A 115,343-nucleotide genomic window follows, 5' to 3' on the forward strand; every position below is an offset into this window, starting at 1 on the left:
CGTCGTCGCGCCGTTCGCCGCGGCGCGCTGGGGCTGGCTCCCCGCGCTCGCGGGATGGGCGCTGCCGGCCGTGGTGGCCGCGCTGGCGTGGCCGCTGGCCAGTCGCGGCGGCGACGCGCTCGCCGCCGGGCCGACGTCGGCATCGAACACTCAGCCGTCGCGCTCGCCGCGCGCGTGGCGGCTCGCGCTGTTCTTCGGCATCGCGACGGGCGCGTACACGCTCGTGCTCGCGTGGCTGCCGCCGTACTACATGCGGCTCGGCTGGTCGCCGACGGCGGCCGGCAGCCTGCTCGGCGGCGTGACGCTCGCGGAAGTCGTCGCGGGGCTGACGATCTCGGCGACGATCGACCGCCTGCCCGATCGCCGCCCCGCGCTGTACGCGTCGATTGCGTCGCTGTTCGTCGGCTTGCTGGTGATGCTGGCCGCGCCCGAGACGCTGGCGTTGCCGGCCGCGCTGTTGTTGGGCGCGGGAATCGGCGCGCTGTTTCCGCTGTCGCTGATCGTCACCGTTGACCATGCCTCGACGCCGGCCGATGCCGCGTCGCTGACGGGGTTCGTGCAGGGCATCGGCTACCTGATCGCCGGGCTGTTCCCGTTCGGGGCGGGCATCGTGCGCCAGCACCTCGCGGACCTGACGCCCGCTTGGATCGCGATGGCCTGCCTGTGTGTCGCGCTGTTCGCGCTGGCGGCGGGGTTTGCGCCGAAGCGGGTCCTGCACGCCGCGCGTGCATAGCGCGTGCCCCGCGCATATCACCCCGCCGCGATTAGATATGGCGGTGGTCGTGCTCGACCTGAGCCCCGTCGTCGGCATCGCGGCGCCGATCTACTTCATCGGCGCTGCGATCACGATCGGCGCGGCGCGCTACAAGCACCCAAGCACATGCGCGAACGCCGCACCGAACCCGCGCCGGCCCGCGCGTGATCAGCCTGCGCCAGCGTACAGCGTCGAATCCGTGAACCCTTCTGCGTCGAGCACGCGCCCGATCAGGATCAGCGCGGTGCGCTCGATCTGCGTGCCCTGCACCTTGCCGACGATGTCGGCGAGCGTGCCGGTCACGCGCGCTTCATCGGGCCAGCTCGCGCGATAGATCACCGCGACCGGACAATCGGCGCCGTAATGCGGCAACACTTCGTCGACGATGCGGGCGAGATGGCGCACGCCGAGATGGATCGCGAGCGTCGCGCGGTGCGCGGCGAGCGCGCCGAGCGATTCGCCTTCCGGCATCGTCGTCTTGCCCGCGAAGCGCGTGAGGATCACCGTCTGCGCGACACCGGGCAGCGTCAGCTCGACGCCGAGCGTCGCCGCGCACGCAGCCGTGGCCGTCACGCCGGGCACGATTTCATACGGAATCCCGAGCGCCTTCAAGCGGCGAATCTGCTCGCCGATCGCACCGTACAGCGACGGGTCGCCCGAATGCACCCGCGCGACATCCTGCCCTTTCGCGTGCGCGTCGGCGAGCAGCGCGACGATTGCGTCGAGGTCGAGTTCGGCGGTATTGACGACCTGCTCCGCGCGATGGCCGTCGAGCACGGCCGCCGGCACCAGCGAACCCGCATACAGGATCACCGGGCACGTGCGCACGAGGCGCTGGCCCTTCACCGTGATCAGCTCCGGGTCGCCGGGGCCCGCGCCGATGAAATACACCGTCATCGAAAAATCTCCGTCAATTCATGGGATGACCGGCCGCGCGGCGTCACGCGCGTGCGGCCGGATCGAGCGCGTCGATGAGCGCCGCGGCCGAGTCGAACACACGATCGGCGTCGGGCAGCGGCGGCCGGCGCAGCATCACGACCGGCAGCCTGCGTTCGCGCGCGACATCGAGCTTGGCTTCCGTGGCCGCGCCGCCGCTGTTCTTGCTGACGACGACGTCGATGCCCGTCAGCGCGAACAGCGCGCGCTCGCCGTCGAGCGTGAACGGCCCGCGCGCGGCGACGATCTGCGCGCGCGCGTTGCCGGGATGCGCGTCGAGGCAGCGCACGAGCCAGAACTGGTGCGGCGGGATCGTATCGAGATGCGCGAGCGGTTCGCGGCCGAGCGTGAACAACGGCCGCCTGAACGGCGCGAGCGCGGCCTCGATGCCGGCCCAGTCGTCGACCATGCGCCAGTCGTCACCGGGTTGCGGCACCCACGGCGCGCGGCGCAGCGCCCACAACGGCACGCCCGCTTCACGCGCGGCGGCTGCGGCATTCGCGCTGATCCGCGCGGCATACGGATGCGTTGCGTCGATCACGAGGCCGATGCCGGCGTCGCGCAGATAGGTAGCCAACCCGGCCGCGCCACCGAAGCCGCCGATGCGCACGTCGCAGCGCAGGTCGTCGGGCACCTTGCCGAGGCCGGCCAGGCTGTACACATGATGCGAGCCGAGCGCGCGAGCGATCTTCAGCGCATCGCCGGTGCCGCCGAGCAGCAGGATGCGCGTGCTCATCGCGCCTCCCCGATGATGCGGCCCTGCCGGTCGATCGCGAACATCTCGATGGCCACCGACGGCGGCACGATGTCGCGCGCGACGCGCAGCGCCTGTGCACAGACGAGATCGCCGAGCGGCACGCCGTCGGCGTGCGCAAGCTTCAGCGCTTCCTGGCTCGTGTTCGCGGCGCGCATCGCGCCTTGCAGCGCATCGCTGGCGCCGGCTTCGGCCGCCCACTGCGCGAGCAGCGGCAGGTCGATGCTCGAATGGCGGCTGTGCAGGTCGAGATGGCCTGCCGCGAGCTTGCTGAGCTTGCCGAAGCCGCCGCACATCGACAGCCGCACGACCGGCGCGCGCCGCAGGTGCTTGAGCACCGCGCCCGCGAAATCGCCCATCTCGATCAGCGCCATGTCGGGCAATTGATAGTGCGCGCGCATCGCATCCTCGCTTGCGTTGCCGGTGCACGCGGCAATGTGCGTGATGCCGTTCGCGCGTGCGACGTCGATGCCCTGGTGGATCGACGCGATATAGGCCGAACACGAGAACGGCCGCACGATGCCGGTCGTGCCGAGGATCGACAGCCCGCCGACGATGCCGAGGCGCGGGTTCATCGTCTTCAGCGCGAGCGCTTCGCCGCCTTCGACGCCGATCGTCACGTCGAAGCCGCCCGCATAGCCATGCTCGGCCGCCAGCGCTTCCAGGTGCGTCGTCATCATCTGGCGCGGCACCGGGTTGATCGCCGGTTCGCCGACCGGCAGCGTCAGCCCCGCGCGCGTGACCGTGCCGACGCCCGGCCCCGCATGAAACCGCACGCCGGGCGCCGCCGCGAGCGCGACGCGCGCGAAGATCAGCGCACCGTGCGTGACGTCCGGATCGTCGCCGGCATCCTTGATCGTGCCGGCTTCCGCACCGTCGGCCGTCGCCCGGCAGAACTCGAGCCGCATCATCACGCGCTGCCCCTTCGGCAGCACGATCTCGACCGCGTCGTCCGCCCGGCCCGCGAGCAGCAGCCGCGCGGCGGCGAGCGACGTCGCGGTCGCGCAGCTGCCGGTCGTATAGCCGAAGCGTAGCGGTGCGGGCTGTTCGGGGGTCTCGTCGCGCATCACGCGTCCGTCGTGTTCGTCGTGGCCGACGACGCGGATGTGTCGGCCGGGTCGGGCTTGCGCGCGTCGTACAGCGTGACCGGCAACGGTTGTCGCCACGTATCGAAGCGGCCGAGCGGCTCGGCATGCGCGAGCGACACGCGCGTGAGCGTGCCGCCGTGCGCATCGCGCCACGCGGCGAGCGTCATCTCGCCCTGCAGCGTGACCGCGTTCGCGACCAGCCGGCCGCCGGGCCTCAGCGCTGCCCAGCACGCGTCGAACACGCCGGGCGCGGTCGCCCCGCCGCCGATGAAGATCGCGTCGGGCGCGGCGAGCCCCGTGAGCGCATCGGGCGCGCGGCCCGCGACGAGCTGCAGGCCCGGCACGCCGAGCGCGTCACGGTTGTGCTCGATGAAGCGCTGCCGCTCCGCATGCGCTTCGATCGCGATCGCCTGGCATGACGGATGCGCGCGCATCCATTCGATGCCGATCGAGCCGCTGCCGGCGCCGACGTCCCACAGCAACTCGCCGGGCGCGGGCGCGAGACGCCCCAGCGTCATCGCGCGCAGGTCGCGCTTGGTGAGCTGGCCGTCATGACGGTACGCATCGTCGGGCAGGCCGGGCGTGAGCGCGCGGCGCGGCGCATCGGGGCCGGCCAGGCAGTCGAGCGCGACCAGGTTGAGCGCGGCCGTTTCGTCGATGCGCCAGTCCTGCGCGAGCCCGTCGAGACGGCGCTCGAGCGGGCCGCCCAGATGTTCGAACACGCTGATGCGCGTCGGCCCGAAGCCGCGTGCGACGAGTTCGGCCGCGACGGCGGCCGGCGTGCGGCCGTCGGCGCTCAGCACGAACAGGCGTCGGCCGGGCAGCAGGTGACGCGCGAGCGTCGCCAGCGGGCGGCCGACGAGCGAAATCGCGCCGACATCCTGCAGCGCCCAGCCGAGGCGCGCGGCCGCGAGCGACAGCGACGACGGCGCAGGCAGGATGCGCCATTCGTCGGGGGAAAGCTGGCGCGCGAGCGTGGCGCCGACGCCGAACAGCATCGGGTCGCCGCTGGCGAGCACGCAGACGGGCGACGCGCGTCGAGCCAGCACGCCCGCCAGATCGAACGGCGACGGCCACGTTTCGCGCGCGGCCGGCAGCCGCGCGGGCAGCATGTCGAGATGCCGCTTCGCGCCGACGACGAGCGTCGCGTCGAGCAGCGCGCGACGCGCGCTGCGTCCGAGCCCCGCGTAACCGTCGTCGCCGATGCCCACTACTGTCAGCCACGCCGTCATGCACCCTTCCCCATCGTTCGATTTCCTACCGTTTGTTGCGATGCGCGGCGGCCGGGCTGCCGCGCGTTGATTCGTTGCTGATTCCGATCCTGATCCGCCTCCGCGCCGTGCACGTCGGCCGCCGGTGCGATACGGCCCGGCCATCGGGTGCCGAGCCGCCAATCGTACCATTGACGCGGCAGCACAAAACCGGCTGCAGCCGTGCTGCGACGCGGTTGTGCGACGCATCGCCGATGCCGGATCGTCGCGAAAATCGGGTATCCTACGGCCGTTCGTTCGCCGGTGCCCCTCGGGGCCGAAGAGGGAACACAGGGCGCGCCACGCGCCGCTGTGGCTGCCCCCGCAACTGTAGACAGCGAGCCGATCTCCCCCTCATGCCACTGGTTCCACCGGGAAGGCCGGGAGTCGGCGCCGACCTGTCAGCCAGGAGACCTGCCGGCCAGAAAGTGCGTGCGTGCCAGTCGGCGTCGGGCGGGGTGTACCGATGCGTTGGCCGCGGCGCGACACTGCCCCGGTACCCCGTTGAGTTCCGCCCCCGTTTCGATTCCTGCATCGCCTGTCATGCGCCCGTCGGCCTGCCCGGGGCTCGTGCGCGTGGTTGCGGCCGCCGACGGCGGACTGTGCCGGATCAAGCTGCCGGGCGGCCGGCTCGACGCGCGCCAGGCGCGTGCGATCGCCGCCGCCGCGCGGGTATTCGGCTCCGGCGCGATCGACGCGACCAATCGCGCGAATCTCCAGTTGCGCGGCATTCGCGACGGCGCGGCCGACGCGCTGACGCGCGCGTTGCTCGACGCGGGTCTCGGCCCGTCCGTCGACGCCACGTCGAATGCCGCCGCCGACGCGGCGGCGCTCGCCGCGAGCGACGACGTGCGCAACCTGATGCTCAGCCCGCTCGCCGGCCACGACCCTGCCGCGCTCGTCGACAGCCGCGCGCTCGCCGTGCCGCTCTTCGACATGCTGGCGCGCGAGCCCCGCCGTGGCGAGTTGTCGCCGAAATTCTCGATCCAGCTCGACGGCGGCGAATCGGTTGCGGCGCTCGATCATCCGCACGACATCTGGCTGGCCGCCTGGCGTCGCGGCGACGGCGCGATGCGTATCGCAGCCGGGCTGGCCGGCTGCCCGCCGGTTGCACACGACGACCCGCCCGCTTCGGTCGATGTCGCGCCCGATCAAGCCGCTGCGCTGGTTCGCGCGCTGCTGCTCGCGTTTCTCGATCTCGCACCGGCCGACGTCACGCGGCTACGCGCGCTGCTCGCCACCTGCGGCGAACGCGCATTGCTGGAACGCGCGCAGCAATACCTGCCCTTCCCGCTTGCAGCCGATCCGGCGCTCGCCGGGTGGCGCCGCACGTGCACCGACCCGACGCTGCGTTTCGGCGTGCGCCCGTCGCTCGATGCGGCGCGCTGCAACGTCGGCGCCCAATTCGTGCTCGGCCGGCTCGATGCGACGCAACTGGAACGGCTCGCCGCGCTGGCCGAAACCGACGGCGACGGCACGCTGTCGATGACGCCGTGGCAAGGCGTGTTCCTGCATGACGTATCGCGCGCACGCGCACCGGCCACGCTCGATGCGCTCGCGTCGCTCGGCCTCGTCTGCGCGTCGTCCGACCCGCTCGCTGCGCTCGTCGCGTGCACCGGCAGCGCGGGCTGCGCGAAGGCGCGCGCCGACACGAAGCACGACGCACTCGCGCTCGCCGCCCGCATCGGCCACGCAGTCGACGTGCACCTGACCGGTTGCGAGCGCCACTGCGCGCTGCCGCATCCCGCGACGCACACGCTCGTCGCGGTTGCGCCCGCGCACTACGACCTTTACCGGCGCGACGCCGCTGCGGGCCTCGGCGCCCCGCTCGCGCGCCATCTGACGATTGACCAGGCCGCGGCCCGACTGACGGGCGCGCGGCACAGCCAGGACACCACCGATGCTTGACTACATTCGCGACGGGCAGGAAATCTACCGCCAGTCGTTCGCGACGATCCGCGCCGAGGCCGACCTGTCGCAGGTTCCGCCCGACCTCGAGAAACTCGCGGTGCGCGTGATCCATGCGTGCGGGATGGTCGACGTCGTCTACGACCTGCGCTTCTCGGCCGGTGCCGGCACGGCGGGCCGCACGGCACTCGCGGCCGGCGCGCCGATCCTGTGCGACGCGAGGATGGTCGCCGAAGGCATCACGCGCGCGCGGCTGCCGGCCGACAACCGCGTGATCTGCACGCTCGGCGAGCCCGAGGTGCCCGATCTCGCGCGGCATCTCGGCAACACGCGTTCGGCCGCCGCGCTCGAGCTGTGGCGTCCGCACCTCGCGGGCAGCGTCGTCGTGATCGGCAATGCGCCGACCGCGCTGTTCCATCTGCTCGACATGATCGACGCCGGCGCGCCGCGCCCCGCGCTGATCCTCGGTTTCCCGGTCGGCTTCATCGGCGCGGCCGAGTCGAAGGCGCTGCTCGATGCCGACAGCCGCGGCGTGCCGTACGTCGCGCTGCTCGGCCGGCGCGGCGGCAGCGCGATGGCGGCGGCTGCGGTCAACGCACTCGCGACGGAGGTCGAATGAGTACCGCGCGCGGACGCCTGTTCGGGGTCGGTGTCGGCCCGGGCGACCCCGAACTGATGACGATCAAGGCGCTGCGCGTGCTGCAGGCCGCGCCGGTTGTCGCGTATTTCGTCGCGAAGGGCAAGAAAGGCAATGCGTACGGGATCGTCGAATCGCACCTGCAGGACGGGCAGACGCAACTGCCGCTCGTCTATCCGGTGACGACCGAGGCATTGCCGCCGCCGCTGTGCTACGAGACGGTGATCGCCGACTTCTACGACACGGCCGCCGAGATCGTTGCCGCGCATCTCGACGCGGGGCGCGACGTCGCGGTGATCTGCGAAGGCGATCCGTTCTTCTACGGCTCCTACATGTACCTGCACGACCGCCTCGCGCCGCGCTACGACACCGAGGTGATCCCCGGCGTGTGTTCGATGCTCGGCGGCACCGCGGTGCTCGGCCAACCGCTCGTCTATCGCAACCAGAGCCTGTCGGTGCTGTCGGGCGTGCTGCCCGAGCCCGAACTGCGCGAACGGCTCGCGCGGGCCGACGCGGCCGTCGTGATGAAGCTCGGCCGCAATTTCGACAAGGTGCGGCGGGTGCTCGACGAACTGGGGCTCGCGAAGCGCGCGCTGTATGTCGAGCGCGCGACGATGGCGAGTCAGCGCATCGTGCCGCTCGACGAAGTCGATCCGATGGCGTCGCCGTATTTCTCGCTGCTCGTCGTGCCGGGGGAAAAATGGCAAGGATGACGACTCCGCCCGCGATCGTGATTCTCGGCGCGGGCGCGCTCGATACCGCGCGGCGCATCCAGGCGCGCTATCCGGGTGCGCTCGTGCACGGCCTCGCATCGCGCGTCGCGGCCGACGTGCCGTTCGACGATCTCGGCGCGCACCTGCGTGAACTCTATGCGCGCGGCCTGCCGATCGTCGCGCTGTGCGCGGCCGGCATCGTGATCCGCTGCATCGCCGCCGCGCTTGCCGACAAGGGCGTCGAGCCGCCCGTGCTCGCCGTGGCGGAAGACGGCTCGGCGGTCGTGCCGCTGCTCGGCGGGCTGACGGGCGTGAACGTGATCGCGCGGGAAATCGCCGCATGCGTCGGCGTTGCGCCGGCGATCACGACGAGCGGCGAACTGCGCTTCGGCGCATGCGTACTCAATCCGCCGGCGGGCTATGCGCTCGCCGATCTCGGCCAGGGCAAGCGCTTCGTATCCGATCTGCTCGCGGGCGCGTCGACGCGTATCGACGGCGCGGCGCCGTGGCTCGACGATGTCGCGCTGCCGCGCGACGATGCGGCCATGCATGCGATCCGCGTAACCCCCGATGCATGGCGCGGTGCGCGCGACGAACTCGTGATTCATCCGCGCAGCGTGGTGGTCGGCGTCGATGCGCAGGCTATCCACGCGGATGAAGCGCTTGCCGCCCGCATCGATGCCGCGCTCGATTCGCAAGGTCTCGCACGACTGGCGCTCGCGGCCATCGTTGCGCCCGCATCGGAAATCGGTAATGCCGTGCTGGAAGAAGCCGCGCAAACGCTCGACGTGCCGCTGCGCTTCGTCGATGCCGAAACCGAAACCGAAACCGAAACCGACGCTGACGCTGACGCGACCGATGATGCGGTCACCCTGCTCGGCCACGCGCTGCGCGTCGCACACACGCTGCGCGCCACGACGAACGGCATCGCATGCGCGGTCGCGTCGCATCCCGTCGATCCCGCCACGCTCGGCCGGGTGCGCGGCCGCCTGACGGTGCTCGGCCTCGGCCCGGGCGGCGCCGCGTGGCTCACGCCGGCCGCGCGCACCGCGCTTGCGGACGCAACCGACATCCTCGGCTACACGACCTACGTGAACATGGCCGGCCCGTTCCGCGATGACCAGCGCGTGCACGGCACCGACAATCGCGAAGAGATGCAGCGTGCACGCCATGCGTTCGAACTCGCGGCCGAGGGCCGGCGCGTCGCGGTCGTGTCGTCGGGCGACCCGGGCGTATTCGCGATGGCCGCGGCCGTGCTCGAAGCACTCGACGAAGCGCGCGATCCGCACTGGGCCGCGGTCGACCTGCGCATCGAACCCGGCATCTCGGCGTCGCTCGCGACGGCCGCGCAGGCCGGCGCGCCGCTCGGCCATGATTTCTGCGCGATCTCGCTGTCGGACAACCTGAAGCCGTGGGACGTGATCGAGAAGCGCCTGAGCCATGCGGCGCAGGCCGATCTCGTGATGGCGTTCTACAACCCGATCTCGCGCGCGCGGCCGTGGCAGCTCGATCGTGCGCTCGATGTCGTGCGCACGCACCGCCACGCCGATACGGTGGTCGTGCTCGGCCGCGACATCGGCCGGCCGGGCGCGACGCTCACGACGACGACGCTCGGCGCGCTGCGCAGCGATCAGGTCGACATGCGCACGATGGTGATCATTGGTTCGTCGACGACGCGCCGCTTCGCGATCGGCAACGCACGCGAGTGGGTCTATACGCCGCGCTGGTATCGCTGAACCGGTCAACGCGTCGGCGTGACGCCGCGGGCGTCGGCCTGCGCGGTGCCGGCTGCGCCGTCGGCATGCCAGAACCGGTACACGAGCATGCCGACGATCGCCTGCGCCGCGACCACGAACGCGACGCAGCCGGCCCATCCCCACCGATGCCAGCCCGGCACCGGCAGGATCGAGCCGAGGCTGCCGCCGAAGTAATAGCAGGACAGGTAGATGCCGATCGCCGTCGAGCGGGCGCTCGACGCCGCCTGCGAGATGAACGTGTTGGCCGACGCCTGTTCGACGAACACGGCGGTCGAGCCGAGCGCGAGGCCGGCCAGGATCACCGGCACGTTGTCGGACAGCGTGAGCAGCGCCCCGCCGATCGCGAGCGCGGCCGCGGCAAGCCCCGGCGCGCGCGGGCCGCGATGCCGCGCGACGCGTCCTGCCAGCGGGGTCACGACCACCGCCACCAGAAACACCGCGTAGATCGCGCCGATCCCGACCGTGCCGAAGCCGAACGGCGCGCGGGCCAGGCGCAGGCCGACGAACGTAAACGTCGCGACTTGCGACGCGAGCACGCATGCGCCGATCGCGAACGACGCGAGCAGCGGGCCACGCGTGACGATGCGCGACGACGGCCCCGCACCGCTATCCGCATCGTGCTCGACGTGCCGCGCGATCCCGCCGGACGCCGGCAGGCTCGCGTAGATCGCGACGCCCGTGACGAGACACAGCGCCGCGACGACGTCGAGCGCATGCCGCCAGCCCCACATCGACGTCATCAGGTTGGTCGCGAAGCGGCCGGCGAAGCCGCCGAGCGTTGTGCCGGCGACGAACAGCGCACTGATCTCGGCCGACGTACCGCGATCGAAGCGCTCGGCGATATAGGTGATCGACAGCGCAAAGACGAACGGCATGACGAGACCGGCTGCAAAGCGCGCGCCGAGAAACGACGCGAAACTCCCCGCATGCGCGGACCACACGACCGGCAGCGCGACGGCCACCGCCGCGAGCGAGATCGCGACGCGCCGCTCGATGCGCGCGGCCAGCACGCCGACGAACGGCGCGATAATGGCGACGGCCGTCGTGGTGGCGCTCACGCCCTGCCCCGCGCGCTCCGCGCTGACACCGAAGGTGGCCGCGAGTTCGTGCAGGATGCCCTGCGTCGAATACAGATTGAGAAACGCGGCGAAGCCGCAGAGAAAGAACGCGATGCGCGTGGTCCTGTCGTTCATCGGAGCGGCCTGTTCGTCGATGCCGACAGTCTGACGAGTGCGCCGCAGGCACGCCAATACCGTTTTCAACGCCATTGATACCGGAACCACAACAATGCTCGACCTGCGCCGCCTCCGCTATTTCGTGGTCGTCGCCGACGAACTGCACTTCGGCCGCGCGGCGTTGCGCCTGCGGGTCGCGCAGCCGCCGCTGACGCGCCATATCGCCGCGCTGGAAAGCGAGCTCGGCGTACGGCTGTTCGAACGTTCGACGCGCGCGGTGCGGCTGACGCCGGAAGGCGCCGCGTTCCTCGACCATGCGCGCAACGTCGTCAGCGCGGCCGCCGAGGCCGAGGCGAGCGCGCGCAAGATCGCGCAGGGCATCGCCGGGCGGATCGTGATCGGCTATGCGAGTTCGATTCCGATGTCCGACACGTTCCCGGACGTCATCCGCGTCGCGAGCCGGACGATGCCCGACGTCGAACTCGCGTTTCGCGAGGCGGCGACCGCGAGCCAGCGCCAGCAGATCGCGGACGGCACGATGGACATCGGTTTCGGCTGGGCGTGGGACGGTGCGCCCGGCGTGCCGGTGGCGTCACTGGTCGTGTCGCGCGAACCGCTCGTCGCGGCCGTGCCGGCCGGTGATCCGCTCGCGAGCCGTGCGAGCGTCGACGTCGCCGAGCTTGCGAACGCAACCTTCGTCACCTTTCCGCCCGGTTACGGTTCGGCACTGACTGCGGCGCTGGACGACCTGTGCGCGCAAGCCGGATTCGCGCCGCGGATCGGCGCGACCGCCGCACAGATCACGACGCTCGTGTCGCTGGTGGCCGCCGAGCGTGGCATCGCGATCGTGCCGGGCTTCACGGCCACGCTGCAGCGTCCGGGCGTGGTCTACGTGCCGCTTGCCGGCACGCGCGCGGTCGAGCAGATCGTGTCGTGGAACGAGCCGTTCGCGTCGGCGTGCGTCGAGCGCTTCGTCGCACTGGCACGCTCGCTCGCGCAGCCACCATCGGCCTGATGCCATCGGCCTGATGCGTCGCGAACGACGCGCATGGGGCCACTCGCGATCGGCGCGATCGATCGGAAAAATCACCCGTGTCACGCATTCCGCAACTGTGTCGAATCGGCAAGATCGTTACGTATCGGGAATCAAATAACAAAAAGAACTCCTGACCATTCACTATTCGACGCGATTCCTCCAAGATGGGCACGCCGCCGGCCGGGCATGCCCGGTCGCCCGACCGGCGGCGATACGCAGGCCAGCGTATCCCTCTTCCACTTGGAGAACACAATGAACAACAATGTGTTGCCGCGTTTCATCCCGCGCGCATTGGCGGCGGGTTGCCTGCTTGCCGTGGCGAGCGTGTCCCAGGGCGCCGGCGTCTATGCGCCCTATGTCGACGTGACGCTCTATCCGACACCGCTCGTCGACCAGATCGGCGTCCGGCAAGGCATCCAGCAGTTCACGCTCGCGTTCGTGGTCGCGGGCAACGGTTGCGTGCCGTCCTGGGGCGGCGTTCAGCCGATCGGCAACGGCGCGAGCGGCGGCCTGCTGACCGCGCTGTCGACGTCGATCGCGAGTTATCGCGCGAAAGGCGGCGAAGTCGCCGTGTCGTTCGGCGGGGCGAACGGCACGCCGCTGATGCAGGCATGCTCGACGGTCCCCGCGCTGGCGAGCGCGTACCAGACCGTGATCGACACGTACGGTCTCACGCACGTCGACTTCGACATCGAAGGCGCGTCGCAAACCGACACGGCCGCGGTCGCGCGCAACTTCCAGGCGGTCACGCAGCTGCAGGCGAGCTATGCGGCGAAAGGCAAGCCGCTGCACGTCACGCTGACGCTGCCGACGATGCCGACCGGGCTCACGCAGGATGGCCTGAACGTCGTCAACGCGGCGATCTCGAACCGCACTGCGTTCGATGCGGTGAACGTGATGGCGATGGACTACGGCCCCGCGAACCTCGACATGGGCGCGGCCGCGATCAGTGCCGCGCAGGCGCTGTACTCGCAACTCGATACGGCCTTCAAGTCGGCCGGCCAGCCGAAGACCCATGCGCAGCTCTGGCAGATGGTCGGCGTCACGCCGATGATCGGCGCGAACGACGTGCAGGGCGAAACCTTCACGCTCGCGAATGCGCAGAGCGTGCTGAACGCGGCGGTCAGCAACGGCTACGGCTTCTTCGGCAACTGGTCGGTCGGCCGCGACCAGGCGTGCCCTTCCGGCGGCACGTATGCGTCGCCGACCTGCTCGGGCGTCGCGCAGCAGCCGTACGCGTTCGCGACGATCTTCAAGCAGCTCGACGGCAAGTGGGGCGCGGGCGTCACGCAGGATCCGAACTACGGTGGCGGCTCGAACGGCGGCACGCCGCAGCCGGGCGCGCCCTGGGCGGCCGGCCAGGTCTATACGGCCGGCGCGACGGTCACCTACCAGGGCACGACGTACCAGGCGCAATGGTGGACGCAGGGCGACGTGCCCGGCCAGGCCGCCGTGTGGAAGGCGGTGGGCGGCGGCACGGCCACGTGGTCGGCGACCACCGCGTATTCAGGCGGCACCTGCGTGATGTACCAGGGCGCGAAATACTGCGCGAAATGGTGGACGCAAGGCGACAACCCGAGTGCGGGCGGTGTGTGGGTGAAGTCGTGATGCGGCGGAACGGCCGTCGCTAGGCTTCAGGCCTGTGCATCGCGGGCCGTTCACGGCGATCGCGAGCTACCGGATCGTCGCCGGACGGCCCGCGGGCCGGCGCGCTAGCCGCGCGCGTGCTCGGCCAGCAGTCTGGCCTTCGCGTCGACGAGCAGCGCGGCATGCATGTCGCGATGCTGGCGAATCCGCTCGGTCGGCCCGACCACCGACAGCCCGTACCAGTCGCCGTCGAGCGTCAGCGCGACCGCGATCGCCGACAGCTCGGGCGCGCTCTCGCCGACGTTCTCGGCCCAGCCGAGTTCGCGAAACCGGGCGGTTTGCGCGACGAGCGCAGGCAGGTCCGCCACCGTCGCATCGGTGAGGCGTTCGAACGGCAACTGCATGCCGAGCGCCTGCTGCGCGTCGCTCGCCAGTTCCGCGAAAATTGCCTTGCCGATCGAGTTCGCATGCAGCGGGCGCAGTTCGCCCGGCGCGCGCGTGTAGCGGATCGCCTGCTCCGATTCGACGACGTCGAGATACGTGACCGATACGCCCTGGATCTTGCCGAGTACGGCCGTCTCGTGGCTCGCGTCGCGCAGCGCGACGAGATGCGGATGGACGATGTCGACGACCGGATCGGTCGCGTCGATTGCGGCGGCGATCGTCTGCAGGCGGCGCGTCGGGTAGTAGCCACCGCGCTTGCGCACTTCGTACAGGTAGCCGCGGCTCACGAGCGTGCGCGCCATCGCGAGACAGCTCGACGCCGGCACATTGAGCAGGCGCGCGAGTTCGGTGAGCGGCAGCGGCCGCCGTTCGGCGGCGAACAGCTCGAACAGGTCGAGCGTGCGGGCAACGAGTTTGACGTCCATGACGAGCGCTTGAATCGGAACGGGAAACCGCGCACCGGGCCGGCCGCCGGGTCGGTACGGTCAGTACGACTTCGGCAGCCCGAGCACCTTCTCCGCGATGTAGCACAGGATCAGTTGCGGACTCACGGGTGCGAGCCTCGGAATCATACACTCGCGCAGGTAGCGCTCGACATGGTATTCCTTCGCGTAGCCCATCCCGCCGTGCGTCGCGACCGCCGTCTGGCACGCCTGGAACGCGGCTTCCGCGCCGAGGTATTTCGCGGCGTTGGCCTCCGCGCCGCACGACTGCCCCGCGTCGTAGCGCGTCGCGGCCTTCATCACCATCAGCCACGCGGCCTCGAGCTGCATCCACGCCTGCGCGAGCGGATGCTGGATCGACTGGTTCTGCCCGATCGGCCGGCCGAACACGACGCGCTCGCACGCGTACTGCGTCGCGCGCCGCAGCGCGGCCTGCCCGAGCCCGATCGCCTCCGCGGCGATCAGGATCCGTTCGGGATTCAGCCCGTGCAGCAGGTAGCGGAAACCGTCGCCTTCCTGGCCGATCAGGTCGCCTTCCGGCACACGCAGGTTGTCGATGAACAGCATGTTCGAATCGACCGCCTTGCGGCCCATCTTGTCGATCTCGCGCACCTCGACACAAGAGCGGTCGAGATCGGTATAGAACAGGCTCAGCCCGTCGGTCGGCTTCGCGACCTGGTCGAGCGGCGTCGTGCGCGCGATGATCAGCATCTTGTTCGCGACCTGCGCGGTCGAGATCCAGATCTTGCGCCCGCTCAGCAGGTAATGGTCGCCGTCGCGGCGCGCCTGCGTGGTCAGGTGCGTGGTGTCGAGGCCCGCATCGGGTTCCGTCACCGCGAAGCACGCCTTGTCGCGCCCGGCGATCAGCGGCGGCAGGAAGCGCGCCTTCTGCGCGTCGGTGCCGAACACCTGCACCGGGTTCAGCCCGAAGATGTTCATGTGGACGGCCGACGCGCCGGACAGGCCGGCGCCCGATGCGCTGATCGTGCGCATCATCAGCGCGGCCTCGGTCATCCCGAGCCCGGCGCCGCCATGGGCCGGGTCCATCGCGATGCCGAGCCAGCCGGCCTCGGCGAGCGCCGCGTGGAAATCGGCCGGAAACCCGCCCGCGCGATCGCGTTCGAGCCAGTAGTCGTCGCCGAAGCGCGCGCAGATTTTCTCGATCGCGCTTTCGATCGCGCGCTGGTCATCGGTCAGGTCGAACTGCATGGAATGCACTCCCGTCCGGTCAGTTCTGGCGTGTGTCGTGGTCGTTGGCGTCCGCGTCGGCGAACACCTGGGCCGCGTGTTCGTTCAGCGCGGGCGGCGGCCGCCGGTATGTGGCCGGCGTGCGGCCGAGCTTGATCGGCGACGCGATGCCGCGATGCCGGCCCAGCTCGACCTTCATCTGCCGATGCGCGACATGCGGATGGTCGAGCGCCGCATCGAACCCGAGCACCGGTGCGCACGGCACGCCGCGGCGCATCAGCTGCTCGGCGAGCGCCGCGCCGTCGTGTCCGGCCAGCGCCGTTTCGAGCAACGTGCGCAGTGCGGCGCGGTTCGCGCTGCGCGCGCGGTTGTCCGCGAAACGCGGATCGTCGAGCCAGTCGCGCGTGCCGAGCACGTCGCACAAGCCCGCGAACTGCCCGTTGTTGCCGACCGCCAGAAAGATGTCGACGCCTGCCGTCGGAAAGCTGTCGTACGGCGTGATGTTCGGATGCGCATTGCCGGTGCGCACGGGGGCCTTCCCCGAATGGAAGAAGTTCGGCGTATGCGGATGCAGGATCGACAGCGCGCAGTCGAACAGCGTCGATTCGACGAACTGGCCGCGGCCGCTCGCATCGCGCTCGCGCAGTGCCATCAGCACGCCGAGCGCCGCGTTCAGCCCGGTGACGAGATCGACGATCGGCACGCCGACCCGCAGCGGCGCGCCACCGGCTTCGCCATTGACGCTCATCAGCCCCGCGAGCGCCTGCACGGCCGCGTCGTAGCCGGGCAGCCCGCCGAGCGGGCCGTCCGCGCCGAAGCCCGATACACGGCAATGAACGAGGCGCGGAAACCGCGCATGCAGCGCGTCGAAGCCGAGCCCCCAGCGCTCCATCGTGCCGATCTTGAAGTTCTCGACGATCGCGTCCGCGTGTTCGAGCAGGCCGAGCAGCCGCTCGCGGTCGGCCGGTTGCGTCAGGTCGAGCGCGATACCGAGCTTGTTGCGGTTCACGCCGAGGAAGTACGACGCGGTGTCGCCGTCGAACGGCGGGCCCCAGGCGCGCGTCTCGTCGCCGGACGGCGGTTCGACCTTGATCACCTCCGCGCCGTGGTCGGCCAGGATCTGCGTGGCATAGGGGCCACCCAGCACCCGCGACAGATCGATGATGCGCAATCCCGCCAGCGCGCCCTGCTGCTCGTGTTCCGCCATGCGTCCCGCTCCTGGTTCCGGTTGATCGGACGGCCGGCCCCGGTGGTCCCGCGCCTGCGGCGCGATCTTCCGGATTCGGCGGATAATTCTTGTGCGTGAATTTATATTCACACTCAGGAATTGTGTTGTCAACTCCGGCGGCGCCCTGAGGCGACGCGGAAGACGCCGCCGCGCGCAAGTGGGACGGTGCCCCACACGGGCCGGTTGCGGCCGCGCCCCGCCTTTCGTAAGCTGGCGGGCAATCTTCATCTCAAAAAAATCGGACGGATCATTCATGAAACGGATGTTGCTCGCGGCCTTCGTGCTGGCGTCGACGCTGGGCGTCGGACATGCGCAAACCCAGACGTTCCATTTCGGCGAAGGACAGACCGGGATGCCGGGTGGCGCGCCGCAGTCGGCCTCACCGGCCGCACGGCCCGCGCCCGCGCGCCGGCACGTCACGCCGCCGCCGTCCCACCATCGGCGCGCCGTTCACAAGCGCCGCCAGCCGCGCCACGCGAAGCCCGCGCGCAGCGGCATCTATACGCACGCGTGACCCGGCGGTCGTCCCGCGCAGGCGTGCATGGAACTGTCATGAACGACCGCTAAGATCGCGACGGGTGCCTGTACGCCGCTGTAGCCTGCTGCCGGGCAACGCGCCGCCGACACGCAATTTCTCCACGATTCAGCACCTGTTTTACCGAACATGAGTACCGGGCTGGACACTCTCGCCGTCATCAAGGAACGCGCCACGATCGTGTGCCGTCAGCGCAGCAGCGTGCTGCTGGTTGCCCGCGCCGCGTCGCGCTGGTCGCTGCCGGGCGGCACGATCCGGCGTGGCGAAACGCCGCTCGATGCTGCATTGCGGGAGCTTGCCGAGGAAACCCGGCTGGAGGGGCTCGCGCTCGACTACGCGGTGCAGTTCGGCGGGTTGACGAAGCTTCATCACGTGTTCGTGGCCGACGTGCCGGCGCACCTGACGCCGCGCGCGAGCAACGAGATCGCCCGCTGCAAGTGGTTCACGGTCGACCGGCTCGACACGCTGCGTGCGAGCGTGCCGACGCGCAAGATCATCGAGCTGCTGCGTCTCGACGGTTTTTCGGCGATCGCGAACGGCCGGCTGCGCTGACGTCGATAGCGCCTGCGCCGGTCACGCGCGCAGCAACGGGCCGGCCTTGCGTTCGAGCAGCGTGACGAGTTCCGGCTGCATGTATGCATAACGGTCGGGAATGTCGAGGCAGACGATCTTCTTGTGCCGCAGATGCGCGCCGAATTGCGCCGCCAGCCGCGCCTTGTGCGCGCGCTCCATCACGAATACGACGTCGGCCCAGTCGAGCTGCTCGGCGGACACGCGCGTGTCCGCATCGGGGGCGAGGCCCGCCGAGTCGGTTTCGACGCCAGGCCATGCGGCGAACACCGCTTCGGCCGTCGGGCTGCGCAGCCGGTTGCGGCTGCAGAGGAAGAGTGCCCGCGTCATGTCGCTTCGCAGATGCCCGACGCCCGCCCGATCAACCTTGCGGAATCGTGCCCGGCCGGACGTACGCGAGCATGTGCGGCACGTAGTCGGCCTTGCCGAGCTCGACGCCATGGTGGCGCAGGATCGCGTACGCGGTGATCGCGTGGAAGTAGAACTGCGGCAGCGCCCAGTCGCGCGCGTACTGTTCGCCCGTCATGTCGAACGCGATCCCGTTCGGCATGTCGAGCGCGATCGGCAGCGCGGCACCGCCATCGAGCGCATCCGGTGCGAGGTCGCCGAGAAACGTGAGCGTGCCGGCGATGATCGCCTGCGCATCGGCGAGCGTGCCGGGCTGCGCATCCGCATTCCATCCCGCCTCGCGCAATGCGAGCAGTGCGGCCGGCAGCGGCTCGCCGCGCAGCCGGTGGACGGGCTCCATCGCCTGGAAGCAAGAGAAGCGCGCCTGTGCCGCGAGCGGATACATGTCGGGCGCCAGCTTCAGCGACATCGCCGCGTCGGGCGCGTCGCCCGCGGCCTGGCGGTGTGCGGCAGCCTTGTCGAGCCACGCGGACTGCGCGCGCAGCATCTGGGTGAAGGTCGGAACGAGAAGTTGAGTCGGTGACACGCGTGCGCTCCTATGCTGTGTTGTGGTTTGCGCCACGATAGCAGCGCAGGGACAAACCTGCATCCTCGAATAGGCGACGAGCGCGATTCAACGCGGATTCGGTGAGGTAGCGCATGGCGCGCGGGTGGAGCCCCACGCAGGGCGATCACGACACGTGGCCGCCTCGATGCAACCTCAAGGCTTGCCGTGCCGCACCAGGAACCGGTCGAACTGCGACGCAAACGCCTTGCCGTCGCGTGCGCTGAACGGCGCCGGCCCGCCCGTGTCGATGCCCGCGCTGCGCAACTGGTCCATCATCGCGCGCGTCGACAGGCGTTCCTCGATGTTCTCGCGGCTGAACCAGTTGCCGCGCGGGTCGAGCGCATGCGCGCCCTTGTCGAGCACGGCGGCGGCCAGCGGGATGTCGGCGGTGATCACGAGGTCGCCCGCTTCCACCAGCTCGACGATGCGCGCATCGGCCACGTCGAAGCCGGCCGGCACCTGCACCGCCTTGATGAACGGCGATGGCGGCGTGCGCAGAAACTGGTTCGCGACCAGCGTCACGCAGATTTCGGCACGACGCGCGGCGCGAAACAGCATGTCCTTGATGACGGCGGGACACGCGTCGGCATCGACCAGTACTTGCATGGCGGGGTTTTCCAATGGGTTGAAGCAGAAGCGGCGATCATAGCGCACCGCCGGCCGGCCATCAGCCGGCGCGGCCCGTGCACAGCGCGTCGGCCATCACCCACTGCGCGCCCCACGCGTCGGCCAGCCGCGCGCCCTGCCCGATCCGCACGGCTGCATCATCGAAGTCGACGAACACGACGTGATCGGCCGCCGCGGGTTTCGCGGGCGTCTCGCGCGTGCGTCCGTCGGACAGCACCCACAGCCAGCGCTGCCTGGCCGGCTCACGCCGCGCCGCGCGCGCGAGCAATTGCGCGGCGGCCGCGATACCGTCCGCGAGCGGAGTACCGCCGCCGCCTTCGACCGGTTCGAGCCAGCGCGCATTCCACCAGCGCGGCACGGCCGGGCCGAAGCGCCGCACGGCGCCATGGCCGCCGAAGCAGATCAGCGCGGTTTCGACGCGGTCGCGCGCGGCCTGGTCGAAATACGCGACGATCAGCCCCTTCGCCAACGCGAGCCGCTCGTGCGACAGCATCGACGCCGAACAGTCGAGCACGAAGCAATGCAGTGCGTGCGGCGTGCCGGCGTGTTTCCGGTAGCGCAGATGGTCGCGATGCAGCGCGCTGCCGCGTTTCGCGGCGAGCGTCGCGGGCCATGCCACAGCCGTGCCGGCGCGCACCGTGCCCGGCACGCGCGCGGCTGCGCCTGATTGCCATCGAGGACCGCGAACGGTGTTCGCGGCGGCGCCGGCTCGATGGCTCAGCGTTTTTTTAGCGGCAGCGGCACCACGCCTTTCACGTCGCGCAGCCCGGCCGGCTCGGGCGGCAGGTAGCCCCAGTCGCCCTGCGGTGCGGTGGAATCGTTCTTCGCCACATCCGACGAATCGTCGGGTCGATCGCGCGCATCGGGCGCAGAGCGATCGTTGCGTTCGTCGTCGGGTTGCGGTGCGCCGGACGAGGGCGGCGAGCCCGCGTGGCGCCGGTGCCGCAGCACCGCGTCGGCCACCCGCTCGACATGCGACACCGTCACCGCGTCGGCCTGCTCCAGCGCGGCGAGCGCGCGCGCCGCGCGCAGCATCACGAGATCGGCACGCAGCCCGTCGACGGCCGCGGCGATACACAGCGCGCTGACGCGCGCATGGACTGCATCGTCGAAATCGAGCGCGGCCAGCCGTGCGCGCGCCGCATGAATGCGGTCGCCGAGTTCGTGCTGCGCGGATGCATGACGTGCGCGGAACGCATCGGGATCGAGATCGAACGCGAGCCGCGCCTTCACGATCCGCTCGCGCTGCGCGGCGTCGAAGCAGTTCTCCAGCTCGACCATCAACCCGAAGCGGTCGAGCAGTTGCGGACGCAGCTCGCCCTCCTCCGGATTCATCGTGCCGATGAGCACGAAGCGCGCATCGTGCGCGTGCGACACGCCATCGCGCTCGACGACGTTCACGCCGCTCGCGGCGACGTCGAGCAGCGTATCGACGAGCCCGTCGGCGAGCAGGTTCACTTCGTCGACATACAGCACGCCGAGATGCGCCCGCGCGAGCAGGCCCGGCCGAAAGCGCACGCCGTTCTCGGCGAGTGCATGCGCGAGATCGAGCGTACCCGTCACCTGCTCGTCGCTCGCCGACAGCGGCAGCGTGACGAATTGCCCTTCAGGCAACAGCTCCGCGAGGCCGCGCGCCGCGGTCGATTTCGCGGTGCCGCGCGGCCCGCTCACGAGCACGCCGCCGAGCGACGGGTCGATCGCGGCGAGCAGCAGCGCCTGCTGCAACGCGTCCTGCGCGACGAGCGCCGCAAACGGAAAGACCGCGCGGGCGCGGTGCGTCGTCGGATCGGTCATCGCCGTCCCCCTTCCTGGAGTTGTTCGCTCGCGAGCCAGACCGCTTCGATCCGTTCGCGATAGTTGCCCGGCTGCTGCCACAGGCCGCGCTGCATCGCCTCGACGAAGCGTTCGCAGATGCCGTGCAGCGCCTTCGGATTGTGCCGCTCGAGGAACGCGCGGGTGGCGTCGTCGAACAGGTACGCGTCGGCGACGAGCGCGTACTGGTGGTCGGACAGCACGCGCGCGGTCGCGTCATAGCCGTACAGGTAGTCGACGGTCGCGGCCAGCTCGGCCGCACCCTTGTAACCATGTCGCTTCACGCCGTCGAGCCATTTCGGGTTGACGACGCGCGAGCGGATCACGCGCGCGATTTCCTCGCGCAGCGTGCGCATCTTCGGCGCGGCCGGGTTCGCGTGGTCGCCGTGGTAGATGCTCGGCTGCTGCCCGGACAGGTGCCTCACGGCCGCGGTCATCCCGCCCTGGAACTGGTAGTAGTCGTTCGAATCGAGGATGTCGTGCTCGCGGCTGTCCTGGTTCTGCACGACGACGTCGATCGTCGCCAGCCGCTCGCCGAACACGTCGGCCGCGGCATCGCCCGCGCTGTTCTGCGCGTACGCATGGCCGCCCCACTGGCGGTAGGCATCGGCGAGATCGGCGTCGGTCTGCCAGCGGCGCTGGTCGATCAGGTCCTGCAGGCCGGCGCCGTAGCTGCCCGGCCGCGCGCCGAACACGCGCCAGCCGGCGCGGCGTCGCGCTTCGTCCGGCGCCACGCCCTGCGCCTCCCATTTCTCGCGTTCGCGCTCGATGCGCGCGCGGATCGGGTTCAGCGCCTCGGGCTCGTCGAGCGCGGCCACCGCCTGCACGGCCGCGTCGAACAGGTGCATCAGGTTCGGGAACGCGTCGCGGAAGAAGCCCGACACGCGCAGCGTCACGTCGATGCGCGGCCGGTCGAAGATCTCGATCGGCAGGATCTCGAAGTCGGTCACGCGGTGGCTGCCGTGCGCCCATTTCGGCCGCACGCCGAGCAGCGCGAATGCCTGCGCGATGTCGTCGCCGCCGGTGCGCATCGTCGCCGTGCCCCAGACCGACAGGCCGATCGCGCGCGGATAGTCGCCGTGATCCTGCAGATGGCGCTCGATCAGCTGCTGCGCGGATTTCAGGCCGAGCGACCACGCGGCCTGCGTCGGCACCGCACGCGTGTCGACCGAGTAGAAATTGCGGCCGGTCGGCAATACGTCGGGGCGGCCGCGCGACGGCGAGCCGCTCGGCCCCGGCGGCACGAAACGGCCGTCGAGCCCGCGCAGCAGCTGGCGCATTTCCTCGCCGCCGCACGCATCGAGCGCGGGCAACAGCGTCGCGCGGACGCGTTCGATGACGGCGAGCGTGTGCGGCCAGTCGCCGGGCGGCGGCGTGTCGGTGCACGCGTCGCCGCCGTCGGTTGCGCACAGCCCGTCGAGCCATTGCTGCGCGAGCCGTTCGAGCCGCTCGCGCGTATCGCCCGCATGGCGCCACGGCGATGCGTCGAGCGCCTGCAGGACCGCCGGACGCGGGCCGACCCAAGGCGCGGCCCAGTCGGCCGCGAGCGGATCGAAGTCATCGCCGAGTGCGAGATCGCGTGCGAGCGCGCCGATCAGCCCCGCGCGCGCACCCTTGCCGTCGCCGACCGGAAAGCGCGCGAGCGCGAGCAGCGTATCGCGTCGCTGACGCTCGGCCGGCGATTCGCCGAACACGTGCAGCCCGTCGCGGATCTGCGCTTCCTTCAGTTCGCACAGCCACGCGTCGACGCGCGTGAGCAGCGCATCCTCGTCGCCCGCGTCGCGCGGCGGCGACACGCTCAGTTCGTCGTGCAGCCGATGCTCGGCGATCGTCGCGAGGATCGTCTTGCGCAGCAGCTTCGCGCGCCGCGCATCGACCATCAGCGCTTCGTAGTATTCGTCGACCTGCCGTTCGAGATCCTGCAGCGGGCCGTAGTTTTCCGCGCGCGTGAGCGGCGGCATCAGGTGATCGATGATCACGGCCTGCGCGCGGCGCTTCGCCTGGCTGCCCTCGCCCGGATCGTTGACGATGAACGGATACAGGTGCGGCAGCGGCCCGAGCGTGAGGTCGGGCCAGCACGCGTCGGACAGCGCGACGCTCTTGCCCGGCAGCCATTCGAGGTTGCCGTGCTTGCCGAGGTGGATGACCGCGTCGATGCGATACGCATCGCGCAGCCAGAAATAGAACGCGAGATACGCATGCGGCGGCACGAGATCCGCGTCGTGATAGCTCGCGTAGTCGTTCTCGCCGCGCGAGCGCGACGGCTGGATGCCGACGAACACGTTGCCCGCGCGCCAGCCGGCGATCGTGAAGCGCCCATGCCGCAGCGTCGGGTCGGCTTCGGGCGGCCCCCAGCGTTCGTTCAGCGCATCGCGCACGGCCGCCGGCAGCCGCGCGAAACGCGCGACGTAATCGGCCAGCGGGAAGCTCTGGAATGCAGGGCGCAACGCATGCACGGCCGCGTCGTTGGTCACGCCTTCGGTGAGCCGCGCGATCAGCGCGTCGCCGTCGGGCGGCAGGTCGGCCACCGCGTAGCCCGCGTCGCGCAGCGCCGCGAGCACGCGCAGCGCGGACGCCGGCGTGTCGAGCCCGACCCCGTTGCCGATCCGCCCTTCGCTTTGCGGATAGTTCGCGAGAATCAGCGCGACGCGCTTGTCGGCGTGGTCGAGCGTGCGCAGCCGGCACCAGCCGCGCGCAAGCGCCGCGACGAACGCGATCCGCTCGGCGTCCGGCTGGTAGCGCACGACGTCGACCTCGGTGTGCGGGCAGCGGTATGCGAGCCCCTTGAAGCTCACCGCGCGCGTGACGATGCGCCCGTCGACCTCGGGCAGCGCGATGTGCATCGCGATGTCGCGCGCATGCAGGCCCTGGTTGTCGGCCACCCACGCGTCGCGATTGCCGCCGGACAGGATCACCTGCAATACCGGCGCGTCGCCGGCGAGCACGTCATGCTCCGGGCTGTCGATCGCGCCGGCCGCGAACGCGGTCGTGTTCAGCACGAGCGCGACGTCGTGCGTGTCGCAGAGCTGCGTGATGACTTCGCGGCTGACCGCGTCCTTCAACGACGTGACCGCGATCGGCAGCGGATTCAGCCCTTCGTCGACGAGCGCGTCGGCCAGTGCATCGAACACGGCCGTGTTCGCCGCCTGCCAGTGCGCGCGATAGAACAGGATCGCGACGACGGGCGCGCCGGATGTCCAGCGCGGCCGCCAGTCGTCGACGCTCGCGCGGTCGCGCGCCGGGTGATACAGCGCGGCGGCCGGCAGCGGGCGCGGCGGTTCGGGTTCGTCGCCGAACCCGAGCGTGTGGAAGGCAATGCTGCGCAGCAGCGCCTCGGCGTTGTGCACGCCGCCTTCACGCAGGTAGCGCCACCACAGCCGGCACAGGTCGGGCGCGACGGTGCTTTTCGCGACGAGGTTCGGGTCTTCCTGCAGGTCGCCCGAGAACATCGCGAGCTGCTGCCCGCGCTTCGACGCGAGCGACACGGCCTGCTCGATCCCGTACGGCCAGTACGCCTCGCCGCCGAGATGATCGATCACGACCGACTTCGCATGCTGCAGCACGTCGTCGACGTAGAAATCGACCGACGCCGGCTGCCGCAGGAACGTGACGTTCGCGAGCCGCACGCTCGGGAACCCGGCCGGCAGGTGCGGCACGACGCTCGCGAGGAGCGACAGCGTCGTGTCGGCCGAACTGAGGATCACGATGTCGGCCGGTTGCTGGTCGATCCGGACGACGCCCTGCGTATCGTCGACGAAGCCGCCCGGCGTAGTGCGCAGCAGATGCATCGTGCGTTACGCCTGTTGCGGTTCGGCCGCGCATGCGGCGTCGAACGCGCGTTGCAGCGCGGCCGCGTCGAGATCCTCGCCGATCAGCACGAAGCGGCTCGTGCGCGTTTCGCCGTCCTGCCAGCGACGGTCGAAATAGCTGTCGAAGCGGCGGCCGACGCCCTGGATCACGAGCCGCATCGGCGCGCCGGGCAGCGCGGCGAAACCTTTCGCGCGGTAGATCGTGTGCGCCTCGACGACACGCTGCAGCGCGGCGATCGTCGCTTCGCGCGTACCCGCATCGCCCGACACGACCACCGAGTCGAAATCGTCGTGATGGTGATCGTGATCGCCGTCGTCGGCCGAGCCGTGATGGTCGTGACGCAGGTGGATCGTTTCTTCCGATGCCGATTCGAGGCCGAGCAGCATCGCGAGGTCGAGCTCGCCGCGCGTCGCGCGCACGATCTTCACCTGCGGCGGGATCTCGTCGCGGATCGCGGTTTCGATCTGCGCGAATTCCGGATCGCCGACGAGATCGGCCTTGTTCACGATCACGAGATCGGCGGACGACAGCTGATCGGCGAACAGTTCGTGCAGCGGCGATTCGTGGTCGAGGTTCGGATCGGCGCGGCGCTGCGCGTCGACGGCCTGCGGGTTTTCCGCGAACTGGCCGCTGGCGGCGGCCGGTCCGTCGACCACGGTCACGACCGCGTCGACCGTGAAGCTGTTGCGGATCGTCGGCCAGTTGAACGCCTGCACGAGCGGCTTCGGCAGCGCGAGGCCCGACGTCTCGATCAGCACGTGGTCGATGTCCGCACGGCGCTCGACGAGCGCTTCCATCACCGGATAGAACTCTTCCTGCACGGTGCAGCACAGGCAGCCGTTCGCGAGTTCGTAGAGCTGGCCCGCCGCTTCGCCCTGCGCGCCGTCGGCATCCTCGCAGCCGATGCCGCAGCCCTTGAGGATTTCGCCGTCGATGCCGAGCTCGCCGAATTCGTTGACGATCACCGCGATGCGGCGGCCTTCGGCGTGCTGCAGGATGTGACGCATCAGCGTGGTCTTGCCGCTGCCGAGAAAGCCCGTGACGATCGTGACGGGAAGCTTGCGTAGGGTCATGGTAGGTCCTGTGTCGAATGAGGGAGTCAGGCCGAGAGCGTCACGTCGATCTCGTCGTATCGTTTGAGGCGGTAGATCGCGGCCGATACGATCCAGCACGCGAGGAACAGGCCGATCACGACGTAGCCGAGCATCCCGAAATGCGAGGCGACCAGCGTCGAGAATGCCCAGACGGGGCCCTGCAGCGAGAGTTTGTCGGCGAGCAGCGCGAGCACCTCGATGCCGCCGATCAGCGCGGCGACCAGCACCGACACGAACGTGATCGTCATGTTGTAGTAGATCTTGCGGATCGGCCGCACGTATGCCCAGCGGTACGCGCCCATCATCAGGATCCCGTCGGTCGTGTCGACGAGCGTCATGCCCGCGGTGAACAGCGCCGGCAGCGCCATCACCGACCAGAACGACATGCCGCCCTGCACCTGCGTCGCCGAAATGCCGAACAGCGCGATCTCGGTCGCGGTATCGAAGCCGAAGCCGAACAGGAAGCCGACCGGATACAGGTGCCAGCTGCGCGACACGAGGCGGAACAGCGGACGGAACAGGCGCGCGAGCACGCCGCGCTGGTTCATCAGCATGTCGAGATCGGCATCGACGATCGCCTCGCCGCGGCGGGCCGCGCGAAACGTCCGGTACACGGAGATCAGGATCAGCAGGTTCGCGGCCGCGAGCACCAGCAGGAAGAACGCCGACACGCTCGTGCTGATCACGCCGCCCCAGGTCTTCATGCTCTCGAAGCGCGCGAGCGACGCCGCGGTCAGCGCGACGGCCACCGACATCACGATCACCACGGTCGAATGGCCGAGCGAGAAGAACAGGCCCGCGCCGAGCGGGCTGCGGCCTTCCTGCATCAGCTTGCGCGTGACGTTGTCGATCGCGGCGATATGGTCGGCGTCGACCGCGTGGCGCAGCCCGAACACGTACGCGAGCAGCGCGGTGCCCAGCAGCACGGGCTGGTCGCGAAACGCGACGAAGGCCCAGATCCACGCGGCGACGTTGAACGCGACGAGCAGCGAGTAGATCGCGACGATTTTTCCGCGCAGCCCGGACGGGCTGTCGTTGAACAGGCGGAGGAACGAGTCGAGCATGATGCTCCCTTGCGAACGGTCGACAGGGTGAATGCCAACACGGCTGCCGCGTGCCCTGCCCGTGCCGCCTGTCGCACGCCGCGCCGGCGCATGCATGCAGCGGACGGTTCGGCGGATGAAGCGGGAAACGCTCGGACGTCTGGGCGTACTGCGGCCGTGGACGATGCGCCGCCTCCCCGCGGCGCTGAATCCAACGTCCTGGCCGGTATCCGGGCTGACGAACACGCCGCTTCGCCTTCCCGGATGCACGGCATCCAGTGGCGGTCGTCCGCATGCGGCAGGCATGCGGCGAAGCGGCGCTGCGTCGTGCCGGGCACGACGCGTTCGCTTACCGTTGCGGGGGCAGCACAGGTTGGCTCGACTGCGGTGCAGGCAGGCTCCCTGTTTCCCGTTTAACTGCGCGCGCCGGAGCGGCACGCGCGAGCACCAAAACGCGTGCGAGTGTAGGCGGCGGTGCGGGGAGCGTCAAGACGCAGCGTGCCGCCAGGCCCGGTTTCCGTTGACGGGCACGCATGGCCCGAAGCCGTGCGCGGCGCTTCGCCCGGGGATCGCTGTGCTATCGTATGCGCCGCGTTCGGTGCTCGCATGCGCATTCCGCGCATGCAGTTAAACGGGAAACAGGAGGCGGACCACCGCCCGGCCTGTGCTGTCCCCGCAACGGTACGCCGCCCGCGCGACGCGCTTCCCCGCGCACGCGCCCAGGCCGCCCACGATGCCACTGCCCTTCAGCCGGGCGGGAAGGCTGCGGCCTGGCAAGCGGCCAGCCCGGATACCGGCCGACGCAAGGGGCGAGCCCGACGCTCGCCGAACGCCCGATCCGCGGGGGACGGATGAGGTGCGCATTCCGCCCGCGTCCGCGCGGGCTTCGTTCGATCCGTCATGGTTCACCTGTTCGCTGGCCGCCGCCGTGCCGCCCGCCTGCCCCTTTCCCCCGTTACGACACGGTGCGCGCCGTGCCGCGCCCGATGAGCCGCGCCTGGCTCATCGGCGCCGGCCCCGGTGACGCCGACCTGCTGACGCTCAAGGCCGTCCACGCGATCGGCGTGGCGGACGTGCTGCTCGTCGACGATCTCGTGAATCCCGACGTGCTGCGCCATGCGCGCGCCGATGCGCACGTCGAGCACGTCGGCAAGCGCGGCGGCCATGCATCGACGCCGCAGGAGACGATCGTCGCCGCGATGCTCGCGCATCTGCGCGCGGGCCGCAGCGTCGCGCGGCTCAAGGGCGGCGATCCGTTCGTGTTCGGCCGCGGCGGCGAGGAGCTGGCCGCGCTCGGCGCGGCGGGATTCCCGGTCGAGGTCGTGAACGGCGTTACCGCGGGCATCGCCGCGCCGGCTGCAATCGGCATCCCGGTCACGCAGCGCGGCGATTCGCAGGGCGTGATCTTCGTCACGGGCCACGGCGCGGGCGCCGACGAACCCGACTGGCGCGCACTCGCGGCCACGCGCATGACGATCGTCATCTACATGGGCATCCGCCGGCTCGACGCGATCGCAACCGCGCTGCGCGATGGCGGCCTGCCCGGCGAGACGCCGTGCGCGGCGATCGAGAACGCGACGCGTGCCGAACAACGGCACGTGCTCGCAACGCTCGACACGCTCGACACGCTCGTCGAACGCGTCGGCACGACCGGCATCGGTTCGCCCGCGATCGTCGTGATCGGCCGCGTCGCGGCGTTCGCCGACGATCCCGCGGTACGTGCCGCGCTCGGCGGCGGCGCATGATGCGTGTCGCCCTCGGCGTCGGTTTCCGCGCGGGCGTGACGGCCGCGCAACTCGATGCCGCGATCCGCGCGGCGCTGATGCCGTACCCGGCCGCCGAACCGGCGCTCGTGGCCACGCTCGCCGACAAGGCGCGTGCCCGTGCGCTGCGCACGCTGTGCGCGCGCCGCGGCTGGCCGCTCGTCGCGTTCGATGCCGCGCAACTCGCGAGCCGCCCGGAACTGGCCGCGAGCGGCCCGTCGGATGCCGCGCTCGCCCGCTTCGGTGTCGCGGGCGTGGCCGAGCCGTGCGCGCAGCTCGCGGCGCCGTACGGCCGGCTGCTGGGCCCCAAATCGATCCGGGACGGCGTGACGGTCGCACTCGCCGGCCCGCTCTGAACCCTTTGTTTCGCTTTCTTTCGACAGGACGAATCCGATGAAAACCGACGCCGAATCCCATCAACGGATGACCGAACGCCGCCGTGCGGGCCACGAAAAGAAGCAGGCCGCCGCCGTCAACGAAAAGGGCCTGCTGATCGTCAACACCGGCAACGGCAAGGGCAAAAGCACGGCCGCGTTCGGCATGGCCGTGCGCGTGCTCGGCCACGGCATGCGGCTCGGTGTCGTGCAGTTCATCAAGGGCGCGCTGCACACGTCCGAGCGCGACTTCCTCGGCGCGGTGGCCGAATGCGACTTCGTCACGATGGGCGACGGCTATACGTGGAACACGCAGGACCGCGACGCCGACATCGCAACCGCGCGCAAGGGCTGGGACGAGGCGCGCCGGATGATCGAGAGCGGCGATTACCGGATGGTGATCCTCGACGAGCTGAACACGGTGCTGAAGTATGAATACCTGCCGCTCGACGAAGTGCTCACGACGCTGACTGCGCGTCCCGATTCGGTGCACGTCGTCGTGACCGGGCGGCATGCGCCCGATGCGCTGATCGACGCGGCCGACCTCGTCACCGAAATGCGGCTCGTCAAGCATCCGTACAAGGAGCAAGGCGTGAAGGCGCAGCGCGGCGTGGAGTTCTGAGCATGCCCGCCTGCCCTGCGCTGTTCGTCAGTGCGCCCGCGTCGGGCCAGGGCAAGACGTCGGTGACGGCTGGCCTGGCGCGGCTGCACCGCCGGCTCGGCCGGCGCGTGCGCGTGTTCAAGACCGGGCCCGATTTTCTCGATCCGATGCTGCTCGAACGCGCGAGCGGCGCGCCCGTGCATGCGCTCGACCTCGGGATGGTCGGCGAGGCCGGCTGCCGCGCGCTGCTGGCCGACGCCGCGCGCGACGCGGACCTGATCCTGATCGAAGGGGTGATGGGGCTGTTCGACGGCACGCCGAGCAGCGCCGACCTCGCGGCCGCGTTCGGCGTGCCGGTCGTCGCGGTGATTTCCGCGAAGTCGATGGCGCAGACGTTCGCGGCGATCGCGTTCGGGCTCGCGCGGTTCCGGCCGGCGCTGCCGTTTCACGGCGTGCTGGCGAATCGCGTCGGGTCGGCCCGACACGCGGAACTGCTGCAACAGGCGCTGCCCGCCGACTTGCGCTGGCTCGGGCACGTGCCGGCCGATGCGGGCATCGCGCTGCCGGAGCGGCATCTCGGGCTGCACCAGCCGAACGACATCGACGATCTCGATGCGCGGCTCGATCGCGCGGCCGACGTGCTCGCGCAAACGGCGCTTGCCGAGTTGCCGCCGGCCGTTGCGTTCGCGGAACCGGACGCAGCGGCGCCGCTGCCGCGTGCGCTCGCCGGCAAGCGAATCGCGGTGGCGCGCGATGGGGCTTTTTCGTTCATCTATCCGGCGAATCTTGCGTTGCTCGACGCGCTCGGTGCGCAATTGCGGTTCTTCTCGCCGCTCGCCGACGAACCCTTGCCGGACGATTGCGACGCACTGTTCCTGCCGGGCGGCTATCCGGAACTGCATGCGGCGACACTCGCGGCGAATGCCGCGACCGCGCGAACGATTCGCGCGCACGCCTCGGCCGGCCGGCCGATCGTCGCGGAATGCGGGGGGATGGTGTATCTGTGCGAATCGCTGACCGACGTGGACGGCGTGACGACGCCGATGCTCGGGCTGTTGCCGGGTCACGCGACGATGCAGCGCCGGTTCGCGGCGCTCGGCATGCAGCAGCTCGACACGCGCGACGGGACGATGCGGGGCCATACGTTCCACTACTCGCGGCTCGAGACGCCGCTGGAACCGGTCGCGAATGCCGTGCGCCCCGACGGCGCATCTGGCAGCGGCGAAGCCGTCTATCGACGCGATGCGATCGTCGCGACGTACATGCACATGTACTGGCCGTCGAATCCGGATGCGGTCGTCGCGATGTTCAGCGGGAAAGTGTTCTAGCCTTGGGGTGGCTCAAGCCGTACGGGGAATGCGGGCGCCTTCGCGACGATCACCCGCCCGCTTTGTGCGACTACAGATGTTGTTCGATGTCGATTCGTTGGTGCAGGACCCGAATCACATCGATCGTGTATTCCGTTTCGCGATAGAACACGACGTGGGAGCCCACTGCGTACCGGAAATATCCATCGCGAACAATGCAGGTTCGGCCGGCCTTTTCACCGCGCGCCAGCGCTTCCATTGTTCCGATCAGATCGTCTCCGATGTCAAACCAGAAACGTCTCCGCCAGCTTCACCCAGTACGACGCGCCGGTCGGCAGCGCCGCGTCGTTGAAGTCGTAGCCGGGGTTGTGCACCATGCAGCCGCCCTCCCCGTCGCCGTTACCGATGATCAGGTAGCAGCCCGGCCGCTTCTCGAGCAGGAACGCGAAATCCTCGCTGCCGGTGAGCGGCACCATCCCGTCGATCAGGTTCGCATCGCCGACCCATTCGCGGGCGACGTTGCGCGCGAATGCGGTCATTTCCGCATCGTTGACGAGCACCGGGTAGCGGCGCTGGTAGTCGATCGTCGCGGTCGCGCCGAACACGGCCGCCTGCGCATGCACGACCTCCTTGATGCGCGTCTCGAGCAGGTCGCGCACCTCCGGCTTCAGCGCGCGCACCGACAGGCGCATCTGCGCGCGATCGGGAATCACGTTCGGCGCCTCGCCCGCGTGGATCGCGCCGACGGTGACGATCGCCATGTCGAGCGGCGACACGTTGCGCGACACGATCGTCTGCAGCGCGATGACGATCTGCGCGCAGACGACCACCGAGTCGACCGCCTTGTGCGGCACCGCGCCGTGGCCGCCCCGGCCCTGCACGTCGACGATCACCGTATCCGACGACGCCATGAACGACCCCGGCAGGAAGCCGAACTTGCCCGTCGGGAAACCGGGCATGTTGTGCATCGCGAAGATCGCGTCGCACGGGAACAGTTCGAACAGCCCTTCGTCGAGCATCTTCTTCGCGCCGCCGAGCCCTTCCTCGGCCGGCTGGAAAATCAGGTTCAGCGTGCCCGAGAAGCAGCGCTCGCGCGCGAGATGCTTCGCGGCCGCGAGCAGCATCGCCGTGTGGCCGTCGTGGCCGCACGCGTGCATCTTGCCGGCGATCCTGCTCTCGTACGGCAGGCCCGTGGCCTCGTGGATCGGCAGCGCGTCCATGTCGGCGCGCAGGCCGAGACGCTGCGTGCCGTCGCCGACCTTCAACTGCGCGACGACGCCCGTGCCGCCGAGCCCGCGGTGCACCGAGTAGCCCCACGACTGCAGTTGCTCCGCGACGAGATCGCTCGTCGCGAATTCCTCGAAGCCGAGCTCGGGGTGGGCATGGATGCGGTGCCGGATCTCGATCATTTCGTCGACGAGGCCTGCGGGAATCACGCTGTGCGTCACGGTGTCGTCTCCTGTCCGTTGGGGAATATGCAGGCAAGGATAGTCAGTTCGATGGCAACCTGGAAGATCGAGAGTCGTCACGGTAGCAACTGTTGGTTGCCATGAGTGAATGCAATGTACGACGAGCGCAAGCTCGGCCATCCGGACGACTGTCGCACTGGATCCGAACGCGCGAAACTGTGCGCCATCTACCCGTTTCCAGCGTATGAGAGCCCGATGACTATCGGTTGACCTCCGGAAATAGTGCATACACATCAAATGCTTGCGAAGACTTGTTCACTTTTTGACTGTTGTACATTTTTTGTGTACGCTGACAGAAAAGTGAACATGCGATTCCCTTCGATGCCCGCGAACACTTCCCTCTCCCTGTCGGAACAGCACGTGCTCGACGAAGCCTGCGCCGCGTTCGAACGCGCGACCCGGCGCTTTCGCGCACGGCCCGCGCGTGTGCCGGCCGCCTACAAGGCGCGCGCCGACGCCATGATCCGCTTCGACGTTGCCGGGCAGGCATTCGAGATGCCGGTCGCGGTGCGCCTGCGCGTCGAATCGCTGGCGGATGCGCTCGCGGCGTTGCGCCGCGGCGGCGGCAGCGCAGTGCCTGGCGAGCGCCCGTTGATGCTGGTCGCGCCGCACCTGTCGGCCGAACTGGCCGCCGGCCTGACCGACCAGGGCATCCCGTTTCTCGATACCGCCGGCAACGCATGCCTGATTCAGCCGGAGGCGACCGTGATGATCGCCGGCCGGCCGAAGCCCGCCCGGGCACCGCGCCGGCAGTCGTCGCGCGCGACGACGCCGAAGGGGCTGGCCGTGATGTTCGCGCTCGCGACGCAGCCCGGCCTCGTCGCGCAACCGTATCGGGCGATCGCCGCCGCGTCGGATGTCGCGCTCGGCACGGTCAATCTGGCGATGGACGATCTGATCGCGCGCGGCCTCGTCGGGCAGCGCCGCAACGGCGAGCGCCTGCTTCCCGACTGGCCTCGCTTCGTGCAGGAATGGGTCGCGCTGTATCCGAGCCGCTTGCGTGCGAAACTGCCGAGCCGCCGGTTTGCCAGCCTCGCGCCCGACTGGTGGCGCGGCTTCGATTTCGCGGCATTCGATGCGCGGCTCGGCGGCGAGCCGGCGGCCGACCTGCTGACGCACGACCTGAAGCCGGCCGCGATCACCGTCTATACGCACGGCACCGCGTCGAACCGGCTGCTGCTCCAGGGCCGCCTGCGTCCGGACGAGCGCGGCGAGGTCGAACTCGTCGAAGCGTTCTGGCCGCCGTCTGCCGCACTCGACTGGCCCGAGCAGGAAGGACCGGTCGTGCCGCCGCTGTTGATCTACGCGGATCTCGTCTCGTCCGGCGACAGCCGCAATCTCGCCATCGCCGATCGCATCCATGACCGATACCTCGCCCACCCGCCCGCTTGAAGTCGACGCACGTCGGCCGCTGGAGCCTGCGGCGGTCGCGCTGCTACAGGCCGTCAGCTCGGCCTGCGCGCGCCTCGACGCGGCGTTCGTGGTCGCCGGCGCTACCGCGCGCGACATCCTGATGTGGCACGTGCACGGCATCCGGCCGGTGCGCGCGACGCGCGACGTCGACGTTGCCGTGTGCGCGGTGAGCTGGCCATTTCACGCGCAACTCGTCGAGGCACTCGTCGCCACCGGGCAATTTACACACGCACCGAAACAGCAGCAGAAACTGCTGTTCGACAGCGGCGCGCACGGTTTTCGCACGGAGCTGGACCTCGTGCCGTTCGGGCCGCTCGAAACGCCACCAGGCGAGATTGCGTGGCCGCCCGGCGGTGAATTCGTGCTGAACGTACTCGGGTTCCAGGAAGCGGTGGACACCGCACAGCCGGTGTCGATCGACGCGCGCACCGTGGTGCCGGTGGCCAGCCTGCCGGCTCTGGCGCTGCTGAAGCTGCTCGCCTGGAAGGACCGGCGTGCGCGCCAGAACAGCGACGCGTACGACCTGCTGTTCCTGCTGCGGACTTTTCACGACGCCGGCAATCGCGAACGTATCTGGGATGATGCGCCGGACTTGCTCGAAGCCCATGCGTTCCAGCCGGGCCTCGCCGCGGCCGCGCTGCTCGCGCGAGATGCGCAGCGGATTGCCTCGCCGCAAACGCGCGACGCGATCCGCGCGCTGTTGTCGGACGCAGCGACCTATGCCGCGCTCGGCCAGGATCTGCTGGCACGCGCGTTCGCACTGTTGCCCGGTGAATTCAGCGACGACGTCGACCGGTACCTCGATGCGTTCCGCACCGCCTTTCTCGTCGATCAACCCGCGCCGCGTACCTGACGCGCCGCTGCGGAACGGCAGCGTGCGCATACGGAGACGCAGTTGCGCTCAGGCCGCCCAGTCTTCGAGCGTCAACCCGGCGACACGGCCGAACTCGCGGCTGTCGTGGGTGACGAGCACCGCACCGGCCGCAATCGCATGGCCCGCGATCGATGCGTCGTTGGTGCCGATCGGCGTGCCGCGCGAGGCGAAATCCGCACGAATCGCGGCCGTTGCGTCGACGGCCGCCGTGTCCCACGACAGCACGCCATCCAGTCGCGAAACAAAGGCCGTCACGAGTTCCGCATGCTTCGGCGATGCCTTCCTGCCGACCGCGCCGAATCGCATTTCGGCATAGGTAATTGCCGAGACGACGATCCGGTGCTGCGCATTGACGCACGACTGCAACCGGGACAGCACCACGGGCGGCCGCTCGCGCATGATGAACGAACAGATGTTCGTATCGAGCATGTAGAGCGTGGTCACTGGCCGGACTCCGTCGGTGCGGCGCCGCCACCGTCGGACAGGTCGAAGCGGCCGGGCTCGATGACGGACGGGCGTTCGGCAAGGAAGTCGGCGTCGGCCGGCGGTTCGCTCGCGAACGAGAGCCATGTGGGCCGCACCGGCCGCAGCAGCAGTGTGTCGCCCTCGCGGCGAATCTCGAGTTCGGTCACCCCCTCGAACTCCATGTCCTTCGGGATGCGGATTGCCTGGTTACGGGCGTTCTTGAAAATGGAAACGGTGCGCATGAGCCACTCCATGGGAGTACGATGCGCCCATTCTAGACATATGCCGGCATATCTCAATTTCGGAGCACGCAACCCGGATGTCGCGCCCCATGCTGTCGCGGATGTTTTTGCCATGTCGAGGGCCTGTCGTCGATGAGGAGAGCGATCCATTCTTCACGACGCAGGCCGCGCGGTCCATATCCCGGACGGCCGATGTCCGCGAGCCACGGTGCCGCGCGCAACCTCGCGCCGCACCGCGCCCCCGCTCCGTTACGGCAATTTGAAAGTGTCGAAGAATGTATCGCGCTCGATCACCGTGAGCGCCGCGCGCTTGTGCGGGAAGTCGAATTCCTTCAGCGTATAGAACCCGAGCCGGTGCATGTACGCGATGTGCCGCACGTGATCGACGCGCGGCTCGCCCACGAGCCGCTGCGTGCGCGGTTCGTCGACGAACATGTAGTGCAGCACCCCGCTCCACCACGCATGCAGCTTGCCGGCGCTCTGGAAGCGCGAATCGCCGATCAGCAGGTGCAGCCCGCGATCGTAGTCGTGCGCGTCGTAGAACGGCGCGAGACGGTCCTCCTTCGCCCAGTAGAACTCGAAATAGCCGAACGGCGTGTCGTCGAAATAGCCGATCATCGGGTGCATGTGCGGATCGGCGAGCCGCTCGGCGAGATACGCCGCGTGCTCGTCGCGCGTGCCGCGCTGGTCCCAGAAATGCGCGACGCGATCGAGGTTCATCCAGCCGCTGAACAGGTCCGCGTGCGCGTCGACGTCGACGGTGCGCAGGCTGAACGTCATCCCGACCTGCGGCATGTAGCGTGCATAGATCTCGCCGGCCGGCGACGGCGGCCGCACCGGGTGACGGTGGCCGTTCGTGATCACATGGCGCAGCGGCATTCCACCCGATGCGGGCGCCTTCAGCCACGGCCGCGGGTTCTGCCAGAACGTCGCGCGCGACACGGTGAAGCGCAGCGCGTCGCCGGCAACCTGCGCGCCGTCGATCACGCCCTCGCGTACCGCGCGCGCGACGTACGCCGCAACGGCTGCCGCATCGGCACCGCCGAGCGGCACCGTGATCGTCGCCGCGTCGTAGCGCGTGTCGGTGTTGAACAGCGCGACGAATGCCGCGAGCAGTTCGTCCGGCGAGTCGTCGGGCCGCCACGCGTCGAGCGTGTGCTCGGCGACGGCCATCGCGTGCCCGTGTGCGGCGCCGTCGAGCGCGGCGGCCACTTCACCTTCGACGGCGTCCGCGGCGCCGGCCGGTTTCGTCAGCGTGTCCTGCATCACAGTGCTCCCGCGTCGTGGCGATCGGCAAGGACATGCAGCCCCCGCTCGAGTGCCGGAAACAGGCTGCGCTGGAAGTTGTTCCAGCGCAGTTCGAGAATCGTGTCATCCGGCGCGATCGGCGTGTCGAGCACGTCGCAGATCACCTCGCCGGAATCGATGCCGTTGTCGACGTAGTGAAACGACGCGCCCGTCATCATCACGGGCTCGACGGACGACGTCGTGCCGTTCGACCAGTCGACCCGTTCGCCGCGCGCGCCGTGCAGCGCGTCGAGCGTCGCCCACGCGCCGCGCCGCTGGTACGGCGAACCGTCGGCCGTGATGCCCGGGTGGATGTTGGCGATGCGCCGGTGAAAGCGCGCGCCGGGCCGCACGAGTTCGTCGAGGATCACGAGCAGCCCGTCGAGCACGACGACGTCGGCGTCGAGTTCGAGCAGGCGCTCGAGCAGGCGGCGCTCGAACGCCTGTTTGCCGGCCACGCGCTCGCGCGCGTCGCGCGGCAGCCGCCGGTACGTCGACGCAATCGTGCAGAACAGGTCGTCGACCGGCCGGCCCTGCACCGTCAGGCCTTCCGGCAGGATCCACGGGCGGCCCGGCGTGCGGGCGAAGCCGTAGTCGGCGACTTTCGCGCGGTCGGCCGGCGAACCGTCATCGTCATCGACGATCACGCCCTCGAGCGAGTAGCGCTCGCCGAGCGGCGAGTCGTTCAGGCGTTCGACGAGATATTCGAGCGGCGCCTTCATGTAGCGCGTGCCGCCCTGATAAGCGACCGGCTGGCCGGCACGATCGGCCGCGCCGTTGCGCAGCGACTGGATGTAGACGAGATTTTTCTTCGGCATGGATGCGTCGTGGAAAAGCGGACGAAGGCGCCGCGGCCCGCCCGCGCCGGCCACGCAGGCCGGCCGGCGAGCCGCGGCGCGCATCGTCACCAGTTGTATTTCGCGGTCGCGATCACGGTACGGTCGGTACCGAACACACAGACGTTCGCCGACTGGCAACCGCTGATGTAGTGACGGTTGGCCAGGTTCGTTCCGTTCACGGCGAAGCGCCAGTTACGCGTGTCGTAGTGCACGCCCGCGTCGAACAGCGTGACGCTCGATACCGTCAGCGAGTTGTCGGCCGCACCGGCCGATGCGCTCTGGTAACGGATGCCGCCGCCCAGGCCGAAGCCCGCGAGCGGCCCCGTGTGCCACGTCCAGTCGGTCCACAGCGACGCCATCTGGCGCGGGCGCGGAATGTCGACCGGCCAGTTGTTCAGCGACACGTCGTTGGCCTTCACGTTCTTCACGTCCTGATACACGTACGACGCGATCACCGACAGGTTGCGCGTGACCTTGCCGGTCGCGCTCAGCTCGATCCCGCGCGAACGCACCTCGCCGGTCTGCACCGACTTCGTGCCGGTCGGGTCCTGGCTCGGCAGCGCCGACGTGAGCACGTTGGTCTGGTTGATCTGGTAGATCGCCGCGTTCAGCATCAGGTTCTTGCCGGGCGGCTGCCAGCGCAGGCCGGCCTCGATCTGCTTGCCGCGCGTCGGCTGCGGCAGCCCGCCGCCGAGCAGGTTCACGCCGATCAGCGGGTTGAACGACGTCGCGTAGCTGACGTATGGCGACAGCCCGTAGTCGCCCTGGTACGTGAGGCCGACGCGGCCGGTGAACGCCGTGACGTCCGCCTTCGTCGACGTGCCGGCTGCACGGTCCTCCTGGCGCATGTCGACCCAGTCCTCGCGGCCGCCGAGCGTCAGCGTCCAGCGGTTCCACTTGATCTGGTCCTGCGCGTACAGGCCGAACGTGTTCATCGTCGTGTACGTGTTGGTGCGGAACGTCGAATCGGGCGTGAACACCGCCGTCGTGACGGGCTGGTAAACCGGGTTGTAGATGTTCAGCGGCGGCGCGGCGGCGAGCCATTCGCTGTCGGTCGCGGTCTGGCGGTTGTACTGGAAGCCGAGCAGCAGCGTGTGCTGGAGCGGGCCCGTCGCGAAGCGGCCTTCGAGGTTGTTGTCGATGTCGAAGCGGCTGTAGTTCATCTGGAACACGCCGGCCCAGCGCGACACGTCGGTCGTGCTGCCCTCGACGAAGCCGTTGCCGAATACCGAACCGTTGTCGAGCGACAGGTGCATCAGGCGCGTGTTCTGGCGGAACGTCCACGCCGGCGTCAGGTTCCGCTCGAACTGATAGCCGACCGACCACTGCTTCTTGCGGTAGTAGTTGAAGTTCGGATCGCCTTCGTACACGTCCTTGTTGATCTGACCGTTCGGGTTCGGCAGCACCGTACCCTGCGCGGGCAGGAAGTTCGACGAGATGTCGCCCCAGTCCTGCAGATAGGTGGCCGACAGCGTCAGCGACGTATCCGCGTTCGGGCGCCAGCGGAACGACGGCGCGAGCGCGACGCGCTGGTCGTTGTTCGGGCCGGTCAGCGCGTTGCCGTCGCGTGCGACGCCGACGAAGCGGTACGCGTACTTGCCGTCCGGGTCGAGCTTGTCGCCGACGTCGATCATGAACTGCTTGCGCGCGTAGTTGCCGATCTGCACGCCGGCCTCGCGCACCCGCTCGCCGTCGGCGAGCTTGGTCTGCACGTCGACGATCGCGCCCGGGTCGCCCGCGCCGTACAGCACCGAGGTCGGCCCGCGCAGCACGCTGATGCTGTCGATCATGTACGGATCGACGCGCCAGCTCGCGAGGTTGATCGTGTTCGGCACCTGCAGCCCGTTCACGTACGCGGTCGGCGTGAAGCCGCGCAGCGCCGCATACCAGTCGGAACGGTTGTCCGAGCCGTACGACGAGAAGCCCGGCACGTAGCGCAGCGCCGCGTTCACGTCGGTCGCGCCGGTCATCTCGATCTGCTGCGCGGTGACGACGTTGATCGTCTGCGGGATCTCGTTGATCGACGTATTGGTCTTCGTGCCGGTGCGGCTGCGCTTCGCGACGAGCCCGACCGTGCCGTCCCCTTCCGAGGCCGCGTTGACGTTGATCGTCGGCAGCGTGCCGGTCGACGCATTGGCCGACACACTCGCCGCCGCACCGTTCTGCGCACTGCTGGCCGATGCCGCTGCGCCTGCGTTCACGGCCGGCGCCGTCTGGGCATGTGCCTGCCCTGCCGCCACACCGAACGCCACGCTCGCCGCGGCTGCGATCGCACGCAAACGCGTGCCTGTTGCCCACTCCATCGTTCTCTGCTCCACTTTTTTCATGCGGTCTCCGACCGCGCCTTTGTCAAAGAGCGAAAGCCATCCGGCTCGCGCTCGCCCCGTTTTCCTGTCGTTTTTCCTGTGTTGCCCGGGCCGCGCCTTCTTCATGGGCGGGTGCGATCCCGTCTTCGAGCGACGCGCAGATTTCGTCCGCGCGGCGCGCCAGCACCGACAGCAGCGTGTCGGACAGGCCGTGGCTGTCTTCGCAGCAGCCTTGCAGGTAGATGCGTGGCGCGAAGTGCTCGGGCGTCGCGAGCAGGTAGTCGCGCGTGACGTCGCCGCGTGCCAGCGCATCGCCCAGGTGCGGTGCGAGCCCTTCGAGCAGCGCCGAATGCGTGTCGCGGCGGTAGCCGGTGGCCAGCACGAGCGCGTCGAAGCGCTCGACGCGCGTGGCGCCGCTCATCCGGTCGCGCAGCGTCAGCTCGATGCGGCCGTCGGCGGTGCGCACCGCGGCCTCGATCGCGCTGTTCGCGAGCAGCGCATGACGCGGCGTGCCGTCGATGCGCTGCAGGTACAGCATTTCGTAGATCTGTTCGATCAGCGGCCGGTCGACCACCGCGTAGTTGGTGTCGCGATAGCGCTCGAGCAGCGCGCGGCGCGCGTCGTGCGGCTGCGCATAGACGACATCGGTGAACTCGGGGCTGAAGATCTCGTTGACGAACGGGCTGTCGTCCGCCGGCTTCAGTGCGCCTGCACGCATCACGAGGCTCACGTCGACGTGCGGGAAGCGGCGCGCGAGATCGATGAACACTTCGGCCGCGCTCTGCCCCGCGCCGATCACCGCGACGCGGCGGCGCTCGCCGTCCGGCGACGCGACGAGCCGGTCGATGTCGGTCAGGTACGACGACGAGTGGATCACGCGGTCGCGGCCGAGCGCGGCGAACGCGTCCGGCACCGCCGGCGTGCCGCCGACGCCGATCGACAGCGCGCGCGTGACGCGCTGGCGCTCGTGACCGGCGGCGTCGCGCGACAGCACGCGCAGCGCGTCGATCCTCGCATCGTCGCCGCGCACCGGTTCGATCGCGAGGACGGTCTCGCTGTAATGGACGCGATCGTCGAACGCCTCGGCCACCCAGCTCAGGTAGTCGTGGAATTCGACGCGGGTCGGATAGAAGTTCTTCAGGTTGACGAATTCGTTCAGCCGGCCGCGTTCGAACAGGTAGTTGATGAACGTGTAGCGGCTTTTCGGATCGCGCATCGTGACGAGATCCTTCAGAAACGAGATCTGCATCCGGCAGTCGTCGAGCAGCATGCCGCGATGCCAGCCGAATTCAGGCTGGCGCTCGACGAAGCAATGGGCGAGCGGGCGCGCCGCGCGCCGTTCCTCGAGGCGGATGGCCAGCGCCAGATTCGACGGCCCGAAGCCGACGCCGATCAGGTCGAATACGGTTTCTCTCTGCATGTCTCAGCTCCCTTGTCGGTGAATCCGGCGCGTCAGACGTGACGGCCGGAGAAGAACGTCTCGCGCAGCGTGCGCATCCACAGCGGCTGCGCGTCGGCCAGCGCGAGACGGCGCTGCCGCGCGAAGCCGTGCCGCGCGAGATGGTCGGCAACCCGCGCGTGGCCGGCCGGTACGGCACAGCCGACCGCTTCGGTACGCGGGTCGTCGAGAAACAGGTAATGCACGACGGACGGCAGCCAGCCCGCCACGCAATGCGGGCCGCGCCAGCGCGACTCGCCGACCAGCATCCGCAGCCCGCGGTCGTAGTCGCGTGCCGCGACGTGCGGCGCGAGCGCGTCTTCCTTCAGCCAGTACGCCTCGACATACGCGAACGGTTCGCCGTCGAAGCAGCCGACGAGCGGAATCACGTGCGGATCGGTGCCTGGCGCGGCGCCCTGCGTGCCGTCCGTGCCGGGCTGCGTGCCCGGCCAGCCGTCGCGCACGCGCGGTTCGTCGAACCAGCGCACGAGTCGCGCGGTGTCCTCGGCCGGCTGCCAGCCGCGCAGCGTGAAGCGCACGCCGAGCGCCGGCAGGTCGCGCGCGTAGACGTCGCCGCGCGGTGCGGGCGGCCGGCGCGGGTGACGGCGGCCATCGGTGAACGTCGGCAACGTCGCGCACGGCAGATGCGGGCCGACGCGCCACAAATCGGCCTGCTGCGCCCAGCCTTCACGCATGCAGCGGCCGCCGTCGGCGAGCACGCCGCTCGCGCGCAGCGCATCGAGCGCGACTGCGGGCCACGCGGCCGGGTCGAGCCGGATCGCCGCGTGGCGCGCGCTGTCGGAAAACGCCGCGGCCAGGGCCGCCAGCAGCGCACGCCGCTGGTCGGCCGGTGCCGCGCGATGGTTGTATGCGACGAGGCGCAGCGCGCCGTCGTCGCCGAGTTGTGCGCGCAGCAACTGCGCGCCGATGCCGTCGCCCTGCGCGACGCGGATCTCCGCGCCGTCACGCACGGCGAACAGGCCGTCCGCGAACGCGAGGCGGTAGGTATCGAGCATCGTGAATCCGTCCGGACGCACTTCAGCCAGCATGGCGCGCCTCCTGCCCCGTTTCCATGTGCGCATCGAGCCGCGCGCCGAGTGCTGCGAGCGTCGGTGACGCGAACACGTCGGCGACCGTCAGCGCGTGGCCGGCGCGGCTGGCCGCGTCGACGAAGCGCACGACGTCGAACGACGTCGCACCGGCTTCGAACAGGTCGGCATCGGGTTCAGGCGCAGCCGTTGCGAACGTGTCGGACCACAGTGCCGCGAGCAAGGCAGCCGCATGCGGCGCACGGGACGGCGTTGCGGCGCGTGTATTGCTTCCGGTCTGCGCGCGATGCGACGCCTGCGCAATGGCACGCTTGTCGGGCGCACCGAGCACCGCGTCCGACGCGCCGGCGAAACGCGCGACTTCGTCGTGATAGAGATCGACGAGCGCATCGACGAAGCCGCGATCGAGCAGTTCGTCCGCATACGAGAACGCGGCGCTCACGCGGCCATCCGGATGCTCGACGACGTCCAGCTCCAGCGTGAACACGACGCGATGGCGCACGTCGTCGAATCCGGCCAGCGACAGGCCGGCCCAGTCGCGCGCCGCGGCCCCCGTCGGGCGCAGGTAGTTGAACATCACCTGGAACAGCGGATTGGCCTGCGCGGCACGCGGCGCGCGCAGCGCCGCGACGACGTCCGCGAACGGCACGTCGGCGTGCGCGTAGGCCATGAGCGCCGTGTCGCGCACTTGTGCGAGCACGTCCGAACGACGCGCGGACGGGTCGATCCGCGTGCGCACGACGACGGAATTGATGAAGAGGCCGAGCGCGTCGCGGGCCGCATCGCCCGTCAACTCGCGCGTCGACGCGAGCACGCCGACCGGCTGGTCGGCCGCGCCCGTCGCGCGGAACAGCGCGGTGTTGAGCGCCGCGTGCAGCAGCATCGGCAGCGTCGCGTGCGCGGCCGACGCCGTGTCGCGTGCGGCGCGGATCAGCGCGCCGTCGAACTCGAACGCGATGCGTGCCGCGCGCCATTGCGGCACGGCCGGCGCGTCCGCGCGCTGCGGCAGCACGTGCGCCGGCAGATCGGCCAGCGCGTCACGCCAGTAGGCGACGCGGGCCGGATGGCACGGTGCGGGCAGCACGAGCGGCTGGGCGGCCGGTTGGACGGCCTCGTCGGCCGGCACGGCGCCGGCGCCGCCCTGCACGCGGCCAACATAGCGCGCACGAACCGCATCGAGCCAAAGCTCGATCGATTCGCCATCCGACACGATGTGATGAATCGTCACCGACAGCACATGGTCTTGCGCGTCGAGCCGCAGCACGCGCGCGCGCCACAGCGGCGCATCGGCGGCCAGATCGAACGGCGCGAGTGCATCCTCGTCGGTCAGCACCGCAGCGCGAGCGAGCGCATCGGGTTGCGCCGACAAGTCGATCACGGGCAGTTCGACAGAAACGGCTGCATCGATCCGCTGGCCCGGCAGTGCGCCGTCACGCACCACGAGCCTCGCGCGCAGCGCCGGATGCACGGCCGTGACATCCGAGAAGGCCGCACGCAGCGCATCGACGTCGAGCGGGCCGCGTACCCGCAGCGCGACCGGAATGTTGTACGCGGCGCTGTCCGGCTGCGCGCGCCACAGGAACCACAGGCCGAGCTGCGCCGGCGACAGCGGCCACACGCCGTGTGCATCCGGTTTGGCGACGGCCACGCCCGGCGTCGCCGCACCGGCGTGCGCCGCGCGCGGCGCATCGGCCACCTGCGACGCATACTGCGCGAGCACCGGCGCCTCGAACAGCGCGCGTACCGGCACCTCGCGGCCGAGCCGTTCGGCCACGCGCGTCGCGACGCGCACGGCGGCGAGCGAATGGCCGCCGAGATCGAAAAAGTGATCGCCACGGCCCACGCGCTCGAGATTCAGCACGTCGCACCAGATCGCCGCGAGCGCGGCTTCGTCGCCGTCGTGCGGCGCTTCGTACGCACGTTCGACGCGTACCGGCGCCGGCAGCCGTGCGCGGTCGACCTTGCTGTTCGCGTTGCGCGGCAGCGCGTCGAGCACGATCATCTGCGCGGGCACCATGTAATCGGGCAGCGTGCGGCGCAGGTGCGCGTCGAGCGTCGCGGCTTCGACCGGCTGCGCGGCCGCCCGTGCGTCGGCGGTCAGTTCGACATAAGCGACGAGCTGCGCCAGTGCGCCCTGCCCGTGCACGACCGCGCAGGCTTCCCGCACTGCCTCGTGCGCGGCCAGCTGGGCCTCGATCTCGCCGAGTTCGATGCGCAGCCCGCGCAGCTTCACCTGGTGGTCGACGCGGCCGATGAAGTCGAACACGCCATCCGCGCGGCGCCGCACGAGGTCGCCGGTGCGATACAGCCGCGCGCCCGGCGCGCCGTACGGATCGGGCACGAAGCGCTCGGCCGTCAGCGCCGGACGGTCGAGATAACCGCGCGCGACGCCGATCCCCTCGCCGCCCAGGTACAGCTCGCCGATCACGCCGACCGGCAGCGGATGCAGCCGTTCGTCGAGCACGTGCGCGGTGCGTGCGCCGACCAGCGTGCCGATCGGCAGGTACGCGGCGTCGCCGAGCGTCGCGAGATCGTCGCCGGGCCGGAACATCCACAGCGTCGGCGTGATGACCGTCTCGGTCGGGCCGTAGCCGTTGACCACGCGCACGTTCGGCAGCGCGCGGCGCAGCATCGCGAACGCCTCGCGCGACGTCGCCTCGCCGCCGACCGTCAGCGAACGCAGCGTCGGCGGTGCGCCATGCGCGAGCGCCCATTCGGCGAGCTGCGCGGCGCAGCCGGGCGGCACGTAGGTCATCGTCACGCCGTCGCGGACCATCATCGCGCAGGTCTGCGCGGGCGGCCACAGCACGTCGGCCGTCACCGACACGGCGGCGCCCGACATGTATTGCGAAAACCAGCCTTCGTGCGCGCCGTCGAAGTTGACCGACTGGAACAACAGGAACACGTCGCTCTCGCCCGCGCCGTAGCGCTCGGCGATCGCCGCGCAATGCAGTGCGAACGACGCATGGTCGACGATCACCCCCTTCGGCTTGCCGGTCGAGCCCGACGTGTAGATCGCATAGGCCGCGTGGCCCGGCAGCACGTCCGGCAGCACGACGTGCGCGGCTTCGTCGAGGGCGTCGACTTCATCGGCGCGCCACACGCGCAGATCAGGCAATTCGGGCAGCGACGCGGCGCTCGCGCCGTCGGTCAGCACGTGCGCGATGTTCGCGTCGCCGACGATCTGCGCGAGCCGTTCGCGCGGATGCGCGGGGTCGAGCGGCACGAACGCGGCGCCCGACTTCAGCACCGCGATCAGCGCGACGAGCAGGTCGACCGAGCGCTGCAGCGCAACGCCGACGCGCATTTCCGGCCGCACGCCGGCCGCCACCAGGTGGCGCGCCAGGCGCGCCGCGCGCGCGTCGACTTCGCCGCGCGTCAGCGCGCGATCGATATCGGCGACGCCGCGTGCGTCGGGCCGTGCGTGAGCATGCGCGGCGATGCGGGCATGCACGGGCACGAACGGCTCGGCTTCGGTTGCGCCTGCCGGTGCATTCCACGCAAAGAGCTGCTCGCGCTCATCGGCGGGCAGCCAGTCGAGATCGCCGATCGGCATGTCGGGGCGCGCGAGCGCATCGGCGAGCAGCGTGACGAAGCGTGCGGCCAGCCGGGCAATCGCGTCCGCTTCGAACAGGTCGAGCGCGTAGATGAAGCCGGCGTCGAACGTGCCGTCCGGCGTCGCTTCGACCGACAGCGTCAGGTCGAATTTCGCGGATGGCGCACCCGACGGCAGCAACGCGGCCGATGCCGCGCCGAGCGCCGGCAGCGCGCGGCGTTCGCCGTAGGCGGCCATCACCTGGAACAGCGGATGGTGGCTCGCGCTGCGCGGCACGCCGAGCGCATCGACCACCTGCTCGAACGGCACGTCCTGGTGCATCTGCGCATCGACGAGCGCGCGCTGCGTGCGTGCCACCAGCGACGAGAAATCGCCGTGCGCGGGCACGTCGACGTCGATTGCCAGCGTGTTGACGAAGAAACCGATCAGGCCGGCGACTTCCGCGCGTTCGCGGTTCGCGGCCGGCACGCCGACGCAGATCCGCGCGTCGCCGGTCGCGCGCGCCAGCAGCGCATCCAGCGCGGCGAGCAGCACCGCGAACGGGGTCGCGCCCGATGCGGCCGCGAATGCGCGCAGTTGCGCACCGATGCGCGCGTCGAGCGAGAACACGTGGCGTGCGCCGCGCGCACTGCGGCGCGCCGGTCGTGCGGCCGCGCCCGGCAGCGCCAGCACGCCGCGTTGCGGATCGAGCCGTTCGCGCCAGAACGCGAGCTGTCGATCGCGTTCGCCGGCGTCGAGCCAGCGGCGCTGCCACAGCGCGTAATCGGCGTACTGGATCGGCAGCGGCGCGAGCGGCACCGGTTCGCCCGACGCATAGGCGCGATAGAACGACGCAAGCTCGAACAGCATCACATCCGACGACCAGCCGTCCGACACGATGTGATGCACGGTCAGCGCGAGCCAGTGATGCGTCGCATCGAAGCGCACCAGATGCGCGCGGACGAGCGGCACCGCGCCGAGATCGAACGGCTCGGCTTCGTCGGCCGTCGCGACGGCTTGCGCGCGCGCCGTGCGCTGCGCGTCCGGCAGCCCTTCAAGATCGGTCTCGCGCCACGGGCAACGCACCGGTGCGTGGATCGTTTGAGCGACGCCGTCCTGCGCTTCGTCGAAGGTCGTGCGCAGCGCCTCGTGGCGCGCGATCAGCGCGTCGCACGCCAGGCGCAGCGCATGCGCGTCGAGCGGACCCGTCAGCGCCAGGCGTTCGGTGATGTGATACGCGTCCGGCGCATCGATCAGCCGCGCGTGCAGCCACAGCCGGGTCTGCGCGAACGATGCCGGCACGCGGTCGTGGCGCGCCGTGCGCGGCGGGATCGGCAGCACGCGGAAGTCGATGCCGGCCGCGCCGAGCTTGTCGATGAAGACCGCGCGCTGCGCGTCGGGCAACTGCGCGAAACGCGTCGCGAGCGCGAGCCAGTCGGGTTGAACCTTCGTCATCCGTCGTCCTTATTGGGTTTCCAGTTCGCCGAGCAGCGCGTCGATCGCGCTCGCCGCATCGGTCTCGCCACGGGCCGTGCAGGCCGCGTCGATCGCTTCCGCGCAGCGCGCCAGCGTGCGTGTGTCGAACAGCGTGCGCAGCGGCAACGCGAGCCCCCAGTGCAGGTTCGCCTGCGCGTGGGCCTGCGTCGCGAGCAGCGAATGGCCGCCGAGCAGGAAGAAATCGCCGTCGCGGCCGATCGCGTCCACGTGCAGCACGCGTTGCCAGATCGCGGCGAGCGCGCGCTCGGTGTCGGTCGCGAGCTCGACGTCGGCCGCCGCTTCGCGCACCGGCGCGGGCAGCGCATGGCGGTCGCACTTGCCGTTCGGCGTCACGGGCAATGCGTCGAGTTCGATCAGTTGCGACGGCACCATGTAGGCCGGCAACTGCGCGCGCAGCGCGTCGAGCAGCGCCGCCCGGTCGAGCGGGCCCGCGTCGCCGCGTGCGACATAGCCGATCAGTTGCTCGTCGCGCACGATCACGACCGCGTCGTTCACGCCGGGCGCCGCGCGCAGCAATGCCTCGATCTCGCCCGGTTCGATCCGCTGGCCGCGCAGCTTCACCTGCGTGTCGACGCGGCCGAGATAGTCGAGCGCACCGTCGGCACGCCGGCGTGCGAGGTCGCCCGTGCGGTACATGCGCGCGCCCGGCACGAACGGATCGGGCACGAAGCGCTCGGCGGTCAGCGCCGGGCGGCCGAGATAGCCGCGCGCGAGGCCCGCGCCCGCGAGATACAGTTCGCCGGTGGCGCCGGCCGGCACCGGCTGCCATGCCGCATCGAGCACGTGCAGTTGCAGGTTCGCGATCGGATGGCCGATCGGTACGGCGACCGCATGCGCGTCGTCGGGGCCGCAGGTCCAGTGCGACACGTCGATCGCCGCTTCGGTCGGCCCGTACAGGTTCACGAGCGTTGCGTTCGGCAGCAGCCGCGCGACCTTTGCGACGAGTTCCGGTGCGAGCGCCTCGCCGCTCGCGACGATCAGGCGCACGCTGTCGCATTGCGCGGCGGCCGAGAAATCGTCGAGATACGCGGCGAACGCGGCGAGCATCGACGGCACGAAGTGCAGCACCGTCACGCCGTGCGCGTGGATCGCAGCTGCGAGACGCGCCGGATCGCGATGGTCGCCGGGCGAGGCGATCGCGAGCTTCGCGCCGATCGCCAGCGGCCACACGAATTCCCACACCGACACGTCGAAGCCGAACGGCGTCTTGTGCAGCACGACGTCGTCGCGCGTCAGCCGGTAGGCTTGCTGCATCCACGCGATCCGGTTCGCGAGCGCGCCGTGCGTGTTGCCGGCGCCCTTCGGCCTCCCGGTCGACCCGGACGTGTAGATCAGGTACGCGAGCTGGGCATCGTCGATCGCGGAGGTCACGCGGGCGGCGTCGCCTTCGGCTTCATCCGCGAGCAGGTCCGCCACCGTCAGCAACTGCGTCGCAACGCCATCGCCGAGCGCGGCCTCGACCTGCTCGCGCAGGTGGGCCTGCGTGATCGCGACGGCCGGCCGCGCGTCGCGCAGCATGTAGGCAATGCGCTCGGCCGGATAGTCGGGATCGATCGGCAGGTAGGCCGCACCGGCCTTCAGCACGCCGACCAGCGCCATCACCATGTCGAACGAGCGCTCGACGCACAGCGCGACCGGCGTGTCGGGCTGCACGCCGCGTCGGCGCAGCGCAGCCGCGATGCGTGCCGTGCCGACATCGAGTTCGCGGTAGGTCGCGCGATGCACGCCACCGTGAACGTCCGCGTATTCGAGCGCGATCGCGTCGGGCGTCGCCCGTGCCGCATCGGCGAATTGCAGGTGCAGCGGCTGTTGCTGCGCAGCCGGCCATGCGTGGGCGGTATCTTGCGCCCGCGCAAGTGCGTCACGGGTTGCTTCGTCGGCGATCGACAGCGTGCCGAGCAGCGCATCCGGCGTGCGGGCCAATGCATCGAGTGCGCACGCGAATGCGCGGTGCCAGGTTTCAACCTGACGGGCATCGACGCGCGCGGTGTCGTAGCCGTAGTCGATCGTCAGCTCGGCGCCGCTCTCGATCACGAGCGTCAGCGCGAAATCGGTCGCTTCGATGCTGCGCACGCCGCTCAACGCCAGCCCACGCGGATCGGCGTCGCGCGCCGTATCGTCCACCGGGTAGTTCTCGAACACGACCAGTGTGTCGAACAGTGCGCCGCCCGCGCCGCGCGCCCAGCGCTGGATGTCGGCGAGCGGCGTGTGGGCGTGTTCGGCGGCGGCCGCGTTCTCGCGTTGCAGCGTTTGCAGCCAGTCGGCCGCGCGTTGTTGCGGCGCGGGCGCCGTGATCACCGGCAGCGTGTTGATGAAGAGACCGAGCACCGAATCGACATCCGCGAGCGCATCGGGGCGGCCCGCGACGGTCGCGCCGAACGCGACGGCCGGCTGGTGCGTCATCCGCTGCAGCGCGAGCGCCCACGCGCCCTGCACCAGCGTGTTGACGGTCAGCTTCAGTGCGCGCGCCGTCTGCGCGACACGCGTCAGCGTGTCGGCATCGAGCGTCGCGCGCCACGTGACCATGTCGGCATCCGCGCGGTCGGCCGTGCGTTCCGCGATCAGCGTCGGCGCGTCGAGTCGTGCGAGGCGTTCCGTCCAGAAGCGTTCGTCGGCGTCGCGGTCGCGCGTGCCGAGCCAGGCGATGAAGTCGCGATAACGCAGCGCCGGGCGGCTCGCGAACGGCGACACGGCGTCCGGGTCGCGATAGTCGCGCAGCACGTCGGCGAGCAGGCGCGCGGTGCTCCAGCCGTCGAGCAGCACGTGGTGACGCGTCCACACGACGCGCCATGCGTCGTCGGTCACGCGGATCAGCGTGAGCCGCATCAGCGGCGGCTCGCGCCAGTCGAAGCCGCGTGCGCGATCGGCCGCGAGCCATGCGTCGAAATCGGCATCGAGCGTGTCGCCGCGCGTGCGCCAGTCGAGTTGCTCGACCGGCATCCGCGCGTGGCGATGCACGCACTGCAGCGGCGCGGCTTCGTCCGGCATCACGCTCGTGCGCAGGATGTCGTGGCGCGCGATCGACGCGTCGAACGCGGCCGCGAGCCGGTCGGCGTCAAGCGCGGTCGCGGTCGCGACGAGCTGGTTCACGTAGCTGGCATGACCGGGGGCGAACAGCGCATGGAACAGGATGCCCCGCTGCATCGGCGACAACGGATACACGTCGTCGATCGCGCGCCAGTCGAGCGGCGTGCGCTCGATCGCGGCCTGCGTGAGCCCGGCGGCCTGCGCGAGCGGGAAATCACCCGGCGTCGCGCCACCGCCGCGATGCGCGACGCGCGACGCGCATGCGTCGACGAGCTCGCGCAGCGCCGCCGCGAAACGTTCGGCGAATGCGTCGATCGTCGCACGCTCGAATTGCGGTGCGCCGTAGACCCAGTGCACTTTCAGCGTGCGTGCGCCGTCGCGATCCGTGTCGAGGTACGCGTGGATCGCGAGCGTATTGCCGAGCGGCCCCTGCGGGTCGCGCTCGACGCCGGTGCCGCCGAAGCGCGGCACGAGCGTTGCGTCGCGCGGCGCATCGAACTGGCCGAGATAGTTGAACGTGACGCGCGGACGCGGCACGGCGGCCAGCGCCGCACGCGTCGCCGCATCGCCGTAGTGCGCGAGCACGCCGAATCCGAGCCCCTTGTGCGGCACCGCGCGCAGCGAGTCCTTGACCGCGCACAGCGTGTCGCTTGCCGTGGCCGCGACCGGCAGCGTCACCGGGTAATGGCTCGTCAGCCAGCCGATCGTGCGGCTGGCATCCACGTCGTCGAACAGCGCCTCGCGGCCATGCCCTTCCAGTTCGACGCGGCACGATGCGGCACCGCGCACGCTGGCCAGTGCCAGGGCGAGCGCCGCGCCCAGCAGTTCGATCGTCTGCGTGCGATAGGCCGCGTGTGCATCGTTCAGCACCGCGCGGGTCAAGGCTGCGTCGATCGTCTGCACGACAGCGGCCGCATCCGCGTTCGTCGCCGCTGCGTCGGGATGATCGGGCACGATGTCGTCGCCCTGCGCCATGCCGGCCCAGTAAGCGGCCTCTGCCGCGAACGGCGATGCCGGTTCCGTCGCCGCACGGGCGAGCCGTGCAGCCCATGCATCCGCACGCAGGCCCGGCTGCGACAGTCGAACCGGCGCGCGTTCGCATGCGGCATGGTAGGCCGTGTCGAGGTCGTCGAGCAGGATGCGCCACGACACGCCATCGACGATCGCATGGTGAATCGCGAGATGGAGCTGCGTCGAGCCGTCCGGCAAGCGTGCCGCGCAGGCGCAGGCAAGCGGCCCGCGGCCGAGGTCGAGACGGCGCTGCAACGCGTCGAAGCGCGCGAGTGCGTCGGCTTCGTCGCGGGCGGAGACTTCGACGAATGGCAGCGCGTCGTACGGCTTCGCGGCGTCGATGGCGTGCCACGTGCCGTCCGCGCCGCGTGCGAAACGCTCGCGGAACGCGTCGTGATGCGTCAGCAATGCGTCGAACGCACGCGCGAATGCATCGGCGTCGAACGGCCCGCGCACGTCGAACGCAACGGACTGGTTCCAGTGGCCCGGATGCGGGATATCGAGCGCGAAGAAACGCTGCTGCGCGGGCGTCAGGACCTTTGCTGCTACCGGCGCGCTGGCTGCGGCGGCAACGGCAGGCTGCGCGGCAGCGGCAGTCACATCCTCCGTCTTCGCGATACGCGCGAGTTCTGCGACCGTCGGGCCGTCGAACAGCTGCTTCGGCGTGAAGCGCACACCACGCTTGCGCGCGCGGGCGATCACCTGCAGCACGAGGATCGAATCGCCGCCGAGCTCGAAGAAGTTGTCGTCACGGCCGACCTTCGGTGCTTTCAGCACGGCCTGCCAGACTTCGGCGAGCACCGTTTCGACCGCGCCCTGCGGTGCATCGCCGGAGGCGGTCACGACCGGCGCCGCCGCCAGTTCACGCAACGCCGCGCGATCGATCTTGCCGTTCGCGGTGACCGGCAGGCGTGCGAGTGCGATGAACTGCGCGGGCACCATGTAGTCCGGCAACTTGGCGGAAAGTGTCGCGCGCAGGGCCGCCTCGTCGAATGTCGAACCGTCGCGCATCACGACGAACGTCGCGAGCCGCAGGCGGCCGTCATGTTCGATCGCGAGCGTCTCGGCCTGTGCCACCGGGCCGGCCGCGCGTACCGCTGCACTCACCTCGCCCGGTTCGACGCGATAGCCGCGAATCTTCACCTGGTCGTCGATACGGCCGAGGAACGCGAGACGGCCGTCCGCGCGCAACCGCACGCGGTCACCCGTGCGATACAGCCGTGCGCCGGGCGTGAACGGATCGGGTACGAAGCGCTCGGCGGTCTGTGCCGGGCGCCCCAGATAGCCACGCGCGACGCCCGGCCCGCCCAGGTACAGCTCGCCCGTCGCACCGGCCGGCACGCATGCGCCGAACGCGTCGAGCACCAGCGCGCGCGCATTCGGCAGCGGCAGGCCGAGCGGCACGCCGCTCGCGGGATCCCGCGCATCGGCGGCAATCGACGCCGTGTCGCACGCGATCGCGCCGACGGTCGCCTCGGTCGGCCCGTAGTGGTTGATCACGCGGCAGGCCGGCGCAAGCGCGGCCAGGCGCGCGACGAGCGCCCACGTGAGCGTTTCGCCGCCCGTCACGAGCGCATGGCGCGGCAGCACGTCGGCCGGCACACGTGCGTCGAGCAGCGCCTGCAGGTGGCTCGGCACGATCTTCAAGACGCCGACGTCGCGGCGTCGCATCTCGTCCGCGAACGAGTCCGGATCGAACGCGCATGCGGCCGGCAGCAGGTGCAGCGTACGGCCCGCGCACAGCGCGCCGAACAGCGTCGTGTGGCCGAGGTCGGCCGCGACGGTCGACACCATCGCGAACGACGCGTCCGGTGCGAACGCGAGTTCGTCGAGCATCCCCTGCACGTAGTCGGCCAGCGCGCCGTGCGACACGACGACGCCCTTCGGCGTGCCGGTCGAGCCCGACGTATAGATCAGGTATGCGCCCTGTTCCGGATGCGGTGCGATGCGCACGCCGGTTGCGTGCGCGAGGGTTGCGTCCTGCGCGAGCGCATCGACGTCGAGCGGCTGTGCGTCGATGCCGGCAGGCCATGCGGCCGGCTCCGCGACGAGCGCCCAGCGCGCGCCGCAGTCGGCGGCCGCCGCGGCCAGTCGCGCGGCGGGCTGCGCGGGATCGAGCAACACGGCGAGCGCACCGGCCTTCAGCGCGCCGAGCAGGCCGACGACGAAGCGCGCCGAGCGTTCGATGCAGACGATGACGGACGTTTCGGCCGCCACGCCGCGCTGGGTCAGCGCGCGAGCGATGCGGTTCGATGCGTCGTCGAGCTCGGCGAACGTCAGCGACGCCGACGCATCGGCGAGCGCGACGCGATGCGGATACGCGGCTGCCTGCCGCGCGAACGCGGCGACGATGTCCGCATGTTCGATGCGCAGCGTACGGCCGTCGCGCGGCTGGCGCGAAGCGGCCGATGCGTCGCACGGCAATACGGCCGTCGTTTGGTGCGGATCGCGCGCGGCCGCACCGACGAGCGCCGCGTAGCTGTCGAGCCACGCACGCGCGGTGTCGGCGTCGATGCAGTCGGTCGCATAGGCCGCGACCAGTTCGATGCCATTTGCATCGTCGGTGAAATCCACGGCGAAGTCGAAGCGTGCGGCAAGGTCGGGCCCGGGCGTTGCAACGGCCGTCGCGCCCGGCAGCACGCTGTCGTGCCGCGCGTCGAACTGCTGCGCGAATTTCACGCGCAGCCATTCGTCGCCGCGCTTGACGGGCGGCTTGACCGCGTCGACGACGCGCTCGAACGGCACGTCCTGATGTGCGACCGCGTCGAGCGCTGCCGTGCGCGCCGCATCGACGAGCGCGCGGAACGGCAGCGTCGGCGCCACTTGCACACGCAGTGCGACCGTATTCAGGAACAGCCCGAGCAGCGCGCGCGTTTCCGGGCGCTGGCGATGCGCGACCGGCACCGCGACGACGACATCCGTTGCGCCGGTCGCGCGCGACAGCCACGCATCGAGCGCGGCCAGCAGCACCGTGAAGACCGTTGCCTGCGCGTCGCGCGCGAGTCGTCGCACGTCGGCCGCGACCGCGTCGGGCAGCCGCACCGACACGCGCGCGCCCTGCAGCGTGCGTGTGGCGCCCGGCTGACGGTCGACCGGCAGCGCAAGCGGGCCCGGCACGTCGCGCAACGCGCCGCGCCAGTAGTCGAGCTGGCGCTCGCCCTCGCCGCCGGCCAGCATGTCGCGCTGCCAGTCCGCATAGTCGGCGTACTGGATCGGCAGGTCGGGCAGCGACGGCTCGCGGCCTTCGGCATACGCGCGATAGGCGGCCGACAGTTCGTCGAACGCGCAGCGCGAGCTCCAGCCGTCGGTGATCGCGTGATGGGCGGTCAGCAGCAGGCGGTGGCGGTCGTCGGCGAGTGCGACCAGCGTCGCACGCAGCAGCGGGCCGCGTGCAAGGTCGAACGGCTCGGCCGCATCGCGCTCGGCGAGACGCGCGGCTTGCGCGTCGCGGGCGGCGGGCGGCTGGTCGCGCAGGTCGATGTCGGCGATCGCCACCGGCAGACGGGCATGAATCCGCTGCATCACGACGCCGTCGTCGTTGTCGACGAGCGTCGTGCGCCACGCTTCGTGGCGGCCGATCACGCGATCGAGCGCGCGCTGCAGCGCGGCGCGATCGAGCGCGCCGTCGATCGTCCAGTGTGCGGCGATGTGATATGCGGCGCTTGCATCGCGCGTTTGCGCGAGTACCCAGAAACGTTGCTGCGCGAGCGATGCGGCACGGTCGACATGCGGTGCGGCGGCTGCGGCCGCATCGGCCGGTACACAGCGCGCGGAAATCGTGGCCAGCGGCTCGCCGGTTTCGCGTTCCGCGCGATCGACCGCTTCGGCCAGTTCGAACAGCGCCGGATCGGCGAACAACGCATCGAGCCGCAGGTTCACGCGCACTGCCGCACGGATTGCGGCCTGCAACTGCATCGCGGCGAGCGAATCGGCGCCCAGCGCGAAGAAACGATCGTCACGCGACGGCGTGACGTCGAGGCCGAGCAGCGTCTGCCAGAGGCCGGCGAGCTGCCGTTCGGTCGGCGTGCGCGGCGCGGCGCCGCTACCTTGCGCGGCGTCGCGCGTGGCGGCGATCTTCTCGCGCAGCGCGGCACGGTCGACCTTGCCGTTCAGCGTATACGGCAGTGCATCGCACCGGACGAACCGGTGCGGCTGCCAGGCGGCCGGCAGTTGCGCGGCCACGTGCGCTTTCAGCGCGGCATCGTCGGCCGCCGCACGCAGCGCGACGCACGCGATCAGCCGCGTCGGCCCGTTGCCGGTTTCAGCGACCACGGCCGCGTCGGCCACGGCCGGATGCGAACGCAGGCACGCGGCGATTTCAGCGGGCTCCACACGCACGCCGCGCACCTGGACCTGATCATCGAGGCGGCCGAGATAGTCGAATGCACCATCGTCGCGCAGCCGCGCGAGATCGCCGGTGCGGTACACGCGCGCACCAGGTTCGCCATCGGCATCGGGAATGAAACGTTCGGCCGTCAGCGCCGGGCGGCCGTGATAACCACGCGCGACACAGACGCCGCCAAGCAGCAGTTCACCCACGCCATCTGCCTCGCCGCCATCGACACGCGCGACGCGCGGCCCGATCACGCGGCCGATCGGCAACGACGCGTACGCATCGTCTGCGGCCAGCGCCGGCGTCTCGCCCGGCTCGACCGGCCACAGCATCGGCGAGATCACGGCCTCGGTCGGCCCGTAGCCGTTGATCAGGCGTACCGACGGAAAGGTGCCGCGCACGAATTCGAACGCCTGCTGCGGCAGCGCTTCGCCGCCGAACGCGAGCACGCGCAGTGCCGGCGGCACGCCGTCGCGCGCGGCCACCGCCGCGAATTCGCGCAGGTACGCGGGCGGGAACGCGGCCACATTGACCGATTCGTTCACCAGCAACGCATGCGCGGCATCCGGCGCGAACGGCTGCGGCGGCGCCACGACGATGCTGGCACCGGTCGCAAGCGGCGCGAGCCAGCATTCATGCGCGGCATCGAAATTGACCGACGCGAAATGCAGCAGGCGGTCGCCGGCCTCGATCGGCAGCGCCGCCGCGAGCGCGTCGCAGTGCGCGGCGAGCGGCCCGTGTTCGACGACGACGGCCTTCGGCGTGCCGGTCGACCCCGACGTATAGATCATGTAGGCGGCCGAACGCGGGTGGACGGGTACTTCTTCGTCCTCCGCAACAATCTCCTGCCCATCCGCCGCATCGGCGGCCAAGTCAAACGCGTGTTCGAACGGCTTGCCGAGCGCTGCACGGCCGGCCGCATCGACGATCCCGTGCCGCAACTGCGCATCCTGGACGATCCAGTCGAGGCGCGCGGCCGGATGGCGCGGATCGAGCGGCACGAACACGCCGCCCGCCTTCAGCACGGCCAGCAGCGCGACGAACAGTTCGCCCGAGCGTTCGACGCACACGCCCACCCGCACTTCCGCGCCGACGCCGGCCGCGCGCAGTTGCCGGGCCAGCCGCGATGCCCGCGCGTCGAGCGCGCCGCGCGTCAGGCGCAAGTCATTCTGGAAAGGGACCGCGATGGCGGGTGCGCCGGGCGCGATGCGCGCCAGTTCGCGGATTCGATGATGCAGCGCAGTCGGGAAACTCGTCATGTGCGTGAAGTCCTTCGGTCCGGCCGCTTCGGCCAAGTCTCGGGGCCGCTTGGGGCGGCTTCACTGGTGTGACGAACGGCGCCGCCGATTTTTTACCGTTTTGCGCTCAAAGCGCGTGCGGACGCTTTTTTGAACGGGCCGCTAAATATTTGCGCGGCCCGTTCGTCTATCAGGGAGGAAAGCCGGAACGGGGCCCCGCCTCGCCCGCCGCTTTCGCGTCAGTTTTGCCGTTTCCGCGTTTTCGCTTGCCTTCCCTTTACCGACGTTGCCGATGACAGCCGCCCACGAGCCTTCCTCCCCGCCGTCCCTCGACGCCTCCCCCGGCCGCCCCGCGGCGCGCCTGATCCTTGCGCTGTTGCGCGAAAGCCGCGTGTCGCTCGCGCTGGCGCTCACCGCATGCGTGCTGAACGGCGTCGCGAGCGTGCTGCTCGTCGCGACGCTGAACCGCGCGCTGTCGCAGCCGGGCGCGGCCGATGCGTCGCTCGCGTGGCGCTTCGCGCTGTGCGCGGTGATCGCGCTCGTCACGCGGATCGTGTCGGGCACGCTGTTCGCGCGCCTGTCGCAGGACACGATGGCGCGGTTGCGCGTGCATCTCGCGCGGCGCGTCGGCGCGGCCGAGCTGCGCGACATCGAGCGGATCGGCGCGGCGCCCGTGCAGTCGGTGCTGACCGACGACGCCACCAACGTGTCGATGCTGTTCTTCGCGCTGCCGAACCTGGTCATGCACGGCTCGATCGTGTTCGGCTGCCTCGGCTACCTCGCGTGGCTGTCGTGGCCGGTGTGCCTGCTGGCGCTGGCCGCGATTCTCGCCGGCTCGCTCGGCTATCACACCGGCGACCGCCGCGCGATCGCGGCGCTCGAGGCGGCCGGCCAGGCGCAGGATCGCCTGTTCGGCTATCTCGGCTCGCTGTTTTCCGGCGCGAAGGAGCTGAAGCTGCACGACGAACGTGCACGCCAGTTCGTCGACGGCCAGCTCGGCGCCGCGATCGGCGAAGTGCGCGACCACCGCCGCCGCGCATTCAGCGCGTATGCGGTCGGGGTCGGCTGGATCATCTTCCTGTTCTATGTGTTCCTCGGCATCGCGTCGTTCTGGCCGCAGCTCGGCGTGCATGCCGATCCGGCCGCGGCCGCCGGCTACGTCGTCGTGTTCCTGTTCATGCTCGTGCCGCTCGACGGGCTGCTGAACAACCTGCCGACCGTCAACGCGGCCCGCGTGTCGCTCACGCGGATCGAAGGCGTGATGGCCGAATTCGGCGCGCTGCGCACGGTGCCGCCCGCAGCCGACGCACCCGACGTGCCGCCGGCCGGCGCCGTCACGCTGCGCGGCGTCACGCATGCGTACTTCCACGAGCGTGACGAACGGATGTTCAGCATCGGGCCGATCAACCTGACGATCCAGCCGGGCGAGCTCGTGTTCATCGTCGGCGGCAACGGCAGCGGCAAGACGACGCTCGCGAAGGTGCTGACAGGGCTCTACGAACCGGAAGAAGGCACGATCGAGGTCGACGGCCGTACGATCGGCTGGCGCGAGCGCGCCGCGTACCGGCAGCGCTTCAGCGCGGTGTTCAACGATTTCCACCTGTTCGATGCGCTGCTCGGCATCGTCGATCCCGACGATCCGTCCCGCGCGCAGGCCGATGCGCGCGCGAACGCGCTCGTCGCGAAGCTCGCGCTCGATCACAAGGTGAAGGTGGTGGACGGCGCGTTCTCGACCCGCGCACTGTCGACCGGGCAGCGCAAGCGGCTCGCGCTCGTCGTCGCGTACCTGGAGGACCGGCCGTTCTACCTGTTCGACGAATGGGCGGCCGACCAGGACCCGTCGTTCAAGGCCGTGTTCTACGAACAACTGCTGCCCGAGCTGCGTGCGCGCGGCAAGGCGGTGATCGTGATCACGCACGACGACCGCTACTTCGATCTCGCCGACCGCTTGTTGAAACTCGACAACGGGCGCATCGTCAGCGACACGACGCCGGCGCGGTCTCGCGCGCAGGATGGTGTCGATGCGCTGAGCGCGTAACACGGCAAGTCGATGAGAAAATCGCCGACGCGCTGCAATGGCGGTGCGTCGGCGATTTTCGTTTCAACGCAATGTTTCGGGCGCGCGGCGTGGCGCTTTCGCGGAAGGGCCCCGGTGATTCACCGCGCGTCAGGCCAACCGCGACGCCGTGCCCGTCGAAGTCGAAACGGCAACCCTCCGCCGATCGACCGCCGCACACTCAACGCACGGCCGGCAGCTTCAGCATCGTATCGGTCATCACGTCGGCCAGCTTCAGCGCCGACATCGGCCCGCCGAACCCCCAGATGTTGCGTTCGATCAGCGCGATCCGGTGTTCCTTCATTGCGGGCACGAAGCGCCACACCGGCGAATCGAGTTTCGCGGACAGCGGCACGTCCATCCCCGATGCGGTCACGAACATCACGGCCAGGTCGCGCTGCCTGAGCAAATCGGCCGATGTCACGTACAGCGTGCCTTCCCGCGTCGGCTTCTTCGGCCACGGATCGAGCCCGAGCGCCCGCGCGAGGCCCGCCGACGTGCTGTTGCCCGTATAGGCCCAGTAGCGGTCGGGCAAGCCGAGATCCTGCAGCAGCGCGACGCGCTCGCCCGTGCGGCCCGCGGCGGCGAGCCGCGCCGCATTGCGCGCGATGCCCGCATCGAGCTGTGCATCGACCGCCTGCGCACGTGCGTCGCGCCCCGTCACCGCACCGATCGTCCGGAAGATCTGCCGCATCCAGTCGAGCTGCGTGACCGGCACGCCGCCGTCCGACACGTTCGGACTGAATTGAAACAGGATCGTCGGCGCGATCCGGTCAAGCGCATCGAAAATCGGCGCATGCCGGAAACCGACGCCGATGATCAGGTCCGGCTTGACCGCCGCGATCGCTTCGAGGCCCGGCTCCTGGCGCGACCCGATATCGGTCACGTTCGCGAGCCGGTCGCTTTGATAGCCGAGCCAGCCCGGATAGAACGCGGTATCCGCCATCCCGACCGGCACGATGTCGAGCGCGATCACGCTTTCCGCGAACATGAAGTCGAGCGCGACCACGCGTTGCGGGCGCACCGGCATCGTCGCGCTCGCCTGCGACACGACGGGATTGCCGGCCAGCGACACCGCGCCCGGCGTACGCGCGCCCTGTGCACGATGGGCATCGAGCGTCGCGGCAACCGCGCGGGACGAAGCGGAAAGCGCGCCGCAGCACGCGGCGCCGAGCGCCGCGAGTGCGCCGAGCGCGTGCCGGCGGCCGGTATCCGTCACCGGATCGCGTCCTGCTCGGCCAGCGCCGCGTCGTCCATCGTCAGTAGCAAGGGGCAGCTTCCACACAGTTGCGTTTCTCCGGGAATTTCATAGCGCAGGCAGCACACGCGGCGCGCGCGAAACGGCGTCGGCAGCAGCGCCGAGCGCGGCACGGCATCGCGCACGGGGACGCGCAGCGGATTCGGCTCGCCGTGCACGCAGCTCGACCCGAACAGCCAGTCCGCATCGCGGACGGGATCGGCCGCGCATGGCAGCGAACGATACGTATCGAGCAGATAGTCGAGCAGGTTGCCCGCGTTGCTCCACAGCACGCGCGGCGTGACGCGGCCCATCGCCGCGAGCAGGTCGATCGCCGCGCCGAGATGCGCGACGAGCCCCGCATAGCGGGGCGCCGGGTCGTCGCACGGTGCGCCGAGCGCATCGTGCGGGAAATACAGCGCGGCGGGCATCCCGTCGTCGAGCGCGACGAACGTCCGCTCGGGCGTCATGTCGAGCGGCCGGCCGAGCGTCAGCGCGGCGACGACGCCGGCCGGCGCCGCGCGGCCGAAATAGTATTTGCTCCATTGCGACATCAGCGCGCGCGCATGCTGCGCCGGATCGCCGCCGTAATGGCCGACCATCGCGTCGAGCACGATGTCGCGGTGCGCGGGCAACGCGCTGACGGGTACGACGATACGGCCCGGTGCATCGTGAGCGTCGTCCGGCATGCCGAGCCAGACGACGTCGAGGTGTTCGGCGAACGGTTCGGGCGCGAACGTCGAAAAACGCGTGGCGCGCGCGCCGTCGAGCGCGGGCGTCATCGCCCTGCGCGCCGGGCGCGGCGCCCCTCTAGGATCAGCAACCCGAGCAGGTACGGCGCGCCGATCAGCGCGGTCAGCACGCCGGCCGGCACTTCGCGCGGCGCGACGACCGTACGCGCCGCGAGATCCGCCACGCCCAGGATCAGCGCGCCGCAAGCGGCCGCGAGCCACAGCCGCGTCCGGTGCCGGCGCGCGCCGAGCATCGTCGCGACGTGCGGCGCCATCAACCCGATGAAGCCGACCGGCCCGACCGCCGCGACGGCCGCGCACGCGGCGAGCGTCGCGATCGTCAGCGCGAGCGGCCGCAGCGCGGCCACCGGCAGGCCGAGCGCGGCCGCCTGGTCGTCGCCGAGCGCGAGCATGTCGAGCGGTTTCGCGAGCCATGCGAACACGGGCACCGCGAGCACGCACCACGGCAGCAGCATCGACACCTCGCCCCAGCTCCGGCCATAGGTACCGCCGACGAGCCACACGACGAAGCGCGCGGGCTGCACGCTTTCCTGCGTGATCAGCCATTGCGCGAGCGTCGTCCACAGCGCACCGATCACGATACCCGTCAGCGCCACCGCGAGCGGCGCATAGCGATGCCGGTGATTCAGCGCGAGCGTGATCGCGAGCGACAGGCCGCCACCGATCAGCGCAGCCGCCGCGAGCGTCACATGACCCATCAGCGGCCACGTCGACAACGCGAACAGCGTGACGAGCCCCGCGCCCTGCGTGACGCCGAGCACTTCGGGGCCCGCGAGCGGATTGCGCACGACGCTTTGCATCGCGACGCCGCTCACCGCCAGCAGCGCGCCGGCCAGCAGCGCGCACAACAGGCGCGGCATCCGCAGGTCGATCAACATCCGCGCGAGGGCGTCGTGGCCGGACAGCGCATCGGACCAGCGCGCGATCGACAGCCACTCGGGGCCGGCCGACACGCCGACGAACACGATCAGCACGCCCGCCACGACGAACAACGCCGTGCGCAACGGCCAGCCGAGCCGTTCAAGCCAGCCGACGAGCCGCGTCGAGCCGCCGCCGGCCGCGCGTTCGGCATCCGCGTGCAGCACGCCCGACCACGCGGCGCCGCGCCGGATCATCGCCAGCATCAGCGGCGTGCCGACCAGCGCGATCGCGACGCCGGTCGACAGCGTGGCGTCGAGACCCGACGCGAGCACCGCGCTGTCGGTGACGAGCACGAGCGCACCGCCCGCGAGCGCCGACAGCGGCACCAGCACGCCGAGCCGCGCCGCACGCGCGCCGCGCACCTGGCGCAACAGGTTCGGCGCGACGAGGCCGACATACGACAGCGGCCCCGCGATACTGACCGCCACGCTCGTGAACGCGACCGCGACGATCGTCGCGGCGAGCCGCGTCGCATCGACGCGCACGCCGGCCGCGGCCGCCGCATCGTCGCCGAGCGTAAGCGGATTGAGCGGCCGGATCACGAACGGCAACGCGACGAGCGGCACGACGAGCCAGCGCGCGGCGAGCGCAAGACCCGTCGCGCCCGGCTGATAGAGGCTGCCGTTGGTCCACAGCGCGGCGCCCGCGATGTTCTGCTCGAAGAACGCGAGCACGAGCGTCGACAGCGCCGCGAACAGCAGCATGCACACGCTGCCCGCGAGCACGAGGCGCAACGGCGTCGCGCGCCAGCCGCCGGCCGCGACGATCGCGCAGGCGGCCGCGGCCAGCCCGCAGACGAACAGCAGCGGCACCGACGCCACGCCGGCCAGCGCCGGCACGAGCATTGCCGCGAGCAGGCCGAGCTGGGCACCGCCCGTCACGCCGAGCAGGTCGGGCGACGCGAGCGGATTGCGCGTGAGCGACTGGAACAGCGCGCCCGCGATGCCGAGGCAGCCGCCCGCGACGAGCGCGGCCGCGACGCGCGGCAGGTTGAGGTCGAACAGGAACACGTGCGCGAGCGCAGCGGCATCGCTGCCGGGCACGGCGCCCCACCACACGCGCAGATCGGGGGCGACGCGCAGGACGGCGAGCAGCGCGATCAACGTCACGAGGCCGAACGCGATCATGCCGGCCCGGCCCGACGCCGTGCCCTTCCCCGCCGCCGCGAGGCGCTTGCGCATCGCGAACGTCGTCATACGGCGAGATCCCGGTCGAAGACGCCGGCTGCCTGCGGCACGCCGTCGGTCGTCGGCCCGTAGGCCGGCACGCACATCGGCGCGCCCGTCTGCGGATGCGAAAGCTTCAGCATCTCGACGCCGAACGCCGCGCGCAGCCGCGCCGGATCGAGCATCGCGTCGGGCGTGCCCTGCGCGACGAGACGGCCCGCGCGCATCAGCACGATTTCGTCGCTGTACGCGGCCGCCTGGTTCAGGTCGTGCAGCACCCACACGATCGTCAGCCCGCGCGTGCGGTTCAGCGTGCGCAGCGCATCGAGGATGTCGAGCTGGTGATGGATGTCGAGATAGGTCGTCGGTTCGTCGAGCAGCACGATCGGCGCCTGCTGCGCGAGCGCCATCGCGATCCACGCGCGCTGTCGCTCGCCGCCCGACAGCGCGCCGACGTCGCGGTCCGCATCGTCGGCGAGGCCGCTCGTCTCGAGCGCCTCGTCGATCGCCGCATGGTCGGCCCGCGACAGTCCGCGCAGGAAGCCGCCGTACGCATAACGTCCGTACGCGACGAGCTCGCGTACCGTGAGGCCCGACGGAATCTGGTTGAACTGCGCGAGCATCGTCAGCTCGCGCGCGAGCGCGCGACGGCGAAACGCCGCAAGCGGCTGGCCGTTCACTTCGACATGGCCGGCACGCGCGGGCTGCAGGCCCGCGAGCGTGCGCAGCAGCGTGCTCTTGCCGCAGCCGTTCGGTCCGCACAGCGCGGTTACGCGGCCGGCCGCGATCGACAGGTCCAGCCCGTCGATCACGACATGGTCGCGATACCCTACCGACAGCCCGCGCGCGGCAAGCGCGGCGGTACTACGCGTCATCAATCCTCCGTTCGGTCGCGCGGGACCGTATAACTCTGCGCCATCGCGACCACGACCTTGCGCGGCCCCTCGAACGGGTCGCGCGCATGCGCGGTCAGCATGTTGTCGAGCATCAGCACGTCGCCCGTGCGCCACGGGAACACGATGCGCTGCTGGTCGAGCACGCCGCGGATCTCCGCGAGCGCATCGGCTTCGAGCGGTTCGCCGTCGCCGTAATACACGTTGCGCGGCACGTTCTCGAGCCCGACCGCGTCGACGAGCGCTTCCTGCATGTCGTCGTCGAGCGCCGACAGATGAAACAGGTTCGCCTGGTTGAACCACACGCGGTCGCCGGTGCGCGGATGGCGTGCGACGGCCTGGCAGCGTTCGCGGGTACGCAGCAGCAGCTCGCCGTCGTCGTCGGTGCGCCACGCGCATTCGATGCCGCGCGCCGCGCACATCCGCTCGACTTCGGCCGCCTCGTCGGTGCCGAACGACTGCTGCCACGGCAGGTCGAGCCCCTGCCCGAAATTGCGCACGTACAGCAGCTCGCGCTTCTCGAAGCGCGCAATCAGCGCCGGGTCGAGCGCGCGATAGACGGCGCGGCTGTCCGCGATCGGCGTCGCACCGCCCTTCGGCGCGGCGAGCGCGCAGTGAAACCAGATCCGCAGCGGCCATTCGCGCGTATACGACTGCTCGTTGTGCAGCGGAATCGCGCGATGCGGCGGGTATTCGGTCGACGTGTAGACCGCGCCTTCGACCTGGCTGCGCGGCGTCGATGCGTATTCATAGCCGATCAGCGGATCGCCGAACGATGCCGCGAACTGCTGGAACGCATCGATCGACGGCACGTGAAAACCCGTGAACAACACGCCGCCCGCCCGCTCGAGCGTGTCGGCCGCGATCTCGCGCGCGAGCGGCGCGACGTCGTCGATCGACATCCCGTCGCCGCCGCGCGGCGACACGACGGTGGGCAGTCCCGGCTCGATACGCAGGTCGTCGAGCGTCGGCAACGAAAGCAGTGTCATGCAACGTCCTCTTCAGATGGCGCGCCGGATCACGGCGCAGCGGGTCACGACGCGCGCGATGCGCGCTCGCCGTCCATCGCGCGGCGCAGGCTCGCGGGGCGCATGTCGGTCCAGACGGTCTCGATGTGCGCGAGGCAGTCCGCCTTCGGGCCGCTCACACCGACTTCGCGCCAGCCGGCCGGCACGGGCCGGAACGTCGGCCAGATCGAATACTGTTCTTCGTCGTTGATGACGACCGTATAGACGAGATCGTCGGTGTCGGCGGAAGGCGTCGGGGCTTGCGTCATGATCGGAAATCGCTGGGCGGTTGAGGGAGGCGAAGCGGCGAATTCGGCCGCTCCTGTCTGATAGACGTTTGGCCGGCGCGGTTTTTTACCGGCGCCGTGCGCGGCCGCCCAGGAACACCGGGCACTCGACGCCGCGATGGCACGCGTCGAGGCATTCCGCGCAGTGACGCTCCGCGTCTCGCACCATGAAATGCACGAGCGTCTGCGATACGTTCAGCGCGCGCGCCGCGGTCTGCAGTGTCTCCTCGCGCAGCCGCACCATCTCGAAGGCTGCGCGGCTTCGCGCCGGCAGGTCGTCGAGCGCTGCCCACACGCGCCGCAGCGTGTCGCGCGTCAGCAGCGCGGCTTCCGGCGTCGGCTCGGGCGACGGCACGTCGAAGCCGTCGTCCTCTTCCGTGTGATAGACGTTCTCGAGGCTTTGCCGGCGGCACGCGTCGATCGACGCATTGCGCACCATCCGCGTCACGTACGCGACCGGCTGGCGCACTGCATCCTGGTTCGGGAATTCGACGAGCTTCACGAACACGTCGTGCACGACGTCCTCGGCACGGCTCGCGCAGCCGACGAAGCCGCGCGCGACATTGACGAGCATCGCGCGATGCGAGATCAGCACGTCGAGCAACGCGCCCTGCGCACGGGGCTCCGCGGTGCGGCGCGCACGCGGCGGCCGGTCGGGATGACTGCCGAGGAACGGGTTTGCCGCTGCCGCCGCCGGTCGGTCGAGCACTTCCGCCATCGCCATCGATCTGCTCCGTCAAATTCCGAGATAGCGCAATTTAACGTAAACGCAAATCATTCTCAATCCGATTACGAGATGACCCTTTCGGTTGTCAGGATTTGTCTGAACAATCGGCGGAATCGTTACTGGGGCAGATGGGACGCATGGCGCCGGTCGTGGCAGGGGGCCATCGACGCGTCTGTCCGGCGGATACGGCGACCGCCGCTTTCACGGCGTTCTGACAAAACGCCTGGGGTGTCGTGTCATGTGCGGTAGCAACTTCTTACCACGTGAAATTTTGAGGGCTCGTACGATCGACGTGCCGTTTCCAAAGGGAGAACAACATGAAATCCATCGTGCTATCCGCTGTCATGCTGGGTGCGCTGTCGAGCGTGATGCTCACCGGCTGCGTCGCCTATCCTGGCCCGGCCGAAGTCACGATCGGCTGGCATGGCGATCGTTACTGGGACGGAAATCGCTACTGGGAGCGCCGCGACTGGGAGGCTCAGCATCGCGACGGGCATGATGACCGCCGCGACGATCGCCGGGACGACCATCGCGACGATCAGCGGCCGCAGTGGTGATGCGCTGCCGCTCCCGTGACCCACTATTCAACGACAGGACCTCAAACATGAAGACGCTACTCAAGACCCTGACCGTCGCGGCGCTCGCCGCCGCCGTACTCGTGCCGGCCATCGCCGAAGCCCATCCGCACCGCGTGTGTCACTTCGAGCATCACCATCACAAGGTTTGCCGCTGGGTGCGCTGAGCATCGCGCAGCAGATGCGATAAACGCCGGCTTGCCGGCGTTTTTTCGTTCTACCGATGCTGCTCTCCACCGGGGAGCGCGCGACCGTCCGGCGCCCGGCCTACCGCGTCAATAGATGAACAATCGTATCGTCGCCGTTCCGTTGAACGGCCCGATCTTGGGTGGGCCGAACGCCTTCAGCACGGCATCGAGCGTCACACTCTGGTAGTTCACGCTTCCCGGCATCTGGGCGAGCACGAACTGTTCGTTGAACGCGATCGCCTTGCCGTTCCGGTCCTCGATGCCGATGCCGAAATTGCTGTTGGGATCCGGTACGAGCAGCCCGTTACGCACCGTCTGCGACGTCTCGAAGTAGCCGTCCACCCGCACCGGCACGTTGCATTGCTTGGTCAGCGCGAGACTGAACGACTTGCGCGGCACCGCGGGCGAAAAGCCGTTGCCGGTCGCTTGCACCTGGCCGAACTTCACGATGCCGGGTTCGGGCGTGACCTTCACGTCGACCATGCAGGGTGTCGGCTTGAGATTCTGCAGACCGCTCAGCTTGTAGCGGAAGCTTCCCTTGCTGTTCAGCCCGCGCTCGCCGTCGAACTGAAACACCGCGTAGATATCCGAAGGCGGCCTCGTCCACGCTCCCCGCTTGCGAATGACAACCTGATACGTAATGCTGATGGGCCATTTCGGACACATCCCGGCATTGACCTGCCGGTCGCTCATCTCGCAGATTTTCACGGAGCGGTGCGTGTCGATGCCGTTCCCCGGCTGGCTGCTGCGTCCGTAATAGTCCGTGCCCTCGAAGCGAATGCCGACTTCGAGCCCCCACGCGGCCGGATTCTGTTTCTCCGGGTTCGCGTAGAAGTAGATCTGCTCGGGGAAATCCTGCAGCCCGCCGATATCCTTGTAGCAATAACCCGTCGTCGTGCGCGGCGGCGACACCCAGATCACGTAACCATCCGGCGCGTCGGTCGGATACGACGCGACATTGCCGATCGTCTCGGTCAGCGACAGGCCGCCATTGTCCGCAATACACTTCAGCGCCCATGCCGGTTGCGCAACCGCGACGAACAGCGCGAGCACACACCACCTGATCCAGGCCGGCATTGGCGAAGCGATGCGGTTTCGTCGAACGGTGCTCATTTCTTCACGCTCTTGCAAGCACCTGCCTCACACGCATACTCCACCGCCACCTGGCCGCCGTAGTCGTCCACATGCGTGACGAACAGCGTCGACGGCGTCGCGGCCTTGAACGGCACGTCCGTCCTGCTCATCGGGCTCACCATCACCGGCTCCAGCGGCACGTGTGTTTTCTGCGCCCCCGCAGCCAGGTTGACGATCGTGATGTGATACGGCGTCGGATTGTCGAACACGAGCGTGTGCGCCGCCGAGTCGACCCGCAACGTCATCGGCAGCGTCCAGTCCTCGTCGCGCGCCGGCTGCACGGCCTTCGGGCGATAGAACAGCTTCATCTGCGTATGCAGCGCGATCTGCAGCGTGTTCGGCGTATCCGTCTTCGGCGGCACTTCGCGGATGTTCAGGTAGAACACCGTTTCGCGATCGGCCGGCAGTTCGGTGCCCGGCAGCTTCGCGATCCGCAGCACGTTGCGCTCGTTCGCCTCGACGCGCTGCAGCGGCGGCACGACCATCAGCGGCGACGTGATCTTGTTGCCCTTCGCGTCCTCGAGCCACGACTGCACGAGATACGGGTACGTCGTGCTCTTGTTGGTGATCGTGACGATCGCGGCCTGTTCGCCTTCGTTGAAGATCACGCGCGTGCGGTCGGGCACGATCGCCGCTTGCGCGGCGCCGGCGAACAGCGCACCGGCGGTCGCGAGCACGCACCATGCGCGCCGCGGAAAGGAAAGGGAGAAGCTGTTTTTCATCGCTGGATCCATGAATTCATCGTTCGACCCGCGCAGCCGCTGCATGCGACTCGCCGGGCGTCTGGCACGTCACCGGAATCGGCGTGCCTTCGAGTTGGAGCTGGTTCGGCAGCGTGTCGATCGTGCAGAGCGTGCGTTCGCCCGCCCGCACCGCCAGCGTGGATTTCGGCTGAACCTGGGTCAGGAACGCCGCACCGCCCTCGCCGACGATGCCGAGTTCCTTGCCGTTCGCCACGTCCTGCACCGATGCCCCGAACGGCAACGGCTTGCCGGCCGGGTCGGTCAGCGTCAGGTACAGGTTGCTGCCGCGCGCGGCGGAAAACTTCACGAAGCCGATCGCGCCGTCGGTCAGCACCATGCGCTGGATCGGGTTCGTCACCTGCACTTCGAGCGGCAGCTTCTCGACGTTGACGGTCGCGTCGTACACGTTGTACGGCGAGATGCCGTCGAGCACCGCATAGCCGCGCGAATCGGTACGCGAGAGCGTGCCGGACAGCGGCACATCGGGCACGCCGTCGGTCGACACCAGCAGGCGCGTATCGCCGGCATTGCCGTTCGCGTGCGCCGACACGCCGTATTGCGTCGCGACGAACGAGCCGTCGACTTCGAGCGATGCCGCCGCATACGCATTGGCGAGCGTCGACGCCTGCGCGGTCAGCTGATACGCGGACGAGCGCTGGCGGTAGCTCGCGTTCGCCGACGCACGCCCGTCGGTCGCGCCCGCGTTGACCTGGTAGGTACGGCCATCCGGATCGTCGTAGATGTAGCCCGCGTTCACGCTCGTGCTGCCGCTGCCCGTCGTCAGGTTCGACGTGACGGTGTGACGGCCGCCGATCGGCAACGTCGCGGTGACCGAGACCTGGTTGCCGCTTGCACCGGCGCTCTGCGTACGGAACGCCGACACGCTCACGTTCAGGTTGCGCAGCGTGCCGATCGAGAACGCCCGAGTGAGCGTGAGGCCGACACGCTGCTCGTTCGCACGTTCCCAGTAGGTCGTCTGGTCGTACGAGAAATAGGTCGATGTATCGCCGAAACGCTTCGACAGCGTCGCCGAGTAGCGCTGCTTGCTGTTGGCGAGGCCGTACGCGGTCGGGTCGCCCGAGAACTGCGCGAAGTTCGTGTATTCGCGCTCGGAGAAGCGATAGCCGAAGAAGCGCACGTCGGCATCGAGCCCGTCGAAGTGCTTCGAATAGTTGATGCGGTACGAATTGCCGTTGCGCGTCGCGCCGTTCCACCACAGCTTCGCCCGCGCATGCGTGACGTCGGCCGACAGCGCGCCGAACGCGCCGAAATCTCGGCCCACGCCGAGCGCGATCGACGTATAACCCGACGCCGCGATGAAGCCGCCGTACGCCGTGACGTCGAACGGCAGACCGTACGCGATTTCGCCGAAGCCGAAGAACGGCGTGATGCCGGCGCCGCCGAACTGGCGCGGCTTGCCGACGGCGGCCTTGTAGCGCAACTGCCCGGCGCGCGCGAGGAACGGCACGGCGGCCGTCGTCACCTGGAAGCGCTGCACGCTGCCGTCCTCTTCCTCGACCGCGACGTCGAGCGTGCCCTGAACGCTCGTATTGATGTTCTGCAGCGCGAACGCACCCGGCGACACGCGCGTCACGTACAACACGCGGCCTGCCTGTGAAACGGTCACGGTCGCGTTGGTGCGCGCGACACCCGAGATCAGCGGCGCATAGCCGCGCAGCGAAGGCGGCAGCATGCGGTCGTCGCTGCGGATCGACGCGCCCGTCAACGCGAACGTGTCGAAGATGTCGGAAGTCAGGTAGTCGTCGCCGAACGTCACCGTCGACTGGATCGACGGCAGCGCACGAAATGCATAAAGCCGGCTGAAGCGGAACGTGCGGTCCGCGTAGGCCGTATTGCCCACGTTCGATTGCGCCTGGTAGTCGCCGCGAAAGCGCCATGCATCCCAGTTCGCGCCAACCGTCCCGTAGGCCTGGATCGAATTCGTCTGGCTGCCGCCCGTACCGAAATTGCGGTTCGTGTTCGCGATCACGCGATAGTCGAGCATCGCGCCCGGAATCCCTTCGGACCAGCGCGACGGCGGCAGGTAGGTCGAGTCGGTGAACTCGAGCGCGGCCTGCGGAATCGTGATCTTGAGCCGTCCGTCGCTTTTCAGGTAACGCACGGTCGCCCCCTCGATCGCGCCGAGGTCGACGCAACGTCCGCCCTGGAAGCGCGGCAGGTCCTTCAGCAGCGACGGCTTCAGCCCGAACTGCGCGACGAGTTCCGGCGGCAGGCACGGCTTGCCCGCCCCCGACGTGTCGATGGCGATGAATTCAATTGCCTGCAGCCCGTAGAACAGGTCGTTGACCTGTACGTCGAGCATGTACTCGCCGGGCAGCGTGAAGTCCGCCTGCGAGAACTGCGACAGATCGACGTTGTTCGAGCCGTCGATGTTCAGGAACGACGAATTGAATTCCGTCGCATGGCTCTGGCTGCCGACAACCAGCACGGAGACGCAAAGGAAGGAATGTCTGATTCGCACGCGGTGCTACCGGAAGTCCAGGGAGGGGGAAAGGAGGAAAACGAACGAGGAAGGGTGCGCGCACCCTTCCCCGGTACGGCGGCTTACTGGTAGCGGACGGTGAAGTTCGCGACGCCTTCGGCGGTACCCGGCGTCACGCCGGCTGCGGTCGCTTCGTACATCGCAGCGAAGCGCGCGACGTTCGTGCCGTTCTGCAGCACGGTCGGCGCCTTCTGCTCGGCGCCGTTGTCGAGGTATTCACCCGACGCTGCCTGGAGGCGGATGCCGACGTTGGTCGCCGAACCGATCGTCGCGAGCAGCTTCGGCTGGCCTGCGCTCGACGTGCCCGTGAACGTGAAGTACGCGTTCTGCGCGACGCTCGTGTCGCAGTCGGTCAGCTTGATGTCGAAGTTGGTCGGCGTGGACTTGTCGCCAGCCTGCTTGAACACGTTGGTCGGCACCTTGCCGAGGTTCACGGTCTGGTTGACCGAGCCCGAATCGATGCCGCATGCGCCCGCGACGATCTCGCCCGTGAAGTTGATCGTGCCGGTGCCCGCTGCGAAGGCCGAGGTCGACAGGGCCGCGAGTGCGACAGCGGTCAGGATGGATTTTTTCATGACGTTTCCCGTAAGGACTGCAAATGGAGTAATTGACGTGACGGACACAAACGGCAGCGCATGGTGGCTTCCGTCCGACACGAGGCGGCATTATCGAGATAATCATGAAAGATTTCTGTAAATCATTGTCAAATGCTTCTGACAATGTTCGATTTACCCCTCTAAATTCTCACTATTTCTCGCCGATTTCGAATCCCGCTATTTTTATCCGCAGTCCTTTTTTGTTCTCCGGAAGCATTTGAAGATTAAAGATATTTTCGCCAGATAGACGACGCCACCCCGCTCCTCCTTGCTGGCATTGGCTCCCGCAAGATCCCTCCGGAAAATGACAAAACATTGTCCGGTACCGCCATCGTTGCCAATCGACAACGCCAATATCAAATCATTTTCAACAAACAGGAAATTAACAATCGACTCAATCAATACGATTCTTTCGCGCAAACGATTGCGCAACGAGTACAAACGTTTTACTGCGACACTTTGCCGCCCTCATTATTTCCAATACATTGATTAATTCGATCGTCAATTTCCGATCGTAAATCGCATGTCTGAGCGGTCGTCGGAACCCGATATCCGGCCCACATCGCATGGGATAAGGAAGGAGAAATGGCCCGCACACGTTTGCGCGGAATGGCGACACGAGCGGTCGCAAGACGAAGGCTGTACCGGAACGCACGCGTGCGTGTTGCTACACGACGAAAAGCGTCCTGGCCGGCCTGTCAGTGGGGGGAGATATCGCTGGAGCAGCGGGAAGGATCGAAGGAAGCGGCGGCGGCACGTGGAAGCGTACCGCCGCCGTCATCATGCCGCCCGACGCGTCGTCGCGTCAGGCGACGGGCATTACGCGGAAGCCGCGGCTTCCGCCGACGCCGGCGACCAACCGCCGCCGAGCGCGCGGTACAGCGTGATCGCATTCGCGAGCCTGAGCTGCTTGAGCCGGATCAGCTCCTGCCCCGACTCGTACGTGCTGCGCTGCGCGTCGAGCAGTTCGAGATACGTCGCCACGCCGCCCGCGTAGCGGCGCTCCGCGAGCTTCAGCCGAGCGCCGTCGGCCGCATACACGTCCTGCTGCGCGGCGAGCTGGCGATCGATCCAGTCGCGCGCGGCGAATGCGTCGGCCACTTCACGGAACGCGGTCTGCACCGTCTTCTCGTAATCGGCAACCGCGATGTGCTTGCGCGCGTTCGCGACGTCGAGGTTTGCGCGATTGCGGCCGCCCGCGAAGATCGGCAGCGTGATGCGCGGCGCGAACGTCCACACGCTCGTGCCGCCGCTGAAGAGGCTCGAGAATGCATCGCTGACCGAGCCGTAGTCGCTCGTCAGCGTGATGCGCGGGAAGAACGCCGCGCGCGCGGCGCCGATCTGTGCGTTGGCGGCCTCGAGCCGCGCTTCCGCCTGCCGGATGTCCGGCCGCCGTTCGAGCAGCGCACTCGGTGCACCGGGCGCCACGGGCGCGATCGACAGTGCGTCGAGCGCAGTCGTGTCATCCGGCACGTTGCGCGCGAAGTCGCCCGCGAGCAACTGCAACGCGCGCACGGACTGCGCATGCTCGCGCTGCAGTGCAGCCTGCGACGCGCGCGCGGACGCCACCAGCATCTCGGCCGAACGCAGCTCGATCGCGTCGCTCGTGCCGGCCGCATAGCGGCGCTGCGTGAGCGCGGCCATGCGTTCGCGGGTATCCAGCGTGCGCTGCGCCAGCGCGAGCTGTTCGTGCAGCGAGCGCTCCGATACATAGGCGCCCGCCACGTCGGCGATCACGCCGATGCGTACCGTGCGTTGCGCGTTCGCCGTCGCGAAATAGTCGGCGAGCGCCGCATCGGACAGGCTGCGCACGCGGCCGAACAGGTCGAGCTCGTACGCGCTGATGCCGACGCCCGCGCGATACAGCCCGCTGATCGCGCTTTCGCGCACGACCGGGTCGTACTGGCGCGTACGGTCATAGCCCAGATTCGCATCGACCGACGGCATCCGATCCGCGCGCTGCACGCCGTACAGCGCGCGTGCTTCCTCGAGGCGTCCGGCCGCGACCCGCAGGTCGCGGTTGTTCGCGAGCGCCGCGTCGATCCACGCCTGCAGCGCGGCATCGGTGAAGTAGGTGCGCCAGTCGTCGAGCAGCGCGGCGTCGGCGGGCGACACCTCGGCCGCCGGCGCGGCACTGCCGTCGACCGGCGTATAGGTCGCCGGCACCGGCGCCGCCGGCCGCTCGTAACGCGGCGCGAGCGTGCAACCGGCCAGCGCGAGCGCGGCGGCCAGCGCCACCTGGGCCCGCAGCGCGGCGCGTGCATTCAGCGCAAACATCATTGAGAACCCTCCATCGTCGCCGGCTGTGCCCCGCCGCGCCGGCGCGGGCCGACGTCGAACAGGTGGCCGACGATCACGAAAAACAGCGGGACGAGAAACACCGCGAGCACGGTCGCCGTGATCACGCCGCCCAGCACGCCGGTGCCGATCGCCATCTGTGCGCCGGACGCCGCGCCCGACGCGAACGCGAGCGGCAGCACGCCGACGCCGAACGCGAGCGACGTCATCACGATCGGCCGCAACCGCAGGCGCGCGGCTTCGAGCGCCGCATCGACGAGCGACATGCGCTGCGCGACCAGGTCCTTCGCGACTTCGACGATCAGGATGGCGTTCTTCGCGGACAGCCCGATCGTCGCGATCAGCCCCACCTTGAAGTAGATGTCGTTCGGCATCATCCGCAGCGTGACCCCGAGCACAGCGCCGATCACGCCGAGCGGCACGACCAGCATCACCGCGAACGGAATCGACCAGCTCTCGTAGAGCGCCGCGAGCGCGAGGAACACGACGAGCACCGACAGCGCGAACAGCATCGGCGCCTGCGCGCCCGACAGCCGCTCCTCGAACGACTGCCCCGACCACGAGAAGCCGGTGCCGGCCGGCAGCTTCCCGGCGAGCCGCTCGATCGCGGCCATCGCCTCGCCGCTGCTGTGGCCTGCCGCGGCCGAGCCGTTGATCGTGAACGACGGAAAGCCGTTGTAGCGCGTGAGCTGCGGCGGCCCGAGCGTCCAGTGCAGCGTCGTGAACGCCGCGAGCGGCACCATCTCGCCGCGCGCGTTGCGCACGCGCAGCTTCTTCACGTCGTCCGGATCGAGCCGGTGCAGCCCGTCGGCCTGCACGACCACGCGCCGCACCTGCGTGCCGTGCATGAAGTCGCCGATATAGTCGGAGCCGAACATCACCGCGAGCGTCGTGTTGATCTCGTCCATCGACACGCCGAGCGCGGACGCCTTCGCACGATCGATGTCGAGCTTCAATTGCGGCGCGTCCTGCGTGCCGGCGAACATCAGGTCGGTCAACGCCGGATCCTTGCGGCCCGTCGCAAGCAACTGCTCGCGCGCGGCGCTGAACGTCGCGTAGTCGAGCCCACCGCGGTTCTGCAGCCGGAAGTCGAAGCCGCTCGACGAGCCGAGATCGGGCAACGCCGGCGAGTTCATCGCGAACACCGTCGTGTTCGGCGTGCTCGCGAAGCGCTCGTTGATGCGCGCGACGATCGCCTGCACGTGCGCGTCTTCGCTCTTGCGTTCCTTCCAGTTCTTCAGCGTGACGAAGATCATCCCGCCGTTCGGCCCTTCGCCGTACAGGTTGAAGCCGCCGAGCGCATACGTGAACGCGGTCGGCTCGTCGCGGCGGATGGTCGACTCGACTTCCCGCACGCTCTGCATCGTTTCCGCGAGCGGCGTGCCTTGCGGCCGGATCACCATCACCATGAAGTTGCCCTGGTCCTCGTCCGGCAGGAACGCGGTCGGCAGCTGCGTGAGCATCAGCGCCGCCGCGCCGGTCAGCGCGCCGTACACGACGAGCCAGCGCACCGGCTTCTTCAGCATCTTGCCGACGCGCGTCGCATAGCGCTGCGTCGAGCGGGCGACCAGGCGGTTGAACCAGCCGAAGAAGCCGCGCTTCTCGTGATGGTCGCCCGACACGGGCTTGAGCAGCGTCGCGCACAGCGCGGGCGTCAGCGACAGCGCAAGGAAGGCCGAGAAGCCGATCGACACCGCGAGCGACAGCGCGAACTGCCGGTAGATGTTGCCCACCGCGCCGCCGAAGAACGCCATCGGCAGGAATACCGACGTCAGCACCACGGTGATCCCGATGATCGCGCCGCTGATCTGCTTCATCGCCTTGACGGTCGCGTCGTAAGGCCCGAGCCCCTCCTCGACCATCAGCCGCTCGACGTTCTCGACCACGACGATCGCATCGTCGACGAGGATGCCGATCGCGAGCACCATCCCGAACATCGTCAGCACGTTGATCGAGAAACCGGCCGCATACATCACGCCGAACGTGCCTGCGAGCGCGACCGGCACGACGAGCGTCGGGATCAGCGTCGCACGCAGGTTCTGCATGAACAGGAACATCACGAGGAACACGAGCACGCCGGCTTCGATCAGCGTCGTGACGACCTTGTTCATCGATACGCGCACGAACGACGACGTCTCGTACGGAATCTGGTACTTCACGCCCGGCGGGAAATACGCGGACAGCTCGTCCATCGTCGCGCGCACGCGCTTCTCGGTGGAGACCGCGTTCGAGCCCGGCGCGAGCTTGATGCCCATGCCGGTCGCGACCTTGCCGTTCACGTACGACGGATAGTTGTAGTCGTTGCCGCCGAACTCGATGCGTGCGACGTCGCGCAGGTAAAGCGCGGAGCCGTCGGCCCGCGTGCGAAGCGCGATCGCGCCGAAATCGGCAGGCGTCTTCAGCGGCGCGTCCGCGAACACGGTCGCCGCGATTGGCGCGCTGGCCGGCACCGCGCTACGCCCGATGTCGCCGATCGTCACGCGTGCGTTGTGCGCACGCACGGCCGACGCGATATCCGACGCGGTGAGGCCGTGCCCAGCCATCTTCACCGGGTCGGGCCAGATCCGCATCGCGTACTCGGCACCCCAGAACTGCACCTTGCCGACGCCCTCGACGCGACGCAGCGCCTGCACGACGTTCGCCGACGCATATTCGCCGAGCTGCACGTCGGTCATCCGCCCGTCGTCGGACGTCAGCGAGACCACGAGCTGGATGTTGTCGGCGGCCTTCTCGACCTGGATGCCGTCGCGTCGCACGGGTTCCGGCAGCCGCGCCTCGACCGTCTTCAGCCGGTTCTGCACTTCGACGGCCGCGAGATCGGCATTCACGCCCTGCTTGAACGTCAGGTACAGCGACGCCGCCCCGGCGCTGCTGGTGGCCGACGTGTACATCAGCCCCGGCGCGCCGTTCATTTCGCGCTCGATCAGCGCGGTCACCGATTCCTCGACGACCTGCGCGGACGCGCCCGGGTACGTCGCATAGATGCTGACGACGGGCGGCGCGATGTCCGGGTACTGCGCAACGGGCAGCGCGCGGATCGCGAATGCGCCGCCCAGCATGATGAAAATTGCGATCACCCACGCGAAGACGGGGCGATCGATGAAGAAACGTGCCATGGTGGTGTGGTGTTGACCAGTCAGGTTTGACGGGCGGCCGCCTGCGAAGCGGCCGCTGCCGGCGCGGCCTTCGACGGCGGCGCGTGCTCGACGGCCTTGACGGCCGTGTCGGGCGCGAACTGCGCGGCGTTGTCGACGATCACGCGCTCGCCGCCCGCGAGGCCGCGCGTGATGCGCCAGTCATGGCCGCTCATCTGGTCGGCCGTGACCTCGACGTCCTTGACCTTGCCGTTCGTGCCGACGACCCGCACCGACGTGCGGTCGGCCGTGCGCAGCAGCGCATCGCGCGGCACGAGGATCGCCCGCTGGTCGACCGCCGTGTCGAGCGCGATCCGCACATACGCGCCCGGCAGCAACTCGCGCTCCGGATTCGGGAACAGCGCGCGCATCGCGACGGTGTCGGTGGTCGGATCGACCGCGAGATCGCTGAACAGCAGCTTGCCTTTCAGCGGATACGCTGTGCCGTCGGCGCGCAGCAGCGTCACCGCGATGTCGTGCTGCGCGATGCCCGTCGCGCGCCCGCTCTTCACCGCGCGACGCAGTGCGTCGACGTCGGCGGCTGGCTGCGAGAAGTTCACGTAGATCGGATCGAGCTGCTCGACGGTCGTGAGCGGCGTCGCCTCGCTCTGGCCGACCAGCGCGCCTTCGGTCACGATTGCGCGCCGCGCGCGGCCCGCAATCGGCGCGGTGACGGTCGCGTAGTCGAGCTGCAACTGCGCGCGTGCGAGCTCGGCTTTCGCGGACGCGACCTCGGCCTTCGCCTGCGTGTCGGCCGCGACGGCCTCGGTGTGGTCGCGCTCGCTCACCGCACGATCGCGCACGAGATCGTCGTAACGGCGGCGCTTGTCGGTCGCCGCGAGCGCGGCGGCCTGCGCCTTCGCGAGCGCGCCCTGCGCGGCGTCGCGCGCGGCCTTCAGCGGTGCGGGATCGATGCGGAACAGCACCGCGCCCTGCTTCACTTCCTGGCCTTCCTCGTAGGTGCGCGCGGTCACGATGCCCGCGACCCGCGCACGCACTTCCGCCTGCCGGTAGGCGTCGAGCCGGCCCGGCAATTCGACGGTCATCGGCACGGCCGTCGGGCGCACCGTCACGACCGTCGCCTGTTTCGCGGCCTCCGGCGCGGCGTCCTTGTCGCCCTTTCCACATCCGGCCAGGGCCAGCACGGCCGCCAGCGCGAACGGCGCCAGTCGGTGGCGCAACAGGGAGCGATTGTTATTCATGTGTGACCTCGGATCGTTCGCCACCGATAAAATGCGGCGGCTCAGGGTGGCCGATTATAATCAGTCACGACTGATTAAATACACACCGCTTCAATCTGACCGTCACACTGTCTCAATAAAACGACAGCGAATTGTAAGGAATTTCAGGACATGGCCCGCAAGACCCGCGAAGAATCGCTCGCCATCAAGCATCGGATCCTCGACGCCGCCGAGCTCGTGCTGCTCGAGAAAGGCGTGGCGCAAACCGCGATGGCGGACCTCGCCGAGGCCGCCGGGATGTCACGGGGCGCCGTCTACGGCCATTACCGCAACAAGATGGAGGTGTGTCTCGCGATGTGCGACCGCGCGTTCGCGCGCACGTCGGAAGGCTTCGATGCGGGCGAAGGGCTGCCCCCGCTCGCCACGCTGCGGCGCGCCGCGTCGCACTATCTGCAGGAATGCGGCGAGCCGGGCCCGATGCAGCGCGTGCTCGTGATCCTCTATACGAAGTGCGAGCAGAGCGAAGAGAACGGCGCGCTGCAGCGGCGCCGCATGCTGCTGGAATTGCAGATGCTGCGGATCACGAAGGCGCTGCTGCGCCGCGCGATCGCGGCCGGCGAAGTCGCTGCCGATCTCGACGTGCACCTGGCCGCCGTCTATCTCGTGTCGCTGCTCGAAGGCGTGTTCGCGTCGATGATCTGGACCAACCGGCTGCGCGGCAATCTGTGGAACGACGCCGAGGCCATGCTCGACGCCGGCTTCGACACCGTGCGCACGTCCGCCGCGCTGCGAATCCGCGCGCACAAATTGCCGGACTGACGTAAATTGTCGTAATAAATGCTGATTTAACCCGATTTACCGCACTGCGAAACGAATGAGCTGACCCTCTTTAAAATTTTTAACGTTTCGCGGAACATCGGTAGACTGACGCTGTCATCTTTCTTTAGCGTCTTCGTGATAACCGGGTACGACCCGGCATGCACGCCGCCGTTCGAAGCGGGCACCGCCCCGCAGGTTGGGTCGAACGGAAACGACACAGGCCCCTGGCGGGGCCTGTTTTGTTGCACGCCCGCCGCCCGCCCCGTCGCCGTTCGACGGATGTGCCGCCGGTGGCCCCCGCCCACACCCCCTTTGAACCGCTTTCCTGGATGTGGACACCTTGGTCAAGTCTGCCGCTACCCCTGATGCTTTCGCGCCCGGCCGCGCGCAGCGCATTGCGCGCGCGCTCGTGCCGGCCGCCGTGCTCGGCGCCCTCGCCGCACTCGGCCTCGCCGCGCTGCCGGCCGTGTCGCAACTGCCGGGCGCCGTCGATTCGGGCACGGCCGCGCTGCCGCAGCGCGTGCTGTCCGACACGCCGTTCCCCACCGCGCAACATTTCGTGACGAGCGAACTCGCCCGCACGATCGGCGAGCGCAACGATGCGGGCGAACACAACGACCGCAGCCAGCAGCCGGGCCTGTTCGCGCCGCTCAGCGCGCACCGCAACGAGATGCTCGGCTATGCGAACCTGTTCCAGTTCGCGGCCCCTGAAAACCAGCACGGGATGCGCGCGGGCGACATCGAGCTCACGCTGTCCGATACGCTGAACCGTCTCGACGTGCCGCCCGAGGTGCGCATCCAGCTCGGCGATCTCGTCAGCGGCAAGGTCGCGATGCGGGCGAGCGCGCAGCGCGGCGACTATTACCGCGTCGCGTACGACACGAACAACGGCACCCCGCACCTCACCGCGCTGGAGCTGCGCGTTGCCGGCCGCACGTTCGGCGCGATCTGGTTCCGCGCGCCGGGCGCCGAGCACGGCGCGTACTACGCGCTCGACGGGTCGCCGCTCGAAGCCGCCGCCTTCACGATGCCGGTCAAGTGGACGCGCATCAGTTCGTTCTTCGGCGAGCGCATCCATCCGCTGTCGCAGGCGATGGCGTTTCACACGGGTGTCGATCTCGCCGCGCCGAGCGGCACGCCGGTCGATGCGGCGGCCGACGGCGTCGTGTCGTTCGTCGGCACCGATCCGGGCGGCTACGGCCGCTACGTGATCGTCGATCATGCAGATGGCTATTCGACGTACTACGCGCACCTGTCCGCGTACGCTCGCGGGCTGAAGGTCGGCGAAACCGTGAAGCAGGGGCAACGCATCGGCTCGGTCGGGATGACGGGCGCGGCGACGGGCCCGCATCTGCACTTCGAAGTGCGCGTCGCGAACGACCCGGTCGATCCGCTCGTCACGCTCGCGAGCGCGCAGACGGCGCTGTCCGACATGCAGCTCACCGCGTTCCGCCAGGAGGCGAAGCAATGGCGCTTCCGCCTCGCGTCGATCAACACCACGCCGTTCGCGTTCGCGCAGAGCGACGGGCCGCTGTGGGGCGATTTCGCGACCGGTCCGTCGACGCTGCGCGCGGTTTTCGATACGCACTACTCGGCGGAACGAAGCTGACTCTGAGGCACACGATCCTGGTGGTTGCAGAAGAGCGTACGGTCAAGTGCTCCGCCGCTCTTCTCCATACCGTCAGATGGTCACGGGCTTGAGCCAATGTTTTGGTGCGAGGTAAAGCAGACCTGCGCCCGATACCGCCTGCGGTATGCACTAACCCTCATGGTCATAGCGTCGGCGCAATGCCGGATCTCGTGTGATTCGCAACATGTCCACGTGCGCATCTAAATCGGTACTTCGAATTTGTTACGTGATACTCCGTCGAAAGAAGCTGTCCACCACGTAGCGCCGCTGCGGCCTGCAATCGCTCGAGCCCCTTCGGATCGCGTTGCTGTTCTCCGCGCCTGATTCGAGCACACTGCGGACACCATCCGCCGTCGACGATTCGAAGCCACAGCTTCCTATCGATGGCCTTCGGCACACTCCCATTCGTAATGCACAGCGATAGCGTTATACGTGTCGCCCTGTTTGACGGCAATTTCGAACAGACGGGCATACGCAACATCGGGCTTGCGACGTGTACATCCAGCAGAAGTACCTTGGCTCATTGCGTCTTCAGAACTGAGCAGTTCCCTGAAAACCAAGCGTCACGCGCGCGGTTGGAAAACCGGACGGCTTGTAGACAGGCGTACCCGCGAAGAGATCGTAACCGTATCCACCGAACCGAGTCGCGACACTTCCCTTGACGCCAATCACAGCACCCGCGAGCTGCGTGCCAACCAAGGCAACCGGCTCCGGCCCCCAGACCCGACCGTAGTCGAGACCAGCATAGGCCGCGAGCCCGGTCTGCGCGATGGGCACCTGCAATTCGTTGCGCCAGTAGAACCCGCGCGATCCCGCCAGCAGCGTTTCACCATCGAATCCCCGCACGGTATAACGACTGCCGATCGTGACGCTATCGAGGTATGAAACTGTATTGCCGGTGTACTGACCATGAAACGTCGTCACATATTTTAACGGCTGCGTACCGATGACGAACGGTGTCGACAGATTCGCATCGAGCACGACCATCTTGAATCTGTAAGTCTGTCCACCCTCCGCCGCGAACATGCTGTCGGTCGAGCCAAGCCAGCCGAGCCCCTGACGATAGGCAAGCGAGCCATCGAACTGCGACGAGCCGAAATAGTGCCGGTCGTTCAGCCCGAATTCGAGAAAGGTCGCGTTCTGATGTGACGACGGTATCGTCGTGCCTTCGATATAGCTGTCGCCGAAACGGCGCGTCAGGCGAACCTGTGCACCGAACACATCGTTCCGGCTGCGCGCCAACACACGATTGAGCCTGAAGTCGACCGTCTTCATGTTGCCGCTCGCAACGAACGTCTGGTTCACGGCCGCGAGTGGTTGAAAGTACGTACTGGTATAGGCCGAGAGAGTGCCGGTCCAATAACCCCAAGGAACCGAGTAGAACGCGTTCCAGCCGTGCGATCCGAAGCGCTTGTCGCCGAATTCCAGATCCTGGTTGAAGCCGACGTTGAAGATGTCATTGAGACCCAGCGGGTTGTCGATGCCAAGCGACACATTGCCTTGCAGCTTGCCGGTCGCGCGCGTACCGGAATTGTCGATGGACGCAACAACGGTCCACGGTTTGCTGCGCTTCACGTCGAGCACGACGTCGCTTTCGCCGGGCGTATCTCCGGGTGCAATCCTCATTGACACATCCTGACTTGAGACGCGCTTCATCTGCTCAAGCCCTTGCTCAATGTCGCGCAGGTTCAACACTTCGCCGTCGCGTGTCGGGAACGCGGTCTTCCACGTTCCGCGCAACTTCTCGTCCTCGAAACGCACGTGACGGATCACCCCCGGAATCAGGGCAAGCTTCAATGTACCGGTGGACAAATCCTGCTCGGGCACGAGTACGCGGGTCGTGATGTAGCCGCGTGCGAGGATGGCCTGCGACACCCCTTTGACGATCAGGTCGACACCTTGCTTGCCTACGCATTGGCCGGCATAGTACGCAAGCCAAGCGCGCGCAAAAGCGAAACGATCCAACGGTAAGGCGGATGCGCCCTGCACTTTCGCGGCGGCCGGTAACGAGTCGGGGACGTCGAGCGCGAAGCGGTCGATTCGAAAGCACGGTGATTCGGTCGGCAGTACCGGATAGGCTTCCGGGCGCGGCACGTCCGAGCGCACGCCCGGCGCCTGCACGGCGGCATCGCGCTGCTGGGCGTCGCGGCGCTGTTGCACCTGCTGGTTCTTCTCGGCATTCGCGCGGGCAGCGGCGGCCTGGTCGCTCGGAGACGGCGCCTGTTGTGCTTGCGCAGCAAGCGTGATCAGAGTAGTGATTGGCAAAACAGCTAGCCGTCTGGTCGTTTTCATTTAATTATTTTTTTGATTGACGGGAATAGACAGCAAACATCCCCTGTTATCGATATGGCACCAGCCATCAATTCGCATCAGCGCCCCAACTATAGTCGCGACTTAAATCAATCCCCCGCATTTCCGAGCCGGGCGTCTTGCCGCAACTTATCAATCAATTGATCCCACACATTCTCGTATAGCGGAAATGATTCCTCAGCCTGAGAAGCGGTTCTAGCCCGCGTCACAGCCGCCAGAAAAATTGACAGTCCGTTAGAATTCAACGATTCCGTTGAGATAAAGCTCATCCCTCCTTCTTCCATAGGAAGATAAACCTCATCCTTAACCCAAATGTCAGACAAGCCAAACTGATCACCGATTCTGCCAACCAAATAATCGAACTGACTCGTACTCACTGGAACGCGAACGTTCTTATAAATAACTATCGACCCTACCATTTCGACCTCACCTAATCATAATTGCAATTAACGAAATCTAAATTCATAAATCAAATCTAACAATAACATTGCGAACCTCTTTCTCTCTTTCGGGGAACTCATCCCCAAAGGCTAGCAACGTCACCCTCAATGCATTTCGAAACGTCTGGGCGTCAAAGATACGTTCAGATGGCTCAATTCCGCTCACATCAAGATCAGCCCACACCTTGTACGTGCCAGGGTGATCTGTGCACGGGATATGGTCTATTTCCCATCCTGGATCGCCACCCAATCCCCCATTAGGCTGCAATATTGCAGCCAACCAATGATCCAGGGGTACTGACTGTGCGACCACCCATGTAAGAACCCAATAAAGTAGCCTTTCGGGTTCCTCGACTTCATGCGCATGCCCCCATTTCATTCCGCACCTCGTGTTGGATATGCGATAGCAACCGATGGCGGCGAACCCGGCGTCACTCTGGTGGGTACCTCGAGCTCATTGCTACGCTGAAATTCCCAAATTTGACGGGAGATCGGCCACGAAATTCGCTCTCGGACCATATTGCGGTGCCAATTCACGGATACTCTTCGACAGTGACGCTCTTTCAGCATCCGTCATTTTTTGCAATTCACTGCCAATTTGCTCCAGCAACTCCATTGATGCATCCGGATCAATGATACTCTCATCGGAATATTCCAAAAATATCGAAACATCGACAATTATTCTCGCGAAGTACTTATTTTCCATTTGACGGGACCACCTTTACAGTGATGTTGGTTATTCCGAGATTATCGAACATTTTTTGAGCGCGCGCAGCTTGCTGGTCATTTGGAACTTCCCACCTCCCAGTAAGTCCATTTTGCGCGAGCGCTTGTGACTGACGACTGGCCTGATCGTACGCCTTGTCCGTTGTCACAACGGACACCTTCCGATCGATCATCACGTTTCCATCGACGCCATCGAATTTCACTATCCGAGTTGATCCATCAGGCAAGGTCCGCTCCAACGCAGGAGCAAGGCCTGTCTGGGCCCCCGGGTCGGATCTAGCACCGGTAGCTGAATCATTGTAGTCACGTGCCGTTGAGCCCATCCCAGCATTTTCATTCACCCAAACCACCTTTCCATTTCCGGTATCGTTCTTGTCAGCTTGGTTTCGCCCGTTACCGTTATTGAAAATCGCGTTCGACGGTGGGGTGCGGTCGGTTGCGCCGAGCGCCGCGTTCGCGGCCTGACCCGCGACCGAATCTACCAGCGCCACGCTCGGGCCTGCCATCGGCGGCTCGCCGCCCTTCGAGCCCAAGACTGTGTTTATCCCATTCGCCACACCCTGAGAAATCAGTTGGGTCGGCGACTGCGACATCTTGTCCTGAGCATCACGCGTCATCAGCGTGCCGAATTGGCTGACGGCAGAGTCGACCGCGTTGCCGATCGCATTTCGGACACCTGTAATCGTATTCAATCCGCCAACGGCCGCTGCCGCCGCCTGATTGAGCAGCCCCTGAAGTCCCGCGATTGCCGCTCGGTCGTCCGGTTTTTGGGGGTCGTTGCCTGCATTGTAAAGCTCGACGTTCGATGCCATCGCCGCACCCGCACTGCCACCCACCAGTGCGCCACCGACCGTTGCCGCGACGTTCGCAGCGATGTTGCCGACCAGCGACGAGCCGGTCGTATCGCCCACCGATTTGCTGATCTTCTCGGCCTGTCCGGCCAGCAGTGACGACGTGCCGGCTCCCGCTGCGCCGCCGATCGCCGTGAGCGCACTACCGCCGCCGAGCCCGCCGATCAGCGCACCGCCAGTTGCTTGTAAGCCCGCGCGCGACGCACCGCCCTCATCCCAGCTCTTCGCCTGGTCGATGTACGACTGCATCGCAACGAGGTCGCCGCGCTCGTATGCGGCCTTGGCCGCGTCGATCGCATCCTTGCGCTTGCCATCAGCGTACAGCCCGATCCCCTGCGAAATCGTCTGACCGGCCGCCTGCGCCGCGTTCATCGTATCGGCCTGCTGCGACAGCGTTTTCTGAACGTCGGGCGTCTTCGAAACGGTTCCGTTCAGATTCGTCGTATCGCGGTTCAGGTTCGCAACGTCCTGCGTCTGCTCGCCCGGCTTCGTGATATTGATCGTGCCAGCGCTCACCGCACTCTTCGTCGTCGCGCTCTGGTCGCCGCTGTCGTTCTGGAACACCATCGGCGTGACGCCGCCCGAGCCCGATACCGACGACGGACCAACTGCCTTGTTGCTCGGCCCCACCGATGCACCCGCGCTGAAGCCCGCGCTGTTCGCGCTGTAGTGAGAGTGGTTCTCGATGTCGCTCGTCGTCAGAGTGCCGGTCGTCAGGCTGTTCTTCGAGGGATCGGCCGTACTACCGATATACGCGCCCTTCAGGTCGGTGTTGCCTTTCACGGTCACGTCGAACCCGCCAGCACCGGCCTGGATGCCCGCCTGCTCGTTCACGCCCGCATAGTTGCCGTCTGCATGGCCATTCTGCGCACTGAAACTCCCACCGACGCCGCCAGCCTGACTAATCGTGAAGCCACCGCCCGCGCTCGACTGATGCGCGGCGCTCACGGTCGTATCCTGCACGCTCACGACGTTCAGGTTGCCGCCCACGTCGGCCACGACCTTGTTCGCGTTCACATTCGCGCCGATCACGTTCGTGTCACCGCCACTCACGATGGTTGCGGTCTGGCTCGCGTTGATGTGCGTATTGTTCTGGATCGCCGCGTCCGAATTGCCGTCGCCATGCGCACGCTGCATCGACGCGGACACGCCAATGCCGTTCGTACCGATCGACACGCCGACGCTCGACCCCGACGACGAGTTCGAACTCTGCGTCTTGTCCGTATCGGTCGTGTTGATGAGATTGACCTGGTTGTTCGCGACCAACGCCACGTTGGCCGCGTTCACGTTCGAGCCCGCGATCGTGATGTTGCCGTCCCTCGGCGTACCGTTGCCCGTCGCAATCAGTTTCGTGGTTCCGCCCGCATTAATAATGGAACCCCGCTGAATCGTCTGATCTTCCGACGACTGCATCGAACTGTGGCTCGAACCGACGCTCACTTGCACACCGATGCTCGGGGCCTGCGGCCCCTTTGCACCGTTCAGCAGCGCTGCGCCGCCCATGCCGCCGAATGCCACATCGCCGGCCGCCGCGATGCTATGCAGTGCCGATGCGCGGCCGTTGCTGTCCTTCGCCGATTCGCGCGCGGCCTGCGTCTCGCTGATCGCATTGTTGATCGCATCGCCTACCGAGCCCGACAGGCCGACCGTCAGCCCGCTCTTGCTCGTCTGCTGCTGTTGCGCTTGATGTGTGGTGTCGGTGGCCGAATCGATCACAATGTTCGCGGCCGTCCCGGTTACATCCTTGCCCGCGACCAGATCGCTGCCTTTCACGTGCAGCGTATTGCCCGCGTTGACGGTCAGATTACCGTCGACCGAACCGACCGTGCTGGCGTTGTTCGTCACGCTGGACGATTGATTCTGCTGTGCGAGCTTGCTGTTGCCGACCGAGAACGACAGGCCGCCGCCCGACATCAGGCCCGAGTGCTGTTCCTGATAGGTGGTCGACGACTGGCTGGTGTTCTGCGAAGTCGTCACGTTCACGTCGTGCGCCGCGTTCAGCACCACATCGTGCGTGCCGACGACCGTACTGCCCTGAACATTGATGTCCTTGCCGCTGCCGATCGACACGCCATCCGCCGAAATCAGGCTGCCGCTCGCTACGGTGCTGGTCGCGTCCTGGCTGCTGGCGATTTTCGTGCCGCTCACGACGCCGCTGCGACTATGCGTCTCGCGCGAGTTGTACACGTGCGTTTCGGTGGCCGCCCCGACGTTCACATCGCCGGCGGCCAGCAAGTTCGCATCGCCTTTGTTCAAGTCGATCGTGCTGCCGATGACATTGATGTCCTTGCCCGACACCACATTGAGCGTATCGCCGCCCTTGACGGTTGTGCCCGTCAGCGCCTGGTCCGCCCCGTGGCGGGTCTCCGCATAGCTGCGATTCCCTTGATCGCCCGCGCTATTGGCGTTGATGGTCGACGTGGTGCTCGCAGCGCCAAAGGTCACGTTGCCCTTGGCCGCGACCGTGCCGCCCTGACCGAAGTTGAGTTGCGCACCCTGTGCCGTCAGGTCGCCGCCCACACCGATGGCCGACTTGCCGCCGACGTTCACGGTGCTGCCGGTCGCGCTGTTGAGGTCCGTATCCGACACCCCGTTCGCACGCTGTACGACCTTGTGTTCACCGGTCTGCTGCGCGCCGAGATTCCAGTTCCCGCCGATATTGGCGTTCAGGTTGCCGCCGACGTTCAGGTTGCCCGCGTTCTGCTGGAAGTCGCCACCGGTTTTGATCGACGCGTCGCCAGCCACGTTCAAGTTGGCGGCCGGCCCGAGCGTCGTCTTGTCGCTCGTCGCGCCGTCGCGGCTGACCTGGTGCGTGGTCTGCGTCGCGGTATCCAGAATCAGCTTGTTGCCTGCGTTCAGCTCGAGGCTGCCGGCCTTCACATTGGCCGACGTGAGATCTACGTTGCCCGTCGTATCGAGCGACATCAGCCCGCCGCTTTGCAGCGCGCCGAATGCGTTGTCGATCTGCTTACCTTGAAGCGCGAGCGTCGTGTCCGCCTTCACGGTGCCGCTGTTCGTGAAAACCTGCGTATTCTTCAAATCGATATTGCCGGCCGTGATCAGGGGGCCGTTCGCGTTCTGCTGATCGGCCTTCGCCAGATACACGACCGGTACCAATACCTGCTCGCCGCCGACCGTCTCGGTCTGCATGATGATCACGTTGGTCGTGAGCGCGGCCACCTGCTGCGCCGACAAGCTCATGCCGAGCGGCAAGTTCAGCGACTTCGACAATTCAGCACCCGCGAGCATCAGCGACTGATACATGCCCTGAAGGTCAGTATACGGCCCCAATACCGCCTTGCCCGTCAGTTGCGTGACCTGGTTGCGCACGAGCTGCTGCTCGTAGAACCCGTCACCGAGACGCTTTTCGGTCGTCAGCGGATTCACGCCGATCTGGTTCAGGTAATAGTCGCTCGACAGGAAATTGTTCATGCGAGTGAACGCGGGGTTCGTCTCGATGAGGTACGTCGGGTTCGGAGCCGGATTCGGCCGATACAGTCCGCCTTGCGGAATCGTCAGGTTGTTCAGCACATTGACGGCCGTCGCACTCGCGATCACCGGATCGACCCAGGCGGGCGTGCTGCCCTGCATCGCGGCCGACGACGATTTCGCGCCGTTCGCATTGCCGCTGATCGTGCCGATCGTCAACCCCGGCACGGCCTGACCGGGCAATAGCCCCAATGACGGAATCGTCGCGTTGGCTGCCGTGTTGTTCACGCTGACGCCATTGCCCGAGATCGTGCCGGTCGCCCCCCACGTGGAACGATAGTCGGGGAGACTGTATTGCCTCACGTCGGCCGGCGCTGCCTGCGTATAGCCGCCCGGCCCACCAACGAACGGCTTGTCGCCGAACGGCAACGTCCAGTTGTGTTCCGAATTGTCGTAGTTGTTGTAGTGGTAGTACCCGGAATACGTGACGGTCACGCCCGGCGCTTTCTGGCCGGATGCAGCCCAGCCGTCCATATCGAGGCTCACGGGCTGCTTGAGGTTGCCGACCGCCGTCACGCTGCTCCAGTAGTTCTGGAACGTCTTGACCGTGGACGCGTCGAGATCGCCCCCTGACGCGATCTGCGCGCCCGGGCTCAGATTCGTCACGGTGTTGGCAACCGCCTTGCCCTCATAGGTCGTGTACTGATAACCGCTGTTCCACTGACCGCCGTTCGGCGGTACCGTGAAGACGCCACCCGGCTGCAATTTGAGTGCGGCGATGATCGGAGCGGGATCGTAATCCGGGTAATTCGGATCGTGGAACAGGTTGATCCAGTGCACGTCCTGACCGCTACAGGCAGCGATGTAGTAGGCGGCACACCCCGACATGCTGATGCCGAGCTGTTGCAACAGGTCCGGATCGACCTGAGTCGTGTCGCCGGATGTCTGCATGACGCGACGCGTGTTCGTGACCTTATCGGCGTGCAATTCCATCGAGCTGCCCGATTGAATCATCGCCGATGAATTGTTGATCAACGCCGCGTTCGTATAGTTGCCGCTCGCATCCTTGCCACCGGCCAAAGCCACTTTGCCGAGCCCGAAGATCGTCGCGGTCGGCATCGAATCGCCCAGCGTCGTGTCATCGCGGTTTTCGATGTCGTGCGCGAGCATTTCCAACAGGCCCGACGTGTCCGATGCACCGATCAACGCGACCGGGCCTAGGTTCGACACCGTGCCGCTTGCCTGAATGGCCACGCTGCCGCCGACCATCGCGCCATAGTTCGTCAGGTCACCCGAATGTGTACTCAGCAAGCTACCGGCCGTGATCGCCCCCGTGTTGACGATATTGCCGGCGTTGACCGTCAGGTTGTTGACCGATTGCAGGTTCGCACTGTTCGTGAACGTGCCCGGCAACGTGAAAGTCAGATCGTGACCGATGTTGAACTGCGTCTGTGGCGTGGTCGTGAAGTTGCCTTGCAGGTTGATCGTCGCGTCGTGCGTCGCGCTGTATGCGCCGCCGCCAAGCAGCGTCGAAGCCGCTATCGTCAGGTCACGAGTCGAGCTGATCGAACCGTTGGCGTTCGAAATCGCGCCCGTCGTCGCGACATCCACGTCGCCGGTCGCGTTCGCGACGTTGCCTATTTGCGCGCCGGAATTGTCGACCGTATCGCCTTTGACATGGAGCGATCCGCCCATCAGCTGGCCGCCCTGCGTGTTCGAAATCGAACGCGCGCCGATCGTCACATCGCCTTGCCCCGTCATCTGCCCCATGCCGGCGACACCACCCACATGGCTGTTCACGATCTGGCCGCCGCCCTGCACGTTCATCGCGCCGCTGCCGAAGTCGTGCACCGCGCCATCCGTATTGTCGATCGACGCGGCCTGAATTGACAGCGTGCTGACGTCACCCGTCTGACCGGCTTCGATGTGCCCCTGCTGATTCGACAATGCGCCGCCGCTGATCAACGATAGATTTGCGTTCGAGCGCATCAGGCCCTGAGCGTTGTTCATCGCCCCGGCGATCGTGGTCGCCAGACCCAGTTTCGCCGCGATAACGCCGCTACCATTATCCAGACTACCGGCCTTCGCGATGGCCTGCCCGTTGGTGCCAATCGTACCGCCGATATTGTTCAAGGCGCCCGCGCCGTTGCCGGGCGTGAGGGTTAGCGTGCCGGTCCCGCCGTGCGTGATGGTGCCGTGCGAATTCTCCAAAACGGCCGGCGCAAGCGTCAGGTCCGTGCTGTTGGTCTGGATGACGCCGCCATTCGAATTGTCGAGCGTGCCGGAAATGGCAAGCGTGGTCGGTCCGCTCTGCCATTGCGAAATGCGGCCGCCCTGGTTTTTCAGGTTCGCGGCCGTCAGTGAGAGCTGATTGCTTTCGATGTCGCCATTCTGGCTGTTGTCCACCAGTCCGGCGACGGTTGCCGCGAGCGTGGGCGAAACGATTTTGCCGCCGAGGTTCGACAGCGAGCCGCTATGAATCGTCGTGGTCGCCGTCTTCGAACCAAGCTCGCCACCGTCGTTGACCAGTGCACCGCCCGCGGTCACGTCGACGTTCGCGTTCGACGTGAGCTTGCCGCTCATATTCGTGATCGAGTCGGCCGCATCGACGCTCAGGCCCGTTTGGCCGGAGGCGGAGCCGGCCGAGTTATCGATCGTCTTGCCCTGCAGGACGGTTCGGCCATTGCTGGCGATGGTGCCGGCTTTGTTGCTGACCGTACCCGAACCGTTGCCGACCGTCAGCGTGCCCGTGCCGACGTGCGTGATCGTGCCGCCGTTGTCGTTGATCAGGACGGCGGGCGTGAGCGACAGATCCGTGCTGCGCGTCTGGATCAAACCGTTGTTCGAGTTGTCGAGCGTGTCGGTAATCGCAACCGTCATTGGGCCGGTGCCGGTCTGCGTGACTGTCCCGCCGTGGTTCAACAGCGTTGCACCGTTAAGCGACACCTGCGTTGCGTTAACGCTGCCGAGACTGTTGTCGAGCGTCGTGCCATTCAGCACGGCGCTTTGTCCCTCGACCCGCCCGTTGGCATTCGCAAAACGATTGCCGGCGTCGACTGTCGCAGTCTGTCCCGCATGCAGGATACCGTTGCCGTTGTCGACGCTCTGGCCGATCACGTGCAGATTCGCGTCGGCCGACACCGAGCCGCTGTTCGTGACCATGTTGCCCTGTACGATCACATCACCCTTGCCGCCGATAACGCCGCCCGGATCGCCGCTCACGTTCGCACCGGCCGCGTTCGTAAGTGCGCCGGTTGCCGTCACCAATAGGCCGTCTGCGTTCAGGGAAATCAGCCGACCCGCGCTATTGTCGACCGATGTGCCAGCAATCGTTTGCTTGCCCGCGCTCTGAATCAGCCCGGCATTGTTCTGGATCGCACTCCCGCGAACGTCGGCCGTGCTTTGCGAACTCAGCATGCCGTTTTGGTTCGACACGGTGCCGGCCATCTGTACCGACAGCGGGCCTTGCGAATTGGCGCGGCCGCCCTGATTCGACAGGTTGCCGCCGCCGAGCGTCATGCCCGCGCCGCTGGATAGATTACCCCGGTCGTTGATGACCGTGCCGCTCGCCTGTGCGTTCACGGCGCCCTTGGCGCTGACGGTCGAGCCGGCCAGATTCGCATCGCCCGCCGTCGCAGTCAGCGCGAGGTTGCCGTTGGCGGCCGTTGCGCTGTTCGACAGATCGACACCGCTACCGGTGAAGGCTGCGTTGCCGCCCGCGCTGTTGGTGCCTGTTGCGCTCAGCTGTCCCGCGCTCGTCACGCTCAGATCGCCGCTCGGATCGACCGTGCTGTCGGCGTTGATGCCTGCACCAAGGGTACCCGTCGAGTTCAGGCTGCCGACGTTGGCCGTCAGGTTCTGCTGCGCCGTGAGTGCTCCAGTGTTGGTCAGGTCGGCCGCGCCCGTGTTGACCGTGACTGATTGCTTGCCATACGTAACGCCGCTGTTCTGGATGCCCCCCGCGGCCGACAGCGACATGTTGCCGGCCGCATTGGTGTGGCCCGAGAGCACGAGACGACCGTTTGCCTGCAGCGTCAGATCACCCGCCTGTGCCGCGATGTCGCCCGCGTTCGCAACACCGACTCCATTCTCGGAACTAACGAGAAACACCCTGTTCGCGTACATACCACCGAGCTGGCTAACATCGATCGCGATGGTGGGCGCTGCGCCGTTGCCTGCGATCGGCGTGGCGTTCAGCGTGTTGTAGTCGACCTGATTCGATCCAGCGACCACGTTCAGGTTCTTCGCGTAAGCCTTGGCGTTGATCTGTACGGCGCGGGCCAACAAATCCACCTGATCGACATTGGCCGTGTCGAGCCCCGCGCCGACAACCGAAATCAAGCCCTGGTTGACGCTGAAACCCGTGAGCGACCCGTCAGGCCCGAAGTTCGGATTGCCGGTTGTCAGCGTGGCTCTGCTCGTATTGATGAAGCCGCCACCATCGACGACCAAGCCGGCCTGATTCGCGATCACGAGCTGCGCGGCTGCGCCCCCGATCTCGACCTTGCCGCGAATGAAACTCGGGTTGTTGCTGTTGACTTGATTGACGATCAGACGTGCCGCGTCGCCCGCCTGGAAATTGGGATTACCACCGATAATGCCGCCCAGTTGAGTCTGGACGTTAACCGGGGAGTTGTTGAGAATAATCCCGGGCTTGGGTACGTCGAACTGGTTGTACGTGTTCATCGACACGCCCGACGAGCCGGGGCGATTGATGTTCACCTGTTGAAGTCCGTTCTGTGTCTGGATCACGGACGGCGCATGCGCGCCGCCCGCAACAACTTGGGCATTGGCCCATATCGGCATCACGCCGGCCGCAACCAGTACCGCGAGTGCCACCTGACGAAGCGCGAATCTTGCGAATGCGTGCGGCGAGCGAATGGCGAAACCAATTTCACCCCGCCCCGCGTTACCTGATGCACTTGCGGTTTCTTCCACCGCAACCAACATACCGCGCACACGGCTGAATACCAGCCGATAATGGTTTTTATTCATGATCTTGGTCTACTCGCGATTCGTCCGATCCGCTCTCACGGGCCTCGAACATCACACGGAATCTACTAGAACAGCGTCAACAAGTGTCAAGCGTTGTGGAGAAGCGACGAACCGGGGTCTCTACACACGCGTATTAGCGACAAGCGCGCCGATCGGCAATCTCAACCGCTCAATTCGGCTAGTCGCCAATATCGACGTATTGGCTATGCAATTCGCGCGAATATTACCTCCCCCACCATCTCAAGAATCCCTGACAGTATTGCGAGGTCGAATCGGAACACAACCGGCAATTAACTTTCTTTCAATCACACACGCCTTCTTGAACACAGCTAGCCAAGGCCGCTCCGCCGATGCATTCCCGCACCAGCACACTTCGCTCAGGAGTTTCCGTGATCACTGATCCCCCTAACTTCGTGCTGATCGGGCTGGGCATCGCGCTCCTCGCAATGTTCACGGTGAGTTTCTATTTGCTCGCCACCAGGGACCGGTCGATACGTAGACACGCTCCTGTCGCTCGCTCACCGGCTCTCGACACTTCCGTCCCAGGTTCCGCCGACGCCGACGAATTCGACGGTCAGGGAGTTGTACCCGCTCATTCTCGCCCACTTGACCGATCCAACCCGCACGACTTGACATGGGAGCATCCAATGTGCCGACCAAAAGCCTGTGGGGTTCACTGAAAATGGCACGCGTGCAAGGTCACTCGAATCGGCACGCTACCTGTAATCAGATCTCTTGTAACCACTTATAAGGATTACGTCATCGCGCGGATTTGATCCGTTCGACCGCCGTGCCCTCGACACGCCGCTCCCGCGGCCCTCGCGACAGCAACCACCGCGCCGCACCGTCGAGCGACGTGCACAGCACCAGATAGATCAGCCCGACGAACAGGAAGATCGGCGCCGGATACACCATCAGCCGGTTGTTCACCTGCGTCGCGACGAACGACAGTTCCGGCACGCCGACGATATACGCGAGCGACGTGTCCTTCACGAGCGCGACCCATTGGTTGACGAACGACGGCGTCATGATCCGGATCGCCTGCGGCAGCAGCACGTAGCGCACCGTCTGCCAGCGCGTGAGCCCGAGCGACAGTCCGGCCTGCCATTGCCCGTCGCCGGCCGCGACGATACCCGCATGCACCGCGTGCGCGAGATACGCGCCGCCGATCAGCGCCAGCGCGCACACGACCGTCGCGAGTCCCGGCACATCCATGTGCAGCAGCACGGGCATCAGGAAATACGTCCAGAAAATCAGCATCAGCACCGGAATCGCGCGGAAGAAGCCGATGAACGCGAGCAGCAGCACGCGCGCCGGGCCGCGCGCGAGCGCCATCGCGACACCGAGCACCACGCCAAGCACGGCCGACGCTATCGCGGACGCGAGCGCCAGCACCAGCGACAGCGCCGCGCCGCCGAGCTGGCCGTCCGGAAACGCGCCGACCAACAGATACCGCAGATTCGAGAGAAGCAGCGAAAGGTCCATCTTCAGCGCCCCGCCCCCAGCCGGTCGCGCCATTGCGTGGCCGCATACGCCCCGGCTTCGATCGCGGCCACCGCCGCGACGTACAGCAGCGTCGCGACGCCGAACGCGGCGAACGTCTTGAACGTCTCGGTCTCGACCTGCCGCGACGCATACGACAGCTCGGCCACGCCGATCGCCATCGCGAGCGACGAGTTCTTCACGAGATTCATGTATTGGCCGAACAGCGGCGGCAACGCGATGCGCACGGCCTGCGGCAGCACCACGTAACGTAGCGATTGCATCGGCGTGAGGCCGAGCGCGGCCGCCGCGTCGTGTTGCGCGCGCCGCACGCCGCGCAGGCCGGCTTCGCATTCCTCGGCGACGAACGCGGCCGTATAGGCGCTCAACCCGACCCAGCCCGCGACGAATTCGAACGACGGCCACGCAAGCGTGAACGGGCCGATGCTCAACGCGTGACGCGCGTTCAGCCACGCGATCCATGTATCGGGCAGCAGCGACGCGACGCCGAAATACCAGAACAGCAACTGCACGAGCAGCGGCGTGTTGCGGAACGTGACGACGTACGCGGCCGCCACCGTGCGCGGCGCCGTGCCGCGCGCATGCCGCATGACCGCGAGCAGCAGCCCGCCGGCGGTCGCTGCGACGGCCGATGCGGCCGCAAGGCCGAGCGTCAGCAGGAAGCCCTGCCAGAGCCAGGACAAATATTTGGGAGCCAACCCGAACATGCTGTAGAGCGCGCACGACGCGCGCGGTCGGATGAAAACAAAAAGCGCCGCGCGGTCGGTGTACCGGCCGATCGCGGCGCGCGTGCGGGACCTGTCAGGTCTTGTCGCCGATCCGGAAGATGCGCGTGAGCGGCGTCTTCGTCGTCGGCCCGAACCATGCGTCGTAGATCTGCGTGGCGCGGCCGCTTGCCTCGAGCCCCTTCAGCGTGTCGTTGACGAAGCCGAGCAGGCGCGTCTCGCCCTTCGGCACGCCGACACCCATGTAGTCGTTCGAGATCGTGAACGCCGGGATCTCGTAGTTCTGCTTGTCCGGCACGTTCGCGAGCAGGCCGATCAGCTTCGGGCCGTCCTGCGTGATCGCCTGCACGTTGCCCGCGCGCAGCGCGGCGAACGCGAACGGCGTGTCGTCATACGCCACGATCGTCGCTTTCGGGAATTTCTCGCGCAGCGTGATCTCGTTGGTCGTGCCCTTGTCGGCGCCGACGCGCAGCGCGTTCAGCTGGTCGGCCGATTTCAGTACGCCCTTCTTCGCGAGAAACTGCTGGCCCGACGAGAAATACGGGATGCTGAAGTCGACCTGCTTCGCGCGCTCGTCGGTGATCGTGAAGTTCGCGAGCACGAGGTCGACCTTGCCGGACGTCAGGAACGGAATGCGGTTCGCGGGATTGGTCGGTTGCAGTTGCAGCTTCACGCCGAGCTTGTCGGCGAGTGCCTTCGCGTAATCGACGTCGAGGCCGACGATGTGATTGCTTTTGCCGTCGACATAGCCAAATGGCGGGTTGCTGTCGAACGTTGCGACGCGCAGCACACCGGCCTTCTTGATGTCGTCGAGTCGGTCCGCATGCGCGACGGTGCCTGCGGTAATGAGCGCGGCTCCGACGAGCCACGTAGCGAGCGTGTGGAATTTCATGAGCACGACCTGATTTGTTATGAAGGCCGCCGCGGATCGCGCGGCGGCACGGTTCGACACACATCGCGACGGAGTGTGCCGTCGCGAAGCCGCTAACGTATCAGCGCACGCGGCGAATCCGAACCAACAAATGGTGCTTTGCTCTGCGAGTTTCGTAATGAGGCCGCATCGCGCGCCGCGATCACGGAAACGTGAACGAGAATTCCGCCCCGCCGCCCGCATAGCCGGGCGCCAGCTCGCCTTCTCCGCCGGTACGGATGTACTGCGCACGCAACGGCATCACCGCCATGTCGCCCGTGCGCCGCATCGGGTACTCGACGGCTGCGCCCGGCTCGCCGTACGCGATCCGCTCGCCGGTCAGCGCGTTCGTCATCACGATGTTGAACCCGCGTGCCACCGTCTGCCCGGCCGGCGCGCTCAGCTGCAGCAACGTCTTGTCCGGATTCGGCTTCGTGGCCTTGTCGCGGAAGCTGATCGCCGGCTTGGCCGACGCCGCGCATTGACTGAGCGCGATGTCGAAACTGACCGGCTTCGACGTCGCGTTCACGCTCGGAAAATTGCTGATCGAGAAATTGCCGAGCGTCACCGGCACGATCCAGTTCGATTGAATCTCGCAACGATTCGGCACATGGATTTCGCATTCGCTGCCGATGCACACGTTGCCGACGCCCGTATAGGTTTTCGGTAGCTTGCACAGGTTGGGCGGCACGGTCACCTCGGGCACAGTCACCGAGCCACCAATCGACGCGGCGCCTTTGGGCAAGTCAAGCGCGTAAATCGCGACGGTCGGATTGCCGGACAGGCTCTTGACGATCAGCTTGCCCTGCGGCAATTGCGAAGCCGGCTTGTCGAGCACCAGAAACTGCCGAAAGCGCATGATCATCGAGTCCGAACCGCCGCCGCCCGCGGAATTGAGGGCGAGCTTTGCCGTCGCCATCGGCTGCGGGCCTTGCCGCAGCGTGCGTTCGGTGCCATCGTCAGACACACCGGCCCATTTGAAGCCGATACCTTCGACGTTGGTTTGCGCGATGCCGTCCGGGACGACACTGCCTGGCAACCAATGGGCGGCAGTCACGAACTCGTGCGCCACCGGCGCCGTGCCGTACGTGAACTTCACGAAGATAGAAACGGTGCGCCCGTACAGGATCGCGTTTGGCGGCGTCGTACTCGTCAATGGCGTCCGCATTTGCCAGGGTGTCGCTTCGACGTTGCCGACACTGCAATCCAGCGCTGTCGTACCGTCGGCACCCTGCGCCGCGACATGCGTGCCGAATGCAAGAACCAGGTATCCCGCCATCGTCAGGCGTACGATCGCCCGGCCGATCCGCCAGGAGCTGCGCCATAGAATCGTCTTCATGCTGCTCTACCTTGGTATCGCCGACGGGCGCGCAGGTCGCCGCGCCCGCCGGCCGTTGCGTTACTCGATCACACCGAGATTGAGACCGGCGATCTTCTGCAGCGCAGCTTCACCGGACGCGATGCTGTTGCGAAAGATGCCACGGTTGATGCCGACGAGCCCGCCGAAAGTCTGCGTCGACGATCCGTTGACCCGGCCGTTCGCAGCGGAGCGTTCGACGAGTCCGGCGTTCATGCCGATCAAGCCGCCGAGCGTCGAGTAACTCCCCGCGTTGACCACGCCCGATGCCGACGCGTCGCGCACCGTGCCGAGGTTTTCGCCGGCAAAGCCGCCCACCGTGCTCGACGAACTGCCCGTCACGTTGCCGGTGGTCGACGCTGCCTCGATCGTGCCGGACGTCGTGTTGGCGCCGACGAAACCACCCACCGCCGCACCATAGCCGCCGTACACGGCGCCGCTCGCGTCGACGTTGCTCAGTTCAGCCGCGTTGCTGCCGACGAAGCCTCCCGTCTTGCTGTAGTTGCCGCCCGTCGTCTTGCCGCGCGCGACCGCATGCGCAATCCGCCCACCGAAGTGACTGCCGACGAAGCCGCCGTTGTTGCCCTGGCCGCCGTTCACCGCGCCATGCGCTTCCGCCATGTCGATGAATGCGTTCGCACCCAGGTTGATGCCGACGAAGCCGCCCGTCGAACCCGTCGATGCGCTCCACACGTCACCCAGCGCCTTGCTGTCGGTCACGATGCCCTGGTTCAGGCCGACGAAGCCGCCGATCGCTTGCGCGTACCGGCCGTCGACGGGGCCGCTCGCGCTCGACTTGACGATCTTGCCCGTATTGCTGCCCACGAGGCCGCCCGCCGTACCGCCCGAGCCGCCCGTCACCCGCCCGAGCGCGGCCGAGTCTTCGATCATGCCGAGCAGGTTCGCCCCCACGAGCCCGCCCACGTTCACGCCCGCGATGTTGGCGCCCGACGTGGTACCGCGGCTGGTCGACCTCAGAATGAGGCCATCCCGGTTCACACCGACGAGACCGCCGATCGATGCAAGATTCGATGCACCACCGGATACGGTCGCATTCGACTCGCTGTCCGATACGACACCTGAAAACCGGTCCACACGGTTCTCGCCGATCAGGCCGCCGACCGCATACGACATGCCGTTGCCCGCGACATAACCGCTAAACGACGCGCGGGATACTTCACCCTGGTTGATGCCGACCAGCCCGCCGAGCGCATTGCTGCGGTTGGCGCCTGCACTCACCTGCATGCTGGTCGCGGTCACGTTCGAAATCCTGCCGGCGTTTTCGCCGACCAGCCCGCCGATGGCCACCGGGCCGACGCCCGCCGCGGCATTGACGCGCAACGCGTTCAGCTTGAGGTTGGCAATCGTGCCGGTGTTGCGGCCGAACAGCCCCGCGTACGGGTCGCTGCTCGAAATGGCGAGGTTGCCGATCGTGTTGCCGAGGCCGTCGAACACACCGGCGAACGACGCGCCCGAACCGATGGTCCTGAACGCCGTGCCGTAGTAGGAACCGACGATGTCGTTGCCGAGCACGTACAGGCCGTCGAGATTCGCGTTGACCGCCTGCAACTGCTGCAGGTTCTGGACCACGGTATAGCGATAGCCGTTCGATTCGAAACCGGCCCCGGCGCCGGACAGCTTCACTGCCGCACCGCCGGTGAGCCATTGCGCCGCGCCGTAGTCGAGCGTCAGCAGCGCGTTCGCGCCGGTCAGCGCGATCGGCGCCGTGATCCGCACGTCCGTGCGTGCATCGATCGCAACACGTGCGTTCGCGCCGGTCGCGCGCAACGCGCCGTTGACCGACACGTCGCCCTGCCGGCTGGCCAGCGCCAGGCGGTTGGCGCTGGCCCACGTGATCGCCCCGTCGACCGAGGTCTGCCCGCGTTCGGCAACCAGCTCGACATCCGTCGTCGCGAGATTGCGCGACAGCGTGTCCGCCACGATCGTACCGGGCTGGTTCGCACCCGCCGTGACCGAGACGTCCGACGATGCGATGCGCCACGTGCCGGTCCGGCCGTTGGTCGCGCGCGTGTCGACCGTCGCGCCGAGCAACACCTTCACGTCGGCGCCGCGCGTCTCGACCGTACCGCCGTTGCCCGGCGTCGTCGCACTCGCGTTCAGCACGCCCGCGACGTTCACGGTGCCCGCATCGTGGCCGTCCAGCGAGATCCGGCCCGCGTTGTTCCTGAGCGTGCGTGCCTCGATGGTGCCTTGATTGTTCACCACCGTGCGCAGCACTGCATCGGCGGTCTTGGCGCTCATCAACACCTGTCCGCCGTCGGCTTTCAGCAACTGCTCGTTGCTCACCAGCGCGTCGAGGGTGCCCTTGTCAATCTGCACGTTGAGCAGCTTGCCGCCGTCGAAGTTCAGCGTGGCATCGCTGCCGGACGCCAGTGCGACGGTGCCCATCTGCGCCTGGACGATCCCCTTGTTGAACACGCGCGCACCCAGCAGCGCGATCGCGCCGCCTTCGCTCGCCACGATATTGCCGAAGTTCTGCACTTCGCTCGGAGTCTGGCCGGAGAACCGGAAGCGGCCGGCGTCGAAGTCTTCGTTCTTGATGTCCAGCGTCGTCGCGACCAGGCCGCCGACATTGATCTGTGCGCTCCTGCCGAACAGGATGCCGTTCGGATTGACGAGAAACACGCGGCCGTTCGCATCGATGCTGCCGTGGATCGCGCTGGCGTCCTGGCTGATGACGCGGTTCAACGCGATCGACGTCACGGACGGCTGGTTGAACGTGACACGCTGCCCCTTGTCGACGTTGAACGTCTGCCAGTCCAACACCAGCTTGTTGTCATGCTGGTTGATCGACATCTGCTGCCCGTTGTCGTAGCGAAGAATGTCGGCTTTCCCGGACACGATCTTCTCGCCCGCGGGTAGCGCATGCACGGGCATCGCCGCGCTGCCCGCGAGCCACGCCAGCACCGCGACGACGCCCGCGCGCGTGGTGGATTTGCCGCGCCGGCGTACGCGTTCGCCGGCGACCTGCCAGGCGCCTTGTCGGACGTTCCACACCAAAGCATAGGTCTTGTTCACTTTCGTTTTTCCCTTGTTATAGTCGAATCCCTGCCGATACTCCCCGGCAGGACGGGTCCTGCAAACATTGACGTGCCGCTCGACACGGCGGCACGGCCTGCGCCCGGTATTCGTGCGATGCGCCGCTCTCGTCGACGGCATCGAACACGATCGCGCCCGCGCCGATTTGCCTGTCGATCGGGATCTCGGCTCGCCCGAATGGCGCGACATCCACCGCGCCGTGTTTCAGCACGACAGGTTCGCCGTTCACCGACAGGCGCGTCAGCGTCACGTAGTAAGGCGTGGGATTGCTCGCGGCGATCGACGCTGCGGCCGGCGTGCCGTCGTGCGTCCATGCGAGCCGGCTCGGTGCGTCGTCGGGCTCGCCACGAAGCCCGGGCGGCCGAACCAGCAGCTTCATCCTGAACCGGTAGGCGATGCGCAGCACGGGCTCGCCGGTCGGCGCGGCGGGCGGGACTTCGAGCAGGTTGATCCAGAAACAGGACTCGCGGTCCGAGGCAAGCCCGCCGCCGACGGCCTGCACGCGGATCGACAGCGGTTGCCCGGGATCGAGCCGCGCAAGGGGCGGTGCGACGACGAACGGCACGCGCAGCCGGCTCGGGTCGGCATTCGAGTCGCCGTCGTCCAGCCACGCCTGCACGAGAATGGGCGCGCTGCCGCTGTTGCGGGCGAGGATCGTCAGCGCACGCGCATCGGCCGGATAAACGAACCGCGTGCCGACGACGGTAAGCGACGCGTCGCACCGGGGCGTGCCGACGCTCGCGACGCTGGCCAGCACCGCCGCTCGCACGATGCGGCCGGCAACCCATTGCCGGCACCCACGACGCGACGACAGGCGCGCGAGCGGAACGAAGCGAAAGCGTGAACGATCCATCGTGCTAGCGCCCCCCGGCCCGCTCGGCCCGCGGCCCGAGCGCGTTCGGCGTCAGCGTCGCCGCGCGGCAGGCGCCCGTCAGCATCACGTAGCCCGTCCCCGAGCGCTGTTCAGCAGGTACCGCGTAATCGATCACGCACTGCTGGTCGGCACGCGTCCCCCACTCGACGCGAATCTGGCCATCGTCCGCGGCACTGCGTACGAACAGTCGGCTGCCCTGCCCGACCACGCCGAGCGCAGCGCCGCTGCGTGCGTCGAGCGCACGCGCGGCGAAGGGCAGCGGCCGCCCGTCGTCGGTCTGCGCGTCGATCAGCAATGCACGCGCCTTCAGCGTGTCGTAAGACAGCATGACGACCGAGCCCGAGCGCGGCGCGACGCTGCGCGAGACGGTCTTCAACTCGACGTCCTCCGCGATGTCCTTCGGATCGATGTCGATCTTGTTCAGCTGATACGGAATGAGGCTCGGCACGACCGCATAGCCGAAGCGGTCGACGCGAGCACTCGTGTTCGCGACGAGTGCACCGCGTGCGTGCGGCACGTGCACGACGCCGATGGTCTCGCTCAACGTGGGCGCCGGTGTCAGGCCGCCCGGATGCAACACGAGGCCGCCCGTCGCGTTCGCCGACGCCTGCTGATAGTCGCGCCCGATGCCCAGGTTCGCCGACACGGACACGGCCGGCCGCTGATAGCCGATGCCGAAACTGCCCGACGATCCGCGGTTGTTGCCGTCGTAGCTCGACGCCACCGAGTACGAACCGTCGCCGCGCTCGCCGAAGCGGCCTGCCACGCTGGCCGTGGCGCTCGTGCCGGCGCTGCTGTCATGCGTGACGAGCGAGCTGAAGATCGGCGCGCGCCGCGAATTGCGCCCCAACGGAATCGATACGTTCAGGCTGACGAGCGTACTGCCTGACCCGCCGTCGAACGACGGCTCCCGTCCGGACAGGTTGCGCACGCGCTGCACCGACGCGGTCACCGTGGCGTCACGCCATTGCGTGCTGTAGCCAAGCGTGAAGCTGACCGTCTGCCCGCCGCCCGCCCAGTAGCTGAGCGCCGACCCGTTCGCATAAACGCTGCCCGCTCGCCCGATCTGCTGGCTCACGTTGAGATCGACCCGATCGCGCAACCGCGCAAACGCGGCCGCCCCTGCGCCCTGATCACCCCGACCGTTCAGCAGCATCGCATCGCGCAGGCCGAGATAGCCTTTCGTCGAGTAGCGATACGCGAGCAACGAGAAGTTCGTCCCGCTGTTCGGCAGGTTCTTGCTGTACGACACGCGGATACTCGAACCGGTCAGGCGCTCACTGCCACGCGGCTGCGTGCGCGCGACCGTGATATCGGCCGCGAAGCCGCCGATCGACGTATTGAGCGCAACGCCCGTCAGCACGGATTGGTAACGGCTCGCAAACGCGCCGCCGCCGTATGCCGTCACTGCGTTGCTGACACCGCGCTGCACGGTAAACTGGCCGACGTACTGTCGGCCGATATCGTCGCCCAGTTCGATCGCCTGCCCCGCCATCACGCTGAACCGCGTGCTGCCCGGACGCAGCAGTTGCACCGTCGTCGCGAATGGCACCACGAAGCTGCGCGTCTCGCCGTTGGCTTCCGTTACCGTCACGTTCAGGTCGCCGCCATAGCTCATCGCCTGCAGGTTGTCGATCGCGAACGGCCCGGGCGCGACGGTCGTCTCGTGCACCAGATAGCCGCGCTGGTAGATCGACACCTTGGCGTTGGACTGTGCAACGCCGCGCACGACCGGCGCATAGTAGCGCTGCTCGTCGGGCAACATGCGATCGTCGCTGGCGAGCTGTACGCCGCGGAACGACACGGCATCGAACATCGCGCCGCTGGTCGAGCTCTCGCCCGCCAGCAACTGCGCGTGCCACGCGGGCAGATCGGTTTGCGCGTACACGTAGCCGCGTTGATAGCGGGCGCCGCCGCGCTGCGACCAGGTCAGGTTGCCGTTATGACGAATCCGGACCGGACCCGCACTCGCCGCCATCGACATGCCCGTGTAGAACTGCGAAAACTCGTACCCGCCGGAACGCGTCGTAAACGCGCTCGCGTTGTAGTTCAGCCATGCGGCCGGCACACCGTTCGTCCAGTTCGAAGGGTCAACGTACGTGCTCTGGTTCGCGAGCCGCATATAGAACTGCGGCGCCGTCAGATACAACCGTTGCTCGGCCGCATCGAACGACAGCGCGCCGCCGGGTACGTAGCGGGACAGCGCATCGCAGATCGTCCCCTCGGGCATCGGATTCGACGGCTCGCTGCCGTCCTGGCCGCGCGCGCTTCGCTCCAGATCGATGCCTGCCCGCTGCAGCAGCGTGCGATCGTAGCAAGGCAGCACATCACCGCGCTCATCGGGGCGGAACGTGATGTCTTCCACGCCACGCCACTGACCATTGACGATCAGATCGGCCCGATGCAGTCCGGGCACGACCGCATTCGGATGTGCGAACGGCGTCGTATCGATCGGCTCGCTGCCCGCGCCGTGCATCAGCATCGAATCGTCGAAATGCGTGGCGCCCCCCGCCGACAGGCGCGGCGCCACGCCCGCGGTCGAGCGGCGCGCATCCTCCCGCGCGGCGGCGTCGACCGTATCCGCCGTGGCGGCGAAGCCATTCGTCCCGGACGCCATCGCGACCGATGCGAACACGGATGCGGCGGCCAGCAGACAAGGACGCTGCGGAAGCCGCGGTGCGCATGAAGATTGAAAACCCGCCGAACTAAGCATGAGGATACAATTGTTTAGCATACCGAATCTAGCTTATGACCCGGCGTGCTGTGTCGTGCCTTCTGGATGTGTTGCGTGAACCGGTTGCTCAGTCGGTCAGTTTTTTAGTTATGGTGCTGCGGCCGCCGTAGTCGTCGATCGCCATGTACCGCACGGCCGTCGGGCGCTGCGAACGCGCGGTGGTGCCGGGCAACGGGAAGCGCTGCGTATCGAACGGTGCGACCATCCCGCCGCCGGCCGGGATGAAGGCTCCCCCGACGTCGCCCTCGACCATGCCGAACGACACGTAATACGGCGTCGGATTGGAAACCTCGAGCGATATCGGTTGTCCGCCCGCGTGAGCCGCGTCGGCCGACACCTTCCAGACCAGCTTGTCCACTGCGGTATCGACGTCGTTCCCAAGCGCCGTGGGGCGGTAGAACAATTTGATGCGGGTCCGGAACGCAAAGCGCAGGCGATTGTCCGTGTCCTGCTGCACCGCCGGCACCTCGAGCACGTTCAGCCAGAACACCGATTCGCGGTCGGCCGGCAGTTGTGCCTGCATGTTCGTGATGCGCAGCACGGCATTTCGCCCGGCTTCGACGCGCGCCAGCGTCGGCTCAACCACGAACGGCGTGCGCATCTGCTCGGGCGGCACGTCGGCACGGCCGTCGTCGATCCAGCTCTGCGCGAGTACCGGTTCGGTACCGGCGTTTTTCATCCGGACCGTCACATCGCGAGCACGCTCGGGAAAAATCACCCGGGTACCGTCCAGCAGCAGCGCTGCCTGTGCCAGCGTGGCACAGGCAGCCCACGCCACGACCCCGGCCAGGGCTTGCAAACGAACGGAGCGAATGGACAGGTTCATGACGTGGAACAGGGATGGCATCGATCAGTGATAGGCGAGCACGTAGCGGATGAACGAGTTGCCCGAACCCGTCTTGATGGCAGCCGGCGCGGCCGTCGACACGTACTGCGCCGCATAGGACAGGGTGGCGGTGTTGTTCGCGACGGTCGCGACCTGGGCGTCCGCGATGTTTTGCGGCTGGCCGAGCATGATCTTGCCGTTCTTGCCGTTCCCTGCGTCCATGATCTGGATTTCGACGCCTTCCGCCGGCTTGGTGCCGACGAGTTTGAGGTTGCCGGTCACCGGATTGATGTTGATCGACCGCTGATCGAATTCGACCAGGACCTTCGTGCCGTTGGTACAACCCGCATTGCCGCCGATGTTCAGGTTGAACGTGACGGGATTCGAAGTCTTGCCGATTTCGGTGAACGTGTCCGTGCCGATCCGGTCGCCGAGTTGCACTTCCTTGCGATTGCCGGCACCCGGCGCTGCACCGTCGATGTTGCAGGTGACGTCGGAGATGCTGCCGTAGAACGCAAGCTCGCCGTCGAATGCCTGGGAGACCGACGGCATGAGCGCAGCACTCGTGATACCTGCGGCGACGCAACCCCGAAGCAGATTCATCTTCATCGTTGAATTCCTTTAAAAATTGACGTTTTCTCGGAACAGCCCGTTCGAAGCCGCGGCATTCGATCCTTTTTGCCGATTACCCGCAGCACGAACCGGGTCGCCTCACCCCGGAATGGAAAAATAGTTTCGGCCGGAAATTTGACGACCGGCAAATTTTATTAATTAAAATAATTTTTCGATATCGTACGAGTATGAAATATTCGCCCAATTTATCGAAACATGAGGAATTCGCATGAGCGCGACGATCCAACGCCGGCGCACCGATGCAGGCTTCGCAAGTACTCACGGTGCTTCGACCAATGGCCGCCATCGGAGCGAAGTTTCGAGAAGCGGTCCAATCGGCATCCTTCATTCCGAATGAAATACGATCCGAAATAATCTATCGCCCGCTCCAAATTAATGACGCATCGCTTCGGTCTTACGATGAAGTCTTATTGAAATTGAATTGGATTTAGTACAAATCTCATAGGCGTACGTCGCACGCCAATCTTCAGCCAATAATTGATCGGGAATATCGCGGACCGGCAACTGGATTACGCCTTCCGTACCGATTCGTCATGGCGGACGACAGACTTTTCCGCTGTCGCATCGATATACGTGTCGTCATGGACTCGTCCGATGTGCGTCATTCCGGTTTGGCACCGCCCCCGCCCGCGTACCGTCGGGCGGCTACGAACGCAGCGCGCAAAAAAAACGCCCGCTGCAAGCAGCGGGCGCGAATCCCAGTCAAGGAGGTGTCACACGAACTACAGGCCCAGATTAAGGAATTCGGCCGTCACGGACAACGAATCGATTTCAATATCGATATGACGGGACACGCTCACGCCGGCACTTCGCGGGTCGAGCAGTGGATGCCGCCGCCGCCCGCGGCGATGCCGTCGACGTTCAGCTGGATGATCTCGCGCCCCGGAAACAGGTCGACGAGCGTGTCGCGCGTATTGCGGTCGGCGCGGCTGTCGCCGAATTGCGGCGCGATCACCGCACGATTGCACACGTAGAAGTTGATATAGCCGGCCGCGAATTCGTCGTTCTCGTATTGATGCCGAACGGACTTCGGGCCCGGCAGCACGACGACCTTCAACGGGCGGCCCTTCGCATCGGTGGATTTCCGCAGGATCTCCAGATGCTGCCGCGTCACCGCGTGATCGTACGACGACGGATCGGTATCGAGTCCGGCCACCACGACACCCGGGCTCGTGAAGCGCGCATAGAAATCGGTATGCCCGTCGGTGATGTCCTTGCCCGCGATGCCCGGCAGCCAGATGATCTTCTTCAACCCGAGCAGCCGGCTCAACTCCGCCTCGCACTGGGCCAGGCTAACACCCGGATTGCGGTTCGGATTGAGCACGCAGCTGCGGGTGACGATCGCCGTGCCCTCGCCGTCCACCTCGATGCCGCCGCCTTCGAGCACCAGCCGTGTGTCGACCAGCCGCGCCCCGGCGCGCTCCGCCACGAACGGCGCGACTTCCGCGTCATGGTCGTGCTCCTGCTTGTTGCCCCAGCCGTTGAAATTGAAGCTCACGCCACCGAGCTGGCCCGACGCGTTCTTCACGAATACGGGCCCCGTGTCGCGCATCCACAGATCGTCGACCGGGCGCTGGACGAGCTCGACCGATGAACCGCACAGCCGCGACGCGATCGCATAGTCCTGCTCGCGCACCAGCATCTTGAGCGGCTCGTGCGCGGCGATCGCCTTCGCGATCGCGGCCAGGTTCGCGCGCGCGACGGGCAACAGCCGCGCGCCCCAGATGTCCTCGCTCGGGCCGAACGCCATCCAGGTCGCCGTATGCGGCGCCCCCTCGTCCGGCATGTGCCAGGTTGCGCCCTGCTGCGCGTGCGCGGCGCGGCCGAGCAACCCGCCCAGCGCGCCGGCGGCCAGCGCCGCCCCCGATACGGACAGGCCGCGCTTCAACAGTTGACGTCTCGTTGTCATGGCATTCCTCTTTCGCTTGCCGGTTGCTTCGTTTGCTTCGTTTGCTTCGGTGGTTTCAATCGTTCGGTGACTTCGTGATGCGCGGTCACGGCCGCGCCGTCTTGAAGCCGAGCCAGGTCCGGCCTTCCAGACGCATCGCCGCCGGCGATTCGGCGATCGGCGTGAACAGCGTACGCCGCGTCGCCTCGTCCGGATAAATGCCCGGATTGCGTACCAGCGCCGGGTCCATCAGCTTCAGCGCGCCCTGGTTCGCATTCGCATAGCGCGTCGAATTCGAGATCTTCGCGATCACGTCCGGGCGCAGGATGTAGTTGATGAACGCATGCGCGTTGTCCGGATGCTTCGCGGAGGCCGGAATGACCATCGCGTCGAACCACATCAGGGTGCCGATCCGCGGAATGTCGTACACGACGTCGCGTTTCGGATCGCGCGCCTTCGCCTTCTGCGCGGCCAGGCTGATCGCGCCGGAGAAGCCGACCGTCACGCACAGCTCGCCGTCGATCAGTTCGTTGGCATCGGACGAATTGACGAACTCGCGGATGAACGGCCGGATCTTCATCAGCATCGCCTGCGCGGCCGCATAGTCCTGCGCGGACGGATGCATCGGATCGCGGCCGATGTAGCGCAACGCCAGCGGGAGCACGGTGCTCGCGGAATCCTGGAGCCCCAGCCCGCATTTCGCGGCGACGCGCGCCGCGATCTCCGGCTTGAACAGCAGGTCGAGGCTGTCGGCCGGCATGTCCTTGCCGAGGATCGCGCGCACCCTGGCGCGGTCGTAGCCGACGCCCACGGTGCCCCACATGTACGGCACGCCGTACTGGTTGCCCGGATCGGATTGCGCCATCTGCTTCACGAGCGACGGATCGAGATACTTCAGGTTCGGCAGGCGGTTCCTGTCGAGCTTGCGAAACACGCCGGCCTGGATCTGCTTGGCCATGAAGTCGTTGGTCGGCCACACGAGGTCGTAGCCGCTGTTGCCGGTCAGCAGCTTCGACTGCAGCGTCTCGTCGCTGTCGTACGCGTCGTAGCGCACCTTGATGCCGGTTTCCTTCTCGAAGCCGGCCAACGTATCCGGCGCGAAGTAACTGCTCCAGTTGTACAGGTTCAGCACCTTCTCTTCGTCGGCGCGAGCCGTGCCGGCCAGCACGCACAGCGCGAGGCCCGGCACCGCGAAGCGCAACCCGCCTTTCCGTTTCATCGCGCGTCCCTCACCGATAACACGACGACACGCCGTCGCTGGTCAGCAACGTGCGGTACATCTCCGGGCGACGATCGCGGAAAAAGCCCCACGATTGCCGGTCGGCGCGGATCGCGTGGAGATCGAACGTGTGCACGAGCACGGCTTCATCGGTGCGGTTCGCCTCGGCGCGCTTCTCGCCGGTGTGATCCGCGATGAAACTCGACCCGTAGAACACGCCGGTGAGCCCCTGCTGCGCCGGATTGCCATTGCCGAAGCCGACTTCGCGGCCGATCCGGTTCGCGGCCACCAGCGGCACCATGTTGGCGGCCGCGTGGCCCTGCATCGTGCGCTGCCAGTGGCCGGACGAATCGAACTCACTGCTGAACGGCTCCGAGCCGATGATGGTCGGAAAGCACAGGATCTCCGCGCCCATCAGCGCGAGGCTGCGCGCCGTCTCCGGGTACCACTGGTCCCAGCAGATGCCGATGCCGATCCGGCCGAAACGCGTGTCCCACACCTTGAAGCCGGTGTCGCCCGGCGTGAAATAGAACTTCTCCGTATAACCCGGCCCGTCCGGGATATGGGTCTTGCGATAGACGCCGAGCACGCGCCCGTCCGCGTCGGCCACGGCGATCGAGTTGAACGCGGCATTGCCTGCACGCTCGAAGAAGCCGATCGGCAGCACGATGCCGAGTTCGCCGGCCAGCGCCGCGAAACGGGCGATCTGCGCGTTGCCTTCGAACGGCTGCGCGAGTTCGAGATGGCGCACGTTCTGGTCGAGGCAGAAGTACGGCATCGCGAACAGCTCCGGGCACAGCACGAGATTTGCGCCCTGTGCGGCGGCCGCGCGGATCAGGCGCTCCGCGGTGGCCATGTTGTCTTCGAGATTCCAGCTGCCCGACGCCATCTGGACGGCGGCGACGGTGATGTGTTTGGACGGCATTGCGATTGCTCCTCGGTCGAACCGTAAACCGCTGACGAAACGTCGCTCAGTTCGCGACGGACGGCTGCTGCTGCGTCGAGCAGTGGATGCTGCCGCCGCCGATCGACAGCGTCGGGATCGGCAGCATCTCCACGTTACGCCCGGGGAACGCGCGACCGAATACCTCGCGCGCCGCCTGATCCTGCTCGACGCCGAACGCGGACACGATCACCGCGCCGTTCACCAGGATGTAGTTCGCATAGCAATCGCAGTAGCGCTCGGAGCCGAAGCGTTCGGTGACGATCGGCGACGGCAGGTCGAGCAACTCGAATCGGCACCCCGCCGCATCGGTCGCGAGCTCCAGCGCGCGGCGGTTTTCCCGCATCACGTGAAAATAGTCGCCCTGCTCCGGCAGCGCGGTCTGGCACAGCATCCGGCCCGGTGCGATGAACGACGCGATGCCGTCCACGTGCCCGTTCGTCTCCACTTCGTCGGGATTGCCCTGCAGCCAGATGATTTTCTCGACGCCCAGCATGCGGCGCAGCTCCGCCTCGATCTCCGCGCGGCTCAGGTGCGGATTGCGATTCGGATGCAGCAGGCAGCTCTCGGTGGTGATCAGCGTGCCCTGCCCGTCGACATAGAACGCGCCGCCCTCCAGCACCATGTGCGAGTTGAAGATCTCCGCGCCGGCCGCGCGTGCGATGTCCTGCCCGGCCTGCTGGCAGCCGTCGTACGGCTGGTACTTCTCGCCCCAGCTGTTGAAGCGGAACACGGCCGCGCCCAGCCCGCGCTGTTCGCTCAAGAGGAAGATCGGCCCGCAGTCGCGCAGCCAGTTGTCCTCGGCCGCGACCGGCAGCACGTCGACGCTCGCACCGACCATCTCGCGCGCGGCATCGGCCTGGCCGTAGTGCGCGGCCACCACGCAGCGCTGGTAGCGGGCGATCGTCCGCGCGACCAACGCGAATTCACGGCACACCTGCGCGTAATGGCTCCCCCACAGATCCTCGCGATCGTGGAGAACCGGCCATCCGAGCCACGTGGCATCCATGGATTCCCATTCCGCGGGCATCCGGTAACCGCGCCGGCGAGCATCAAAGCGACCCATCGTTCCGTCTCCGTTGTGATTGATGGCCGATTGTGCGTCAGGTTAAACTTGATGAATATTGATATTTCTTGGCCAAATCAATCAATTCACCTCATATCTCGATGCAACGCGTTCCGTCGCTGAAACTGCTGACCGGCTTTGAAGCCGCGGCCCGATTGGGTAATTTCTCGCGCGCGGCCGACGAGCTGCACCTGTCGCAATCGGCGATCAGCCATCAGATCCAGCAGCTCGAAGCGCAACTCGGGCAGCCGCTGTTCCGCCGGCGCGGTCGCGGCGTCGAACTGACCATCGCCGGCGAGGTCCTGCAGCGCAGCGTGCAGCGCGCGATGGACACGTTGCGAGGCGGCCTCGACCGCATCGCGACCTACCTGAACCCGGGGCTGGTCGTGCTGGTGTGTCCCGCGCCGTTGCTGCACGGCTGGCTGCAGCCGCGCCTCGAGCAGTTGCAGCAGGCCCTGCCCGATCTGTGCCCGCTGCTGTCGACCGACGAAACCGCACGCTACGTCGACGAGATCGACGTCGACATGACGATCGGCACGCGGCCGATGCTGCAGCCCGGCCTGCTGGATATCCCGTTCATGCGGGACGAATGGGTGACGGTATGCGCGACGCCGCTGGCGGAACAACTCGAACGCGTGCCGCGCGACGAGCACCCGCGGCATGCGGGCGTCATCTGTCTCGAAGCCAGCCTGACCGACGAGCGGCTGGCGACGGTGTTTCGCGAGCAGCTGTCGGCCTTCCGGATGCATGCGATCTACGACGACCAGCGGCTCGTGCTGGACGCGGTGCTGCGCGGCCGCGGCATCGCGTGCCTGCCGCGCCTCGTCGCGCAGGCGGGTATCGACCAGCGCACGCTGACCGTGCTCGCGGACTACCCGCGCCTGCCCGGCACCACGTGGTGGCTGTCGCGCATGGAAGGCCCGTCGCGCTCGCCGATCGTCGAGCGGATGTTCGAATGGCTCGTCGAGCAAGGCAGCCTGTCGAGCGCGTCCGATCCGGCGCCCGCCCACGCGCCGCCTCCGCCCGCGTAATCGCACGCCGCAAAAAAAACGTCCCGCCAGCTGGCGGGACGTTTGTCATGATACGAATGCGCGCAATGCGCAGCCAATCACGGCTCGTGACGCAGATACCCTTCCTTGCTCGGATCGCGCATCCGCCACGACACGAGCAGCGAGATCGCGCACAGCACGGTCACGTACCAATAGAAGGTTTCCTCGCTGCCGATCGACTTGAACCACAGCGCGACGTACTCGGCGGAACCGCCGAAGATCGCATTCGCGACCGCGTACGACAGGCCGACGCCCATCGCGCGCACTTCCGGCGGGAACATCTCGGCCTTGATCAGGCCGCTGATCGACGTGTAGAAGCTGACGATCGCGAGCGCAACGGTGATCAGCACGAATGCGGCCACCGGGCTCGTCACGTCCTTCAGTGCATGCATCAGCGGCACCGTGCCGATCACCGCGAACGAACCGAACAGGATCATCGACGTGCGGCGGCCGATCTTGTCGGACAGCGCGCCGAACACCGGCTGCATCAGCATGTAGACGAGCAGCGCGACGGTCATCACGTTGCTGGCCGTCTTCGCATGCATGCCGGCCGTGTTCACGAGGTACTTCTGCATGTACGTCGTGAACGTGTAGAAGATCAGCGAGCCGCCGGCCGTGAAGCCGACCACCGTGAAGAACGCGCCCTTGTGCTGCCACACGCCGCGGATCGTGCCCGCGTTTTTCTTGTCACGCGATTCGGACGTCGATGTCTCGTCGAGCGACTTGCGCAGGTACAGCGAGATCAGCGCGGCCGCCGCGCCGACCACGAACGGAATGCGCCAGCCCCACGCCTTCAGTTCGTCGGCCGACAGCGTCTGCTGCAGGATCACGAGCACGAGCAGCGCGCACAGCTGGCCGCCGATCAGCGTCACGTACTGGAACGACGCGAAGAAGCCGCGGCGGCCCTTCAGCGCCACCTCGCTCATGTAGGTCGCGCTCGTGCCGTATTCGCCGCCCACCGACAGCCCCTGGAACAGCCGCGCGACCAGCAGCAACGCCGGCGCGAGCGAGCCGATCTGCGCATAGGTCGGCAACACCGCGATCACGAGCGAACCGCCGCACATCATCAGCACCGAGATCATCATCGCGTTGCGACGGCCGTGGCGGTCGGCGATGCGGCCGAACAGCCAGCCGCCGATCGGACGCATCAGGAAGCCGGCCGCGAACACGCCTGCCGTGTTCAGCAGCTGCGTCGTCGTGTTGCCGCTCGGGAAGAATGCCGGCGCGAAGTACAGCGCACAGAACGAGTAGATGTAGAAGTCGAACCACTCGACGAGGTTGCCCGACGAGGCGCCGACGATGGCGAACACGCGCCGCCGGGTGTCATGCGCGGACAGCGCAGCTTGGTCGCTCTGGACGTCCATGGATGGGTCAGTTCCTTTTAGTGCTTTCTGGGCGAGACGGCGGAGGCCGCCGCGTGCGGTCGCGCGTGGCACCGGTTCCGGGGCACGGCGCTACGGGATTTTAGCGAAATGTAAAGTAACGGGCTCTCCGGGTTCGTCCGGATGTAGAAAATTTTTCTCCCGCCACGTGCTCGTCATATGAAAACGCCAGCCCGCGGGCTGGCGTCCGGTGCAAACTCTCCGCTGCCGATGTTCAGATCCGCACCTCCGGCGGCACATAGCGGCACTCGTAGCGCTTGCGCACGGTACCGGCCTCGTCGACGCTTTCCAGGAAAACGTCGAACTGCCAGAGCCGCGCCATGTGCTTGAGCACCTCGTCGCTGTCGTTCGACAGGTGGCGGTTGTCGGTCATGAAGTGGCGCAGCGTGAGGCTGCGGTCGCCGCGCGTGTTCACCGCCCACACCTGGATGTTCGGCTCGCGGTGATGGATGTCGTACTGCCGCGACAGCGCCTGCCGCACGTACTGGTAGCCCGAATCGTCGTGGATCGCCGACACCTCGAGTGAATCGCGCATGTCGTCGTCGAGCACCGAGAAGAGCCGCATGTCGCGGATCAGGCTCGGTGACAGATACTGCGCGATGAAGCTCTCGTCCTTGAAGTTGCGCATCGCATAGTGCATCGCCGGCAGCCACGGGGTGCCCGCGATCTCCGGAAACCACTTGTAGTCTTCTTCCGTCGGCGCTTCGCAGATCCGCCGGATGTCGCTCATCATCGAGAAGCCGAGCGCATACGGGTTGATCCCGCTGTAGTACGGCTTCGTGACGGGCGGCTGGTAGACCACGTTGCTGTGCGAGTGCAGGAACTCCATCATGAAGCTGTCTTCCAGCTTCCCCTGGTTGTACAGCGTGTTCAGCAGCGTGTAGTGCCAGAACGTCGCCCAGCCTTCGTTCATCACCTGCGTCTGCCGCTGCGGGTAGAAATACTGGCCGATCTTGCGCACGATGCGGATCACTTCCCGCTCCCACGGTTCGAGCAGCGGCGCATTCTTCTCCGCGAAATACAGCAGGTTCTCCTGCGGCTCGGGCGGATAGCGGTCTTCCTGCTCTTCCATCAGCTCGGGTTTCTTGCCCGGCAGCGTGCGCCACAGTTCATTCACCTGCGACTGCAGGTACGCCTCGCGTTCGCGCCGCAGCGCAGCTTCCT

The 115,343-nt window shown here is 67.8% G+C and carries 81 protein-coding genes and 3 riboswitches (2 of these 84 only partly in view); of the genes, 21 read left to right on the forward strand and 60 right to left on the reverse strand.

Annotated features, from left to right (window positions below):
• On the forward strand, nucleotides 1-733 hold the 3' portion of the coding sequence (locus C5O79_RS07395) for an MFS transporter (RefSeq protein ID WP_122473924.1). 446 nt of this gene lie to the left of the window's left edge; the window shows 733 of its 1,179 coding nt (coding positions 447-1,179); its start codon lies beyond the left edge, outside the window; the stop codon is at nucleotides 731-733.
• A gap of 189 nt (nucleotides 734-922) precedes the next feature.
• On the opposite strand, the gene cobM is transcribed toward C5O79_RS07395, so the two are convergent.
• The 4 genes from cobM to cbiE are packed head-to-tail and all read right to left on the reverse strand — an operon-like array spanning nucleotide 923 to nucleotide 4,764.
• On the reverse strand, nucleotides 923-1,651 hold the full coding sequence (gene cobM / locus C5O79_RS07400; protein WP_046545716.1) for a precorrin-4 C(11)-methyltransferase: 729 nt from the start codon (nucleotides 1,649-1,651) through the stop codon (nucleotides 923-925).
• Between the two features lie 43 nt (nucleotides 1,652-1,694).
• Nucleotides 1,695-2,426, reverse strand: coding sequence for a cobalt-precorrin-6A reductase (locus C5O79_RS07405; protein ID WP_122473923.1), 732 nt, complete (start codon nucleotides 2,424-2,426; stop codon nucleotides 1,695-1,697).
• The gene (locus C5O79_RS07410; RefSeq protein ID WP_122473922.1) at nucleotides 2,423-3,511 is read right to left on the reverse strand and encodes a cobalt-precorrin-5B (C(1))-methyltransferase; all 1,089 of its coding nucleotides are present in this window, start codon (nucleotides 3,509-3,511) and stop codon (nucleotides 2,423-2,425) included. Before C5O79_RS07410 ends, C5O79_RS07405 begins: the two co-directional genes overlap by 4 nt.
• Nucleotides 3,511-4,764, reverse strand: coding sequence for a precorrin-6y C5,15-methyltransferase (decarboxylating) subunit CbiE (cbiE, locus tag C5O79_RS07415; RefSeq protein ID WP_122473921.1), 1,254 nt, complete (start codon nucleotides 4,762-4,764; stop codon nucleotides 3,511-3,513). Before cbiE ends, C5O79_RS07410 begins: the two co-directional genes overlap by 1 nt.
• 263 nt (nucleotides 4,765-5,027) lie before the next feature.
• Nucleotides 5,028-5,219: riboswitch (cobalamin riboswitch) on the forward strand.
• Nucleotides 5,220-5,325: 106 nt separating this feature from the next.
• Here cbiE and cobG point away from each other — a divergent pair.
• Genes cobG through cobJ form a run of 4 tightly spaced genes read left to right on the forward strand, consistent with a single transcriptional unit; the run spans nucleotide 5,326 to nucleotide 9,776 of the window.
• On the forward strand, nucleotides 5,326-6,690 hold the full coding sequence (gene cobG, locus C5O79_RS07420; RefSeq protein ID WP_236862283.1) for a precorrin-3B synthase: 1,365 nt from the start codon (nucleotides 5,326-5,328) through the stop codon (nucleotides 6,688-6,690).
• Nucleotides 6,683-7,309: a precorrin-8X methylmutase gene (locus tag C5O79_RS07425; protein WP_046545711.1), complete on the forward strand. Its 627-nt coding sequence runs from the start codon at nucleotides 6,683-6,685 to the stop codon at nucleotides 7,307-7,309. Before cobG ends, C5O79_RS07425 begins: the two co-directional genes overlap by 8 nt.
• On the forward strand, nucleotides 7,306-8,040 hold the full coding sequence (locus C5O79_RS07430) for a precorrin-2 C(20)-methyltransferase (RefSeq protein WP_046545710.1): 735 nt from the start codon (nucleotides 7,306-7,308) through the stop codon (nucleotides 8,038-8,040). Before C5O79_RS07425 ends, C5O79_RS07430 begins: the two co-directional genes overlap by 4 nt.
• A complete protein-coding gene (gene cobJ / locus C5O79_RS07435) occupies nucleotides 8,037-9,776 on the forward strand; it encodes a precorrin-3B C(17)-methyltransferase (protein WP_122473919.1) in 1,740 nt (579 codons plus the stop codon). Before C5O79_RS07430 ends, cobJ begins: the two co-directional genes overlap by 4 nt.
• Nucleotides 9,777-9,781: 5 nt before the next feature.
• On the opposite strand, the gene C5O79_RS07440 is transcribed toward cobJ, so the two are convergent.
• Nucleotides 9,782-10,990, reverse strand: a complete 1,209-nt coding sequence (locus C5O79_RS07440; RefSeq protein WP_122473918.1) for an MFS transporter — start codon at nucleotides 10,988-10,990, stop codon at nucleotides 9,782-9,784.
• Nucleotides 10,991-11,084: 94 nt separating this feature from the next.
• Here C5O79_RS07440 and C5O79_RS07445 point away from each other — a divergent pair, with 94 nt between their 5' ends.
• A complete protein-coding gene (locus C5O79_RS07445; protein ID WP_122473917.1) occupies nucleotides 11,085-11,987 on the forward strand; it encodes a LysR substrate-binding domain-containing protein in 903 nt (300 codons plus the stop codon).
• 273 nt (nucleotides 11,988-12,260) lie between these two features.
• Nucleotides 12,261-13,616, forward strand: coding sequence for a chitinase (locus C5O79_RS07450; RefSeq protein WP_122473916.1), 1,356 nt, complete (start codon nucleotides 12,261-12,263; stop codon nucleotides 13,614-13,616).
• Nucleotides 13,617-13,720: 104 nt separating this feature from the next.
• Here the strand turns inward: C5O79_RS07450 and C5O79_RS07455 are convergent, their stop codons facing one another.
• Genes C5O79_RS07455 through C5O79_RS07465 form a run of 3 tightly spaced genes read right to left on the reverse strand, consistent with a single transcriptional unit; the run spans nucleotide 13,721 to nucleotide 16,877 of the window.
• Entirely contained in the window at nucleotides 13,721-14,464 is a 744-nt protein-coding gene (locus C5O79_RS07455) for an IclR family transcriptional regulator (RefSeq protein WP_122473915.1), read from the reverse strand.
• Nucleotides 14,465-14,524: 60 nt separating this feature from the next.
• Entirely contained in the window at nucleotides 14,525-15,691 is a 1,167-nt protein-coding gene (locus C5O79_RS07460) for an acyl-CoA dehydrogenase family protein (RefSeq protein ID WP_122473914.1), read from the reverse strand.
• A gap of 19 nt (nucleotides 15,692-15,710) precedes the next feature.
• Nucleotides 15,711-16,877, reverse strand: a complete 1,167-nt coding sequence (locus C5O79_RS07465; RefSeq protein ID WP_122473913.1) for a CoA transferase — start codon at nucleotides 16,875-16,877, stop codon at nucleotides 15,711-15,713.
• A gap of 274 nt (nucleotides 16,878-17,151) precedes the next feature.
• On the opposite strand from C5O79_RS07465, the gene C5O79_RS07470 reads away from it, so the two are divergent.
• Nucleotides 17,152-17,412, forward strand: a complete 261-nt coding sequence (locus tag C5O79_RS07470; RefSeq protein ID WP_047850898.1) for a hypothetical protein — start codon at nucleotides 17,152-17,154, stop codon at nucleotides 17,410-17,412.
• 150 nt (nucleotides 17,413-17,562) lie between these two features.
• Nucleotides 17,563-17,985: an NUDIX domain-containing protein gene (locus C5O79_RS07475; protein WP_046545701.1), complete on the forward strand. Its 423-nt coding sequence runs from the start codon at nucleotides 17,563-17,565 to the stop codon at nucleotides 17,983-17,985.
• A gap of 21 nt (nucleotides 17,986-18,006) precedes the next feature.
• On the opposite strand, the gene C5O79_RS07480 is transcribed toward C5O79_RS07475, so the two are convergent.
• The 8 genes from C5O79_RS07480 to C5O79_RS07515 all read right to left on the reverse strand — a co-directional run bounded on the left by C5O79_RS07480 (nucleotide 18,007) and on the right by C5O79_RS07515 (nucleotide 27,365).
• Nucleotides 18,007-18,333: a low molecular weight protein tyrosine phosphatase family protein gene (locus C5O79_RS07480; RefSeq protein WP_071334455.1), complete on the reverse strand. Its 327-nt coding sequence runs from the start codon at nucleotides 18,331-18,333 to the stop codon at nucleotides 18,007-18,009.
• A gap of 31 nt (nucleotides 18,334-18,364) precedes the next feature.
• Entirely contained in the window at nucleotides 18,365-18,937 is a 573-nt protein-coding gene (locus C5O79_RS07485) for a DUF1993 domain-containing protein (RefSeq protein ID WP_122473912.1), read from the reverse strand.
• 174 nt (nucleotides 18,938-19,111) lie between these two features.
• Complete coding sequence (locus C5O79_RS07490) at nucleotides 19,112-19,564, reverse strand: YaiI/YqxD family protein (protein WP_047850899.1); 453 nt, start codon at nucleotides 19,562-19,564, stop codon at nucleotides 19,112-19,114.
• Between the two features lie 61 nt (nucleotides 19,565-19,625).
• On the reverse strand, nucleotides 19,626-20,234 hold the full coding sequence (locus C5O79_RS07495) for a VWA domain-containing protein (RefSeq protein WP_047850900.1): 609 nt from the start codon (nucleotides 20,232-20,234) through the stop codon (nucleotides 19,626-19,628).
• A 68-nt stretch (nucleotides 20,235-20,302) separates the two neighbouring features.
• On the reverse strand, nucleotides 20,303-21,379 hold the full coding sequence (locus C5O79_RS07500; RefSeq protein ID WP_046545697.1) for an ATP-binding protein: 1,077 nt from the start codon (nucleotides 21,377-21,379) through the stop codon (nucleotides 20,303-20,305).
• Nucleotides 21,376-25,185 carry a cobaltochelatase subunit CobN gene (gene cobN / locus C5O79_RS07505; protein WP_122473911.1) on the reverse strand — a complete coding sequence of 1,270 codons (3,810 nt, stop codon included), beginning with the start codon at nucleotides 25,183-25,185 and terminating at the stop codon, nucleotides 21,376-21,378. Before cobN ends, C5O79_RS07500 begins: the two co-directional genes overlap by 4 nt.
• Before the next feature lie 6 nt (nucleotides 25,186-25,191).
• Nucleotides 25,192-26,280 carry a cobalamin biosynthesis protein CobW gene (gene cobW, locus C5O79_RS07510; RefSeq protein ID WP_046545695.1) on the reverse strand — a complete coding sequence of 363 codons (1,089 nt, stop codon included), beginning with the start codon at nucleotides 26,278-26,280 and terminating at the stop codon, nucleotides 25,192-25,194.
• Between the two features lie 26 nt (nucleotides 26,281-26,306).
• Complete coding sequence (locus tag C5O79_RS07515; protein WP_046545694.1) at nucleotides 26,307-27,365, reverse strand: HoxN/HupN/NixA family nickel/cobalt transporter; 1,059 nt, start codon at nucleotides 27,363-27,365, stop codon at nucleotides 26,307-26,309.
• A gap of 182 nt (nucleotides 27,366-27,547) precedes the next feature.
• Nucleotides 27,548-27,811, reverse strand: a riboswitch (cobalamin riboswitch).
• Nucleotides 27,812-27,923: 112 nt separating this feature from the next.
• Nucleotides 27,924-28,161, forward strand: a riboswitch (cobalamin riboswitch).
• A 169-nt stretch (nucleotides 28,162-28,330) separates the two neighbouring features.
• Between C5O79_RS07515 and cobA the strand changes: the two genes are divergently transcribed.
• The 4 genes from cobA to C5O79_RS07535 are packed head-to-tail and all read left to right on the forward strand — an operon-like array spanning nucleotide 28,331 to nucleotide 31,410.
• Nucleotides 28,331-29,089, forward strand: a complete 759-nt coding sequence (gene cobA / locus C5O79_RS07520) for a uroporphyrinogen-III C-methyltransferase (RefSeq protein WP_122474535.1) — start codon at nucleotides 28,331-28,333, stop codon at nucleotides 29,087-29,089.
• Complete coding sequence (locus C5O79_RS07525) at nucleotides 29,086-29,463, forward strand: cobalamin biosynthesis protein (protein WP_122473910.1); 378 nt, start codon at nucleotides 29,086-29,088, stop codon at nucleotides 29,461-29,463. The genes cobA and C5O79_RS07525 overlap by 4 nt, the downstream gene beginning before the upstream one ends.
• Nucleotides 29,464-29,500: 37 nt before the next feature.
• Nucleotides 29,501-30,103, forward strand: a complete 603-nt coding sequence (gene cobO / locus C5O79_RS07530; protein ID WP_122473909.1) for a cob(I)yrinic acid a,c-diamide adenosyltransferase — start codon at nucleotides 29,501-29,503, stop codon at nucleotides 30,101-30,103.
• Nucleotides 30,104-30,105: 2 nt separating this feature from the next.
• Entirely contained in the window at nucleotides 30,106-31,410 is a 1,305-nt protein-coding gene (locus C5O79_RS07535) for a cobyrinate a,c-diamide synthase (protein WP_122473908.1), read from the forward strand.
• Between the two features lie 70 nt (nucleotides 31,411-31,480).
• Here C5O79_RS07535 and C5O79_RS07540 read toward each other — a convergent pair whose 3' ends face one another.
• Nucleotides 31,481-31,648 carry a type II toxin-antitoxin system RelE/ParE family toxin gene (locus C5O79_RS07540; protein ID WP_122473907.1) on the reverse strand — a complete coding sequence of 56 codons (168 nt, stop codon included), beginning with the start codon at nucleotides 31,646-31,648 and terminating at the stop codon, nucleotides 31,481-31,483.
• Between the two features lie 25 nt (nucleotides 31,649-31,673).
• On the reverse strand, nucleotides 31,674-32,837 hold the full coding sequence (locus tag C5O79_RS07545; RefSeq protein ID WP_046545689.1) for a M20 aminoacylase family protein: 1,164 nt from the start codon (nucleotides 32,835-32,837) through the stop codon (nucleotides 31,674-31,676).
• 342 nt (nucleotides 32,838-33,179) lie between these two features.
• Here C5O79_RS07545 and C5O79_RS07550 point away from each other — a divergent pair, with 342 nt between their 5' ends.
• Entirely contained in the window at nucleotides 33,180-34,250 is a 1,071-nt protein-coding gene (locus C5O79_RS07550) for a type IV toxin-antitoxin system AbiEi family antitoxin (RefSeq protein ID WP_046545688.1), read from the forward strand.
• The gene (locus C5O79_RS07555; RefSeq protein WP_047850905.1) at nucleotides 34,219-35,124 is read left to right on the forward strand and encodes a nucleotidyl transferase AbiEii/AbiGii toxin family protein; all 906 of its coding nucleotides are present in this window, start codon (nucleotides 34,219-34,221) and stop codon (nucleotides 35,122-35,124) included. The genes C5O79_RS07550 and C5O79_RS07555 overlap by 32 nt, the downstream gene beginning before the upstream one ends.
• A 48-nt stretch (nucleotides 35,125-35,172) precedes the next feature.
• Here the strand turns inward: C5O79_RS07555 and C5O79_RS07560 are convergent, their stop codons facing one another.
• The 9 genes from C5O79_RS07560 to C5O79_RS07600 form a co-directional block, all read right to left on the reverse strand.
• Nucleotides 35,173-35,589 carry a PIN domain-containing protein gene (locus C5O79_RS07560; protein ID WP_122473906.1) on the reverse strand — a complete coding sequence of 139 codons (417 nt, stop codon included), beginning with the start codon at nucleotides 35,587-35,589 and terminating at the stop codon, nucleotides 35,173-35,175.
• On the reverse strand, nucleotides 35,586-35,852 hold the full coding sequence (vapB, locus tag C5O79_RS07565; protein ID WP_047850906.1) for a type II toxin-antitoxin system VapB family antitoxin: 267 nt from the start codon (nucleotides 35,850-35,852) through the stop codon (nucleotides 35,586-35,588). Before vapB ends, C5O79_RS07560 begins: the two co-directional genes overlap by 4 nt.
• Nucleotides 35,853-36,101: 249 nt before the next feature.
• Entirely contained in the window at nucleotides 36,102-37,118 is a 1,017-nt protein-coding gene (locus tag C5O79_RS07570) for a GNAT family N-acetyltransferase (RefSeq protein WP_046545685.1), read from the reverse strand.
• Entirely contained in the window at nucleotides 37,118-37,957 is an 840-nt protein-coding gene (locus tag C5O79_RS07575) for a formyltransferase family protein (RefSeq protein WP_046545684.1), read from the reverse strand. Before C5O79_RS07575 ends, C5O79_RS07570 begins: the two co-directional genes overlap by 1 nt.
• Nucleotides 37,958-38,043: 86 nt before the next feature.
• Nucleotides 38,044-40,305, reverse strand: coding sequence for a TonB-dependent siderophore receptor (locus tag C5O79_RS07580; RefSeq protein WP_122473905.1), 2,262 nt, complete (start codon nucleotides 40,303-40,305; stop codon nucleotides 38,044-38,046).
• A 22-nt stretch (nucleotides 40,306-40,327) separates the two neighbouring features.
• Nucleotides 40,328-41,704 (reverse strand): lysine N(6)-hydroxylase/L-ornithine N(5)-oxygenase family protein, encoded by a 1,377-nt coding sequence (locus C5O79_RS07585; RefSeq protein ID WP_122473904.1) that lies wholly within the window; start codon nucleotides 41,702-41,704, stop codon nucleotides 40,328-40,330.
• Between the two features lie 32 nt (nucleotides 41,705-41,736).
• Nucleotides 41,737-42,771 carry a GNAT family N-acetyltransferase gene (locus C5O79_RS07590; protein WP_046545681.1) on the reverse strand — a complete coding sequence of 345 codons (1,035 nt, stop codon included), beginning with the start codon at nucleotides 42,769-42,771 and terminating at the stop codon, nucleotides 41,737-41,739.
• Nucleotides 42,761-47,761 carry a non-ribosomal peptide synthetase gene (locus C5O79_RS07595; RefSeq protein ID WP_122473903.1) on the reverse strand — a complete coding sequence of 1,667 codons (5,001 nt, stop codon included), beginning with the start codon at nucleotides 47,759-47,761 and terminating at the stop codon, nucleotides 42,761-42,763. Before C5O79_RS07595 ends, C5O79_RS07590 begins: the two co-directional genes overlap by 11 nt.
• 9 nt (nucleotides 47,762-47,770) lie before the next feature.
• On the reverse strand, nucleotides 47,771-57,433 hold the full coding sequence (locus C5O79_RS07600; RefSeq protein WP_122473902.1) for a non-ribosomal peptide synthetase: 9,663 nt from the start codon (nucleotides 57,431-57,433) through the stop codon (nucleotides 47,771-47,773).
• A gap of 271 nt (nucleotides 57,434-57,704) precedes the next feature.
• Between C5O79_RS07600 and C5O79_RS07610 the strand changes: the two genes are divergently transcribed.
• Entirely contained in the window at nucleotides 57,705-59,450 is a 1,746-nt protein-coding gene (locus C5O79_RS07610; protein ID WP_046545679.1) for a cyclic peptide export ABC transporter, read from the forward strand.
• A gap of 199 nt (nucleotides 59,451-59,649) precedes the next feature.
• Here the strand turns inward: C5O79_RS07610 and C5O79_RS07615 are convergent, their stop codons facing one another.
• From C5O79_RS07615 to C5O79_RS07645, 7 genes are all read right to left on the reverse strand, one after another.
• The gene (locus C5O79_RS07615; RefSeq protein WP_122473901.1) at nucleotides 59,650-60,687 is read right to left on the reverse strand and encodes an iron-siderophore ABC transporter substrate-binding protein; all 1,038 of its coding nucleotides are present in this window, start codon (nucleotides 60,685-60,687) and stop codon (nucleotides 59,650-59,652) included.
• Entirely contained in the window at nucleotides 60,684-61,487 is an 804-nt protein-coding gene (gene fhuF / locus C5O79_RS07620) for a siderophore-iron reductase FhuF (RefSeq protein ID WP_122473900.1), read from the reverse strand. Before fhuF ends, C5O79_RS07615 begins: the two co-directional genes overlap by 4 nt.
• Entirely contained in the window at nucleotides 61,484-63,574 is a 2,091-nt protein-coding gene (gene fhuB, locus C5O79_RS07625; protein ID WP_122473899.1) for a Fe(3+)-hydroxamate ABC transporter permease FhuB, read from the reverse strand. The genes fhuF and fhuB overlap by 4 nt, the downstream gene beginning before the upstream one ends.
• Nucleotides 63,571-64,419, reverse strand: a complete 849-nt coding sequence (locus tag C5O79_RS07630; RefSeq protein WP_122473898.1) for an ABC transporter ATP-binding protein — start codon at nucleotides 64,417-64,419, stop codon at nucleotides 63,571-63,573. The genes fhuB and C5O79_RS07630 overlap by 4 nt, the downstream gene beginning before the upstream one ends.
• Nucleotides 64,419-65,426, reverse strand: a complete 1,008-nt coding sequence (locus C5O79_RS07635) for a TauD/TfdA family dioxygenase (RefSeq protein WP_122473897.1) — start codon at nucleotides 65,424-65,426, stop codon at nucleotides 64,419-64,421. The genes C5O79_RS07630 and C5O79_RS07635 overlap by 1 nt, the downstream gene beginning before the upstream one ends.
• A 44-nt stretch (nucleotides 65,427-65,470) precedes the next feature.
• Complete coding sequence (locus C5O79_RS07640; RefSeq protein WP_039358664.1) at nucleotides 65,471-65,713, reverse strand: MbtH family NRPS accessory protein; 243 nt, start codon at nucleotides 65,711-65,713, stop codon at nucleotides 65,471-65,473.
• Nucleotides 65,714-65,798: 85 nt separating this feature from the next.
• Nucleotides 65,799-66,455, reverse strand: coding sequence for an RNA polymerase factor sigma-70 (locus tag C5O79_RS07645; protein WP_122473896.1), 657 nt, complete (start codon nucleotides 66,453-66,455; stop codon nucleotides 65,799-65,801).
• 320 nt (nucleotides 66,456-66,775) lie between these two features.
• On the opposite strand from C5O79_RS07645, the gene C5O79_RS07650 reads away from it, so the two are divergent.
• Nucleotides 66,776-67,015: a hypothetical protein gene (locus C5O79_RS07650; RefSeq protein WP_122473895.1), complete on the forward strand. Its 240-nt coding sequence runs from the start codon at nucleotides 66,776-66,778 to the stop codon at nucleotides 67,013-67,015.
• Between the two features lie 47 nt (nucleotides 67,016-67,062).
• Complete coding sequence (locus C5O79_RS38045) at nucleotides 67,063-67,200, forward strand: HHHH-motif protein (protein ID WP_163008971.1); 138 nt, start codon at nucleotides 67,063-67,065, stop codon at nucleotides 67,198-67,200.
• 108 nt (nucleotides 67,201-67,308) lie between these two features.
• On the opposite strand, the gene C5O79_RS07655 is transcribed toward C5O79_RS38045, so the two are convergent.
• The 7 genes from C5O79_RS07655 to C5O79_RS07685 all read right to left on the reverse strand — a co-directional run bounded on the left by C5O79_RS07655 (nucleotide 67,309) and on the right by C5O79_RS07685 (nucleotide 78,831).
• Nucleotides 67,309-68,298 carry a fimbrial protein gene (locus tag C5O79_RS07655; protein ID WP_226148258.1) on the reverse strand — a complete coding sequence of 330 codons (990 nt, stop codon included), beginning with the start codon at nucleotides 68,296-68,298 and terminating at the stop codon, nucleotides 67,309-67,311.
• A gap of 32 nt (nucleotides 68,299-68,330) precedes the next feature.
• Entirely contained in the window at nucleotides 68,331-69,077 is a 747-nt protein-coding gene (locus tag C5O79_RS07660; protein ID WP_046546339.1) for a molecular chaperone, read from the reverse strand.
• Nucleotides 69,078-69,093: 16 nt separating this feature from the next.
• Nucleotides 69,094-71,547 carry a fimbria/pilus outer membrane usher protein gene (locus C5O79_RS07665; RefSeq protein ID WP_046545671.1) on the reverse strand — a complete coding sequence of 818 codons (2,454 nt, stop codon included), beginning with the start codon at nucleotides 71,545-71,547 and terminating at the stop codon, nucleotides 69,094-69,096.
• Between the two features lie 116 nt (nucleotides 71,548-71,663).
• Nucleotides 71,664-72,176 (reverse strand): fimbrial protein, encoded by a 513-nt coding sequence (locus C5O79_RS07670; RefSeq protein WP_027787455.1) that lies wholly within the window; start codon nucleotides 72,174-72,176, stop codon nucleotides 71,664-71,666.
• Nucleotides 72,177-73,016: 840 nt separating this feature from the next.
• Nucleotides 73,017-74,474, reverse strand: a complete 1,458-nt coding sequence (locus tag C5O79_RS07675; RefSeq protein ID WP_046546338.1) for an efflux transporter outer membrane subunit — start codon at nucleotides 74,472-74,474, stop codon at nucleotides 73,017-73,019.
• On the reverse strand, nucleotides 74,474-77,611 hold the full coding sequence (locus C5O79_RS07680) for a multidrug efflux RND transporter permease subunit (RefSeq protein ID WP_122473894.1): 3,138 nt from the start codon (nucleotides 77,609-77,611) through the stop codon (nucleotides 74,474-74,476). The genes C5O79_RS07675 and C5O79_RS07680 overlap by 1 nt, the downstream gene beginning before the upstream one ends.
• Nucleotides 77,612-77,631: 20 nt before the next feature.
• The gene (locus C5O79_RS07685; RefSeq protein WP_122473893.1) at nucleotides 77,632-78,831 is read right to left on the reverse strand and encodes a MexX/AxyX family multidrug efflux RND transporter periplasmic adaptor subunit; all 1,200 of its coding nucleotides are present in this window, start codon (nucleotides 78,829-78,831) and stop codon (nucleotides 77,632-77,634) included.
• 150 nt (nucleotides 78,832-78,981) lie between these two features.
• Here C5O79_RS07685 and C5O79_RS07690 point away from each other — a divergent pair, with 150 nt between their 5' ends.
• Together C5O79_RS07690 and C5O79_RS07695 are read left to right on the forward strand one after the other, a co-directional pair.
• Nucleotides 78,982-79,629 carry a TetR family transcriptional regulator gene (locus C5O79_RS07690; RefSeq protein WP_047850920.1) on the forward strand — a complete coding sequence of 216 codons (648 nt, stop codon included), beginning with the start codon at nucleotides 78,982-78,984 and terminating at the stop codon, nucleotides 79,627-79,629.
• A 340-nt stretch (nucleotides 79,630-79,969) separates the two neighbouring features.
• The gene (locus tag C5O79_RS07695; RefSeq protein ID WP_122473892.1) at nucleotides 79,970-81,238 is read left to right on the forward strand and encodes a M23 family metallopeptidase; all 1,269 of its coding nucleotides are present in this window, start codon (nucleotides 79,970-79,972) and stop codon (nucleotides 81,236-81,238) included.
• A 552-nt stretch (nucleotides 81,239-81,790) separates the two neighbouring features.
• Here C5O79_RS07695 and C5O79_RS07700 read toward each other — a convergent pair.
• The 17 genes from C5O79_RS07700 to C5O79_RS07780 form a co-directional block, all read right to left on the reverse strand.
• On the reverse strand, nucleotides 81,791-83,551 hold the full coding sequence (locus tag C5O79_RS07700) for a ShlB/FhaC/HecB family hemolysin secretion/activation protein (RefSeq protein ID WP_122473891.1): 1,761 nt from the start codon (nucleotides 83,549-83,551) through the stop codon (nucleotides 81,791-81,793).
• A 480-nt stretch (nucleotides 83,552-84,031) separates the two neighbouring features.
• Entirely contained in the window at nucleotides 84,032-84,388 is a 357-nt protein-coding gene (locus C5O79_RS07705) for a hypothetical protein (protein ID WP_131931306.1), read from the reverse strand.
• 81 nt (nucleotides 84,389-84,469) lie between these two features.
• The gene (locus tag C5O79_RS07710; protein ID WP_122473890.1) at nucleotides 84,470-84,715 is read right to left on the reverse strand and encodes a hypothetical protein; all 246 of its coding nucleotides are present in this window, start codon (nucleotides 84,713-84,715) and stop codon (nucleotides 84,470-84,472) included.
• Complete coding sequence (locus C5O79_RS07715; RefSeq protein WP_240687903.1) at nucleotides 84,705-94,010, reverse strand: hemagglutinin repeat-containing protein; 9,306 nt, start codon at nucleotides 94,008-94,010, stop codon at nucleotides 84,705-84,707. The genes C5O79_RS07710 and C5O79_RS07715 overlap by 11 nt, the downstream gene beginning before the upstream one ends.
• A 759-nt stretch (nucleotides 94,011-94,769) precedes the next feature.
• Nucleotides 94,770-95,495: an amino acid ABC transporter permease gene (locus C5O79_RS07720; protein ID WP_122474534.1), complete on the reverse strand. Its 726-nt coding sequence runs from the start codon at nucleotides 95,493-95,495 to the stop codon at nucleotides 94,770-94,772.
• A gap of 2 nt (nucleotides 95,496-95,497) precedes the next feature.
• Nucleotides 95,498-96,220, reverse strand: coding sequence for an amino acid ABC transporter permease (locus C5O79_RS07725; protein ID WP_046545663.1), 723 nt, complete (start codon nucleotides 96,218-96,220; stop codon nucleotides 95,498-95,500).
• Nucleotides 96,221-96,314: 94 nt separating this feature from the next.
• Nucleotides 96,315-97,130, reverse strand: a complete 816-nt coding sequence (locus C5O79_RS07730; protein ID WP_046545662.1) for an ABC transporter substrate-binding protein — start codon at nucleotides 97,128-97,130, stop codon at nucleotides 96,315-96,317.
• Between the two features lie 181 nt (nucleotides 97,131-97,311).
• Entirely contained in the window at nucleotides 97,312-98,487 is a 1,176-nt protein-coding gene (locus C5O79_RS07735; protein WP_122473889.1) for a fimbrial protein, read from the reverse strand.
• A gap of 60 nt (nucleotides 98,488-98,547) precedes the next feature.
• The gene (locus C5O79_RS07740) at nucleotides 98,548-101,544 is read right to left on the reverse strand and encodes a GLUG motif-containing protein (RefSeq protein WP_122473888.1); all 2,997 of its coding nucleotides are present in this window, start codon (nucleotides 101,542-101,544) and stop codon (nucleotides 98,548-98,550) included.
• A gap of 16 nt (nucleotides 101,545-101,560) precedes the next feature.
• Nucleotides 101,561-102,418, reverse strand: a complete 858-nt coding sequence (locus C5O79_RS07745) for a fimbria/pilus periplasmic chaperone (RefSeq protein ID WP_122473887.1) — start codon at nucleotides 102,416-102,418, stop codon at nucleotides 101,561-101,563.
• A gap of 4 nt (nucleotides 102,419-102,422) precedes the next feature.
• Complete coding sequence (locus C5O79_RS07750) at nucleotides 102,423-105,056, reverse strand: fimbria/pilus outer membrane usher protein (RefSeq protein ID WP_240687904.1); 2,634 nt, start codon at nucleotides 105,054-105,056, stop codon at nucleotides 102,423-102,425.
• Nucleotides 105,057-105,240: 184 nt separating this feature from the next.
• Nucleotides 105,241-105,999 (reverse strand): fimbria/pilus periplasmic chaperone, encoded by a 759-nt coding sequence (locus C5O79_RS07755; protein ID WP_046545658.1) that lies wholly within the window; start codon nucleotides 105,997-105,999, stop codon nucleotides 105,241-105,243.
• Nucleotides 106,000-106,023: 24 nt separating this feature from the next.
• A complete protein-coding gene (locus tag C5O79_RS07760; protein ID WP_235441934.1) occupies nucleotides 106,024-106,551 on the reverse strand; it encodes a fimbrial protein in 528 nt (175 codons plus the stop codon).
• Between the two features lie 877 nt (nucleotides 106,552-107,428).
• Nucleotides 107,429-108,541 (reverse strand): agmatine deiminase family protein, encoded by a 1,113-nt coding sequence (locus C5O79_RS07765; RefSeq protein WP_122473885.1) that lies wholly within the window; start codon nucleotides 108,539-108,541, stop codon nucleotides 107,429-107,431.
• Nucleotides 108,542-108,626: 85 nt separating this feature from the next.
• Nucleotides 108,627-109,739 (reverse strand): polyamine ABC transporter substrate-binding protein, encoded by a 1,113-nt coding sequence (locus C5O79_RS07770; RefSeq protein ID WP_122473884.1) that lies wholly within the window; start codon nucleotides 109,737-109,739, stop codon nucleotides 108,627-108,629.
• Nucleotides 109,740-109,749: 10 nt separating this feature from the next.
• Nucleotides 109,750-110,664, reverse strand: coding sequence for an N-carbamoylputrescine amidase (gene aguB / locus C5O79_RS07775; protein ID WP_122473883.1), 915 nt, complete (start codon nucleotides 110,662-110,664; stop codon nucleotides 109,750-109,752).
• Between the two features lie 46 nt (nucleotides 110,665-110,710).
• Nucleotides 110,711-111,748 carry an agmatine deiminase family protein gene (locus tag C5O79_RS07780; protein WP_122473882.1) on the reverse strand — a complete coding sequence of 346 codons (1,038 nt, stop codon included), beginning with the start codon at nucleotides 111,746-111,748 and terminating at the stop codon, nucleotides 110,711-110,713.
• A gap of 101 nt (nucleotides 111,749-111,849) precedes the next feature.
• Between C5O79_RS07780 and C5O79_RS07785 the strand changes: the two genes are divergently transcribed.
• A complete protein-coding gene (locus C5O79_RS07785) occupies nucleotides 111,850-112,779 on the forward strand; it encodes a LysR family transcriptional regulator (RefSeq protein WP_122473881.1) in 930 nt (309 codons plus the stop codon).
• Nucleotides 112,780-112,856: 77 nt separating this feature from the next.
• On the opposite strand, the gene C5O79_RS07790 is transcribed toward C5O79_RS07785, so the two are convergent.
• The gene (locus tag C5O79_RS07790) at nucleotides 112,857-114,161 is read right to left on the reverse strand and encodes an MFS family transporter (protein WP_122473880.1); all 1,305 of its coding nucleotides are present in this window, start codon (nucleotides 114,159-114,161) and stop codon (nucleotides 112,857-112,859) included.
• 232 nt (nucleotides 114,162-114,393) lie between these two features.
• Nucleotides 114,394-115,343, reverse strand: partial view of a SpoVR family protein gene (locus tag C5O79_RS07795; protein ID WP_046545650.1) — the 3' portion only. 730 nt of this gene lie beyond the right edge of the window; 950 of the gene's 1,680 nt are visible here — the last part of the coding sequence; the start codon falls outside the window, past its right edge — the gene reads right to left on this strand; its stop codon occupies nucleotides 114,394-114,396.

The sequence above is a fragment of the Burkholderia sp. SRS-25 genome (assembly GCF_004343765.1).
Lineage (GTDB): Bacteria > Pseudomonadota > Gammaproteobacteria > Burkholderiales > Burkholderiaceae > Burkholderia > Burkholderia contaminans.

Excerpts from the sequence above, each read along its gene's own strand:
- C5O79_RS07465 (WP_122473913.1), bottom strand. The coding sequence starts at position 16,877 with ATGGCGGAACACGAGCAGCAGGGCGCGCTGGCGGGATTGCGCATCATC.
- C5O79_RS07590 (WP_046545681.1), bottom strand. The coding sequence starts at position 42,771 with ATGCTGGCTGAAGTGCGTCCGGACGGATTCACGATGCTCGATACCTAC.
- C5O79_RS07540 (WP_122473907.1), bottom strand. The coding sequence starts at position 31,648 with ATGGAAGCGCTGGCGCGCGGTGAAAAGGCCGGCCGAACCTGCATTGTT.
- C5O79_RS07610 (WP_046545679.1), top strand. The coding sequence starts at position 57,705 with ATGACAGCCGCCCACGAGCCTTCCTCCCCGCCGTCCCTCGACGCCTCC.
- C5O79_RS07550 (WP_046545688.1), top strand. The coding sequence starts at position 33,180 with ATGCCCGCGAACACTTCCCTCTCCCTGTCGGAACAGCACGTGCTCGAC.
- C5O79_RS07760 (WP_235441934.1), bottom strand. The coding sequence starts at position 106,551 with ATGCCGTCGGTCTCCCAGGCATTCGACGGCGAGCTTGCGTTCTACGGC.
- C5O79_RS07650 (WP_122473895.1), top strand. The coding sequence starts at position 66,776 with ATGAAATCCATCGTGCTATCCGCTGTCATGCTGGGTGCGCTGTCGAGC.
- C5O79_RS07405 (WP_122473923.1), bottom strand. The coding sequence starts at position 2,426 with ATGAGCACGCGCATCCTGCTGCTCGGCGGCACCGGCGATGCGCTGAAG.
- C5O79_RS07745 (WP_122473887.1), bottom strand. The coding sequence starts at position 102,418 with ATGGATCGTTCACGCTTTCGCTTCGTTCCGCTCGCGCGCCTGTCGTCG.
- C5O79_RS07570 (WP_046545685.1), bottom strand. The coding sequence starts at position 37,118 with ATGCAGGACACGCTGACGAAACCGGCCGGCGCCGCGGACGCCGTCGAA.
- C5O79_RS07575 (WP_046545684.1), bottom strand. The coding sequence starts at position 37,957 with ATGCCGAAGAAAAATCTCGTCTACATCCAGTCGCTGCGCAACGGCGCG.
- cobM (WP_046545716.1), bottom strand. The coding sequence starts at position 1,651 with ATGACGGTGTATTTCATCGGCGCGGGCCCCGGCGACCCGGAGCTGATC.
- C5O79_RS07790 (WP_122473880.1), bottom strand. The coding sequence starts at position 114,161 with ATGGACGTCCAGAGCGACCAAGCTGCGCTGTCCGCGCATGACACCCGG.
- C5O79_RS07680 (WP_122473894.1), bottom strand. The coding sequence starts at position 77,611 with ATGGCACGTTTCTTCATCGATCGCCCCGTCTTCGCGTGGGTGATCGCA.
- C5O79_RS07685 (WP_122473893.1), bottom strand. The coding sequence starts at position 78,831 with ATGAATAACAATCGCTCCCTGTTGCGCCACCGACTGGCGCCGTTCGCG.
- C5O79_RS07780 (WP_122473882.1), bottom strand. The coding sequence starts at position 111,748 with ATGGGTCGCTTTGATGCTCGCCGGCGCGGTTACCGGATGCCCGCGGAA.
- C5O79_RS07690 (WP_047850920.1), top strand. The coding sequence starts at position 78,982 with ATGGCCCGCAAGACCCGCGAAGAATCGCTCGCCATCAAGCATCGGATC.
- cobA (WP_122474535.1), top strand. The coding sequence starts at position 28,331 with ATGAGCCGCGCCTGGCTCATCGGCGCCGGCCCCGGTGACGCCGACCTG.
- C5O79_RS07430 (WP_046545710.1), top strand. The coding sequence starts at position 7,306 with ATGAGTACCGCGCGCGGACGCCTGTTCGGGGTCGGTGTCGGCCCGGGC.
- C5O79_RS07750 (WP_240687904.1), bottom strand. The coding sequence starts at position 105,056 with ATGGCGTCCGGGACGAATGGCTTCGCCGCCACGGCGGATACGGTCGAC.
- C5O79_RS07445 (WP_122473917.1), top strand. The coding sequence starts at position 11,085 with ATGCTCGACCTGCGCCGCCTCCGCTATTTCGTGGTCGTCGCCGACGAA.
- cbiE (WP_122473921.1), bottom strand. The coding sequence starts at position 4,764 with ATGACGGCGTGGCTGACAGTAGTGGGCATCGGCGACGACGGTTACGCG.
- C5O79_RS07490 (WP_047850899.1), bottom strand. The coding sequence starts at position 19,564 with ATGCAAGTACTGGTCGATGCCGACGCGTGTCCCGCCGTCATCAAGGAC.
- fhuF (WP_122473900.1), bottom strand. The coding sequence starts at position 61,487 with ATGACGCCCGCGCTCGACGGCGCGCGCGCCACGCGTTTTTCGACGTTC.
- C5O79_RS07515 (WP_046545694.1), bottom strand. The coding sequence starts at position 27,365 with ATGCTCGACTCGTTCCTCCGCCTGTTCAACGACAGCCCGTCCGGGCTG.
- C5O79_RS07640 (WP_039358664.1), bottom strand. The coding sequence starts at position 65,713 with ATGACGCAAGCCCCGACGCCTTCCGCCGACACCGACGATCTCGTCTAT.
- C5O79_RS07765 (WP_122473885.1), bottom strand. The coding sequence starts at position 108,541 with ATGACAACGAGACGTCAACTGTTGAAGCGCGGCCTGTCCGTATCGGGG.
- C5O79_RS07425 (WP_046545711.1), top strand. The coding sequence starts at position 6,683 with ATGCTTGACTACATTCGCGACGGGCAGGAAATCTACCGCCAGTCGTTC.
- C5O79_RS07555 (WP_047850905.1), top strand. The coding sequence starts at position 34,219 with ATGACCGATACCTCGCCCACCCGCCCGCTTGAAGTCGACGCACGTCGG.
- C5O79_RS07735 (WP_122473889.1), bottom strand. The coding sequence starts at position 98,487 with ATGAAGACGATTCTATGGCGCAGCTCCTGGCGGATCGGCCGGGCGATC.
- aguB (WP_122473883.1), bottom strand. The coding sequence starts at position 110,664 with ATGCCGTCCAAACACATCACCGTCGCCGCCGTCCAGATGGCGTCGGGC.
- C5O79_RS07595 (WP_122473903.1), bottom strand. The coding sequence starts at position 47,761 with ATGACGAAGGTTCAACCCGACTGGCTCGCGCTCGCGACGCGTTTCGCG.
- C5O79_RS07410 (WP_122473922.1), bottom strand. The coding sequence starts at position 3,511 with ATGCGCGACGAGACCCCCGAACAGCCCGCACCGCTACGCTTCGGCTAT.
- C5O79_RS07675 (WP_046546338.1), bottom strand. The coding sequence starts at position 74,474 with ATGTTTGCGCTGAATGCACGCGCCGCGCTGCGGGCCCAGGTGGCGCTG.
- C5O79_RS07725 (WP_046545663.1), bottom strand. The coding sequence starts at position 96,220 with ATGTTCGGGTTGGCTCCCAAATATTTGTCCTGGCTCTGGCAGGGCTTC.
- C5O79_RS07460 (WP_122473914.1), bottom strand. The coding sequence starts at position 15,691 with ATGCAGTTCGACCTGACCGATGACCAGCGCGCGATCGAAAGCGCGATC.
- C5O79_RS07660 (WP_046546339.1), bottom strand. The coding sequence starts at position 69,077 with ATGAAAAACAGCTTCTCCCTTTCCTTTCCGCGGCGCGCATGGTGCGTG.
- cobW (WP_046545695.1), bottom strand. The coding sequence starts at position 26,280 with ATGACCCTACGCAAGCTTCCCGTCACGATCGTCACGGGCTTTCTCGGC.
- C5O79_RS07600 (WP_122473902.1), bottom strand. The coding sequence starts at position 57,433 with ATGACGAGTTTCCCGACTGCGCTGCATCATCGAATCCGCGAACTGGCG.
- cobJ (WP_122473919.1), top strand. The coding sequence starts at position 8,037 with ATGACGACTCCGCCCGCGATCGTGATTCTCGGCGCGGGCGCGCTCGAT.
- C5O79_RS07480 (WP_071334455.1), bottom strand. The coding sequence starts at position 18,333 with ATGACGCGGGCACTCTTCCTCTGCAGCCGCAACCGGCTGCGCAGCCCG.
- C5O79_RS07635 (WP_122473897.1), bottom strand. The coding sequence starts at position 65,426 with ATGACACTGCTTTCGTTGCCGACGCTCGACGACCTGCGTATCGAGCCG.
- C5O79_RS07700 (WP_122473891.1), bottom strand. The coding sequence starts at position 83,551 with ATGAAAACGACCAGACGGCTAGCTGTTTTGCCAATCACTACTCTGATC.
- cobN (WP_122473911.1), bottom strand. The coding sequence starts at position 25,185 with ATGCATCTGCTGCGCACTACGCCGGGCGGCTTCGTCGACGATACGCAG.
- C5O79_RS07670 (WP_027787455.1), bottom strand. The coding sequence starts at position 72,176 with ATGAAAAAATCCATCCTGACCGCTGTCGCACTCGCGGCCCTGTCGACC.
- C5O79_RS07455 (WP_122473915.1), bottom strand. The coding sequence starts at position 14,464 with ATGGACGTCAAACTCGTTGCCCGCACGCTCGACCTGTTCGAGCTGTTC.
- C5O79_RS07710 (WP_122473890.1), bottom strand. The coding sequence starts at position 84,715 with ATGGAAAATAAGTACTTCGCGAGAATAATTGTCGATGTTTCGATATTT.
- C5O79_RS07585 (WP_122473904.1), bottom strand. The coding sequence starts at position 41,704 with ATGCAGAGAGAAACCGTATTCGACCTGATCGGCGTCGGCTTCGGGCCG.
- cobG (WP_236862283.1), top strand. The coding sequence starts at position 5,326 with ATGCGCCCGTCGGCCTGCCCGGGGCTCGTGCGCGTGGTTGCGGCCGCC.
- C5O79_RS07535 (WP_122473908.1), top strand. The coding sequence starts at position 30,106 with ATGCCCGCCTGCCCTGCGCTGTTCGTCAGTGCGCCCGCGTCGGGCCAG.
- C5O79_RS07720 (WP_122474534.1), bottom strand. The coding sequence starts at position 95,495 with ATGGACCTTTCGCTGCTTCTCTCGAATCTGCGGTATCTGTTGGTCGGC.
- C5O79_RS07450 (WP_122473916.1), top strand. The coding sequence starts at position 12,261 with ATGAACAACAATGTGTTGCCGCGTTTCATCCCGCGCGCATTGGCGGCG.
- C5O79_RS07525 (WP_122473910.1), top strand. The coding sequence starts at position 29,086 with ATGATGCGTGTCGCCCTCGGCGTCGGTTTCCGCGCGGGCGTGACGGCC.
- C5O79_RS07475 (WP_046545701.1), top strand. The coding sequence starts at position 17,563 with ATGAGTACCGGGCTGGACACTCTCGCCGTCATCAAGGAACGCGCCACG.
- vapB (WP_047850906.1), bottom strand. The coding sequence starts at position 35,852 with ATGCGCACCGTTTCCATTTTCAAGAACGCCCGTAACCAGGCAATCCGC.
- C5O79_RS07470 (WP_047850898.1), top strand. The coding sequence starts at position 17,152 with ATGAAACGGATGTTGCTCGCGGCCTTCGTGCTGGCGTCGACGCTGGGC.
- C5O79_RS07755 (WP_046545658.1), bottom strand. The coding sequence starts at position 105,999 with ATGAACCTGTCCATTCGCTCCGTTCGTTTGCAAGCCCTGGCCGGGGTC.
- C5O79_RS07730 (WP_046545662.1), bottom strand. The coding sequence starts at position 97,130 with ATGAAATTCCACACGCTCGCTACGTGGCTCGTCGGAGCCGCGCTCATT.
- C5O79_RS07500 (WP_046545697.1), bottom strand. The coding sequence starts at position 21,379 with ATGACCGATCCGACGACGCACCGCGCCCGCGCGGTCTTTCCGTTTGCG.
- C5O79_RS07630 (WP_122473898.1), bottom strand. The coding sequence starts at position 64,419 with ATGACGCGTAGTACCGCCGCGCTTGCCGCGCGCGGGCTGTCGGTAGGG.
- C5O79_RS07705 (WP_131931306.1), bottom strand. The coding sequence starts at position 84,388 with ATGAAATGGGGGCATGCGCATGAAGTCGAGGAACCCGAAAGGCTACTT.
- C5O79_RS07770 (WP_122473884.1), bottom strand. The coding sequence starts at position 109,739 with ATGAAACGGAAAGGCGGGTTGCGCTTCGCGGTGCCGGGCCTCGCGCTG.
- C5O79_RS07655 (WP_226148258.1), bottom strand. The coding sequence starts at position 68,298 with ATGCCGGCCTGGATCAGGTGGTGTGTGCTCGCGCTGTTCGTCGCGGTT.
- cobO (WP_122473909.1), top strand. The coding sequence starts at position 29,501 with ATGAAAACCGACGCCGAATCCCATCAACGGATGACCGAACGCCGCCGT.
- C5O79_RS07645 (WP_122473896.1), bottom strand. The coding sequence starts at position 66,455 with ATGGCGATGGCGGAAGTGCTCGACCGACCGGCGGCGGCAGCGGCAAAC.
- C5O79_RS07785 (WP_122473881.1), top strand. The coding sequence starts at position 111,850 with ATGCAACGCGTTCCGTCGCTGAAACTGCTGACCGGCTTTGAAGCCGCG.
- C5O79_RS07580 (WP_122473905.1), bottom strand. The coding sequence starts at position 40,305 with ATGAAAAAAGTGGAGCAGAGAACGATGGAGTGGGCAACAGGCACGCGT.
- C5O79_RS38045 (WP_163008971.1), top strand. The coding sequence starts at position 67,063 with ATGAAGACGCTACTCAAGACCCTGACCGTCGCGGCGCTCGCCGCCGCC.
- fhuB (WP_122473899.1), bottom strand. The coding sequence starts at position 63,574 with ATGACGACGTTCGCGATGCGCAAGCGCCTCGCGGCGGCGGGGAAGGGC.
- C5O79_RS07715 (WP_240687903.1), bottom strand. The coding sequence starts at position 94,010 with ATGAATAAAAACCATTATCGGCTGGTATTCAGCCGTGTGCGCGGTATG.
- C5O79_RS07440 (WP_122473918.1), bottom strand. The coding sequence starts at position 10,990 with ATGAACGACAGGACCACGCGCATCGCGTTCTTTCTCTGCGGCTTCGCC.